Source organism: Paracoccus sp. S-4012, from assembly GCF_009674885.1.
Taxonomy (GTDB): Bacteria; Pseudomonadota; Alphaproteobacteria; order Rhodobacterales; family Rhodobacteraceae; genus Paracoccus.
This window is the reverse complement of sequence record NZ_WKKA01000007.1, coordinates 1-112,069: the sequence shown is the minus strand read 5'-3', so window position 1 is coordinate 112,069 and position 112,069 is coordinate 1. Positions and strand designations below refer to the sequence as shown.

Genomic DNA, 112,069 nt, shown 5'->3' with positions numbered 1-112,069 from the left:
CGATGGCGGGCATGGGCACTGAGGGCGCAGGGCAACTCGTGGCGCTGCTCTCGGACCTGCGGTCGGAGGCGCCGATCCTGCTGGTCGAGCACGACATGGACGCCGTCTTCCGCCTCGCCGACCGCATCAGCGTGCTGGTCTATGGCCGCATCATCGCCACCGGAACCGTGGACGAGATCCGCGGCAACCCGGAGGTCCGCCGCTCCTACTTGGGCGAGGAGGCATGAGCGCGCTGCTGGAAATCGAGCGGGTGGAGGCGGGCTACGGCCCCGTGCAGGCGCTGTTCGGGGTGGACCTGACCGTGGCCGAGGGCGAGGTCGTGGCGCTGATGGGCCGCAACGGCATGGGCAAGACGACGACGATCCGTGCCCTCTGCCGGCTGCTGCCTGCGACCGCTGGGACGATCCGCTTCGGCGGCACCGACCTCGCCGCGCTGCCGCCGCACCGCGCCGCGCGCCTTGGCCTCGGGCTGGTCCCCGAGGGCCGGCGCTGCTTCGCGCCGCTGACCGTGGCCGAGAATCTCGTCGTCGCCGCCAATCCCGGACCCTGGGACCAGCCGCGGGTCGAACGGCTGTTCCCCCGCCTCGCCGAACGCCGTGGCCAGTCCGCGCGCACCCTCTCGGGCGGCGAGCAGCAGATGCTGGCGATCGGCCGGGCGCTGATGACTAACCCGCGGCTGCTGATCCTCGACGAAGCGACCGAGGGGCTGGCCCCCGTCGTGCGGCAGGAGATCTGGGCCGCGATCCGGGCGTTGAAGGCCGAGGGGCTGTCGATCCTGCTGGTGGACAAGTCGCTGCGCGAGCTTTCGGCCGTCGCCGACCGCGCCGTGGTGCTGGAACGGGGCGCGAGCGTCTGGACCGGGCCAATGGCGGGCCTCACGCCCGAGATGGCGGATCGCTGGCTGGGGGTGTGAACGAGAAACGGCGCCCGCGAGGGGCGCCGTCCGTCATTTGCGCTTAACGCCTCAACCGATGGCCGCGGCGCGAACGTCCTCGTCCACCTTGTCGGCATACTGCTTGAAGTTCTCGCGGAACATTCCGACCAGCTTCTCCGCCTGCGCGTCATAACCCGCGCCGTCCGCCCAGGTGCCGCGCGGGTCCAGAAGCTTGCTGTCCACCCCCGGCACCTCCACCGGCACCTCGAAGCCGAAGTTCGGATCGGTGCGGAACTTGACTCCGTTCAGCGAGCCGTCGAGCGCCGCCGCCAACAGTGCGCGGGTCGCCGCAATCGGCATCCGCTTGCCGGTGCCGAACGGCCCGCCGGTCCAGCCGGTGTTGACCAGCCAGCAGGTTGCCCCGCTCTGCCCGATCTTCTCCTGCAGGAGCTTGCCGTAGACTTCCGGCCGGCGCGGCATGAAGGGCGCGCCGAAGCAAGTCGAGAAGGTCGGCTGCGGCTCCACCACGCCGTCCTCGGTCCCCGGTGTCTTGGAGGTGAAGCCCGAGAGGAAATGCACCATGGCCTGCTCGGGCGTCAGCCGCGCGATCGGCGGCATCACGCCATAGGCGTCCGAGGTCAGCATGATGACGTTCTTCGGCGCCCCGGCGCGGCCCGTCTCCGACGCGTTCGAGATCGCGTCCAGCGGATAGGCGCAGCGCATGTTCTCGGTGATCGAGTTGTCGGCGAAGTCCAACTCCAGCGTGTCGGGATCATAGACCATGTTCTCGATCACGGTGCCGAAGCGCGAAGTCGTGGCGTAGATCTCCGGCTCGGCCACGGCGCTGAGGTTGATGGTCTTGGCGTAGCAGCCGCCCTCGAAGTTGAAGACGCCGTCGTCGGTCCAGCCGTGCTCGTCATCGCCCACGAGCGTGCGCGAGGGATCGGCCGAGAGGGTCGTCTTGCCGGTGCCCGAGAGGCCGAAGAAGATCGCCGCATCCGACGTGTCGCCCGGCGCGTGGTTGGCCGAGCAATGCATTGGCATGATGCCCTTGGCCGGCAGGAGGTAGTTCAGCAGCGTGAAGACCGACTTCTTGTTCTCGCCCGCATATTCGGTGTTGGCGATCAGGATCAGCTTCTGCTCGAAGTTCAGCGCGATCACCGTCTCGGACCGGCAGCCGTGGCGCTTGGGGTCGGCCTTGAAGCTGGGGCAGTTGATGATGGTGAACTCGGGCGTGAACTCCGCCAGCTCCGACGCCTCGGGGCGGCGCAGCAGGTGGCGGATGAAGAGGCCGTGCCAGGCCAGCTCCGCCACCACGCGCACATCGAGGCGGTGGCGCGGATCGGCTCCGGCAAAGAGGTCCTGCACGAACACCTCCCGCCCCTCCAGGTGCTTGAGCATGTCCTGATGCAGCCGCTCGAACGCCTCGGGCTCCATTGGCGGGTTGTTCTCCCACCAGATCGTGTCCTCGACACCTGGGGTGCGGACCACGAACTTGTCCTTGGGCGAGCGGCCGGTCTTGGCGCCGGTGGTCACGAGGAGCGGGCCGCCGAGGCCCAGATGGGCCTCGGCCCGCGTCAGCGCCGCCTCCATCAGCTGCGCCTCGTTCTGGTTGTAATGCGCCTCGCCCACGCCACTGATCCCCTGGTCCTCGAGCCTGCAGTTCGGGTTGACGCGGGGCTGGGACATGGCAGCGGAACTCCTGAGGCGTGCAATGACGGGGCGGCTATAGCATGGCCGTCGCGGCTTGACAGGGGCGAGGGTGCCCTGACAAGCCAAAAACACCGGATCGGCGCAAGTATCTTGCGCGATCTTCCGCCGGTTGAGTAGGGGCGGCGTTTGCCCGCGGGATCGGCTAGGATGCCGCCCGTGATGCTGGATGGATGCGAATCGCTGATCGTTCACGGCTCTGCGGTGGCTTTCGCAGGCCGCGGGCTGCTGATCCTCGGCCCGTCCGGCGCGGGCAAGTCGTCGCTCGCGCTTGCGATGATGGCCCTTGGCGCCGGGCTTGTGGCCGATGACCGAACCGTGCTGCGGCGCGAGGGCGAGGGACTTCTGGCCGACGCGCCGCCCGCCCTGCGCGGCCGGATCGAGGCGCGGCATCTTGGCATTCTCGGCGCGGAGGCGGTGGGACCGGTCCGGCTGGTACTGGCCGTGGACCTCGCCGGGCCGCGGGCCGCCCGGCTGCCCGAGGCGGACGCGGTCGCATTCCTCGGCTGCCTGCTGCCCCGCATCGGCGCCGTTGCCGCGCCCGAGCTTGCCCCCGCGTTGCGGCAGTACCTGGCCGGAGGACGGACGGCATGAGCGTGGACGGGATCGAGGAGGCGCCGCCCGCGACCCGGCTGGTGCTGGTCACGGGACCGGCGGGGGCAGGGCGCTCGACGGCGATCCATGCGCTCGAGGATTTCGGCTACGAGGCGATCGACAACCTGCCGCTGTCGCTGGTCCCGCGGCTCGTGGACGGCCCGGCGCGGCCGGTGCCTCTCGCCCTCGGGCTGGATACGCGCAACCGCGATTTCACCACCCAGAACCTCTCCGACATGCTCGACCGGCTGGCGCGCACCGACGCCTGGGCGGTCGAGCTCCTCTATCTCGACTGCCCGCCCGAGGTGCTGCTGCGCCGCTATTCCGAGACTCGCCGCCGTCACCCGCTGGGCACGATCGACGGCCCGCTCTCGGGCATCGAGGCCGAACGGGCGCTGCTGGCGCCCATCCGCGCCCGTGCCGACGTGCTGATCGACACCGGCGAGATGAACCCGCACGACCTGAAGGCCGAACTCGCGCAATGGTTCGCGCCCCGGCCAGAGGCGCGGATGTCGGTGTCGATCCACAGCTTCAGCTACAAGCGCGGCCTGCCGCGCGGCCTCGACATGGTCTTCGACTGCCGCTTTCTCGCCAACCCGCACTGGCAGCCCGCGCTGCGTCCCGGCGACGGGCGCGATCTTGCGGTTCAGGATTACGTCGCGTCCGATCCCCGCTTCGGGGAATACTTCGACCGGGTGCGCGACCTTGTCCTTTTCGTCCTGCCGGCCCATCTGGAGGAGGGTAAGGCGCACGTGGCCATCGGCTTCGGATGCTCGGGCGGCAGACACCGTTCCGTCACACTGGCGGAAAAGATGGCGGCCGCGCTTGCAGATGCTGGATGGCCGGTGTCAATTAGGCATCGCGAGCTGGAGCATCGTGGCGCGGCACCGGCCGCAGCCGGCCCGGCCGGCGGATGAAGGCGTCGATGACGCGAAGGAGACCGGCGGCGTGGCCCCGGAGGCAGCCCTGGAAGGACGGCATTGATCGGCATCGTGATCGTGGCCCACGGGGGCCTCGCGCGGGAATACAAGGCAGCGATCGAGCATGTGGTAGGCCCCCAGAACGGGCTCCGCGCGGTCGCCATCGAAGACGACCATGACCGCTCCGCGAAGGAGGCCGAGATCGGCCGCGCGGCGGATGCAGTCGATGAGGGGCAGGGCGTGGTCGTCGTCACGGACCTCTATGGCGGCTCGCCCTCGAACCTCGCGCACCGCGCCTGCATCGGCTGCCGCCGAGTGTTCCTCTATGGCGCCAACCTGCCCATGCTGCTGAAGCTGGCCAAGTCGCGGCAGTTGCCGATCGACGAGGCCGTGGCCGGCGCCAAGGAGGCGGGCCGCAAATACATCAACAGCTCCGAGGCGTTGCCCGCCGCCCGCGTCGCGTGGTGAGCCCTGCTGCCAGCGGCGGCGCTGCCATGGCGGCGGGCGAGGTCACGCGCGTCCTCGAGATCGTGAACGAGAAGGGCCTGCATGCCCGCGCCTCGGCCCGGTTCGTCGAGACGGTGGAGCGTTTCGACGCCCGCGCCACGGTCGAGAAGGACGGCGAACGCGTGTCAGGCGATTCGATCATGGGCCTGCTGATGCTCGCCGCGCCCTGCGGCAGTCGTATTCATGTGACCACCCGCGGCCGCCAGGCGGCGGAACTCGCCGAGGCTCTCGCCGCGCTCGTGGCCGACCGCTTCGGCGAAGGCGCCTGAGCGCCTGAGTTGGCGGACCGCCGCGCCTATCACCACGGCAACCTGCGCGAGGCCCTGGTCGAGGCCACGGTCGCGCTGATCGAGGAAAAAGGCCCGCTTGCCTTCACGCTGGCGGAGGCCGCGCGGCAGGCGGGGGTCTCGGCCGCCGCGCCCTACCGCCACTTCAAGGGCCGCGACGAGCTGCTCGAGGAGGTCGCCCGGCAGGGCTTCGACGAGTTCGCCGACCGCCTCGCCGCCGCCTTCGCCGATGGCCGCCCAAACCCGCTCGCCGCCTTCATGCGCGTGGGCGAGGCGTATCTGGCCTTCGCGCGCGAGCGGCCGGGGCACTACATGGCGATGTTCGAGGGCGGCCTCTCCATCGCGGGCAACGTCGAACTCACGCGCACCTCGAACCGCGCCCGCCAGGTGCTGCTCGACGCGGCCGAGCAGTTGTCGGCGCGTCTGCCGCCCGAGGCCCGGCCGCCGGCGCGCATGATGGCCGACCACATCTTCGCCCTCGCGCATGGCGTGGTGGAGCTGTTCCTGCGCGGCCGCCCCGGCGGACGGAGCCCGATTCCCGCCTCCGAGATGCTGGAGAGCGGGGTGCTGATCTACCTGCGCGGCCTCGGCCTGATTGACGGCTGATTTTTTTTCCCTGCGGGGGATTGACGCAGGCCCGGCGCGCGCGCACCTATGTGAATGTGAATAACATTCACATCCGTTCAGACCACAGGAGCCCCGCATGCCCGCCCCCTACCATCACCCCTCCGATGCCGTCGCGCTGCGGCCCTCGCTCATGGAGCGGGTCATCGGCGCGCTGACCGGCATTCGCGACTGGCTCGACGAGCGCGGCAGGATCGCCTGGATCGTCGCCATGATCCTCGGCTTCGTCGTCGCCTGGCCGGTCGGCCTCTTCATCCTCGGCTACATGATCTGGAGCAACCGCATGTTCTGCAGCGCCCGCCGCCATCACGGCATGACGCGCCACCGCTCGGCATGGGCCGGCGCGCCCACCGGCAACACGGTCTTCGATGCCTATCGCGAGGAGACGCTCAAGCGCCTCGAGGAGGAGCATGCCGAGTTCCTGGCCTTCCTGCAGAAGCTGCGCGACGCCAAGGACAAGGCCGAGTTCGACCAGTTCATGGCGCAGCGCCGCAACGCCGCCGGCCAACCCGAGGCCTGAACGCCACCCAGGCACGAAGGGGCCGCGGCGACGCCGCGGCCCCCGTCATTTCCGCCCGCGCGCGAGGATGACAGCCCCGAGGCCGAGAACGCCGAGGCCGATCAGCAGGTGCCGGTTCGTCAGCCCGAGGCGGTTGCGGGCGCTGCGCTGGAAGCGGGGATCGAAGATCAGGCTCTCGGACAGCCACCGTGCGAGCAACGAATCCTCGCCCGGCAGGATCGGCCTGAGTCCGCGCCCCGCGGCCCGGTTCAGCGCGTCGATTGCCCCGATCACGCCCCCATGCCGCGCGATCGCCGCCTCCACCGCCTCGGGCGTGGTGTCCAGATGCTCGGCCAGCAACCCAGCGCGGATCGCCCGAATGCGCGCCCGGTCCTCCGGCGCATCGGCATTCACGGCGACGTCGGCTTCGGTGTCGAAGCCCATCGAGCGGCGGTCGAGGTTCGAGGAGCCGACGCGCAGGTGCCGGTCGTCGGCCAGGAGCAGCTTCGCATGGACATAGATCGCCTCGCCCGCGCGGTCCGCCGGCCAGAGGATGCGGAAGCGGTCATGGCGGTCGGCAGCCTGCAACTCCCGGATCAGGCGGCTGCGATGCGGGTGCATCGCCGCGTCCTCGAAGGCGTTCTGCGCGGCCTCGGGGTTGATGACGATGACCTCCGGCCCGTCCGGATCGGCCAGCCGCGCGGCGATGGCGCCGGCGATGCTGTCGGACGAGAAATACTGCGATTCGATGTAGAGGCAGTCGCGCGCCGCGGCGATGGCGTCGAGGTAGAGCCGCTCGACCTCGTCCACCGTGCGGCCGTGGCCGTTCGGCGGCTCGGTCCGGGCGATGGCGACCGGCAGGCCGCGGAAGTCGGCATGGACGCCCGGAGGCCAGTGACCCGCCTGCGCCGCCCCGACCGCCGGCAGGTCTTCGCCGCGCGCCCGCTTCCATCGCTGGCGTGCAAGCTCGCCCATGGCCTGCGCGGCGGGACCGGTCATGACCGCCGCCATGTCGTGCCAGGCCTGCGCAATCCCGCCGCCGCGCAACGCGCGCCCCGGATCGCCGGGCCTGTGCCGGCGCGTGTCCCAGCGGCCGTCGGTCACGTCGATGCCGCCGCAGAAGGCGATGGCGTCGTCCACCACGACGATCTTCTGGTGATGGCAGGCGCCGATCGGGTGGTGGCCGTCGAAGGCGAGATGGATCTGCTCGGGCTCCATGAGATTGAGGCGCAGCGCCGGGATGATCCCGCTCGGCGCGATGAGGGCGCCGCCGCTCCATTTCAGCAGGTGGATGTCGAGGCCGGGGCGCCGCTCGACCAGGGCCTCGAGGAACGGGCCGACCTGATTGGGCAATCCGTCGGGCGCGTTGCCGTCGGCGTCGCTCTCGCCCGGCAGCATCTCGATCTCGAAGTCGAAATCCCAGCCGATCATCACCACAAGGTCGCGCGCCTCGCCGAGCGCGGCGCGGAGCGCGCGAAAGTAGTCGGCGGCGTCGATGATCAGGGCGAAGCGGTCGGCCTCGGCGACACGCCAGCAGTTGCGGCCTTCCTCGAAGGGGATGAGGCTCATGGTTCGGCCACCGTGATGACGACGGGCACCGGATGGCTGATCTCGTAGCCACCGCGGCGCGGGTCGGGGATCTCGGGTTGCGTCTCGCCCTCGCTGCTGGTCGCGCGGACGAGGAGGCGGGCGGGGCCGGGCCGAAGCGGCGCCCAGTCGAGGGCCCAGAGGCGCCACAGGCCCGGCTCGGCGGCGGTCGTCCAATCGGCCTCGTGCCAGGTCGCGCCGCCGTCCGTGCTGACCTCGACCCGCGCGGGCGTGCCGGTGCCGCACCATGCCGCGCCCTCGATCCGGGCGGGCTCGCCCACCGGCAGGACCGCCCCGGGCGCGGGCCGGACGATCTGCGCCTTGATCCGCATCGGGCCGAGGGGCACCCGCTCGGGCGGCAGCCCCTCGCGCTCCTCCCAGCGGGCATAGTCGACGGTCTCGAAATAGCCCTGCCACGGCCGGTCCAGCACCTCGACCCGCTCCAGCCATTTGACCGAGGCCATGCCATAGCAGCCCGGCACAACGGCCCGCAGCGGCCCGCCATGCAGCGCAGGCAGGGTGCCGCCGTTCATCTCCCAGGCAAGCAGCGCATTCCTCGCTTCGGGCAAGGGCAGGCTGCGGGCGAAGGGGATCACCCCGCCGCTCGGGACCGGCTCCTCCATCTCGCCCCGGTCGGCGCCCTGCAGCAGGACATGCGAGGCCGCGACCCCGACCCCCGCGCGGTCCAGCAACACCCCGAGCGGCACCCCGGTCCAGTCCGCGGTCCCGACCGCGCCTTCCTCCCACTGCAAGCCCGCGGCATCCCAGGGCAGATGCGCGCGTCCATTGCCGGCGCATTCCAGCGTCAGCCGCCGTGTGACCGAGGGCAGCGCCCGCAGATCGTCAAGCGTCAGCGCCAGCCCCTGCGAGACACAGCCGCCCAGCCGCAGCGTGAAGCGGCGCGGGTCGATCGAAGGCACCGGGAAATGGCTGCGGACGAAGTGCAGCCCCGGCGGCGTCAGCAGCCCGCCCAGGGCCTCGACGGGCGATTCGAGGTTCGGCGGCTCGGCCTGCCGCGGGATCAGGGCGGCAGCGATGCGGGGCGGATGGGCGCGGCTCACGATGGGCGGGGTCCTTTCGGTCGCGGGGCGGCATGGGCTGAAGCATCCGCCGCCCGCGCCGGTTCCCGACCGGCGGCCCCGCGCCGCCCTCAGCCGCCGCCCGGATTGTGCCGCTGCACGGCCAGCAGCGCCTCCACCGCTTCGGCGGTGCGGCGCGTGTTCGAGTGAATGCCGATCTGCAGGTAGATGAAGCCGGTCAGCAGAACGAGCCAGATGAAGCCGCCAAGCAAGAGGCCGATAGCCGGCAGCAATCCGCCGCCGGGTTCCGACATCACGACGAAGGCACCGATCACGATGCCGATCCCGGCCAGGACCACGACGACATTGACCAGCCAATCCAGACTGTTAATGAAGAAGCTGCGCATGCGATTTCCTCTGCGACTCCTGGCCATAATGGCACAAGGGTCCTGAAGAAAACGTGAATCCTACCGAGTCGGAACCGGCGTTTCGCCGCGATAATCGTAGAAGCCGCGCCCCGCCTTGCGGCCGAGCCACCCGGCTTCGACGTATTTCGTCAGCAGCGGGCAGGGGCGGTATTTCGTATCCGCCAGCCCTTCATGCAGCACGTTCATGATCGCGAGGCAGGTGTCGAGGCCGATGAAATCCGCCAGTTCCAGCGGTCCCATGGGGTGATTCGCGCCGAGCTTCATCGATTCGTCGATCGACTTCACGTTCCCGACGCCCTCGTAGAGCGTGTAGACCGCCTCGTTGATCATCGGCATCAGGATGCGGTTGACGATGAAGGCTGGGAAATCCTCCGACGAGGCCGAGGTCTTGCCCAGCCGCTCCACCACCTCGCAGAGGGTCCGGTAGGTCTCCTCGTCGGTGGCGATGCCGCGGATCAGCTCGACCAGCTGCATCACCGGGACCGGGTTCATGAAGTGGAAGCCCATGAACTTTTCCGGCCGGTCGGTGCGGCTGGCGAGCCGCGTGATCGAGATCGAGGAGGTGTTCGACGACAGGATCGTTTCCGGCTTCAGATGCGGCAGCAGGTCCTCGAAGATGGCCTGCTTGACCGCCTCGCGCTCGGTCGCGGACTCGATGACCAGGTCGCAGGCGCCGAGGTCGGCGAGCTTCAGCGTGGTGCGGATGCGCCGCATCGCCGCGGTCTTTTCCTCGGGCGTGAGCTTGCCGCGGCTGACCTGACGCTCGATGTTGCGGTCGATCAGCGACACGGCCTTGTCGAGCGATTCCTGGCTGATGTCGTTCAGCAGGACGTCGAAGCCCGCCACGGCGAAGACATGGGCGATGCCGTTGCCCATCTGGCCTGCACCCACGACGCCAACCGACTGAACCGCCATTCCCGCCTCCTGCTGATCGCGGGGGACAGTATGCGGCGCGGTCAGCGTCTTCAACCGGCAAACCGTCGCGCGAATGCGTCGGCGTCGGCGCTGCTCAATGCGACATGAACACCGGGAGGTCCGCGTCCTCGAGGATGTCGCGGGTCGGGCCGCCGAGGAACTCCGCGCGCAGCTTGCTGTGCTGGTAGGCGCCCATGATGAGCAGGTCGGCGCGCAGATCATGGCAGGTCATGAGGATCGTGCCGCTGATGCCGCCCTCGACCTCGTGGCGGTGGAGCCGCTCGGCCTCGATGCCATGCGCCTGCAACAGCCGCACGATGCCCTCGTCTTCAGCCGGCGCGGGGGGAGCGTCGCCGACGCTCAGGACCGAGATGCGCCCGCACAGTTCCAGCACATGGATCGCATCGCCCACGGCCCGCGCGGCGGCGCGCTTGCCGTCCCAGGCGAGCACGGCGTGCAGCCGCTCCGGCATCGCCACCCGCTCGAGCGGCGCGAGGATCAGCGGCCGGCCGGATGACAGCGCAACCTCGTCGGGGCCTTCGCGGAAATATTCGGCGCCGATATCGCCGGCCCGCCGTCCCATGATGACGAGGTCGTAGCTCCGGGCGAGTTCCGCCAGGGCGATGCCCCGGCGCCAGTTCAGGTCGATGAAGTCCGAGCGTGCGGTCAGCCCCTCGGCCGTCATGCGCGTCTCGAAGACGGTGCGGATATCCCCGGTCGTCTCCTCGTCGCGCTCCTTGAGGACCTGCAGCAGCCCGCGGCTGAGACGGCGGGTGATCGCGCTCTGCCGGGCCATCTGGTCCTCGAGTTCGGTGGGACCGCGGACGACGACGCCGGAAAGCTGCGCGCCGGTGCGGCGGGCCAGATCCACCGCGATCTGCAACGCGCCCGACTGGCCTGCCTCGTTGGAATAGACGACCAGAATCCGCTTCACCGCCATCCGTCTGCCCTCGTCTGCCACTGTGGAAGCGGCGCAGGCTCCCTGCGCCGCTTCCAACAAATGTTACAGCTTCTCGGTCAGTTCCGGCAGCACCGTGAAGATGTCGCCCACGAGGCCGTAGTCGGCGACCTGGAAGATCGGCGCCTCCTCGTCCTTGTTGATGGCGACGATCACCTTGCTGTCCTTCATCCCCGCGAGGTGCTGGATCGCGCCCGAGATGCCCGCGGCGATGTAGAGCTCGGGCGCCACCACCTTGCCGGTCTGGCCTACCTGCCAGTCGTTCGGCGCGTAGCCCGAGTCGACCGCCGCGCGCGAGGCGCCCACGGCGGCGCCGAGCTTGTCGGCCAGCTTCTCGATCAGCGCGAAGTTCTCCTTGCTGCCGATCGCACGGCCGCCCGAGACGATGCGCTTGGCCGAGGTCAGCTCCGGCCGGTCGGAGGCCGCGACCTTGTCCTCGACCCAGGCCGAGAGGCCCGGATCATCGGCCAGCGTCGCATTCGAGATCGCAGCCGCGCCGCCTTCGCCCGCCGCGTCGAAGCTCGCCGTGCGGACGGTCAGCACCTTCTTGCCGTCCGAGGACTTCACCGTCTGGATGGCGTTGCCGGCATAGACCGGGCGCTCGAAGGTATCCGCGTCCACGATGGCGGAGACGTCCGAGATCACCATGACGTCGAGCAGCGCCGCGACCCGCGGCATCACGTTCTTGGCGTCGGTGGTCGCCGGCGCCGCGATGTGGCTGTAGTCGCCCGCGAGGCTCGCGATCAGCGCCGCGGTCGGCTCGGCCAGACGGTGACCGTAGCGTGGATCCTCGGCGACCAGCACCTTCGCCACGCCCGCGATCTTCGCGGCGTCCTCGGCCGCAGCCTTGGCGGAAGCGCCGGCGCAGAGCACCGTCACGTCCCCGAGCGGGGCCAGCGCCTTCACGGCCTTCCCGGTGGCGTCGCGGTTCAGCTCGCCATTCGTCACTTCACCCAGCAGCAGAACGGCCATCAGATCACCCCCGCTTCTTTCAGCTTCGACACCAGCTCGTCCACCGAGCCGACCTTGACCCCGGCCTTGCGGCCCTCGGGCTCGCGGGTCGAGACGACCGTAAGCCGCGGCGTCACGTCCACGCCGTAGTCGGCGGCGGTCTTTTCCTCGAGCGGCTTCTTCTTGGCCTTCATGATGTTCGGCAGGCTCGCATAGCGCGGCTCGTTCAGGCGCAGGTCGGCGGTGACGACCGCCGGCAGCTTGACCTCGATGGTCTGCAAGCCGCCATCGACCTCGCGCGTGACCTTGGCGCTGCCGCCTTCGATCACGATCTCCGAGGCGAAGGTCGCCTGGCCCCAGCCGAGCAGCGCCGCCAGCATCTGCCCCGTGGCGTTCATGTCGTTGTCGATCGCCTGCTTGCCGGCGAGGACCAGCTGCGCGCCTTCGGCCTCGGCCACCTTGGCGAGGATCTTCGCCACCGCCAGTGGCTCGATGTCCTGATGCACGTCGTCGGCCGCGACCACCAGGATCGCCCGGTCGGCGCCCATTGCGAGCGCGGTCCTGAGCGTCTCGGCCGCCTGCTTGACGCCGACGGAGACCGCGATGACCTCCTCGGCCGCGCCCTTCTCCTTCAGGCGGATCGCCTCCTCGACGGCGATCTCGTCGAAGGGGTTCATCGACATCTTGACGTTGGCCAGATCGACGCCCGAGCCGTCCGGACGCACCCGGACCTTCACGTTGTAGTCGATCACCCGCTTGACCGGCACCAGCACCTTCATCGGCACCTCTCCCTCAACTGATCTTTCGGTTGACCGTGGTCCTTACAGGCGGACGTGCGGGGATTCGAGAGCAAATGTGCCGCAGCGTCGGGAATCGCCGCCGCAGCCTCAGCGGCTGGCGCCCGGCACCCAGAGTGTATCGCCCTCGCCCTCCGCTGCCGCCGCGCGTGCGGCGACGAAAAGCCAGTCGGAGAGGCGGTTGAGATAGCGGACCGCCGCCGGGTTCACGTCGCCGTCGCTCGCCACGGCGAGTTCGGTCGCGCGCCGCTCGGCCCGCCGGGCGATGGTGCGGGCGAGGTGCAGATGCGCCGAGGCCGCCCCGCCGCCGGGCAGGATGAAGCTGCGAAGGGCCGAGAGGGGGGCGTTCATCGCGTCGATCTCGGCTTCGAGCCGCGCGATCTGGGTGTCGATGATCCGCAGCACGGGATAGGGCGCCTCGGCGTCCCGCTCCATCCCCGGCCGCGACAGGTCAGCGCCGAGGTCGAAGAGCTCGTTCTGGATCACGGCGATGCGCGCCGCCATCTCGCCCGCGGCATGCAGCCGCGCGATGCCGAGCGCCGCGTTCGCCTCGTCCACGGTGCCATAGGCCTCCACCCGCGGGTCGTGCTTGACGACCCGGCTGCCGTCCGACAACGCCGTGTCGCCCTTGTCGCCGGTGCGGGTGTAGATGCGGTTCAGGACGACCATCAGCCGCCCCGGAGCGAGACATAGGCGAGGATCACCATCACCGCCACGAACTGCGCGATGAGCCGCCACCGCATCAGCCGGTTGGAGTTGCGCCGGTTGAACTCGCCGCCTCGGGCGAAGCTGCCGATGCCGGTGGCGAGGATCGCCGTCACCACCAGCACCATGAAGCCGGCGAGGGCGAACAGGGCCTTGTCTTCCATGACGCGTGCCTTTCGCTGAAGGGCCGCAGCCTAGCTCCGCCGGGTCATCCAGTCCAGCCCGCGCGTCGGCAGCAGCCTGCGTCCGGCGGCGGCGAGGCGGGTCGGCACGGTGACGTGATAGCGCGGCGCCGGGCGGTCGGCCTCGATCGCGCGGGCGATCACCCGGCTGACGGCCGCGGGCGGCAGCTCGAAGCGGTCCTTCGTGGCGGGCTTGTAGAGGCGAGGGATCAGGCGGGCGCGGTATTGCCCGGCCCGCGGGCTCGCCTCCCAGTCGATCCAGCGGGCGAACTGCGCTTGCGCGTTCAGGCGGAAGCGCGAGGTGATCGGGCCGGGCTCGACCAGCACGACACGGATCTGCGTGTCCTCCATCTCCTGCCGCAGCACATCGGTCAGCCCCTCGAGCGCGAATTTCGACGCCACATAGGCCCCGCGCCATTTCGCCCCGACGAGGCCCAGCACCGAGGAAATGTTGACGATGGTCGTGGGGCCGTCATGGGCGCGGAACTGCGGGATCATCGCGCGGGTGAGGTCGTGGGTGCCGAAGAGGTTGGTCTCGAAGATCGCCCGGAGCGCGCCGGCGGGGATGTCCTCCACCGCGCCGGGGATGGCGATGGCGGCGTTGTTGACGAGCGCCGTGACCGGCCCGCCCTCGGCCGCGCGTGCGGGGGCGGCGGCGATGCTGGCCGGGTCGTTCAGGTCGAGGGCGAAGCTCTCGAAACCCTCGGCCCGCCGCGCCGCCACGTCCTCGGGCTTGCGGCAGGTCGCCAGCACGCGCCAGCCGCGCGCCCTGAGGTGGTGCGCGGCGTCGAGGCCGATGCCGGAGGAGCAGCCGGTGATGACGACGCCCTGCCGCGGCGGCATGTCAGCCGGGCTGGCGGGGCGAGAGGAACTGCGCCGACATGAAGCCGCGGCTCCCGTCTGCCGCCTCGATCTCGATCCAGCCGCCCGAAGTGGGGCCGACACTGGTGACCGCCGCGCCCCGGGTCAGCGAGCCGACGACGCCGCCACCCGGCGCCGCCCGCAGGTTCACCGCGTCGCCAATGACATAGAGGGCGGGGCCGGAGGCGAGGCGCTGCTCGGGTGCCGCGGCGCGCGCGCGCTCGGGCGAGGGGCGCAGCTTCGGTACGCCCTCGCCGGTGCCGGGCTGGGTTGCGGCGGCCATGGCGCGGCGGGTGAGCTCGGCATGGTCGAGGGGGGCCTCGGCCGGCGCGTCGGTGCGAATCGATGCCGCGATCACGCCCCAAGGATATTGCGGGGACGCCGCGGCGGCTACCACGGCGCCGCCGGTCTCGGCTTCCGCCGTATCCGGGTTGCCGTAGAGGAGCAGCGTCGAAACCAGACCCCCGAGGGTCAGGGCAACCAGCCTGAACATATCCAACCTGCCTCCGGCGCCGGTGATCCGGGCCGCTTTCTTGTCTGTCCGGTCATTCCGGGTTCAGAGGTCAAACGCCGCGGCGCCGGCCGCGTTCCGCGCCATCCCGCGGAAATCCGCTGCCGCAGCCTCAAACCCTCTTGCAGCCTTGCGAATCATCTTTCGCCGCTGGACCGCGGCCGGGCTTGCCGCTAGGCGGGCGGGCATGGCCGACGACGACCTCCCCCCCGATCCCGACACCGATGCAGGCCGGACCATTCCCGAGCCCCTCAGCCGGGCCATCGGCGAACGTTACCTGACCTATGCGCTCAGCACGATCATGCACCGGGCGCTTCCGGATGCGCGCGACGGGCTGAAGCCGGTCCACCGTCGCATCCTCTACGCCATGCGCGAGCTGCGGCTGTCGCCCTCGGGCGGCTTCCGCAAGTCCGCCAAGATCACCGGCGACGTGATGGGCAACTATCACCCGCATGGCGATTCCGCGATCTACGACGCCATGGCCCGCCTCGCGCAGCCCTTCGCCATGCGCTACCCGCTGGTGGACGGGCAGGGAAACTTCGGCAACATCGACGGCGACAACCCCGCCGCCAGCCGCTACACCGAGGCCCGCCTGACGCTCGCCGCCGAGGCGCTGATGGAGGGGCTGGCCGAGGACGCGGTCGATTTCCGCCCCAACTACGACGGCACCCTGCAGGAGCCGATCGTCCTGCCCGCCGCCTTCCCGAACCTGCTGTGCAACGGCGCCTCGGGCATCGCGGTCGGCATGGCCACGAACATCCCGCCCCACAACCTGCACGAGGTGATCGACGCCTGCCTGCATCTCATCAAGGCGCCCGACGCCCGCGACGAGACGCTGTTGCGGCTGATGCCCGGCCCCGACTTCCCCACCGGCGGCGTGCTGGTCGAGACGCCCGAGACGCTGGCCGAGGCCTATCGCACCGGCCGCGGCAGCCTGCGCCTGCGGGCGCGCTGGCTGCGCGAGGATCTTGGCCGCGGCAACTGGCAGCTGGTCGTGACCGAGATCCCCTACCAGGTGCAGAAGTCGAAGCTGATCGAGCGGCTGGCCGAGCTGATCCAGACCAAGAAGATCCCGATCCTCGCCGATGTCCGCGACGAGTCGGCCGACGACATCCGCATCGTGCTGGAGCCGCGCGCCCGCACCGTGGACCCCGAGCAGCTGATGGCGGTGCTGTTCCGCAACTCCGACCTCGAGACGCGCTTCGGGCTGAACATGAACGTGCTGATCGACGGGCGGCAGCCCAAGGTCTGCTCGCTCCGCGAGGTCTTGCGCGCCTTTCTCGACCACCGCCGCGAGGTGCTGGTGCGCCGCTCGAACCACCGCCTCGCGAAGATCGCGGCGCGGCTGGAGGTGCTGGACGGCTACATCGTCGCGTTCCTCAATCTCGACCGCGTGATCGAGATCATCCGCCACGAGGACGACCCCAAGGCGGTGATGATGGCCGAGTTCGGCCTTTCCGAGGTGCAGGTCGAGGCGATCCTCAACATGCGCCTGCGCGCGCTGCGGCGGCTGGAGGAGATCGAGCTCCGGGCCGAGCGCGACCGGCTGACCGAGGAGCGCGCGGGCCTCGAGGCGCTGGTGGGCGACGAGGGCCTGCAATGGGTCCGCATCGCCGAGGAGCTGAAGGAGACCCGCGGCCTCTTCGGCAAGTCCGCGGCCGGCGGGTTGCGGCGGACCGAGATCACGGCCTCCGCCGATGTGCAGCCGCTCGACATGGACGCCATGATCGAACGCGAGCCGGTGACGGTGATCCTGTCGCGCATGGGCTGGATCAGGGCCCTGAAGGGGCATCAGCCGCTCGATGCAGAGGTGAAGTTCCGCGACGGCGACGGGCCGCTGATGGCGCTGCATGCCGAGACCACCGACAAGCTGATGGTCTTCGGCCAGAACGGGCGCTTCTACACCCTCTCGGCCAATGCCCTGCCGGGTGGCCGCGGCATGGGCGAGCCGCTGCGGCTAATGATCGACCTGCCGAACGACAGCGCCGTGGTGGACCTGTTCCTGTGGCGCGAGGACGAGCAGCACCTCGTCGCCTCGACCGCGGGCGACGGCTTCATCGTGGGCGCGGCGGACATCCTCGCGCAGACGCGGGCGGGCAGGCAGGTGCTGAACGGCACCGCGCTGCTGCGCCGGAAGGTCGAGGGCGACCACCTCGCGACCGTGGGCGAGAACCGCAAGCTGCTGGTCTTCCCGCTGGCCGAACTGCCCGAGATGGCGCGCGGCAAGGGCGTGCGGCTGCAGCGGTTCAAGGACGGCGGGCTTGCGGATGCGGCCTTCGTGACGCTGTCGGTCGGCCTCAGCTGGAAGGACCCGGCGGGCCGCACCCGCACCGAATCCGACCTGACCGAATGGCTGGGCAGCCGGGCGCAGGCCGGGCGCATGGCGCCGCGCGGCTTCCCGCGGGATAACCGCTTCACCTGAGTTGCGGCCGCGGCGGCACCGACCTAGCATCCCGCGACACCGCCGGGTTTTCACACTGATGTCCGCCCCCACGACCGAGTCCGCAGGCGCCCGCCAGAGCGCGCTGGTGCCGTTCCGGCACGCCGAATATCGCAACCTCTGGGGCGCGACGGTGCTGTCGAATTTTGGCCACCTGATCCAGGGGGTCGGCGCCGCCTGGCTGATGACGCAGCTGACCACCTCGCCGACGCTGATCGCGCTGGTGCAGTCCTCGGCGACGCTGCCCTACATGCTGTTCGCGCTGCTGGCGGGGGCGCTGGCCGACACCTTCGATCGCCGCCGCCTGATGATCGCCGCGCAGGGCTTCATGTTCGTGACCTCGGCGGTCCTCGCCGTGATCGGCTTCACCGGCGGCCTCAACCCGTGGCTGCTGCTGACGCTGACCTTCCTGATCGGCGTCGGCGGCGCGGTCTACAACCCGCCCTGGCAGGCGAGCCAAGGCGACCTCGTGCCCCGCTCCGAGTTGCAGGCAGCGGTGACGCTGAACTCCCTCGGCTTCAACCTCATGCGCGGGGTCGGCCCGGCCGCGGGCGGGCTGATCGTCGCGGCCTGGGGCGCCGCGGCGGCCTTCGCCATCAACGCGCTGAGCTACCTGCCGCTGATCGTCGCGCTGATCCGCTGGAAGGGGCCCAAGGCCGAGCGCCGCGTGGTGGCGCGCGAGCCGTTCCCTTCGGCCGTCAACGCCGGGCTGCGCTACGTCGCGCTTTCGCCGAACCTCGTGCGGGTGCTGCTGCGCGGGGCGTTGTTCGGCTTCGCAGCCGTGGCGGTTCTGGCGCTGCTGCCGCTGGTGGCGCGGTCGCATCCGGGGGCGGGCTCGCTCCTCTACGGGATGCTGCTCGGCTGCTACGGCATCGGCGCGATCCTCGGCGCGGTGCTGAACCCGCGCATCCGCGAGCGCTTCGACAACGAGAACATCGTCCGCGTGGCCTTTGCAGGCTTTGCGGTCGCCGCGCTGATCCTGGCGCTCACCGACCATGTCTGGCTTCACGCGCTGGCGCTGCTGCCGGCGGGGGCGTCCTGGGTGCTGGCGCTGTCGCTGTTCAACGTGACGGTGCAGCTCTCCACGCCGCGCTGGGTGGTGGCCCGCGCGCTGGCCCTCTACCAGACCGCGACCTTCGGCGGCATGGCGGCGGGGTCGTGGATCTGGGGCGAGGTGGCGACCGCGCGCGGCTGGCACGAGGCGCTGGTCGTCGCGGCCGGGGTGCTGCTCCTCGGCGCCGTGATCGGCCACTGGTTCCGGGCGCCCGACTTCGGCACCCTGAACCTCGAGCCCGCCAACCGCTTCCGCGAGCCGGAACTCGCGCTCGACATCCGCGGCCGCTCGGGGCCGGTCTTCGTGATGGTGGACTACGAGATCGCCCACAAGGACGTGCCCGAGTTCCTGCGCCTGATGGCCAAGCGCCGCGCCGCCCGCCGCCGCGACGGGGCGCGCAACTGGGCGCTGCTGCGCGACCTCGAGCATCCTGGGCAGTGGTCCGAGAGCTATCACATCGCCACCTGGGACGAATACGTCCGCCACAACCTGCGCCGGACGCATTCGGACGACGAGGTGGCGGTGCGCCTGCGCGAGATGCACCGGGGCGAGGGCGATCCGCTGGTGCATCGCATGATCGAGCGCCAGAACGTCAACCCGGACGAGGACGTCTTGCCGCTGCTCGGCAAGCCGGACGTGCTGTGACGGTGGAGGCGGTCATCGCCGATGCCGTGACGGAGGCCGATATCGCCGCCGCGCGGCGCTTGATGCGGGACTATGTGGACGGGCTCGGGCTGGACCTGTCGTTTCAGGACGCCGAGGCCGAGCTCGCGGCGCTGCCGGGCGCCTATGCCCCGCCGCGCGGTGCGCTGCTCCTGGCGCGCGGGGCGGGGGAACGCGCGCTCGGCGTGATCGCGCTCCGGCCCCTGCCGGCGGAGGGTGAGTGCGAGTGCAAGCGCCTTTATGTCCGGCCCGAGGCGCGGGGGCTGTCGCTCGGCACCCGGCTCGGCGAGGCGATTCTCGCCCGCGCACGAGGCTTGGGTTACCGGCGGATGCTGCTTGACACGCTCGACACCATGACCCCGGCGCTGCGGGTCTATCGCGGCCTCGGCTTCCGCGAGATCCCCGCCTACTACCCGAACCCGCTGCCGGGCGTGGTCTATCTCGGCCGCGACCTCGGCTGACTTTACCGCCCGCGCCGCCGCGGATAGCGTCGCGCCATGCTGCGGTTCATCGCCCGACGGGGGCTCACGCTCGCGCTCAGCCTGCTCGTCGCCTCGGCGGCGATCTTCGCGATCGTGGACCTCGTGCCGGGCGATCCGGCGAGCTTCATGCTCGGCACCGGCGCGCAGCCCGACACGCTGGAGGCGCTGCGGCGGCAGCTTGGCCTCGACCTGCCCTGGCCGGTCCGCTACGCGCGCTGGCTCGGCGGCGTGCTGACGGGTGATCTGGGGACCAGCTTCACCTATCGCACCCCCGTGGCGGGGCTGATCGCGGAGCGGATGGCAGTCTCGCTGCCGCTCGCGCTGCTGGCGCTGGGGCTTGCCGTGGTGGTGGCCTTCCCGGTGGGGATGCTGGCGGCCGCGCGCCGGGGCAGGGCGGCGGATGCGGCGGTGATGGGGGCCACGCAGGTGGGCATCGCGGTGCCGAACTTCTGGTTCGCGATGCTGCTGGTGCTGCTCTTCGCGGTCAACCTGCGCTGGCTGCCGGCCGGCGGCTTCTCCGGCTGGTCCGATCCGGTCGCGGCGCTGCGCGCGCTGCTCCTGCCCTCCGTTGCGCTCGCCCTGCCGCAGGCCGCGATCCTCGCCCGCGTGCTGCGAAGCGCCCTGATCGAGACCTTGGGGCAGGACTACATCCGCACCGCCCGCGCCAAGGGGCTGACCGAGCGTCAGGCGCTGCGCCGCCATGCGCTCCGCAACGCCTTGATCCCGGCGCTGACGATCATCGGGCTGCAGTTCAGCTTCCTGCTGGCCGGCGCGATCATCATTGAGAACGTCTTCTACCTCCCCGGTCTCGGCCGGCTGATCTTCCAAGCGATCACGCAGCGCGACCTGATCGTGGTGCAGTCGGCGGTGCTGGTGCTGGTCGCGGCGGTGATCCTCGTGACCTTCCTCACCGACCTTGCCTATGCGGCGGTGGACCCGCGGCTGAGGGTGCGTGGGTGAGGTGGGGGCTCCTCCTCGGGGCGGTGCTGTCGGGTCTCGCGCTGGTCGCGGCGGGGGTGTCGTTCTTCTGGACGCCCTGGCCGGTGGACGTGTTGAGCATCGGCAACCGCCTGCAGCCGCCCTCGGCCGCCCACTGGTTCGGCACCGACCACCTCGGCCGCGACATCCTCAGCCTCGTGATGGTCGGCGCCCGGACCTCGATCGCGGTGGCGCTGGTTGCCGTCGGCATCGGCATGGGCGCGGGGGTCCCGCTGGGGCTGCTGGCGGCGGCCAACCGAGGCGGCTGGCTGGACGAGGTGGTCATGCGGATGAACGACCTGATCTTCGCCTTCCCGGCGCTGGTCATCGCCATCCTCATCACCGCGGTCTTCGGCCCCTCGGCCACCAACGCCATCATCGCCATCGGCATCTTCAACATCCCCGTCTTCGCCCGCGTGGCGCGCGGCGGCGCGCTGCCGCTCTGGACGCTCGATTTCATTCGTGCGGCGCAGGTGGCGGGGAAGGGCCGCGCGAGGATCAGCGCCGAGCATATCCTGCCCAACATCGCCAACCTGCTGATCGTGCAGGGGACGATCCAGTTCTCGCTCGGTATCCTCGCGGAAGCGGGGCTGAGCTATGTCGGCCTCGGCGCTCAGCCGCCGACGCCGTCATGGGGGCGGATGCTGGCCGAGGCGCAGACGATGGTGACGCTCGCCCCGCATGTCGCGGTGATCCCCGGCCTTGCCATCGTCGCGACAGTGCTGGGGCTGAACCTGCTGGGCGACGGGTTGCGCGACGCGCTCGACCCGCGGCTGAGGGGGCGGGCGTGAGCCTGCTGCGGCTGCGCGGCCTCTCGGTCGGGATCGGCGGGCGGGCGATCCTGCGCGACGTGGACCTCGACCTCGGGCGCGGCGAGGTGCTGGGGCTGGTGGGCGAGAGCGGCTCGGGCAAGTCGCTGACCGCGCTCGCGGTGATGGGGCTGCTGCCGCCGGGTTTCGCAACCCGCGGATCGGTGAAGCTGGAAGGCGAGGAGCTGCTGGGCCTGCCCGAACCGGCGCTCTGCCGGGTCCGCGGGAGGCGGATCGGGATGATCTTCCAGGAGCCGATGACCGCGCTCAATCCGCTGATGACCATCGGCGATCAGGTGGCCGAAGTGCTGCGCGTCCATCACGGCATGGCCCGCGCGCCCGCCCGCGCCCGCGCCCGCGAGCGGCTGGACCGCGTCGGCCTGACCGCCGACCGCTTCCCGCTCGACCGCTGGCCGCATGAGCTGTCGGGCGGGCAGCGGCAGCGGGTGGCGATCGCGATGGCGATTGCCGAGAAGCCCGACCTTCTGATCGCCGACGAGCCGACGACCGCCCTCGACGTGACCACGCAGGCGCAGATCCTCGACCTGCTCTCGGGCCTCGTGCGCGAGGAGGGGATGGGGCTGATGCTCATCACCCATGACCTCGCCGTTGTCGCGGGGCGCGCGGATCGCGTGGCGGTGATGAAGGACGGCGCGGTGGTCGAGACGGGCGCGACCGAGGCGGTGTTCCGCGCGCGCGCGCATCCCTACACGCGCGCGCTCTTCGCGGCCTCAACCCATGTGCCGCCCGCCGTTCCCGCGCCGCCGAAACAAGCGCCGCTGCTGAGCGTCCGCGAGGCGGTTCGCGAATACACCCTCCCGCGCTCCGGCCCCTTCGCATCGCCGGCCGTCCTGCGGGCCGTGGATGCCGTCAACTTCGACGTGGCCGAGGGCGAATCCCTCGGCCTCGTCGGCGAATCCGGCTGCGGCAAGTCCACGCTGACCCGCGCCATTCTCGGCCTCGACCCGTTGCAGGGCGGCGAGATCCGGCTCGGCGGCGCCACCGTCCGCCCCGGCATGCCCTCCACCATCCGCGCCGGCGTGCAGGTGGTCTTCCAGGACCCCTATGGCAGCTTCGACCCCCGCTGGCGGGTCGAGCGCCTGGTGGCCGAGCCCTTCCACCTGACCGCTCGCCCCCGCGACTGGCGTACGCGGGTGGCCGCTGCGCTCGAGGAGGTCGGCATCGAACCGGACGCCGGGCGCCGCTTCATCCACGAGTTCTCCGGCGGCCAGCGGCAGCGCATCGCCATCGCCCGCGCCCTCATCATCCGCCCGCGCCTGATCGTGCTGGACGAGGCGGTAAGCGCGCTCGATGTCCGCGTCCGCGCGCAGGTGCTGGACCTGCTGGCGCGGCTCCGGGCCGAGCATGGGCTGGCCTATCTCTTCATCAGCCACGACCTCGGCGTGGTCCGCGCGATCACCGACCGGGTGCTGGTGATGGAGCGCGGCCGGATCGTCGAGGCCGGGCCGACCGCGCGGGTGCTGGAGGCGCCGGAGCATCCCTATACCCGCCGTCTGCTGGCCGCGACGCCGATGATCCCGGAAGGCTGGGCAGGCCCCAAGGCCGCGCCGGTCGTGGTCTCGGGCTGACGCGCTCGCCCCGGCGGAAACTTAGTGTCTGCAAAGGAGTTATCGCCGCATCATGCGAGGAGTGCGGCGATCCTGCCGCCGGGGGCGGCCAAGATGAAAAAGTTCCTCCGCGACAGCGGCCTCTCCTGGGCGCTGCTCGCCCTCTTCCTCGTCAGCCTCGCGGGCATGATCTGGTCGGGCTGGCTCGACGCCGCCGAGGAGGCCCGCAGACATGCCGAGGCGGCGCCCTCGCTCGGCCAGTTCCTGACCGGCGGCGACTTCCTCTCGCCGCTCTTCGAGAACTGGGAAAGCGAGTTCCTGCAGATGGCGTTCTATGTCGTGCTGACGGCGATGCTGTTCCAGCGGGGCTCGGCCGAATCGAGCGACCCCGATGACCCGGACCGCCCGAACGACGAGGCGGGACCGGGCATCGGCGGCTGGCTCTACGCGCATTCGCTGGGCCTGACGCTGGCGGCGCTGTTCGTGGCCTCGTTCGTCCTGCATGGCTGGGGCAGTTGGCAGATGGCGATCGGGGACGCCGCGCGGCATGGCGAGGCCCCGCATGGATTCTGGGCGCATCTCGGCACTGCGGGGTTCTGGTTTGAATCGATGCAGAACTGGCAGTCGGAGTTCCTCGCGACCCTTGCCCTCGTCGTGCTGTCAATCTTCCTGCGCCACCGGGGCTCGCCGGAATCGAAGCCGGTTCAGGCGCCGCACGGGCAGACCGGCGCCGGTTGACCGCGCCCCGGCGCTCTGCCACCGGTGACTGGCAATCCCCTCGGGTGAACCATGACCGCCGCCGACCGCGACCTGACCGGGCCGCTGACCGATCCCGCGCTGCAGCGGCCCGCGGTGCCGCCGCCCGAGGCCGAGCCGCAGAAGCCGGCCCGGAACCGGCGCGGCATCCTGCTCATGTGCGTGGTGAGCCTCGTCTTCGCCATCCAGGATTCGCTCTCGCGCGAGTTGGGGAGCGAGTATTCGCCCTTCCTCGTGGTAATGCTGCGCTACTGGTTCATGGTGATCTTCGTCTCGGTGATCGTCAGCCGCGCGCCGGGCGGCTTCCGCGCCGCCGCGCGCTCGCGCAGGCCGTGGCTGCAGATCGCCCGCGCGCTGCTGCTGATCGCCGACATCGTGCTGGCGATCTTCGCCTTCGTGCGGCTCGGCCTCGTCAACGCCCATGCGATCATGGCGAGCTATCCGCTGATGATCGTGGCGCTCTCCGGTCCGATCCTCGGCGAGCGCATCGGCTGGCGCCGCTGGACCGCGGTCGGCGTGGGCTTCATGGGCATGATGATCGTGCTGCGCCCCGGCTCGGGCGCGATGTCGCCCGACATGCTGTTCGCGCTCGGCGCGGCGGCGACCTTCGCGCTCTACGGGGTGCTGACGCGGCTCGCCTCGCGCCACGACCCCTCGACTGTCAGCTTCTTCTGGACCAGCATCGGGGGCGCGGCCGCGATCACCCTGGTCGGGCTCATGCACTGGGAGGCGCTCGCCCCCGCGGACTGGCTGCTGCTGGCGGCGCTCTGCCTCTGTGCGGCGACCTCGCACTGGCTGCTGATCCTGGCCTACGAGATGGCCGAGGCCTCGGTCCTGCAGCCCTTCGCCTATACTCAGCTGATGTGGATCGTCATCATCGGGACCGTCTTCTACAGCGAGCGGCTGGCGCCCAACGTGGTCGTGGGCGTCACGATCATCGTCGGCGCGGGGCTGTTCTCGCTCTGGCGGGCGCGGATGCGGGCGGGTTAATCGAGGCGCGTCTCGCCGGGCGGCATCGGGCCGATGAAGGCCATCGGCGCGGTCGCCGGGTCGATGACGGCCGGGGCGGGCTCGATCCGGGGCGGCGCCTGCGCCGCGGCGGCGAGCGCGAGGGCAGCGGCGCGCGGGCTCGGGATCGGCCGGGCGGAGGCCATGAGCGTGGTGTCGAGGCGGGGCAGGGGCACGGTGGTCACGCCGTCGCCGGTGATGTCGGCCGTGGGCGTCCACTCAACCGGCTTGCCCGCGATGCGGGCGCGGTAGACCGGCAGCGCCTCGGCCACGCGCATGACGTAGTTGCGGGTCTCGTCGAAGGGGACCGATTCGACCCAGTCGACGGCGTCCGCCTCGCCCCGGCGCAGGTCGCCGAAGGCCGCCAGCCACTGCGCCGACCGGCCCGGCCCGGCGTTGTAGCCGGCGGCGACGAGCGCGATCGACGGCCCGTAGCGGGCGCGGAGCCCGGCGAGGTAGGTGGCGCCGTAGAGCGCGTTGTAGCCCGCGTCGGAGGACAGCCGGTCGAGGTCGTAGGGCAGGCCCACGTCGCGGGCAATGTCGCGGGCGGTCGCGGGCATGACCTGCATCAGCCCGCGCGCCCCCGCGGGCGAGCCGGCGCGCGGATTGAACTCCGACTCCTGCCGGGCGATCGCCATCGCCAGCTCGGCCGGGATGCCCAGCGGCATCGCCTCGATGCCGGTCAGCGGGAACTGGATCGCGGGGTGGATGACGCCCCGCTGGGCCGCGCGCTTCGACAGGCGCAGCGCGTGATGCGTATGCCCGAACTCGGCCATGAGGCGCGCGAGACGGGCGGTGTCCTGCGGATCGGCGGTCTCGGAGACATGCAGCAGGAACCGCGCCGCGAGGTCCGCCTCGCCCGCGACCAGCAGCCAGATCCCCGCCTGCACCCGCCGGTCGCTGCGGATCGCCGCCCCGCGCCAGTCGGGCACGGTGTCGAGGGCGAGGCCCGGCGTGGCGAGCGCCGGGTCCATCGGCACCCCGGCCGCCTCGGCCGCGAGCTGGCCGTAATAGGAGGACTGATGGGTCGCCGCCTGACGCATCAGCGCCTCGGCCCGCGCGGCCTCGCCCGCCGCCCCGGCGGTGCGCGCCTGCCAGTAGAGCGCGCGGCCCTGCGTGATGGCCGAGCCGGAGTCCTGCGCCAGCCGCTCGAAATGCTCGCGCGCCGCGGCCCAGTCGCCGGTCTGGAACGCCGCCCAGCCGGCGAGGAAGTCGAGGTCGACCGCATGGGGGTGGCTGGAGGGCAGGTGGTGCGGCCAGGCCAGCCGCAGCGCAAGCGCCGGGTCCCCCGCGCGCAGGGCGGCGCGGGCGTAGTCGGCCCGGAGCGAGGACCACAGCGCCGGGTCGATCAGCGTCTCCGCCGCCTCCGACTGCGCCAGCAGGATCTCGCGCGCGCGCTCGACGTCGCGCAGGCGGGCGAAGCGGCGGAAGCGGTCGAGGGCGAGGCCGGGATCGGCCAGCAGGTCAGGCGGAAGCGCCTCGATGCGGGCGTTGAGGTTCGGGCCGTCATTCTGCAGGTCGGCCCGCAGCCGCGCGATCAGCGCGTCGTCGCCGGTCAACTGCGGCAGCAGCTTGAGCGCCTCGGCCGTCTCGCCCCGGTCCAGGAGCGCCCGCGCCCGCGCCGCCGCGTGCTCGGCGAGCGCATGTCCGTAGGTCGCCGAAAGCGCCGTCTCCGCCGCCGCGTCCAGCGTCACCAACGCCCCGGCCCAGAGCGGCACGAGCCGCGCGACCGCCGCCTCGCGGCCCGCGGTCGTCTCGATGGCCGCGATCAGGCGCAGCAACCCGTTGCCGGTCCGCGGCGCGGCCTCGCCGAACCACGCGAGGACCGCCTCGGGCGGCATGGCCTCTGACATCGCCGCCTCGGCTCGCTCGCGCAGCAGGTCCATGCCCGGCCAGTCGGGGTTGCGAACGGCGAAATCGGCATAGTCCGCGAAGGCGGCGCCCCCGGCCCGCAGCCGGTGCCAGGCCACGATGTCGAGCGCGAGCGGCCCCGATGCGCGCGCCGCGGCCTCGGCGGCGGGCCAGTTGCGCGCGCCGGTCTCGGCGAGCGCCCGGCGCAGCGCCGCCGCGTCCTCGGCCCGCGCCGCGAGGGGGGCCGTCAGCGCCAGGGCAAGCGCGAAGGCCATGCGGGCCAGGCTGTCGCGGAGGCGAGTCATCGCCGCTAATCTGGCCTGCCCGCGCCCGCGGGACAATTCACAACCTTGGCAGTCGCCCCGCGCGGGTCTAGGGGAGGGCGATTCCGTCCGGCGCCAGGTCGCGCCGCCAGTCGTCAGGAGCCGCCCATGTTCAAGGGGTCCATGCCCGCCCTCGTCACGCCCTTCACCGAGGACGGCGACCTGGACCTCAAACATCTCGAGGCGCTGGTCGAGTGGCAGATCGCCTCCGGCTCGCATGGCATCGTCCCGGTCGGCACCACCGGCGAGAGCCCGACGCTGGACCATGACGAGCACCGCCGCGTGGTCGAGGCGGTCGTGCGGGTCGCCGCCGGCCGGGTGCCGGTGATCGCGGGGGCGGGCTCCAACTCGACGCGTGAGGCAATCGGGCTGACGCGGCACGCGCAGGAGACCGGGGCCGACGGCGCCCTGGTGGTCACACCTTACTACAACAAGCCGACCCAGGCCGGGCTGATCGCGCATTTCAGCGCGATCCACGACGCCACCGACATCCCGATCATCATCTACAACATCCCCGGCCGCTCGGTCGTGGACATGACGCCCGAGACGATGGGCGAGCTTGCCCGCCTGCCGCGCATCGTCGGCGTCAAGGACGCCACCGCGCGGCTGGACCGGGTCCCCCTCCAGCGGATCACCTGCGGGCCGGACTTCCTCCAGATCTCGGGCGAGGACGCGACCGCGCTCGGCTTCAACGCGCAAGGCGGCGTGGGCTGCATCAGCGTGACCGCGAACGTGGCGCCGGAGCTCTGCGCCGAGTTCCAGAACGCCACCCTCGCGGGCGACTGGACCCGCGCGCTGGAATTGCAGGACCGGCTGATGCCGCTGCACATCGCCATCTTCCTAGAGCCGGGGCTGGTCGGCGCGAAATACGGCCTCTCGCGGCTCGGGCGGGTGCGGGAGCGGGTGCGGCTGCCGCTGGTCGGGCTGACTGAGGGGACCAGGCGCCGGATCGACGCGGCGATGGAGCATGCGGGGCTGATCTGAGGCGAAGCCGAGGGTTTCCCCCCCCCCCGGACCCCCGGAGGATATTTCTCGACAGAAGAAGCCGGGCGGGCTTTGGCTGGACGGTTTGCGCGTTTGCCGCTACGCTCACCGCAACGGGGCGGAATGACCCCGAGGACGAGGCAGACATGGCATCCCCCGAGCGGTTCTCGAACCTGCCGGAATACGCGTTTCCGCGCCTGCGGAAGCTGCTCGCCGGTATTTCCCCCGGCGGCGATCCGGTGGTCATGACCATCGGCGAGCCGCGGCATGCGTTCCCGTCATGGGTGCCGGAGGTGCTGGCGGGATCGGTGCATGAACTGGCGAAATATCCGCCGAACGACGGCACGCCGGAGTTGCTGGGCGCGATCTCGGGCTGGCTCGGGCGGCGCTATAGGCTGGACCTCGGGCCGGACCGGATCACGGTGCTGAACGGGACGCGAGAGGGGCTGTTCAACGCGGCGCTGGCGCTTTGCCCCCTGGGCAATGCGGGCGGGCGGCCGGCGATGCTGATCCCGAACCCGTTCTATCAGGTCTATGCCGTGGCGGCCGCCGCGGCGGGTGCCGAAGCCGTGTTCGTCAACGCCACCGCCGAGACCGGCGACCTGCCCGATTTCGCGGCGCTGACGCGCGATGTGCTGGACCGGACCGCCATCGCCTGGCTCTGCTCGCCTGCGAACCCGCAGGGGGCGGTCGCCGACGAAACCTATCTTCAGCGGCTGATCGGGCTGGCCGAGGTGCATGACTTTCTGATCTTCGCCGACGAGTGCTACTCCGAGATCTGGCGCGACGCGCCACCGCCCGGCGCGCTGGCCGTGGCCGAGGCGATGGGGCTGGGGCACCGAGTCCTGATGTTCAACTCGCTCTCGAAGCGCTCGAACCTGCCCGGCGCACGGTCGGGCTTCGTCGCGGGCTCTGCCGAGGCGATCCGCGCCATTCGCGTCCTGCGTCACTACGCGGGCGCGCCGCTGCCGCTGCCGATGCAGCGCATCTCGGAGCGGGCCTGGGCTGAGGAGGCGCATGTCGAGGCGAACCGCGCCCTCTATCAGGAGAAATACGCGATCGCCGACCGGATACTCGGCAACGTGCCGGGATATCGCCCGCCAGAAGGCGGCTTCTTCCTGTGGTTGCCGGTGCCCGAGGGTGGCGGCGAGGCGGCGGCGCGGAGGCTCTGGGCCGAGGCCGGGGTGCAGGTGCTGCCGGGGGCCTATCTGGCCCGCGAGGTGGACGGAGTGAATCCGGGCGAGAACTTCATCCGCGTGGCGCTGGTCGCCCCGGCGGCCGAGACCGAGGCCGGGCTGACCCGCCTCAGGGACTGTCTTTACGGAAGGGAAGGGTAGGCGATGGCGAGCTGGCAGGCCAAGCACCGCGATCCGCTGTTCGACCAGACGACCCAGGCGGCGCTGGAACGACGCGGCAAGGAGCTGGCGGGCGCGGGCCTCGTCGCGCTGGCCGTGGTGCTGGCCCTGATGCTGGCCAGCTGGACGCCCGAGGACCCCGGCTTCCTGGCCGCCACCGACCAGCCGGCGCAGAACTGGCTGGGCGGGATCGGCGCCTATATCGCCTCGGGCATGGTGATGATCGCGGGCTACGGCGCCTGGGCGCTGGTGGTCGGCGCGGCCGTCTGGGGGCTGCGGCTGATCTTCCACCGCGGCGAAGAGCGGCTGATGCGGGCGATCTTCCTGCCGATCCTCGCCGCCCTCGTGTCGGTCTATGCCGCCTCCATGACCCCGCCGCCCGGCTGGTCGCAGAGCTTCGGGTTGGGCGGGCATTTCGGCGACATGATGGCGGGGGCGGTCCTCGGGATGCTGCCGGTGAAGGCGTCGATCGGCATCCGGCTGGTCGAGGCGCTGACGGCGGTGTCGGTGATCCTGTTCGCCGCCTTCGCGCTCGGCTTCGACCGGCGCGAGCTGATGGGCCTCGGCCGCTTCCTCGCGGCGGGCTTTGCCACGGCCTACGCGGTGGTGATGAAGGTGCTCGGCCGCAGCGCCTCCGCCTCGGCCGCCGCCGCGCGCATGGTGCAGGCCCGCGCAGCCGCCCGGCGCGAGCGGGCGATGGCGGGGGAGGTGGTCGAGGATGAGGCCGCCCCGCCGCGCGGCCTCCTCTCGCGCCTGCGCGGCGGTGCCCCGGCGGTCGCCTCGCCCGAACCGCTGCCCGAGCATGAGCTGGTCGAGCGCGAGGCCCACTGGACCGGCGAGACGCCGCCGTCGGAGGAGAGCGTCCGCCGTTCCGTCCTCGCCGCTGTCACCGCGCGGCTGGCGCGGCCGAAGCCCGCGCGGCCGCTCAGCTCCGGTCCGGTCGCAGAGGGCGACTGGTCCGAGGAAGAACTGGACGACACCGACGTCGTGGTCCCGAACGGCCCGACCCCGGCGCCCTTCGGCGAGGGGCGCTCGCGCGTCGTCGTGGCCCCCGCCCGCGCGCCCGCGGCCTCGACCCGCGCGCGGGCCGAGGCACAGCCGCAGCTTTCCTTTGCGGCCGAGGACAACGGCTACGAGCCGCCGCCGCTGTCGCTGCTGACCGCCGCCAAGCCGACCGACCGCCATCAGCTGAGCCACGAGGCGCTGATGGAGAATGCGCGGATGCTGGAAGCGGTCCTCGACGACTATGGCGTCAAGGGCCAGATCACCGAGGTCCGGCCCGGCCCGGTCGTCACCCTCTACGAACTCGAACCCGCGCCGGGCCTGAAGGCCAGCCGCGTGATCGGCCTCGCCGACGACATCGCGCGCAGCATGTCGGCGCTGTCGGCCCGCGTCTCGACCGTGCCGGGCCGCACCGTCATCGGCATCGAACTGCCGAACGCCCGGCGCGAGAAGGTGGTGCTGCGCGAGATCCTCAGCTCGCGCGCCTATGGCGACGGCACCTTCCCGCTGCCGCTCGCGCTCGGCAAGGACATCGGCGGCGAGCCGGTGGTGGCGAACCTCGCCAAGATGCCGCATCTGCTGATCGCCGGGACCACCGGCTCGGGCAAGTCGGTGGCGATCAACACCATGATCCTGTCGCTGCTCTACAAGCTGAGGCCGGACGAGTGCCGTCTCATCATGATCGACCCCAAGATGCTGGAACTCAGCGTCTATGACGGCATCCCGCATCTGCTCTCGCCCGTGGTGACGGACCCGAAGAAGGCGGTCGTCGCGCTGAAATGGGTCGTGGGCGAGATGGAGGAGCGCTACCGCAAGATGTCCAAGATGGGCGTGCGCAACATCGAGGGCTACAACGGCCGCGTCCGCGAGGCGCTCGACCGCAACGAGATGTTCCGCCGCACGGTCCAGACCGGCTTCGACGAGGACACCGGCGAGCCGGTGTTCCACACCGAGGAGTTCATGCCCGAGGCGGTGCCCTATATCGTCGTCATCGTGGACGAGATGGCCGACCTGATGATGGTCGCGGGCAAGGAGATCGAGGCCTGCATCCAGCGCCTGGCGCAGATGGCCCGCGCGTCGGGCATCCACATCATCATGGCGACGCAGCGCCCCTCGGTCGATGTCATCACCGGCACGATCAAGGCCAACTTCCCGACCCGGATCAGCTTCCAGGTCACGTCCAAGATCGACAGCCGCACGATCCTCGGCGAGCAGGGGGCCGAGCAGCTGCTGGGCCAGGGCGACATGCTCTACATGGCCGGCGGGAGCCGCATCACCCGCGTCCACGGCCCCTTCGTCTCCGACGAGGAGGTCGAGGAGATCGTCACCCACCTCAAGAGCTTCGGCCCGCCGAGCTACATGTCCGGCGTGGTCGAGGGCCCCGACGACGACCGCGAGGCCGATATCGACGCGGTGCTGGGCCTCGGCTCGGGCGAGAGCGACGATGCCCTCTACGACCAGGCGGTGGCGATCGTGGCCAAGGACCGCAAATGCTCGACGAGCTACATCCAGCGCAAGCTGGCGATCGGCTACAACAAGGCGGCGCGGCTGGTGGAGCAGATGGAGGAGCAGGGCGTGGTGAGCTCCGCGAACCACGTCGGCAAGCGCGAGGTGCTGGTGCCGGAGGTGTGAGCCTTCAGATGCGGCAGGGCGGCGTTCAGGCTCCAGGCAGCGGCGGGAAGGCCTCCGCCTCCTGTCGCATCACGCAGAAAAGCCCCCCGGAAACCGCGTGGTTTCCGGGGGGCTTTCGCATGGTGCCCAGGAGAGGACTCGAACCTCCACGCCTTGCGGCACACGGACCTGAACCGTGCGCGTCTACCAATTCCGCCACCTGGGCCGGTCGCGTGAGCGGGGGAGATATTGTGCCTGCGCGGGGGTGTCAACGGCGAAAACACACGCGCGAGCTGCGAGTGCTGCGCCGCTTGCCGGGCTTGGGGCCTCGCGGTATGCACCGGGCAGGCGCGGGCGGCGGCGGAGGCCGGGACAATGGCGAAACTGGTCACGATCTACGGCGGCTCGGGTTTTCTCGGGCGGCAGATCGCCCGCAAGATGGCGCAGCGCGGCTGGCGTGTGCGGGTCGCGGTGCGGCGGCCGAACGAGGCGCTCTTCGTGCGCACCTACGGCGCCGTCGGCCAGGTTGAGCCGGTGCCCTGCAACGTCCGCGACGATCTCTCGGTGCGCGCGGCGATGACCGGGGCGGATGCGGTGGTCAACTGCGTCGGACTGCTGGTGAACGAGGGGCGCAATACCTTCGCGGCGGTGCATGACGTGGCCGCGGCGCGGATCGCGCGGCTCTCGGCCGAGATGGGCGCGGCGCAACTGGTGCATGTCTCGGCCCTCGGCGCCGATGCCGAGGCGAAATCGCGCTATCTCGCCTCCAAGGGCCGCGGCGAGGCGGCGATCCTCGAGAGCCGCCCCGACGCCGTGATCCTGCGCCCCTCGGTCATGTTCGGCCCTGGCGACAGCTTCTACAACAAGTTCGCCGCGATGGCCCGGCCCGGCCCGCTGATGTTCATTTCGGGCGGCAAGGCCGTGCTGCAGCCGGTCTTTGTCGAGGACGTGGCCGAGGCCGCTGCCATGGCGGCCGAAGGCGCGGTGGCGCCGGGCATCTACGAACTCGGCGGGCCGGAGGTCACGACGTTGCGCGGGGTGGTCCGGGATATCCTCCGGGTCACGGGCCGCCGCCGCGGGGTCGTGAACCTGCCCGGCTGGCTCGGCAGCGCCGGTGCGGCCGTCTTCGATCTGGTCCAGGTCCTGACCGCCGGGCTGCTCACCAACCGCATCGTGACGCAGGACCAGCTGCGCTCGCTCAAGGTCCCGAACCGCGTGGCCGAGGGCGCCCGTGGCTTCGAAGCCTTCGGGATCGAGCCGGTGGCCGCGGATGTCATCATCCCCACCTATCTCTGGCGCTTCCGCCCCTCGGGGCAATATGCCGCCATCCAGCGGTCCGCCCAGAAGCTGCGCCCGCGCGGGTGAGCGAGCAGACCCTCATCGCCGCGATCCTCGGCATCGTCGAGGGGCTGACGGAGTTCATTCCGGTTTCCTCCACGGCGCATGTGCTGCTGGCGGGCCGGCTGCTGGGGTTCGAGTCGCCGGGCCGCGCCTTCGAGGTGCTGATCCAGCTCGGCGCGGTGCTGGCGATCCTCGGGGTCTATTCGACGCGGCTCTGGCAGCTCTTCGGCAGCGCGCCGCGCGATCCTTCGGCGCGGCGCTTCATCCTCGCGGTGCTGCTGGCCTTCCTGCCGGCGGTAGGGATTGGGGTGCTGGCGCATGACTTCATCAAGACGGTGCTGTTCGAATCGCCGCGGCTGATTGCCACCATGCTGATCCTCGGCGGCGTGGTGCTGCTGTTTGCGGATCGCCTCGCCACCAATGCGCGGGTCCATGACGTGCGCGAGGTCACGTTGCCGATGGCGCTCGCGATCGGCTTCATCCAGTGCCTTGCCATGATCCCCGGCGTCTCGCGCTCGGGGGCGACGATCGTGGGGGCGCTCGCGCTCGGGGCGGACAAGCGGACAGCGGCGGAGTTCTCGTTCTACCTCGCCATGCCGACGATGGCCGGGGCCTTCGCCTACGACCTGATGCAGAACCGCGCGATCCTCGATGGGGCGGCCTTCCTGAACGTGGCCGTGGGCTTCGTCCTTGCGTTCCTCTCGGCCGTCGTCGTGGTCCGCTGGCTGCTCGGCTACGTCTCGCGGCACGGCTATGCGGTGTTTGCCTGGTGGCGGATCGTCGTCGGACTGCTTGTTTTTGTTCTTCTTTCTGGAGATGGGTCCGGAGTGTGACCTAAGTTCCGGCATGTTCCAGAAACGATCCGGGATGCGCATAAGATAAATCGCAGCTTAGGTCAGCAAGGCTGCCTTTATTTTTTCTCCGCCCGGATTTATCCAATGCCCGACTGGAGCGGGGGTGCCGATGGCCGGACAGGCGATGCTGCGATTCGTGACCATCGGGCGCGAGATGCCCGAGAAGCGCACGCCCGATGAACGCGCCGAGGACTTCCACGAGATCTACCGCGAGTTCGCCGACCGCAAGGCGACCGAGCAGGCCAGCCGCTGCAGCCAGTGCGGCGTGCCCTATTGCCAGTCGCACTGCCCGCTGCACAACAACATCCCCGACTGGCTGCGCCTGACCGCCGAGGGCCGCACCGAAGAGGCCTACCGGGTCGCCCAGTCCACCAACACCTTCCCCGAGATCTGCGGCCGCATCTGCCCGCAGGACCGTCTCTGCGAGGGCAACTGCGTCATCGAGCAGTCGGGCCACGGCACCGTCACCATCGGCGCGATCGAGAAATACGTGACCGACACCGCCTGGGAGCGTGGCTGGGTCCGCCCCATCCGCCCGGCGACGGAGCGGGCCGAGAGCGTCGGCATCATCGGTGCGGGGCCGGGCGGCCTTGCGGCGGCCGACATGCTGCGCCGGCAGGGTTTTCAGGTCACGGTCTACGACCGCCACGACCGCGCCGGGGGCCTGCTGACCTACGGCATCCCCGGCTTCAAGCTGGAGAAGCACGTGGTCGAGCGCCGGGTCCGGCTGCTGGAGGAGGGCGGGGTCGAGTTCGTACTGAACACTGATGTCGGCCCCGACATCAGCTTCGACGCCATCCGCGGCCGCCACGACGCGGTGCTGATCGCCACCGGCGTCTACAAGACCCGCGACCTCGACCTCGACAATGCCGAGGCGCAGGGCGTGGTCCGGGCGCTCGACTACCTGACCGCCGCCAACCGGGCCGAGTTCGGCGACGAGGTGCCCGACTTCGCCGATGGCGAGCTCGACGCCCGCGGCAAGCGCGTGGTGGTGATCGGCGGCGGCGACACGGCGATGGACTGCGTCAGGACCGCGATCCGGCAGGGCGCGCTGTCGGTCAAATGCCTCTATCGCCGCGACCGCGCCAACATGCCCGGCAGCCAGCGCGAGGTCGCCAATGCCGAGGAAGAGGGGGTGGAGTTCGTCTGGCTCAGCACCCCCTCCGCTTTCGCGGGCCATGCGCCGGGCGACGCGCGGCAGGCCGACGAGGCCGAGGTGGACAACGCCGGCGGCGACGTGACCGGCGACGGCATCGGCGACATGCCGGTGATCTCGGCCGTGCGGGTGCAGCGGATGCGCCTCGGGCCGCCCGACGTGACCGGCCGCCAGGCGCCCGAGGCGATCGAGGGCGCCGATTACGACGAGCCGGCCGAACTGGTCATCAAGGCCCTCGGCTTCGAGCCCGAGGACATCCCGCGCCTCTGGGGCCAGCCGGGGCTGGAAGTCACCCGCTGGGGCACCATCCGCGCCGAGCACGCGACGCATCGCACCAGCCTGCCCGGGGTCTATGCCGTGGGCGACATCGTGCGGGGCGCGAGCCTCGTCGTCTGGGCGATCCGCGACGGGCGCGAGGCGGCGGCGCGGATCGCGGCCGACCTCGCCGCCGCAGTCGAACTGGCGGCGGAATGATGCGCCTCGCGGTTGTCCTCTGCGCCCTCGCTCTCCCGACCTCGGCGCAGGTCTTCACCCCGCCAGCCGGCTGCACGCTGGACATGACGGTGCAGGAACGCTCCTGCAACGTCGCCAACCACTACCACTGCGAGGCCGACGCGCCCGGCGACCGGCGGGTGCTCTATTTCGGAGAGGGCGGCATCCCCCGCTATCACTCGCGCATCGACGCCGAGACCCGCTGGATCTGGTCCGAGGACCCCGAGAGCGGGCTGGTGGACGAGCTGGTCGAGGATTCGCCCGACCATGCCTCGCTGACGACCCTGCTCGAGACCGGCAGCGATGATTTCGACTTCTGGACCCGCAGCAACCGCGGCGAGATGCTCCGCCACACCGGCCGCGACGAGCTGACCGGCGAGACCCGCGTCGTCGACGGCATCACACTCGACGTGACGCGCTTCCGGCTGACGACCTCCGACGAGAGCGGCGCGGTGCTGATCCGCCGCGAGGGCCAGCAGTTCGTCAGCCGCGACCACCGCCGCTTCTACGGCGGCAGTGAGACCTCGTCGGACTGGACCGGCGAGGCCGGGCGCAGCGACGACACGCCGGTCCTCTTCGCCTTCCCCGGCGAGGCGGGCTTCGGCTCGATCCAGCCGCAGTTTGGTTGCCAGATGCTGATGACCGGCACCCCGGCGGGCGGCGGCGCATGAGCGCGCTCGCGGGCCGCTGCGCCTGCGGGGCGGTGACGGTCCGGGCCGAGGGGCTGTCGGACCGGCTCAGCGCCTGCTGGTGCGAGCCCTGCCGCCGCTGGTCGGGACTGGTCGGCATGGGGATCGAGGTCGCTGAGGCCGGGTTCGCGGCCGAGGGTCCGGTGCAGGTGTGGGAGTCGAGCGCCATCGGCCGGAGAGCCTTCTGCGGGGTCTGCGGCTCCGCCCTCGGCTTCTGGCCGCTGACCGGCGCGGCGGTGGTCGAGCCATGCCCCGGCCTCTTCGAGAACGCGGGCGGGGCGGTGCTGCATCACGAGAACTTCGTCGAGAAGCGCCCGCCGGCGATCCGCTTCGACCCCGAGCCGGACCAGCTGAGCGCCGCGGACTACGCCGCCCGCGCGCCCGTGGTCGAGACCGCCGAACCCGTGCCCGACCCCCTCGCGGGCGGCTGCGCCTGCGGCGCGGTGCGGTTCCGGCTGGACGCGGCGGGCGAGGACTGCGGCGCCTGCCATTGCGCCACCTGCCGCGCCTGGACCGGCGGCATCTTCGTCGGCGTCACCACCCGCGGCGCGGCGCTGCATGTCGAACAGGGCGAGGAGCACCTGCTGCGCTGGCAGTCGAGCGACCGGGTCGAACGCGTTTCCTGCGGCCTCTGCGGCGGCAAGCTCTGGTATCGCGTGACCGCACCCGAAGGCGACCGCGTCGGCGGCGAGGCGGGCGACGTGGACATCTGCCTCGGCGCCCTCGACGACATGACCGGCCGCCCGCTGCGCCGCGAGATCTTCATCGAGGCGAAGCCCGCAGGCTACGCCTTCGCCGCCGAGACCGAGCGGCTCACCGGGGCGGAGGCGAAGGCGCGATGAGCCATCGGGTCACGGGCGGCTGCCTCTGCGGCGCGGTGCGGTTCCGCGCCGTGCTCGCCGATCGCAGCCTGCGGGTTTGCGCCTGCACCCAGTGCCTGCGTCAGAACAGCGGCCCGTGGTTCGACCTGCCGTCGGTGCAGGGGATCGAATGGCAGGGCGCCGTGGCCACCTATCGCAGCTCGCCCGGCCATTTGCGCGGCTTCTGCGCGACTTGCGGCAGCACCCTCTACTGGCACCGCGAAGGCCAGTCGCCGGCGCTGAGCCATGGCGCGCTGGATGACCGCGACGGCTTCGCGTTGACGGATTTCGAACATCAGGACACCCGCCCGGACGCCTACCGGGTCGTGGCGGCGACGGAGGGCGTGGCATGAGGGACTGGGCAGCTGCCGAGGAAGCGCGGCGGGCGGCAGTGGCGGCGACCGGCCTCTACCGCGAGGAGGACGAGCATTCCTCCTGCGGCGTCGGGCTGGTGGTCTCGATCGACGGCACGCCCTCGCGCCGGGTGGTGCAGAACGGGATCGAGGCGCTCAAGGCCGTGTGGCACCGCGGCGCTGTGGATGCGGACGGCAAGACCGGGGACGGGGCGGGTATCCATGTCCAGATCCCGGTGCCGTTCTTCCACGACCAGATCCGCCGCACCGGGCACGAGCCGGACGCCGCGAAGATGATCGCCGTGGGGCAGGTGTTCTTGCCGCGCACCGATTTCGGCGCGCAGGAACGCTGCCGCACCATCGTCGAGTCCGAAGTGCTGCGGATGGGCCACTACATCTACGGCTGGCGGCACGTCCCGGTGAACACCGCCGTGCTGGGCGAGAAGGCCAACGCCACCCGCCCCGAGATCGAGCAGATCCTGATCCGCTGCGAGAAGCCGCTGTCCGAAGAGGAGTTCGAGCGCGAGCTCTACGTCATCCGCCGCCGGATCGAGAAGGCGGCGGTCGCGGCGCAGATCGCGGGCATGTATCTCTGCACGCTCTCCTGCCGGTCGATCATCTACAAGGGCATGATGCTGGCGCAGGACGTGGCCGAGTTCTACCCCGACCTGCAGGACGAGTGCTTCGAAAGCACCTTCGCGATCTACCACCAGCGTTACTCGACCAACACCTTCCCGCAATGGTGGCTGGCGCAGCCCTTCCGCATGCTGGCGCATAACGGCGAGATCAACACGCTCCGCGGCAACCTGAACTGGCTGCGCAGCCACGAAATTCGCATGGCGTCCTCTGCCTTCGGCGACCTGGCCGAGGATGTGAAGCCGCTGGTTCCCGGCGGGTCGTCCGACAGCGCCGCGCTCGACGCGGTGTTCGAGGTCATGGTCCGCTCGGGGCGCAGCGCGCCGATGACCAAGACCATCATGATCCCCGAAAGCTGGTCCAAGGCCCGCACCGACATGCCGAAGGCATGGGCCGACATGTATGCCTATTGCAACGCCATCATGGAGCCGTGGGACGGCCCGGCGGCGCTTGCCATGACCGACGGCCGCTGGGTCTGCGGCGGGCTCGACCGCAACGGGCTGCGGCCGATGCGCTATGTCGTGACCGGCGACGGGCTGCTGATCGCGGGCTCGGAGGTCGGCATGGTGCCGGTGGACGAGACCACGGTGCTGGAGAAGGGCGCCCTCGGGCCGGGGCAGATGATCGCCGTGGACATGAAGGAGGGGCGCCTCTACCACGACCGCGAGCTGAAGGATCGCCTCGCCGCCAGCCAGCCCTTCGGCGAATGGGTCCAGAAGGTCGCCGCCCCCTCGCCGATGATGGCGACGCTGCCGGAGCCGGTGACGCTCACCGGCGAGACGCTGCGCCGCCGCCAGATCGCCGCGGGCTTCACGGTCGAGGAGGTCGAGTCGGTCCTCGCGCCGATGGTCGAGGACGGCAAGGAGGTGCTGGCCAGCATGGGCGACGACACGCCGCCCGCGGTGCTGTCGAAGGAATACCGCCCCCTCAGCCACTTCTTCCGCCAGAACTTCAGCCAGGTGACGAACCCGCCGATCGACAGCCTGCGCGAGACGCGGGTGATGAGCCTCAAGACCCGCTTCGGCAACCTCAAGAACGTGCTCGACGAAAGCTCGGCGCAGGCCGAGATCACCATGCTGGAGGGCCCGTTCCTCGCCACCGGCGAGTTCGCGGCGCTGATGGAGATGTTCGGCCACGCAGTCACGCGGATCGACTGCACCTTCACGGCCGGGCCGGACGCGCTCGCCCAGGCGCTCGCCCGCATCCGGGCCGAGGCCGAGGACGCGGTGCGCTCGGGCGCGGGGCAGATCGTGCTGACCGACGAGGCGGCGGACGCGGGCCGCATGGCCATGCCGATGGTGCTGGCGACGAGTGCGGTGCATTCCTGGCTGACGAGGAAGGGGCTGCGGACCTTCTGCTCGATCAACGTGCGCTCGGCCGAATGCGTGGACCCGCACGACCTCGCGGTGCTGGTCGGCTGCGGCGCAACCACGGTGAACCCGTGGCTGGCGCAGGACAGCATCGCCGACCGCATCGCCCGAGGGCTGCTGCCCGGCAACCTGATCGACGCCATGAACCGCTACCGCGAGGCGATGGATGCGGGGCTGCTGAAGATCATGGCGAAGATGGGGATCGCCGTGGTCTCGTCCTATCGTGGCGGGCTGAACTTCGAGGCCGTGGGCCTCAGCCGGGCGATGGTGGCCGAGTATTTCCCGGGGATGCAGTCGCGCATCTCGGGCATCGGCCTCATCGGCATCCAGCGCAAGCTCGAGCAGGTCCACGCCCGCGCCTGGCGCGGCGAGGCCGACATGCTGCCGATCGGCGGCTTCTACAAGCTGCGCAAGACGGGCGAGAAGCACGCCTGGGAAGCCAACACCATGCGGCTGCTGCAACTCGCCTGCGAGCAGGCGAGCTTCGACGTCTGGAAGGAGTATTCCGCGGCGATGCGGGCCAACCCGCCGATCCACCTGCGCGACCTGCTGGACATCAAGCCGCTCGGCCGCCCGGTGCCGATCGAGGAGGTCGAGAGTATCACCTCGATCCGCAAGCGGTTCGTCACGCCGGGGATGTCGCTTGGGGCCCTGAGCCCCGAGGCGCACATGACGCTCAACATCGCCATGAACCGGATCGGCGCGAAGTCCGACTCGGGCGAGGGCGGCGAGGACCCGGCGCATCACAAGGCGCTGCCGAACGGCGACAACCCGAGCGCCAAGATCAAGCAGGTGGCGTCGGGCCGCTTCGGGGTGACGGCCGAATACCTCAACGCCTGCGAGGAACTGGAGATCAAGGTCGCGCAAGGCGCCAAGCCCGGCGAGGGCGGGCAGCTTCCCGGCATGAAGGTCACGAAGCTGATCGCGCGGCTGCGGCATTCGACGCCCGGCGTGACCCTCATCAGCCCGCCGCCGCATCACGACATCTACTCGATCGAGGACCTCGCGCAGCTGATCTACGACCTGAAGCAGATCAACCCGCGGGCCAAGATCACCGTCAAGCTGGTCGCGGGCGGGGGCGTCGGGACCATCGCCGCGGGGGTGGCGAAGGCCAAGGCCGACGTGATCCTGATCTCGGGCCACAACGGCGGCACCGGGGCCTCGCCGGCCACGAGCATCAAGTTCGCCGGCCTGCCCTGGGAGATGGGGCTGACCGAGGCGCATCAGGTCCTCGCCATGAACAAGCTGCGCGACCGGGTGACGCTGAGGACCGACGGCGGCCTGCGCACCGGGCGCGACATCGTCATGGCGGCGATGATGGGGGCCGAGGAATACGGCATCGGCACCGCGGCGCTGATCGCCATGGGCTGCATCATGGTGCGGCAATGCCAGTCGAACACCTGCCCGGTCGGCGTGTGCACTCAGGACGAGCGGCTGCGGGCGATGTTCAACGGCAGCGCCGACAAGGTCGTGAACCTTATCACCTTCTACGCGCAGGAGGTGCGCGAGATCCTCGCCTCCATCGGCGCGCGCTCGATGGACGAGATCATCGGCCGGGCCGACCTGCTGGCGCAGGTCAACCGCGGCTCGGCGCATCTGGACGATCTGGACCTCAACCCGCTGCTCATCACCGTCGATGGCGCGGAGCGGATCGTCTATGACCGCAGCAAGCCCCGCAACGCGGTGATGGACACGCTGGATGCCGAGATCATCCGCGACGGCGCGCGCTTCTTCGAGGACGGCGAGAAGATGCAGCTGTCCTACGCCGTCAGGAACACGCAGCGCACCATCGGCACGCGGGTCAGCAGCCATATCGTGCAGCGCTTCGGCATGCGGAACGATCTGCAGCCCGACCACCTGACGGTGAAGCTGACCGGCTCGGCCGGGCAGTCGCTGGGCGCCTTCGCCGCCCCGGGGCTGAAGCTCGAGGTCTCGGGCGACGCCAACGACTATGTCGGCAAGGGGCTCTCGGGCGGGACCATCGTGGTGCGCCCGCCGATGGGTTCGCCGCTGGTCGCGGCCGAGAACGTCATCATCGGCAACACGGTGCTTTACGGTGCGACGGCGGGGCACCTGTTCGCGGCGGGGCGCGCGGGCGAGCGTTTCGCGGTGCGCAACTCGGGCGCGCGGGTGGTGATCGAGGGCTGCGGCAGCAACGGCTGCGAATACATGACCGGCGGGGTAGCGGTGATCCTCGGGCGGATCGGGCCGAACTTCGGCGCCGGGATGACCGGGGGGATGGCCTATCTGTGGGACCCGGACGGGCTCGCGCCGCTCTACATCAATGCCGAGACGCTGGTCACGTGTCCAGTAACGCAGGACCATTGGGAGCGCGAGCTTCGCGGCCTCGTCGAGCGCCACGCGGCCGAGACCGGCTCACGCCGGGCGCAGGATATGCTGGCCGAGTGGGAGGTCGCGAAGGGCCAGTTCCTGCAGGTCTGCCCGAAGGAGATGCTGCCGCATCTGAGCCATCCGATTGCGGCGGTGGAGGTGGAGCAGGCGATCCCGGCGGAGTGAGGGGCGCCGTTCCGCGTCCGCAAATGGGACCTTGTGCCCATTTGCGGGCACCGTCAGCCACAGGAGGACCGATCCGCCCCGCGGATCGGTCAGCGTCCGTCCTCCCCACGGCGGACGCTTCGCGTCCACCAGGGCGAACGCTGACCTCCCGTCGCAAACGCGCGCCACGGGCCGGTCAATCCGGCGCCTCCTCCCACGCCGCATCCCCCGCCGCCTGCCCCTCGTCCGTCGCCCCGTCCCGGTCCCGCAGGTCATTGTGGATCGTCACCGCCGCCTGCGCCGCCGTGCCCATCGCCATGCTGATCTGGTCCAGCCCCTCGATCGCGTCCCCGGCCGCATAGACCCCCTTCACGCTGGTCCGCATTCGCTCGTCGGTCCAGAAGCAGGCGCTCCCATCCAGCCGCGTGCCCAGCATCTCGCCCAACTGGTTCCGCGTCTCCGACCCGAGCGCGGCATAGAGCGTGTCCGCCGCCACGCTCTCGCCGTCGGCCAGCAGCACCCGCACGCCCTCGCCCTCGAAATCGAAGCCCGAGACCGGCGTGCGGACCACCTCGATCCCGGCACGTCCGATATTCGCGCGGTCGCCCGCGTCCAGTTCCGCCTGTTGCAGCGTCAGCATCACCAGATCGTCGCTGTAGCTGCGCAGGAACAGCGCCTCGGCGACGCCGTGGCTGTCGGCACCGAGGATGCCGATGCGCTTGCCGGTCTGCTCGAAGGCGTCGCAGATCGGGCAATAGCGCAGCTTTCCCGCCGCCACCGCCGCCGCATGGGTCTCCGCGTCGAGCGGCGGGCGCAGGTTCACGACGCCGGTGGCCAGCAGGACCGTGCGCGCCCGGATCGGTCCAAGGTCCGTCTCGGCCTCGAATGCGTCCTCCGTCCCGGACAGCCCCGCGACTTCGCCGTCGAGCAACGCCGCCCCGAACTCCACCGCCTGCGCGCGCATGGCGGCCAGCAGGTCGCAGCCGCGCACGCCGCCGGGATAGCCCGCATGGTTCATGGTCCGCGGGATCATCGCCAGCCGGCCCTCGCCCTTGTCCACCACCGCCACGCGGCGATGGAAGCGCGAGAGATAGATCGCCGCCGTCAGCCCGGCAGGCCCGCCGCCGACGATTAGGCAGTCGAGCATCTCATCGGGGAGGCCGGACATGATCAGTCCAGCACGGCGTCGAGCACGCGGACCAGCGACAGGATCTCGCGCGTCGAGCGATCGAGCCGAACGACGGTGCCGTCCACGACATAATAGTCCCATGCCCCGTCCGGCGCGGCGAGGCCGTAGCGCGCGTGGTCGTCCAGCCGGCGGTAGCGGTCCGGGTCCCAGGGCGTGCCGAGGATCTTCTGCACCTGTCCCGGCGGAATGCAGGCGGGTTCCTTTTTCGCAAGGCCGGGCGGGCAGTCGGCCTGCCGGTCAAGACGCCGGATGTCGGCCAGCACCCGCCAGTCGCGCGGATCGGCCCGGACGATGCGGTCGCCCGCGATGTAATAGCGGCTGCCGTCGCCGAGCGCGGGCAGGCCGAAGAGGGCGGGATCGGCCACCGGCGCATAGCGCGCCAGGGCGAGCGCGCCGTCGAGGGCCGAGAGGGGGACATCCGGCACCCGCGGCGGGACATCGCGGGCGGGCGTGATGACCACGCGGTCGCCGCGGGGATTCACGACCGCGGGCCTGCCGTCGCCCTGCGGGTTCACCACCGCCGGACGCGGCGCGGGGCGCGGGGCAACCACCGGCGCGCTGCCCGGCAGCACCACGCGGGGCCGCTCGCTCCACCCCTCGGGCGGCCGCACCACGGCGGGACGGTCATGGCCGTGCCGCTTCCCCTTCGCATGGCCCGGCGGCCCGGCGCCGATGCAGTTGCCCTTCTTCGCCTGTCCCGGCGGGCAATGCGGCTGCGCGTCGGCGGGCGGCGCGGTCAGCACGAGTCCGGTCGCAATGGCGGCGAGCGCGCCTGTCAGTTTCGCGTGGCGCATGGCGATCCCTCAGCTTCGTTCCCGCGCGGAACGCCCGGACGGGCCGGATGGATGCCTCATGCTTGCGTGATCCGCGCTTGAGGCCTCGGCGCGGGCTGATTAGGCATGGCGCATGCTCCTCTACACCCATCCCGCCGCCGACCGCCACGTCAATCCCCCCGGCCACCCCGAGCAGGTGCCCCGCCTGCCCGCCGTCCTGCGCGCCCTCGACGGCCTGCCGCTCGACCGCCGCGAGGCGCCGCTCGCGCCCGACCCCGAGGTGCTGCGCTGCCACCCCGCCGCCTATCTTGCCCGTCTGCGGCAGGCTCAGCCCGAGGACGGCTGGGCCATGCTCGACGCCGACACCCAGCTCTCGCCCGGCAGCCTCGAGGCGGCCCTGCGCGCGGTCGGCGCGGCCTGCGCGGCGGTGGATGCGGTGCTCGCAGGCGAGGATGCCCGCGCCTTCATCGCCATGCGCCCTCCCGGCCACCATGCCGAGACCGCGCGGGCGATGGGCTTCTGCCTCTTCGGCACCGTCGCGATCGCCGCGAAGCGCGCCCTCGACCACCACGGCCTCGAGCGGGTCGCGGTGCTCGATTTCGACGTCCACCACGGCAACGGCACGCAGGACCTGCTCTGGGACGAGGCGCAGGCGCTCTTCGTCTCCTCGCACCAGATGCCGCTCTATCCCGGCACCGGCGCGGCCTCCGAAAAGGGCGCGCATGGCCAGATCGTGAACCTGCCGCTGCCGCCCGGCTCGGACGGGGCGCGGGCGCGGATTGCCTGGGACGGTGCGCTCGCGCGGATGCGCGGCTGGCGGCCGCAGCTTGTGCTGGTCTCGGCGGGCTTCGACGCCCATGCCGACGACCCCCTCGCCAATCTGCTCTGGCAGGATGAGGATTTCGCCGCCCTCAGCCGCGCCATCTGCGACGCGGCGCAGGGTGCGCCGGTGGTCTCGTGCCTCGAGGGCGGCTATGATCTCGCCGCCCTGGGCCGCAGCGCGCGCGCCCATGTCGAGGCGATGCTGGAGGACGACCAAGGATGACCACCGACACCGACGACGCCGCCGAGATCGCGGCGATGTCCTTCGAGGAGGCGATGCGCGAACTCGAGGGCGTGGTGGCCAAGCTCGAGCATGGCGAGGCCACGCTGGAGGAGAGCATCGCCCTCTACGAGCGCGGCGCGAAGCTGCGCGAGCATTGCGAGGCGCGGCTGAAGGACGCCGAGGAGCGGGTGGAGCGCATCACCCTGCGCGGCGGCCAGCCCACCGGAACGGTGCCGGCCGAGGGGCTGTGATGCAGACCGCGCTCGAAGCGGCGCGCGAGGCGGTCGGGCAGGCGTTGCAGGCGGCGGTCGCCGGCCTGCCGCCGGGCGATCTGCGCGACGCGATGGGCTATGCCTGCGCCGGCGGCAAGCGGCTGCGCGCCTTCATGGTGCTGGAGAGCGCGCGGCTTCATGGGGTCTCCGCTGACGCCGCCATGCCGGTCGCGGCGGCGGTCGAGGCCGTGCACGCCTATTCGCTGGTCCATGACGACCTGCCGGCGATGGATGACGACGACCTGCGCCGGGGGATGCCCACGGTGCATGTGAAATGGTCCGAGGCGACCGCGATCCTCGCCGGCGACGCGCTGCAGAGCCTCGCCTTCGAGTTGCTGGCCGACCCGGCGATCGGCCCGCCCGAGGCGCGCGTCCGCCTCGTCGCCGGTTTCGCGCAGGCCATCGGCGCGCGCGGCATGTGCCTCGGGCAGGCGCTCGACATCGCCGCCGAGGCGGCCCCCGAGCCGCTGGACCTCGCCGCGGTCGAACGGCTTCAGGACGCCAAGACCGGCGCGCTCTTCGGCTTCGCCGCCACCGCGGGGGCGCTGATCGCCCGGGCCGACACGCGGCCGCTGGCGGATTACGCGCGGCATCTCGGCCTCGCCTTCCAGATCGCCGACGACCTCCTCGACGCCACCGGCGACGAGGCGGTGACGGGCAAGCGCACCGGCAAGGACGAGGCCGCGGGCAAGGCCACCTTCGTCTCGCTGCTCGGCGTCGGCGGCGCTCGCGACAAGGCCCGCGCGCTGACCAGGGCCGCCGAAGCCGCCCTCGCACCTTATGGCGAGCGGGCGGAAAACTTGCGGGCCCTCGCGCGTTTCGTTATCGAGCGCGACGCCTGACGGGAGGGGCAGCGATGACCGACGAGCCCAGCCAGACCGCGGGGGCGGACCGCCCGCGGACCCCGATCCTCGACCGCGTGACCCTGCCCGCCGACCTCAAGGCGCTCACCGACCGCGAACTGCGCCAGCTCGCCGACGAGCTTCGCGCCGAGACCATCAGCGCCGTCAGCGTGACCGGCGGCCATCTCGGGGCGGGTCTCGGCGTGGTGGAGCTGACCGTGGCGCTGCATGCGGTCTGGGACGCGCCGCGGGACCGGATCATCTGGGACGTGGGCCACCAGGCCTATCCGCACAAGATCCTGACCGGCCGCCGCGACCGCATCCGCACGCTCAGGACCGGAGGCGGTCTCTCCGGCTTCACCAAGCGCAGCGAGTCGCCCTACGACCCCTTCGGCGCGGGCCACTCCTCGACCTCCATCAGCGCCGCGCTCGGCTATGCCATGGCGCGCGAGCTGGGCGGGGCGGGCGGCGACGCCATCGCCGTGATCGGCGACGGCGCCATGTCGGCGGGCATGGCCTTCGAGGCGCTGAACCACGCCGGCCACCTCGGCAAGCGGCTGATCGTGGTGCTGAACGACAATGAGATGTCGATCGCCCCGCCGGTGGGGGCGCTCTCGTCCTACCTCACCCGCCTCTACGCCGGCGGCCCCTATCAGGAACTGAAGGGGCTGGCGAAGGGCGCGGTGGGCCTCCTGCCCGAGCCGTTCCAGGAGGGGGCGCGGCGGGCCAAGGAGATGCTGAAGGGCATGACCATCGGCGGCACCCTCTTCGAGGAGCTGGGGTTTTCCTATGTCGGGCCGGTGGACGGCCACGACCTCGACCAGCTGCTGCCGCTCTTCCGCACGGTGAAGGCGCGGGCCCAGGGACCGATCCTGATCCATGCCGTGACCAAGAAGGGCAAGGGCTACGCCCCCGCTGAGGCCGCCAGCGACCGCGGCCATGCGACCGCCAAGTTCGACGTCCTGACCGGCACCCAGGCCAAGGCGCGCTCGAACGCGCCGAGCTATACCTCGGTCTTCGCCCGCACGCTCGTGGCCGAGGCCGCGCGGGACGAGCGCATCGTGGCGGTGACGGCCGCAATGCCCGACGGCACCGGCCTCAACCTCTTTGCCGAGCGCTTCCCCCGCCGCTGCTTCGACGTGGGCATCGCCGAGCAGCATGCCGTGACCTTCTCGGCCGGCATGGCGGCGGGCGGGATGCGGCCGTTTTGCGCGATCTACTCGACCTTCCTGCAGCGCGGCTACGACCAGATCGTGCATGACGTGGCGATCCAGCGGCTGCCGGTGCGCTTCGCCATCGACCGCGCCGGGCTCGTCGGCGCGGATGGCGCCACCCATGCCGGCAGCTTCGACATCGGCTTCCTCGCCAGCCTGCCCGGCTTCACCGTCATGGCCGCCGCCGACGAGGCCGAACTCGCCCGCATGGTCGTCACCGCCGCCCGCCACGACGACGGCCCCATCGCCTTCCGCTTCCCCCGCGGCGAGGGCACCGGCGTCGAGATTCCCGCCGACCCGCAGCCGCTGCAGATCGGCCGTGGCCGCATCATGGCCGAGGGGGCCCGCGTGGCGATCCTGAGCTACGGCACTCGCCTCTCGGAGGTGATGAAGGCCCACGAAGCCCTCGCCGCCCGCGGCATCGCGCCGACCGTTGCCGACGCCCGCTTCGCCAAGCCGCTGGACCGCGACCTGATCCTCGACCTCGCCGCCCGCCACGAGGCGCTCATCACCATCGAGGAGGGCGCGGTCGGCGGCTTCGGCAGCCACGTCGCGCAACTCCTGGCCGACGAGGCCGTCTTCGACCGCGGGTTGCGCTTCCGCAGCATGGTCCTGCCGGACACCTTCATCGACCACGGCGACCCGGCCGCGATGTATGCCGGCGCCGCGATGAACGCGCCGCAGATTGAGGCGAAGGTGCTGGAGCTGCTGGGCGTGGCCGTGGCGCGGCGGGCATAGCGTCCGGGCGCCACCGCCGCCGACCGCCAGAAGGTCGCACCGGGTTTCCATCGGCCCGCCGATCCGCTAGGCCGCACAGTCCTTGCGCTCCTGCCCGGACCGACGCCCATGTCCATCCACACCCACCCCGAGGCCCATCCCGAGGACCCGCATTACATCACCCGCTCGGGCTGGCTGCGGGCGGCGGTGCTGGGCGCGAATGACGGGGTCGTGTCGACCTCGTCGCTGCTCGCCGGGGTGATCGCGGCCGGGGCGGCGCCGGGGCATGTGCTGCTGACGGGGCTTGCGGGCCTCGCGGCAGGGGCGCTGTCGATGGCGGCGGGGGAGTATGTCTCGGTCAGCAGCCAGGCGGATATCGAGCGCGCCGACATTCGACGCGAGAAGATCGCCCTGCGCGAGAACCCGCATATCGAGGAGGAGGAGCTGACGCGCATCTACGAGCGGCGCGGGCTCAGCCCCGGTCTGGCCGCCGAGGTGGCGCGCGAGCTGCACGACCACGACGCGCTCGCCGCGCATATGCGCGACGAACTGGGGCTGGACGAGATGCATGCGGCCAACCCGGTGCTCGCGGCGCTCGCCTCGGGCGTGACCTTCACGGTCGCGGGCGCGGTGCCGCTGATCGCGGCGATCGCCGCGCCGGAGGGCAGCGCGGCGGGCATCCTGCCGGTCGTAACGCTCATCGCCCTCGCGGGTCTCGGCGGGCTCGGGGCGCGGGCCGGGGGCGCGCCGGTCGGGCGCGCGGCGGCGCGGGCGGTGGTCTGGGGCGCGGCGGCGATGGCGGTCACGGCGTTGATCGGGCGGCTGGTGGGGACGGCGCTCTGACGCGGCATCACCTTCTCGCGCGCCCCGCTGACGGCGGCGGGACGCCCGGCTAGGGTGGCGCGACAACCCCGCGGAGTTTCCCGACCATGCGCCTCGCCCTTGCCCTTGCCTTCACGCTCGCCCTCGCCTCGCCCGCCGCGGCAACCCAGGAATACACCCTGCCGACGCTCTTCGACGTGACCGGAGTCGCCGCCGACGACGTGCTGAACATCCGCGCGAGTCCCTCGGCCTCGGCGCCGATCATCGGCCGCATTGCGCCGAATGCGAAGCGGGTGGAGGTCGTGGATCAGCGCAGCGGCTGGATGCAGGTGAACACCGGCGAACAGGCGGGGTGGGTCAACGGCCGCTACCTGATGTATCGCGTGGATGTCTGGGAGGCGGGGCAGCTGCCGCCGTCGCTGTCCTGCTTCGGGACCGAGCCGTTCTGGAGCCTCACGCGGTCGGGGGGCGGCATGGTCCTCAGCCGTCCCGACGCGGGGGACCGCGCGATGCAGCTTCAGCGGGTGCTCGACACCGGCGTGTTCCGCGACCCGCGCCGGGTGATCGTGGCCGACGGGCTGACGGCGGTGATGACGCCGAAATGGTGCAGCGACGGGATGAGCAGCCGGGTCTACGGGCTGGAGGCGACCGTGGTGCTCGGCTCCGGCACAGGGGCCTCGATGCTTTCGGGCTGCTGCTCCATCGCGTCCCGCTGAGACTCGGCGGCGAGGATCGCGGCGAGGCCGCTGCGGTAGTCCGGGTGGCGCAGAGTGAGGCCGAGGTCGCGCTTGATGCGGGCGTTCGAGACGCGCTTGCTCTCGGAATAGAAGCTGCGGGCCATGGGCGTCATCTCGGCCGTTGCGAAGTCCTCCGCCGGGGGGACGGGCAGGCCGATCAGCCCGGCGGCATGGGCGAGGATGTCCTCCGGCGGGGCCGGGTCGTCGTCGCAGAGGTTCCAGACCGCGCCCGGATGCGGGCGGTCGATCGCGGCGAGGACCGCCTGCGCGATGTCCTCGCCGTGGATGCGCGAGAAGACCTGGTCCGGCTTCACGATTCGCCGCGCGGTGCCGGCCCGCAGCTTCTCGAACGGGCCGCGGCCGGGGCCGTAGATGCCGGCGAGGCGGAAGATGTGCAGCGGCAGGTCATGCGCCCCGGCGAGGGCCTGCCAGGCTTGCTCGGCGGCGAGCCGCTCGCGGCCGCGGGCCGAGCCGGGGGCGGGGGCTGTATCCTCGTCGATCCACGCGCCGCCGGCGTCGCCATAGACGGAGGTGGCCGAGAGATAGCCGAGCCAGCCGGGCTTCGCGGCGGCGATGGCCGCGCCCCAACGGGTCAAAACGGGGTCGCCGTTGCGGCCCGGCGCGATGGCGATGAGGATTGCGTCGGCCGCGGCCACCGCCTTCGCCACCGCCGCGTCATCGCCGGGCCAGAGGATCGGCGTCGCGCCCTTCGCCGCCACGGCCTCCGTCTCGCCCCGCGTGGTCCCCGCGATCCGCCACCCCCGCGCGCGGAGCGCGGCGGTGACGAACCCGGCCGAATAGCCGTGGCCGAAGACCAGCATCAGGGGCGCGTCGGCCCCGCTCACGCCGCCTCGGTCGCGCGGATTTCGAGCGCCTCGGCCGCAAGGCGGATGGTCTCGATCCGCTTCCCGGGGCTCCAGATCTGGCCGGTGAGGATGATCTCGTCCGGGCGGTGCTTCTCGATAAGCGCGTCCATCTGCCGGCGCACCGTTTCGGGGCTGCCGACCGCGGCCACGCCGAGGGCGTGGTTCACCGAGGGCAGCACCTGCGCGGGCACATGTTCGTGGATGTCCTCGACCGGACGCGGCAGCAGGCCGGGCTTGCCGGTCCGCAGGCGCGCGAATGCGAGCTGGGCCGAGGTGCGCAGGAATTGCGCCTCCTCGTCGGTCGGCGCGCAGATGAGGTTCACCGCCAGCATGAAGCACGGCTTCTCGCCCCAGGGGCCGGGCTGGAAGCGGTTGCGGTAGAGGTCGCGCGCGGCCTCCAGCTCCGCCGGGGCGAAGTGGCTGGCGAAGGCGTAGGGCAGGCCGAAGGCGGCGGCCAGCGAGGCGCCGTAGAGCGAGCTGCCGAGGATCCAGACCGGCACGTTGGTGCCCTCGCCCGGATGGGCGTGGACCGCCATGTCGTCGCGGCGCGGGCCGAGATAGCCGATCAGTTCCAGCACGTCGTCGGGGAAGCGGTCGGCGCCCATGCCGCGGCGCAGCGCTTGCATCACCGCCCCGTCGCCGCCGGGCGCGCGGCCGAGTCCAAGGTCGATGCGGTCGGGGAACAGGGTGGCGAGGGTGCCGAACTCCTCCGCCACCCGGTAGGGGGCGTGGTTCGGCAGCATGATCCCGCCCGCGCCGACCCGGATCGTCTTCGTCGCTGCCGCCACCTGGCCGATCAGCAGCGCGGTCGCGGCCGAGGCGATGCCCGGCATGTTGTGATGCTCCGCCAGCCAGAAGCGGTGATAGCCAAGCTCCTCGGCCGTCTGGGCGAGGTCGATCATCGCGCGGAAGGAGTCGGCGGGGCCGGACCCCTCCGGCACCGGGGCGAGATCGAGGATCGAATATTGCATCGGAAATCCTCCTTTGGTCCCGACATAGGTCCGGGCCGCCTGTCTTGCCAGTGTCGGACGCCGCGGGCATGTTGGCGCCGCATCCCCCGGAGGCCGCATGGACAAGCCCGCCCGCCTGCTGCCCGTCGAGACCCCGGAGCCGGTCGAGCGGCAACAGTTCACCGATCCCGAGGCCGCGGTCGAACGGCTGATCTGGCTCTATGACCGGGCCGCGACCTTCCTGCTCGAGAAGTTCCTCGGCACGCTGAACGGCATCCCGCCCGACGCCCGCTTCCGCGCCTTCTACCCCGAGGTGCGGCTGACGACGACGAGCCATTCCAAGACCGACAGCCGTCTCGCCTTCGGGCATGTGGCGCTGCCGGGGCGCTATGCCGCCTCGGTCACGCGCCCGCGCCTCTTTCGCGACTACCTCGTGGCGCAGATCGGGCTGCTGATCCGCAACCACGACGTTCCGGTCACCGTCGGCGAGAGCGCCACGCCCATGCCGGTGCATTTCGCCGTGGCCACCCAGAGCGACCTGAACGTGCCGCAGGAGGGGGTGCTGAACTTCAGCCTGCGCGACGTCTTCGACGTGCCGGACCTCGCCTCGGTGAACGACGACATCGTCAACGACACGCTGGACGCGCATCCCGAGGGAGACCGCCCGCTCGCCACCTTCACCGCGCAGCGGGTGGACTATTCGCTGGCACGTCTGGCGCACTACACCGCGACCCAGCCCGAGCACTTCCAGAACTTCGTGCTGTTCACCAACTACCAGTTCTACGTGGACGAGTTCGAGGCGCTCGCCCGGCGGATGCTGGCCGATCCGGCTTCGGGCTACACCGGCTTCGTGGGGCCGGGAAACCAGCATTTCGGGACCGACGAGGAGATCATCGCCACCGGCGCGCGGCTGCCGCAGATGCCGGCCTATCACCTGATCCGGCCCAATCATCAGGGCATCACGCTGGTCAACATCGGCGTCGGCCCCTCGAACGCCAAGACCGCCACCGACCACATCGCCGTGCTGCGCCCGCATGTCTGGCTGATGGTCGGCCATTGTGCGGGCCTCAGGAACAGCCAGAGCCTGGGCGACTACGTCCTCGCCCATGCCTATCTGCGCCAGGACCACGTCCTCGACGACGACCTGCCGATCTGGGTGCCGCTGCCGACGCTGGCCGAGGTGCAGGTGGCGGTGCAGGAGGCGGTGGCCGAGGTCACGCAGCTCGACGGCTACGAGCTCAAGCGCATCATGCGGACCGGCACGGTCGTCACCATCGACAACCGCAACTGGGAGCTGCGCGACACGCCGATCCATCGCCTCAGCCTCAGCCGCGCGGTGGCGCTGGACATGGAGAGCGCGACGATCGCCGCCAACGGCTTCCGCTTCCGGGTGCCCTACGGCACGCTTCTCTGCGTCAGCGACAAGCCGCTCCATGGCGAGCTGAAGCTGCCGGGGATGGCCACGGATTTCTACCGCAGCCAGGTCGCCAACCACCTGCTGATCGGCGTCCGGGCGATGGAGAAGCTGCGCGAGCTGCCGCTGGAGGAACTGCATTCGAGGAAGCTGCGCTCGTTCAACGAGACCGCGTTCCTGTGACGCCGGGGGCAGGTTCGGGCGGAAATGCACCAGCCGCGGCGCGCCGCCGCGTCAGACGCCGCGAAAACGCTTGAAAGCGCACAAATTCCTTGTGATGCAGGGCGCATTCGCCAGAATGGCGCGCGTGAAAGTCCGACAGGGACCAGAGGAGAAAGAAACATGGCTCAAGCCGCTACCGCCACCCAGGGCTCCAAGCCGATGACCAAGACCCAGCTGGTCGCCGCCCTCGCCGAGGAGATGGGGACGGACAAGCGCCAGGCGGCTGCCGCGCTCGACGCCGTGTCCGCGGTGGTCACGCGCGAGGTGTCGCAGGGCGGCTCGGTGACGCTGCCCGGCATCGGCAAGATCGCCTGCCGCGCCCGCCCCGAGCGCATGGTCCGCAACCCGCAGACCCAGGAAATGATGTCGAAGCCGGCCGACAAGCAGGTCAAGATGACCATCGCCAAGTCGCTGAAGGACATCGTCAACAGCTGACGCAGCCTCGCGCAGGGTTTCCGGGCTGTCCGCAAGGGCAGCCCTTTTCGTTTCGGGCGGCCTGTCGCCCATGGCCTTTCCTCATCGCGGCGGCGGCCGGGAACGAGGTTGGGCTTGACCTCGGCGACCAGGCCCTGTCCGGGGGACAGGCCGCCCGGCGCGCGACGGGCCGGGCAGCGGGGCAGGGGGCCGGTCATGGCACGGATGGACATGCGGGCGATCGCGATGGGGGTCGCCTTCGCCTTCATCTGGGCTTCGGCCTTTTCGGCCACCCGCATCGTCGTGGTGGCGGTGCCGCCGCTGACGGCGCTCGTGCTGCGCTTCACGCTCTCGGGGGTGATTGGGGTCGGGCTGGCGCTCGCCATGGGTCAGCGGTGGCGGCTGAGCCGGAGCGAATGGCGGTCGCTGATCGTCTTCGGCCTGTGCCAGAACGCGCTCTATCTCGGGGCGAACTGGATCGGCATGCAGTGGGTCGAGGCTTCCGCCGCCGCGATCATCGCCTCGATGATGCCGCTGCTGGTGGCCGGTTCCGGCTGGCTCTTCCGGGCCGAGCGGCTGCGGCCGGTCGCCGCCGCCGGGCTGGTCATCGGCCTCGGCGGCGTGGCCCTCGTCATGGGCGCGCGGCTCGAGGACGGGCTGCATCTCGGCGGGGTGCTGATCCTGCTCTTCGGGGTGCTGGCGCTGACCGTCGCCACGCTGGCCGCGCGCGGGGCCGGGGGCGGGGACAACGTGGTGATGGTCGTGGGCCTGCAGATGCTGGTCGGCGCGGCGGCGCTGGTCCCGCCCGCGCTGCTGCTGGAGTGGGGTCAGCCGGCGGTGTGCAGCCCGCCGGTGGTGGCGGGCTTCGTCTTCTCGGTGCTGTTTCCGGGTCTGCTCGCGACCTGGATCTGGCTGCTGCTGGTCCGCCGGATCGGCGCGGTCAGGGCCGCGACCTTCCACTTCCTCAGCCCGGTCTTCGGCGTCGCCATCGCCGCCCTGCTGCTGGGCGAGCGGTTCGGGGTGGTGGACATCATCGGCGCGGCGATCGTGGCCGCGGGCATCCTGATGGTGCAGCTTTCCAGGATGCCCCCGGCGGCGCGCTGACGGCGCCGGGGTGGCGCCTCAGCGCAGGGCCGAGAGGAGCGCAGTCGTGGCGTAGCCGTCCGGCGTCATGCCGCGCGACCGCTGGAACGCCTTGATCGCCTCGATCGACTGGCTGCCCAGCATCCCGTCCGCCTTGCCCGCGTTGAAGCCGAGCGCGTTCAGCCGCGTCTGGATCTGGGTCTTCTGCGCGTTCGAGAGCTGCGCGTCGCCCCGCGGCCAGCTGCCCCGCACCCCGCCGCGACCGGCGATGGCGTCGCCCAGCATGCCCACGCCCATCACGTAGTTGTCCGAGGCGTTGTAGGTTCGCAGCGCCGTGAAGTTCGAGCTGACGAGGAACGCCGGTCCCCGCGCCCCGGCCGGCGCGAGGATCGCCCCCTGCCAGCCCGGCATCGCCGCGCCCGAGGCCGTGCGCACGCCCATCCCCGCCCAGGCCCCGCCGGCCCTGCGGTTGTCGCGGCCCACCTGGTTGAAGTCGAACCCCTGCGGCAGCACCACCTCGACCCCCCAGGGCAGCCCGCGGGTCCAGCCCGAGCGCGCGAGATAGGCCGCGGTCGAGGCGAGGCTGTCGGTCGGATCGTCCGACCAGATGTCGCGCTTGCCGTCGCCGGTAAAGTCCACGGCATGGCTGAGATAGCTCGTCGGCATGAACTGCGTATGCCCCATCGCGCCCGCCCAGGAGCCGACCATCCCCTCGGGCGTCACGTCGCCTGCCTGGATGATCCTCAGCGCCGCGACCAGCTGCTGCTGGAACATCTCGCCCCGGCGGCCGTCATAGGCGAGCGTGGCAACCGCCGGGATGATCCGCGTGGTGCCGCGGTTGGCGCCGAAATTCGACTCCATCCCCCAGACGGCGAGGACGACCTCGCGGTCGACGCCGTAGCGGTTCTCGATGGCGCCGAGCGTCGAGGCGAGCTGGCTCTGCTTCTGGCGGCCGGTGCTGACGCGGCTCGAGGAAACCGCGCCGTCGAGATATTCCCAGACGGGCTTCGAGAACTCGGCCTGTCGGCGGTCGAGGCGGATCACCTCGGGGTTGTAGCGGGCGCCGGCCAGGGAGCGGTCGTAGACGGCGGGCTGGATGCCGGCGGCGATGGCATGGAGGCGGAAGTCGTTGACGAACCGCTCGAACCCGGCCTGACTGGCGGGCCCGGTCCGCTGGATATTGGCCGCGACCGGCGCGGCGTTCGAGGCGCCGGGCGTCCTGAGGCCCGCGCCGCAGGAGGCAAGGACCGCGACGGCGAGGCCCGCCATGGCGATGCGCGGAAGCGTGCGGGGAAGGGTGAGGGTCATGCTGTCTCTCGCCTCGTTGGTTTTTTCTGGTTTTCGGCGAGTGTAGCGAAGCAGGGCTGGCATGGGGAGGGGGGAAGGACCCGTTGTCCGCCCGTTTCCCGAGGCCGCCAAGGCCCGCCCGTCGCCGAGGCGGAGCCGCCGTCCTCAGTCCTCGCCGAATACCGGCTCCATCTGCGCCACGATCACCGCGTTCTCCGCCGCCGCGCGCTCCATCAGCGCGCGCTCCTCCTCGGGGATCTCGTGGCCTTCTGCGAGCCGCTCCTCCAGCGTGCCGTAGCCGGTCACGTCCAGCGGCGCGAGACCCGCGTCCTTCAGGATCGCCACCGTCTCGCGCACCGCCTCGGCCTCGTCGCGGCCGGAGGCGTAGCAGACGAGCCCCGCGCCAGTGGCGCCTTCGGGCAGCCCGTCGCCGGGCTTGCGGCCGACCTCGACCAGCAGGGTGAAGACGGGATCGGGCATGGTCAGATCTCCGACAGGGTTTCGGGGACGGGCGGCAGCGACGGCGCGGTCCAGTCGCCCTTGCCGCAGTTGGCGCAGTCGCTGTCGGGCAGGGCCGAGGCGGCGGGCGCGACATGGCCGCAGGTCGTGCAGCAGGTGAGGCCATCGCGCTCGCGGCCCGTCTCGGCCGATCCCTCGGCGGGGATCACGTCGGCGGGGGGCACGATGGCGAGGCCGGGCCGCGGCTTGTCGAACCGGAAGACCGAGGCAGTGCCATTGATCTCGAGGAAGGCGTCCTCGACCTGGCCGAGGTTTGACACGCCCGCCCCGCGCAGGATCGCCTTGATCTCGTCCTCGCCGATGTCGCGCCGCAGCATCCCCTCGCGGACGAGCTCGCCATCGCGCACGACGCGCACCGGGCGGCCGTCGATCAGCGCCTCGGCCGTCTGCGAATGCACGATCGCCTTGTCGAGGGCCTTGTTGATCAGCACGACCACCGTGATGACCATCATCGCCACCAGGAGCGGCACGTCGTCGTAGAACATCGCGTCGCCGACCGCCGAGCCGAGCGCGATGACCAGCAGGAACTCGACCATCGAGAGCTGCGCGACCCCGCGCCCCCCGATCCAGCGGATCAGCAGCAGCGTGTAGCCGTAGATCACGACCACGCGGAAGGCGATCTCGGCGTAGAAGAGGGGCGGGTAGTCGCCCAGGAACATCCGTTGCAGGTCGAAGGGCACGAAGCCGGGTTCCATGAGCATCTCCGAGGGCGTTTCGAGGCGGTGTAGCGCGGGGCCTCGGCCGCCGGAAGGCGGGTCAGCCCAGCCACGCCCGCAAGGCCGCGGGCGGATCGGCGAAGAGCGCGCCGATCTCCTGCGGCGGATGGGCGCGGCCATCGGCCACGACGATGCCCAGCTCCGCGAAACGCCGGGCGTCGGCGGGGTCGTGCGTGACCATCAGCACCGTCGCCCCGCTGCGGTCGGCGATGGAACCGACGAGGTCCAGCATCTCGTCCTTCAGCGCCGGACCGAGGGCCGCGAAGGCTTCGTCGAGGAGCAGCAGCGGCCGCTCGCGCAGCAGCACGCGGGCAAGGGCGACGCGCCCCTGCTGGCCGCCCGAAAGCTGCGCGGGCCTGCGGGCGCCAAGGCCCTCCAGCCCCACGGCGGCGAGCGCGCCCTCGACCGAATGCCGCTGCGCGGGCGAGAGGCGCAGGTCGGGGCGCAGGCCGAGGCCAACGTTCTGCGCGGCGGTCAGGTGCGGAAAGAGGTTCTGGTCCTGGAACAGGATCGACACCGGCCGCGCGCCGGGGGGAAGCGGGCCGAGGTCGCGGCCGTCCCAGAGGATGCGGCCGCGGGTGGGCGTGAGGAACCCCGCGACCAGCGACAGCAGCGTGGTCTTGCCCGACCCGGACGGACCCATCACCGCGACCGGCGCGCCCGCGGGCACGTCGAAATCCGCGGAGAAGATGAAATCGTCCCAGACCGCCTCCAAGCCGTCGAACCGCAAGCTCACGCGCGGCCTCCGCGGTCAAAGAGCCAGAACAGCCCGAGGCTCAGCCCCATCAGCAGCACCGCCGCCCCTGCCGCGTCCGCGAGGCGGTAGCTGCCCATGAGCTGATACAGCATCAGCGGCAGCGTCGCCGTGCGCGTGTCGCCGAAGAGCGCGATCACGCCGAGATCGCCCATCGCCAGCGCCGCGGCGAGACCGGCGCCGAAGCCGAGCGGCCCGCGCAGCCGCGGCAGCGTCAGCAGCCGCAGCCGGGCCGCCCCCGCGAGGCCGAGCGAGGCGGCGAGGCGGCCGTAATCGGCCTCGAGCGTCCGGCTGGCGGGGATCAGGGCGCGGAGCGCGAAGGGCAGGGCCATGATGGCGTTGACCGCGATGGTGACGGGGATGGCAAGGCCGCTGACCGGCACCGCATGGCTCAGGATCAGGAAGAGCCCGGTCCCGAGGACCAGCGGCGAGGCGACCAGCGGCAGCATCCCCGCCGCCTCGATCCAGAGCCGCCGCCCCCGCGCGAGGGCGAGGGCAAGCGGCAGCGCGAGGGCGATCGTCAGCGCGGTCGAGGTCAGCGCCATGCCGACGGAGCGCGCCGTCGCGGCCCAGACCGTCTCCGGGAGGCTGCCGATCCGCGGCAGCCCGCTGCCAATCACCGCGCCGACAGGTCCGAGCAGGAATCCCGCCGCGAGCAGGATCACCGCCGCATCCGCCCACCCCCGCCAGCCGGGCGGCGCGGGACCGGGGGCCTCGCGGTCGAGGCCGGCGCCGAAGCCCGCCGGGGCGGCGGCGCGGCCCGCGAGCGCGAGGGCGGCGAGGCTGAGGGCGACCTGCACGAGGCCGAGGCTCGCCGCCCGGCCCGGATCGGCGTCGAAGCGGAAGGCCTGGTAGATCGCCAGCTCCACCGTGGTCGCGCGCGGCCCGCCGCCGAGGGCGAGGGCCACGGTGAAGGAGGTGAGGCAGATGAGGAACACCGCCAGCCACGCGCCGGGCGCGACCTCGCGCAGCAAGGGGCGCTCAAGGTGGCGGGCGATGTCGCGCGGGCCGAAACCCAGCGAGGCGGCGAGGCGGAAGCGCTCGGCCGGGACCGATTGCCACGCCTGCAAGATCAGCCGGGTGGCGAGCGGCAGGTTGAAGAACAGGTTGGCCAGGACCACCCCTTGCGCGCCGTAGATCGAGATCTCCGGCAGGCCGAGCGCGGCGAGCCCCGCATTGATCCAGCCGCTGCGCCCGAACATCGCCACGAGGCCGAAGATCGCCACGATGGTGGGCAGGATGAAGGGCGCACCCAGCAGCAGCACGAGCGCGCCCCGGGCGGGGAAGCGACGGCGGGCGAGGGCGCGGGCGACGGGAATGGCGAGGGCGACCGAGAGCGTGGCCGACACCGCCGCCTGCCACAGCGTGAACCAGACCGCGCGCAGGTCCCACTGCGTCAGCCCCGACAGCCCCCGCGCCTCCCATGCCACCGCGCCCAGCGTGCCGAGGATCAGCGCGGCGAGGCCCCCGGCCACCGCCGCGCCGGGCGAGGGCCTCAGCGCGTGAAGGCGCGCAGCCATTCGTCGAGCGCGGGCTGACGCAGGGCCTCGGCCTCTGCCTCGGAATAGAACAGGGTCGTGGCCGGCCGCGGCAGGTCGCGGAAGGCCTGCGGCAGGTCCTCGGGCGGCAGCTTGGCGGGATAGGACCAGTTCGCCTCGGCGATCATGCCCTGGAAGTCGGGCGAGAGGATGTAGTCCATGAAGGCCTGCGCCAGTTCCGGCTGGTCGCTGCCGGCCAGTTGCGCGGCGAGTTCCGTGTAGAGGTAATGCCCCTCGGGGAAGATCGCGGCGTGCTTGGTCGTGTCACCCTCGGCGATGACGTGATAGGCGGGCGAGGTCGTGTAGCTCAGCACCATGTCCACTTCGCCGTCGGTGAAGAGGCCGTAGGCCTCGGACCAGCCGCGGGTGACGGTCAGCACCTTGGGCGCGAGTTTCGCCCAGGCCGCCTCGGCCCCGTCGCCATAGATGTGCTTGACCCAGAGCAGCATGGCGAGGCCCGCGGAGGAACTGCGCGGGTCCTGCAACGCGATCTTCAGGGTATCGGGGGCGTCGAGCAGCGCCGCGAAGCTCTCGGGGGGCGTGGCGAGCCGGGTTTCGTCATAGACGAAGGCCAGTTCGGACCAGTTGAAAGGCAGGAAGATGTCGTCGGTCCACGCCACCGGCATGGTCAGGGCGGCGGTGTCCTGCCGGTGCGGCGCGAAGAGGCCGGTGGCGCGGGCGCGGGCGGTCTGGTCGGTGTTGAGGCCGATCACGACATCGGCGCGGGTGCTCTCGCCTTCGAGCAGGAGGCGCGGCAGCACGTCGCCGGTGACGAAGACGAGGTCGCAGTTGCAGGCGGCCTCGAAGCCCGCCTCGATCCGCGGCCCCGGCCCCCAGTCGGAGGCGAAGTAGTCGGGGGCGTAGGCGGTGAGTTCGGGGCGCTCCTGCGCGGCGGCTGGCAGGGCCATCGCGGCGACGGCCAGGGCAGCGGGTATCGCGTGACGCATCGCGTCCTCCTTTCGCTCGAATGTTACGGAGAAAGGGGCGCGACGCCTTCCCTCCGCCGGTGTGAGCCGGATCAGGTTCTGCGGGATCGCGCGGTCAGGACGCGCATCTCAGCCCTTCTCAAGGGCACCCCGAGGCGAGGGGGAGAGTGGGGCGGGGCGGCGGCGGATGCAAGGGGGATGACAGAGCGGGCCGGTCGCACGCTCGTCGCGACAGAGGGCAGCGTCCGCCCTGGTGGACGCGAAGCGTCCGCCGTAGGGAGGGCGGACGCTGACCGATCCGCGGGGCGGATCGGTCGTCATGTGGCTGAGGGCGCGCGCAAATGGGCACAGGGTCCCATTTGCGGACGCGGAACGAGGGCCCGGTTCCTATGAGGCGCTCGCAGCCGCCGTCGCCCCCGCCACCCGCAGCGTGAGGTTCACCCGGCCGCCGCCCGGCACCACGGCTGAACTCCCCGCCCGGATGCGGTCGATCCCGTGAAACGCGAGTCGCGCCGGCCCCTCCAGCACCAGCACGTCGCCCGAGCGCAGCCACAGGCTCTGCGTCGGCGCGCCGCGCTCCGCCCCGCCGATGCGGAACAGCGCCTCGTCGCCGAGGCTGACCGAGACGACAGGCTGCGTCAGATCGGCCTCGTCGCGGTCCTGGTGCAGCCCCATGCGGGCGCGGTCGCGGTAGAGGTTCACGAGGCAGCTGTCGGGCGGCGCGGCGCCGGGCACCGCAGCGGCCCAGAGGTCGAGCAGCATCGGCGGAATCGGCGGCCAGGCCCGGCCATCCTCCTGCGCGGGCGCATAGCGGTAGCCGCGCCGGTCGGAGGTCCAGCCGAGCGGCCCCGCGGCGCTCATCCCCACGCTCATCGGCTTGCCCCATCGCGTCACCGGATGGCGCGGCGGGGCCTCGGCCCAGATCGCCTCGACCGCGGCCATCAGCGCCGCCTGCGCGCCCGCGTCCAAGGCCGCGGCCCAGAGCCGCGCACCGGGGCGCACCTCCCTCCCCGGCCGCGCAGGCAATGCTTCAAAACCGCTCAAAACCCGTCTCTCCCGTCGCTTGCAGCGCCAAAACCGCGTCCCTATATCTCCCTCGAACCGCCGGGGCGGTCCGTCCCGGCCAAGCGAAGCCACCAAGGGATCGGGCCACGGAGGCCATAACGGGTCCGCGGCCCCCATATCGCCGAAGAAAGGTGTTGTGAATCATGTCCAAAGTCATCGGTATCGACCTCGGGACCACCAACAGCGTCGTCGCCATCATGGACGGCAGCCAGCCCAAGGTCATCGAGAACAGCGAGGGGCAGCGCACCACCCCCTCGATCGTCGCCTTCACCGACAGCGAGCGTCTCGTCGGCCAGCCCGCCAAGCGCCAGGCCGTCACCAACCCGGAAAACACGGTCTTCGCCGTCAAGCGCCTGATCGGCCGCCGCGTTACCGACGCCGAGGTCGAGAAGGACCGCAAGCTCGTCCCCTACAAGATCGTGGACGGCGGCAACGGCGACGCCTGGGTCGACGTGCATGGCGAGAAATATTCCCCCGCGCAGATCAGCGCGATGATCCTTCAGAAGATGAAGGAAACCGCCGAGAGCTACCTCGGCGACAAGGTCACGCAGGCGGTCATCACCGTCCCCGCCTATTTCAACGACGCCCAGCGTCAGGCGACCAAGGACGCGGGCAAGATCGCCGGGCTCGACGTGCTGCGGATCATCAACGAGCCGACGGCGGCGGCGCTGGCCTACGGCCTTGACAAGAAGGACAGCAAGACCATCGCGGTCTATGACCTCGGCGGCGGCACCTTCGACATCACCATCCTGGAAATCGACGACGGCCTCTTCGAGGTGAAGTCCACCAACGGGGACACGTTCCTCGGCGGCGAGGACTTCGACATGAAGATCGTCAACTACCTCGCCGACGAGTTCAAGAAAGAGCATGGCGTTGATCTGACCAAGGACAAGATGGCGCTTCAGCGGCTGAAGGAGGCCGCCGAGAAGGCCAAGATCGAGCTTTCCTCGACCACCCAGACCGAGATCAACCAGCCCTTCATCAGCATGGACAAGAACAGCGGCACGCCGCTGCACCTGGTCATGAAGATGAGCCGCGCCAAGCTCGAGAGCCTGGTGGGCGATCTGGTGAAGCGCACGATGAAGCCGGTTCAGGACGCGCTGAAGGATGCCGGTCTCGGCAAGGGCGACATCGACGAGGTGGTTCTGGTCGGCGGCATGACCCGCATGCCCAAGGTGATCGAGGAGGTGCAGTCCTTCTTCGGCAAGGAGCCGCACAAGGGCGTCAACCCCGACGAGGTCGTGGCGCTGGGCGCCGCCATCCAGGCGGGCGTGCTGCAGGGCGACGTCAAGGACGTGGTGCTGCTCGACGTGACGCCGCTGTCGCTGGGCATCGAGACGCTGGGCGGCGTGTTCACGCGGCTCATCGACCGCAACACCACGATCCCGACCAAGAAGTCGCAGGTGTTCTCGACCGCCGAGGACAACCAGAACGCGGTGACGATCCGGGTCTTCCAGGGCGAGCGCGAGATGGCGGCCGACAACAAGCTGCTTGGCCAATTCAACCTCGAGGACATCCCCCCCGCGCCCCGCGGCCTGCCGCAGATCGAGGTGACGTTCGACATCGACGCGAACGGCATCGTCTCGGTCAGCGCCAAGGACAAGGGCACCGGCAAGTCGCAGAACATCACCATCCAGGCCTCGGGCGGCCTCAGCGATGAGGACATCGACCGCATGGTGAAGGACGCCGAGGCGAATGCCGAGGCCGACAAGGGCCGCCGCGAGGTGGTCGAGGCGAAGAACCAGGCCGAGAGCCTGATCCACTCGACCCGCAAGTCGCTGGACGAGCATGGCGACAAGGTCGACGGCTCGACCGTCGAGGCGATCGAGCTGGCCGTCGGCGCGCTCGAGGAAGCGGTCAAGTCGGAGGACGCCGGCAAGATCCGCGGCGGCATCCAGAACGTGATGGACGCCTCGATGAAGCTCGGTGAGGCGATCTACAAGTCCGCCCAGTCGCAGCCCGGTGGCGCGGGCGAGGACGCGGACGGTCGCGACGAGGGCCCGCGCGGCGCCGACGAGGACATCGTCGATGCCGATTTCGAGGACCTCGGCGAGAACCGTCGGCGCAGCTGAGGCGCCGGGACGAGAACCGGGCCGGCCCGCCGCGACTGACGCCGCGGGCCGGCCCTTCCTTTAGGTGAATGTGGACGGGCACGCCTTCGATATGGCCAAACGTGACTTCTATCAGGTGCTGGGCGTCAACCGCGGCGCGACCGCCGACGAGATCAAGCGGGCCTTCCGCCAGAAGGCGAAGGCGCTGCATCCCGACCACAACAAGGACTGCAAGGACTCGGAAGCCGCCTTCAAGGAGGCGAACGAGGCCTACGAGGTGCTGCGCGACGACCAGAAGCGCGCCGCCTATGACCGCTTCGGCCATGCGGCCTTCGAGAACGGGGGCGGCATGAACGGCGGTTTCCGCGGCGGCCATCCGGGCGATTTCGGCTCGGCCTTCGCGGATGTATTCGAGGATCTCTTCGGCGAGTTCGCCCGCGCCCGCGGCGGCCCCGGAGCCGGCCGCAGCCGCGCCACGCGCGGGCAGGACCTGCGCTACAACCTCGGCCTCAGCCTCGAGGAGGCCTTCACCGGGCTGCAGAAGCAGATCACCGTCCCCGGCTCGGTCGCCTGCGAGGAATGCAACGGCACCGGGGCCGAGGGCGCGGTCGAGCCGCAGTCCTGCCCGACCTGCGCCGGCATGGGCAAGGTCCGCGCCCAGCAGGGCTTCTTCACGATCGAGCGCACCTGCCCGACCTGCAACGGCCAGGGCCAGATCGTGAAGAACCCCTGCAACGCCTGCCACGGCGCCGGCCGGGTCGAGAAGGAGCGCACGCTCTCCGTCACCGTTCCCGCCGGGGTCGAGAGCGGCACCCGCATCCGCCTCGCCGGCGAGGGCGAGGCCGGCACCCGCGGCGGTCCGCCGGGCGATCTCTACATCTTCATCGAGGTCCGCGAGCACGCGATCTTCGCCCGCCAGGGCAAGACGCTGGCCTGCCGCGTGCCGGTCGGCATGGTGACGGCGGCCCTCGGCGGCGAGATCGAGGTGCCGACCATCGACGGCGGCCGCTCGCGCGTGAAGGTGCCGCAGGGCAGTCAGACCGGCCGCCAGATGCGCCTGCGCGGCAAGGGCATGCCGCCGCTGCGCCATGGTCAGGGCTTGCAGGGCGAGCCGGGCGACATGCTGATCGAGCTGGAAGTCGAGACCCCGGTGAACCTCACCGTGCGGCAGAGGGAACTGCTGCGCGAGTTCGACCAGATCGCCGCCGACAACCACCCGCAAAGCCAGAGCTTCTTCGCCAAGGTGAAGGGGTTCTGGGAGGACATGACGAGCAGCGGCTGAGGGGCGGGAGGGGGCGGCCGGCTCAACCGCCGCGCCATACAGTTTAACCCTTCCTTCACCCCTCCCGGCGCAGACTGCACCCATGTCCGCGAATCGCGCCTTCGCCGAAGCCCCGCTGCCGCTCCTCCTCCCCGGAGGGGCGGAGGACGAGGCACCGTTGCCCCTCAAGCCGGGCCGCAGCCCGCCGCCCTCCTACATCGCCGACCACCGCGCCCGCCTGCGCGAGCGCTTCATGACCGGCGGCGCCGACGCGATGCCGGACTACGAACTGCTGGAACTGGTCCTCTTCCGTGCCATTCCGCGGCAGGACGTGAAGCCGCTCGCCCGTCGGCTCCTCGACGCGTTCGGCGATTTCAACGCCGTCCTCTCGGCCACGCCAACGCGGCTCGACGCCATTCCGGGCGTCGGCCCGGCCGTCATTCAGGAGCTGAAGATCGTCGAGGCGGCCGCCCGGCGGCTCGCCCGCGCGCGGGTTCTCAGGCGGCCGGTGCTGACCAGCTGGCAGGCGCTGCTCGACTACTGCCAGGCCGCCATGGCGCATGGCGAGATCGAGCAGTTTCGGGTCCTCTTTCTCGACCGCAAGAACGTGCTCGTCGCCGACGAGGCGCAGGGGCGGGGAACCGTGGACCATGTCCCGGTCTATCCGCGCGAGATTGTGCGCCGCGCGCTGGAGCTGAACGCCTCGGCCCTGATCCTCGTCCACAACCACCCCTCGGGGGACCCGACCCCCTCGGCGGCGGATGTCGAGATGACCGGGCGGGTGCGCGACGCGGCCGCGGTGATGGGAATCACGCTGCACGATCATCTGGTGATCGGCCGCGGGCGGGAGGTGAGTTTCAGGGCGGCAGGGCTGCTCTGAGCCGCCCGGCAGGCGCCTGCCGCGTCGTCTGGCGCGGCCGGGGCGCTTATTCGCCTGCCGAAGGCCGGCGCGGCCGCGGCGCGGGGCTGCGCCGCGCGCGGGAACCGACCGCGGCGCAATTCCCACATCTGCGGCAACTTGCGCGCGATCCTGCGTCTCCGGCCGCTGGACTGACGCGGAATTGACCGCTAGAACCGCGACGGCAAGGGCGCCCCCCCGTGGTGGCGCCGTCAGCATATCGGCCCGCGTCCGGGCCCGAATGGAGAACCGAGCCCGTGTCCCATGTCGACGACACCCATGGAGGCCCGCACGCCGAACCCGAAGGCACGCGGCGCGACTTCCTCTATTACGCCACCGCCGGCGCCGGCGCGGTCGCCGCCGGAGCCTCGGCCTGGGTGCTGATCGACCAGATGAATCCCTCGGCCGACGTGCAGGCGCTCAGCTCGATCATGGTCGACATCTCGGCGGTCGAGCCGGGCACCCAGCTGACGGTCAAGTGGCTCGGCAAGCCGGTCTTCATCCGCCGCCGCACCGAGGACGAGATCGCCGCGGCCCGCGCCGACGATGACGCGGCGCTCATCGACCCGCTGTCGCAGAACCCCAACAAGCCCGACACCAACGCCGACGACATCAACCGCACGCTGGACGAAGCCGGCGAGTGGCTGGTCATGATCGGCGTCTGCACCCATCTCGGCTGCGTCCCGATCGGCAACGGCGCCGGCGATTACGGCGGCTGGTTCTGCCCCTGCCATGGCAGCCACTACGACACCGCAGGCCGCATCCGCCGCGGTCCCGCGCCGCAGAACCTCATCATCCCCGTCGCGGCCTTCGCCGACGACACCACCATCCAGCTGGGCTGAGGAGGCCAGGATGTCGGGTATCCCGCACGACCACTACGAGCCCCGCACCCGCTTCGAGCGCTGGCTGCACCGGCGTCTGCCGATCGTCGAGCTCGTCGTCGACTTCGTCACCCTGCCGACCCCCAGGAACCTCAACTGGTGGTGGATCTGGGGGATCGTTCTGACCTTCTGTCTGGTGCTGCAGATCGCCACCGGCGTGGTCCTCGCGATGCACTACACGCCGCATGTCGACCTGGCCTTCGCGTCGGTCGAGCACATCATGCGCAACGTGAACGGCGGCCACATGCTGCGCTACCTGCATTCGAACGGGGCGTCGCTGTTCTTCCTCGCGGTCTACATCCACATCTTCCGCGGTCTCTACTACGGCGGCTACAAGGCCCCGCGCGAGGTGACCTGGATCATCGGGATGCTGATCTTCATCCTGATAATGGCGACCGCCTTCATGGGCTACGTGCTGCCCTGGGGCCAGATGTCGTTCTGGGGCGCGACCGTCATCACCGGCCTCTTTGGCGCCATTCCCGGCATCGGCCCGACGATCCAGACCTGGCTGCTGGGCGGCCCGGCGGTGGACAACGCCACGCTGAACCGCTTCTTCTCGCTGCACTACCTGCTGCCGCTGGTGCTCGCGGCCCTCGTGATCGTCCACTTCTGGGCCTTCCACTCGACCGGCAACAACAACCCGACCGGGGTCGAGGTGCGCCGCACCTCCAAGGCCGAGGCTAAGCGCGACACGGTGCCGTTCTGGCCGGGCTTCGTGATCAAGGACCTGTTCTACATGGTCATGATCCTGGTGGTCTTCTTCGCGGTGGTGGGCTTCATGCCGAACTTCCTCGGCCACCCGGACAACTACATCGAGGCCGATCCGCTGGTCACCCCCGCGCATATCGTGCCGGAGTGGTACTTCCTGCCCTTCTACGCGATCCTGCGCGCCTTCACCGCCGACGTCTGGGTGGTGATGGCCGTGAACTTCCTCAGCTTCGGCATCATCGACGCCAAGTTCTTCGGCGTGCTGGCGATGTTCGGCTCCATCATCGTGCTGGCGCTGGTCCCGTGGCTGGATACCAGCCGCGTGCGTTCGGGCCGCTACCGGCCGCAGTTCAAATGGTGGTTCTGGCTGCTGGTGATCGACTTCGTGGTGCTGACCTGGGCGGGCGCCATGCCGGCCGAGGGGATCTATCCCTACATCGCTCTGGCCGGATCGGCCTACTGGTTCGCCTATTTCCTCGTGATCATGCCGCTTCTGGGCATCTTCGAGCGGCCTGACCCAATGCCCTCGACGATCGAGGAAGACTTCAACGCCCGCTACGGCATCAGCGCGCACCCGGCCGAGTGAGGGAGAGCCGAGAATGACCCTGAAGACCACGACCCTCACCGCGGTTCTCGCGCTGGCCCTCGGCGCGCATGGCGCCGCGGCCCAGCAAACCCGGACCATCACCGTCCCGATCGGCGACGGCACGACGCAGGCGCAACAGGGCGACGGCTGGACCTTCGTGGCCACCCCCAAGGGCGGCGAGGCCGTCGCGGCCGAGGCGGTCGGCGCACCGCCGGCCACCGCGCCGGGGCAGCTGGTGCAGGCGCCCGCCGCTGGCGACGCGCTGTCCACCACCGGCACGACCGGACTCGCCCCCTCGCCAGCGCCGGGCGAGCCGCCGCTGGTCAGCCAGGAGGGCGGCGAGACCGCGCCGGGGGACGAGGCACCGGTCGCCACCGGCACAGCCGATCCGGCGAGCGACGCGCTCGTGAGCGAGCCGCAGCCGGGCACCGCGGACGCGCAGACGCCGCAGGGCGAAGCGCCGGTGGTCGGGGTCGAGGGCGAGGCGGATGCGACCGCGTCCGAAACCCAGCCCGCCGCCGACACCGCCGCGGCCGAGCCGGCAACGGATGCCGGGCTGGCCGAGCCGACGACCCCGCCGCCGGGCGGCGGACCGGCGGAGCCGGCTGCCATCGGGGGCCCCGATGAGCCTGCGACCGACACCGAGGCCGGCGCGGCGACCGCGCCTGCGGCCGAGGCCGGCGCGCAAGCCGGGGCCGAGCCTGCGGCGGAAGCTGCTACGACCGGCGAGCCGGTCGAGGGCTCCATCGCCGATGACGGCACCGCGGGCGAGGGCGAAGCCCCGGACGCCAGCGCGGCGCAGGAGGCGGGCAGCGATGAGGCCGAATCCGACGCCGAGGCGGCCGAGATGGGCGCCGACGGCACGGCGGTTGCCGAGCCCGGCCCCGAGGAGATCCAGGCCGCCGAGCCCGCGCCCGAGGAGCAGGAGGCGGCGCATCAGGAGATCACCGACGTCGCCTTCAGCTTCGAGGGTCCGTTCGGCCGCTTTGACCAGTTCCAGCTGCAGCGGGGCCTGCAGGTCTACACCGAGGTCTGCTCGGCCTGCCACGGGCTGCGCTATGTCCCGATCCGCACGCTCTCCGACCCCGGCGGCCCCGGCCTGCCCGAGGATCAGGTGCGCGCCTATGCCGCGATGTTGGAGATCGAGGACCCGGAAACGGGCGAGTTCCGGCCGCGGCTGCCGACCGACAACTTCCCCACCGTCGCGGGCGAGGGGATGGGGCCGGACCTCTCGGTCATGGCCAAGTCGCGGGCGGGCTTCCACGGGCCCTACGGCACCGGCCTCAACCAGCTCTTCAACGGCATGGGCGGGCCGGAATACATCTACTCGATCCTCACCCACTATACCGGCGAGGAGCAGGAGCAGGCGGGGTCGTTCTTCTACGAGAACACCACCTTCCCCGGCGGCCTGATCGCAATGGCGCCGCCGATCTTCGAGGAGGGCGTGACCTTTGCCGACGGCACCGCGGCCACGGTGGAGCAGCAGGCTGCGGACGTCGCCGCCTTCCTGATGTGGACCGCCGAGCCGAAAATGATGGCCCGCAAGCAGGCCGGCCTCGTGTCTGTGGTGTTCCTCGTCATCCTGACGGCGCTGCTCTACCTGACGAACAAGCGTATCTGGTGGTCGATCAAGCACCCGGTGAAGCGCGACTGAGACGAGAGCCTGAGGCGTGAACGGGAACGGCGGTCCTTCGGGGCCGCCGTTTTTCGTCGGGCCCGCGGCCTCGCTTCACCGGAGTCAGCTTGTCAGGTTTCGCGCCGCCCCGACACGATTTCTCTGCGAGAAATCGAGAACCGATCCTTCGCAGAAGGATCGACGACCGAGGCTTCGGGTCCGTGGCCTCTTCTCAGCCGATCGCGCCCCGGCGCCCGCCGGTCTGCGCCCGGTCGAGCAGCAGGTGATCGAGGATCACGCAGGCCGCCATCGCCTCGGCCACCGGCACCGCGCGGATGCCGACGCAGGGGTCGTGGCGGCCTTTCGTCACCAGATCGACCTCCTCGCCGGCCGCCGTGATGCTGCGGCGCGGGGTCAGGATCGACGAGGTGGGCTTGACCGCGAAGCGGACGACGATGTCCTGCCCGGTCGAGATGCCGCCGAGGATGCCGCCCGCATGGTTCGACCGGAACTCCGGCCCGTGCGGCCCCATGCGGATCTCGTCGGCGTTCTCGGACCCGCGCAGGGCGGCGGCGGCCATGCCCTCGCCGATCTCGACCCCCTTGACGGCGTTGATCGACATCATCGCGGCGGCGAGGTCGGTGTCGAGCTTGGCATAGACCGGCGCGCCGAGGCCGGGGGGGCAGCCGCGCACCGTTACCTCGACGACCGCGCCGACTGAGTCCTGCGCCTTGCGGATGCCCTCGAGCGCCTCGGCCCATTCCGCCGCTGCGACCGGATCGGGGCAGAAGAGCGGGTTGCGGTCGATCTCACCGGCGTCGAAGCGCGCCCGGTCGATGCCGAGCGTTCCCATCCGCACCATGTAGCCGGTGATGCCCAGTCCCGGCGCCAGTTCCGCCAGCACCGCGCGGGCAACACCGCCTGCGGCCACCCGCGCCGCCGTCTCGCGGGCCGAGGAACGGCCGCCGCCGCGATAGTCGCGGTGGCCGTATTTCAGGTGATAGGTGATGTCGGCATGGCCCGGCCGGAAGCTGCGGGCGATCTCGCCATAGTCCTTCGACCGCTGGTCGGTATTCTCGATCATCAGCTGGATCGGCGTGCCGGTGGTGCGGCCCTCGAACACGCCCGAGAGGATGCGGACCGCGTCCGCCTCCTGGCGCTGCGTCGTCAGGCGCGACTGGCCGGGACGGCGGCGGTCGAGCCAGGGCTGGATCGCGGCCTCGTCGAGCGGGACCCCCGGCGGGGTGCCGTCCACCGTCGCGCCGAGCGCCGGCCCGTGGCTCTCGCCCCAGGTGGTGACGCGGAACACATGCCCGAAGCCGTTGACGCTCATTCCCGCAGCCCTCCGTCGTGCGCGCCCTGGGCTTTACGCGGGCGCGCGGCCGAGGTCCACGGGGAGGGCGGCCTCAGCGCGCCGCCGACCAGCTGGCCGATTCGTTCTGGCGGGACACGAACTCGCCCATCAGCCCGACCATCACCAGAGCGAGGGTGACATAGACCGGATACATGACCGAGGAGTGGTGCGGCGTGTAGTTGAGGAACACGAAGCCGCGGGTCTGGTCGATGATGTGGAACAGCGGGTTCCAGTCGAACCAGACAAGGATCGAGGCGGGCAGGGCGTTGGCGAGGAACATCTTGCCCGAGGCGATCATCTGCACCCGCTGGATCATCAGCGTGAGGATCTTCACCACCTCCGGCATCCACGGCCGCAGCGCCAGCAGCACGAGGCCGATCGCGCAGCCGTTGGCCCAGGCGAGAATCAGCATCCCAAGGCTGGCGACCGGGTGCTCGAAATAGAGGGGCTTGAAGAGGCTGTAGCCGCCGAGGATCACGAAGCAGGCGAACAAGGTGCGATAAAGCGAGGCGAGGGCCCCGGCGCTGATCACCACCGCGGTGTTCATCGGCCCGTGCTTCATGATCCCGCTGGCCCCGCTGCCGGCGCCGGCGACGGCGCCGATGGCGGAGGTGTGGGCCTGGAACATGAAGATGCCCGACATCACGAAAAGCAGGAAGTCGCCCCGGACGGGCGAGCTGCGGATGCCGAGCACGACGAACATCAGCATGAAGGCCACGACCATGATCACCGCCCGCGCCGCTTCCAGCAGAAGGCCGACCAGCGGGTTCTTGTTGGTCTTGCGCAGGTTGAACACCGCCACGGTATAGATCAGCCCCAGGGTCGAGCCCGCGGCTTCAAACATGTTTCGGTTGCGCTTCTGGACGAACATGCGGGGCGATCCGTAGGCTGGTCGGGGAGGGCGCGGCGCCGCGCCTTGCCCGCAGGGATGGCAGGGACCATAAGGGCTCAAGGCCCGTCATACAACGCGCGCGGGCCGCCGATCCTCGTGAGCGCAAGGAAAAGTCGATGGATTTTGAACGTCTGACGACCGAAATGCGGCGCCTCGCGCTCGCCGCCGGGGCGCGGATCATGGAGATCTACGAAGGCCCCGACTTCGCCGTGCGCGCCAAGAGCGACACCTCGCCCGTCACCGAGGCCGACGAGGCCGCCGACGCGCTGATCGCCGAGGGGTTGCGCGCCGCCTTCCCCGAGACGCCGCTCATCACCGAGGAGCAGGCCGCGACCCATGCCGCAGTGGGCGATACCTTCCTGATCGTCGATCCGCTCGACGGCACCAAGGAGTTCGTGCAGCGGCGCGGCGACTTCACCGTCAACATCGCCTATGTGCGCGACTCGAAGCCGCTGCGGGGCGTCGTCTATGCGCCCGCTAAGGGCCGGCTCTTCTACACCACGCCGGGCGGGCGGGCGGTCGAGGAGATCGGGCCGTTCGGCCCCGAGCCGGGTGCCACGCGCTTCATCGGCGTGAACCCGACGCCGGACAACCGCGGGCTGATGGTGGTCGCCTCGAAGTCGCATCGGGATCAGGCGACGGACGACTATATCGCCGGCTACGGCGTGCGCGGGCTGACCTCGGCCGGGAGTTCGCTGAAGTTCTGCCTCGTGGCCACGGGCGAGGCCGACCTCTATCCGCGCCTCGGGCGGACGATGGAGTGGGACACGGCGGCGGGCGACGCGATCCTTCGGGGGGCGGGCGGAAAGGTGGTGCGCTTCGACGGCCATCAGCCGCTCAGCTATGGCAAGCCCGGCTACGAAAACCCGTTCTTCATCGCCTATGCGCCCGGCGTGCTGCTGAAGGACTGACGCGGATGGGCGTCCTGATCGTCATTCCCGCGCGCCATGCGTCGAGCCGCTATCCGGGCAAGCCGCTGGCCAGCTTGCGCGGCGCGACGGGCGAGGCGCGCAGCCTGATCCGGCGCAGCTGGGACGCGGCGGTGGCGGTCGGCGGCGCGGATCGCGTGGTCGTGGCGACTGACGACGGCCGCATCCGCGAGCATGCTGAGGGGTTCGGGGCCGAGGTGGTCATGACCTCGGAGGCGTGCCGCAACGGCACCGAACGCTGCGCCGAGGCGGTGGCGGCGCTTGGGGCTTCGCCCGAGATCGTCGTCAACCTTCAGGGGGATGCGCCGCTGACGCCGCCCTGGTTCGTCGAGGAACTGGTCGCCGGCCTGCGCGCCGATCCGGCGGCCGAGGTCGCAACGCCGGTCCTGAACTGCACCGGCGCCATGCGGGCCGAACTGCTGGCCGACCGCGCCGCCGGCCGGGTCGGCGGCACCACGGCGGTGTTCGGCGCGGACCACGGCGCGCTCTATTTCTCGAAGGAAGTGATCCCCTTCGTGCCAGGCGCGGTGGCCGCGGATGCGCCCAGCCCGGTGTTCCACCACGTCGGCGTCTATGCCTACCGCCCCGAGCCGCTCGCCGCCTATGCCACTTGGCCCGAGGGACGGCTTGAGCGTCTGGAGGGACTGGAGCAACTGCGCTTCCTCGAGCATGGCCGCCGCGTCCTCTGCGTCGAGGTCGAGGCGCGGGGGCGGCAGTTCTGGGAGTTGAACAACCCCGAGGACGTGCTGAAGATCGAGGCCATGATGGCGGCGATGGGGATCGCGTGAGCCACGCCGCGGAGGCCATCGCGCTGTCGGTGGTCGTCGTCTCGCGCCACCGCCCGGCGGAGCTGGCCCTCTGCCTTGGCGCGCTCGCGCTGCAGGATCACAGGCCGCTGGAGGTGGTGCTGGTCGCGGACCCCGAGGGGCTTAAAGTCCGGCCCGACCTGCCGCTGAAGCGTATCGGCTTTGACGCGCCGAACATCTCCGCCGCCCGCAACGCCGGGATCGCCGCGGCGGCGGGCGCGGTCGTGGCCTTCATCGACGACGACGCGGTGGCCGAGCCGACCTGGGCCGGCCGGCTCGCCGCGGCCTTTCGCGACCCGGAGGTGATCGCCGCGACCGGCTGGACCCTCGGCCCATGGGGCCGCAGATGGCAGGTCCGCGCCGAGGCGATCACGCCGCGCGGGCCGGTGCCGCTGCCGATCGAGGGCCAGGCGACGCGCCTCTACCGCCCCGCCGACGGGACCGTTCTCTCGACCCTCGGCACCAACTGCGTCTTCCGCCGCCACACGCTCATCGCCATCGGCGGCTTCGATCCGGCCTTCCCCTGGCATCTCGACGAGAGCGACCTGAACCTGCGCCTCGCCGCCGCCTTTCCGCACGCCGCGTCCGCCCTCGTTCCCCGCGCGCGCGTCACGCATGGCAGCGCGCCGAGCGCCCGGCGCGATGCGGCGAGGGTGCCGCGGGACCTCACCCGGATCGGCCGGTCGGAGGCGATCTTCGCGCGGCGGCATGGCGGCGAGGCGACGGGCGTCGTCGCGGTTCAGCGCCGGCGGCTGCTGAGGCACATGCTGGCCGGCCGGCTCGATCCGCAGCGCGTCGGCCCACTGCTGGCGAGCCTCGCGGCGGGGCTCGCCGAGGCCGCCGACCCGCCGCTGCCCGCGCCGCTTCCCGACGCCCCGCCGCCTGCCTTCCTGCCGCTGGCGACCCGGCCCCGCCCGCACCGGCTGATCGGCGGCTGGGCCTGGCACCGCCGCCGCCTGCGCGCCGCGGCGGCCGCAGCCGCGGCGGAGGGGGCGGCCGTCACGCTGCTGTTGCTGATTCCCGGAACCATGCCGCATCGACAACGATTCCACCCTGGCGGATGGTGGGAACAATCGGGCGGCGTCATGGGGCCGTCGAATCCCGATGATCCGCCGCTGATTGGGGGATCTCGCGCAGCACGGGAGCGGCGGGAATTTGCGCAACTTGAGGAATATCGAGCTTCCTCCCGCCAGCCGGAGGTTGCATCTTGAGCCGAAGCAGTCGAGGGATGCCGCGCCGCCGCGGGCGGCTCGTGGGCGTTAGTTTCGTGTCATTTCGAGGAGCCTGAGATGTCTCAGAAGGTTACGAAGGCCATCTTCCCCGTAGCCGGGCTCGGCACGCGGTTTTTGCCCGCGACCAAGAGCATCCCGAAGGAAATCATGACCCTCGTCGACCGGCCGTTGATCCAGTACGCGATCGACGAGGCGCGCGCGGCAGGGATCGAGGAGTTCATCTTCGTCACCTCGCGCGGCAAGGGCGCGCTCGAGGATTACTTCGACCATTCGCACGAGCTCGAGGCCAGCCTGAAGGCCCGCGGCAAGGCCGAACTGCTCAAGGTGCTGCAGGCAACCAACATGGATTCCGGCGCGATCGCCTATGTTCGCCAGCACAAGGCCCTCGGCCTCGGCCATGCGGTCTGGTGCGCGCGCCGCCTCATGGCGCCGGACGAGCCCTTCGCCGTGCTGCTGACCGACGACGTGATCCTGGGCGAGCCGCCCTGCCTGCAGCAGATGATCGAGGCTTATGCCGAGACCGGCGGCTCGATGGTGGCGACGATGGAGGTCGCGCCGGAGAAGACCTCCTCCTACGGCGTGCTCGACGTGGCCGAGGACATGGGCGCCATCGTCCGTGCGCGCGGCCTGGTCGAGAAGCCGCCGGCGGGCGCCGCGCCGTCGAACCTCGCGGTCATCGGCCGCTACATCCTCGCGCCGACGGTGATGCAGAACCTTCACCACACGCAGGAGGGCTCCGGCGGCGAGATCCAGCTGACCGATGCCATCGCCGACGAGCTGGCGGCCGGGCGCGACGTCTTCGGCCTGCGCTTCCGCGGGCAGCGCTATGACTGCGGCTCGAAGGCCGGGTTCCTGCAGGCGACGGTGGCCTTCGGCCTCGCGCGCGAGGACCTGCGTGACGAGTTTTCGGAATATCTCGACGACATCCGGGCCGCGACCTCGCGGGCGGCCGAGTAGGCACCATGCCGCAGAACGTCCTCGTCACCGGCGGCGCCGGCTATATCGGCTCGCATGCCTGCAAGGCGCTCGCCGCCGCGGGCTACGTGCCCGTGACCTACGATAATCTCTCGACCGGCTGGCGCGAGGCGGTGAAATACGGGCCGCTGGAGGAAGGCGACCTGATGGACCGCGCCCACCTCGACGCCGTCTTCGCGCGCCACCAGCCGGTTGCGGTCATGCATTTCGCGGCGCTGAGCCAGGTCGGCGAGGCAATGCGCGAGCCGGGCAAGTACTGGCGCGGCAATGTCGGCGCGTCGCTCTCGCTGATCGAGGCGGCCGTGGCGGCGGGCTGCCTCGACTTCGTCTTCAGCTCCACCTGCGCCACCTATGGCGACCATGACGGCGTGGTGCTGGACGAGCAGACCCCGCAGACGCCGCTGAACGCCTATGGCGCCAGCAAGCGCGCGATCGAGGACATGCTGAAGGATTTCGGCGCCTCGGACGGGCTGCGCTCGGTCGTCTTCCGCTATTTCAACGTCGCCGGGGCGGACCCGGAGGCGGAGGTGGGCGAGTTCCACGACCCGGAGACGCATCTGATCCCGCTGATCCTCGACGCGGTGGACGGCAAGCGGCCGGCGCTGACGATCCACGGCACCGATTATCCGACCCCGGACGGCACCTGCATCCGCGATTATGTGCATGTGATGGACCTCGTGGAGGCGCATGTGCTGGGCCTCGAATGGCTGCGCGGGCGCGAGTCGGCGCGCGGGGCGGAGGTGTTCTGCCTGGGGACCGGCTCGGGGTTTTCGGTGCGCGAGGTGATCGACCAGGCGAAGCTGGCGACCAACCGCCCCGTGCCCGTGACCGAGGGGCCGCGGCGCGAGGGCGATGCGGTGCAGCTCGTTTCCGGCAGCAAACGGGCGGGCGAGGTGCTGGGCTGGCAGGCGAAACGCTCGACCCTGCCGCAGATGATCGGCGATGCCTGGCGGTGGCACCAGACCGGCGGCTACGGCCGCGCCTGAGGCCGGCGTGATCCTCCTCGACGTGAGCCGGCTGATCTCGCGCCTCGGACAGGGGCCGCTCACCGGGATCGACCGGGTGGAGCGGGAGTGGCTCGAGGCGCTGCAGGGGCGCGACCACCGGCTGCTGGCGCGGGTGGTGCGACGGCAGTTGCTGCTGGGCCCGGAGGCGGGGGCGCTGCTGCTGCGGTGGCTGGACGCGCCCGAGGCGGTGCCGATGCCGCGCGGGCTGGTGGCGGCGCTTCGGCGGGTGCGGACGCCGAGGGCGCAGGCCGAGGAGGTGCTGGCCGGCATGGCGCTCGGCACCGGCGGCACGCGGGGCTTCGGGCTTGGCCGCGCGTTGCGGCGGCTGCCCGCGGGCAGCGCATGGCTGGCGGTCGGCCATGCCAACCTGCATCCCGGTCCGTGGCGGGCTATCGCCCCGCTGCGCAAGGCGGTGATGATCCACGACACGATCCCGCTGGATTTCCCGGAATACACCCGCGCCGGTCAGGACGCCGCCTTCGGGCGCCGGCTCGCGGCGGCGCTGACCCGGGCGGACCTGATCCTGACGGTTTCCGAGGCGACGCGCGCCGATGTGATCCGCTGCCGCGACCGCTTCGACATCGCCGCGCGGCCCGAGATCGTCGCCGCGCCCATCGGGACCACGCTGGCCGAACCCCGACCCGACGAGATACCGCCCGACCTGCCCCGCGACCGGCCGTTCTTCATCGCCCTCGGCACCATCGAGCCGCGCAAGAACCACGCGCTGCTGCTCGATGCCTGGGAACGGCTCGGTCCCGAACCGCCGCGCCTCCTGATCCTCGGCCGCCGGGGCTGGGAGAACGCGGCCGTGTTTGCCCGGCTCGACGCGCTGCCGCACCGCGGTCCGGTGATCGAGCGCGCGGGCCTCTCGGATGGCGCGGTCGCGGCGCTGATGGGCGAGGCGCGGGCGCTGCTGATGCCCTCGCATGCGGAAGGCTTCGGGATGCCGCTGGCCGAGGCGGCGGCGCGCGGGCTGCCGGTTCTCGCCACGCCGCTGCCCGCCGCGCGCGAGGTGCTCGGCTCACATGCAACCTGGCTCGACGCCGACGATCCCGGCGCCTGGGCGACCGAGATCGCCCGGCTGGCCGCCGCGCCGCCGCGCCGCGAGCCGGTTGCCATGCGGCCGTGGAGGGCGCATGTGGCGCAGATCATGCGGCTGCTCGGTCAGCCGGAAGAGGATGGAGGCCAGCCCGGTTGCCCCGCTGGTTGAGACGGATCAGGGCGGCGCTGCGCCTCAGGACGCGGCGGCAATACCTGCTCTGCCGCGCCATGCGGCGGCGGCGGCAGTTGCGGCCGGTGGCCGACCGCACGGGCGCGATTCGGCCCGGCGACATTCTCGTCTTCATGACGCTGCGCAACGAGCGCCTGCGCCTGCCGTGGTTTCTCGACTATCACCGCCGGCTCGGCGTGAACCACTTCCTCTGCGCCGAGAACGGCTCCGACGACGGCAGCCGCGAGTATCTTGCGGCGCAGCCGGACGTCTCGCTCTGGACCACCACCGCCTCCTACAAGGAGGCGCGGTTCGGGATGGACTGGATCAACGGCCTGCTGCGTCGCCACGGCAGCGGCCATTGGTGCCTCGTCGTCGATCCCGACGAGTTTCTGGTCTACCCGCATGACGACACGCGGCCCTTGCGTGCGCTGACCGACTGGCTCGATGCGTCCGCGATCCGCTCCTTCTCGGCCATGCTGATCGACGTCTATCCGAAAGGCGACATCGCCGCGCAACCCTATGCCGAGGGCATGGACCCGCTGGCGGTCGCGCGCTGGTTCGACCCCGCCAACTACACGATCCGCAAGGACGCCGTTTACGGCAACCTGTGGATTCAGGGCGGGCCGCGGGGCCGCGCCTTCTTCGCCGAAGAGCCGTGGAAGGCCCCGGCGCTGAACAAGATCCCGCTGGTGCGGTGGGCACGGCACTATGCCTATGTCAGCTCGACCCATACGCTGCTGCCGCGCTCGCTGAACCTCGTCTATGACGAGAACGGCGGCGAGAGGGCCTCGGGGTGCCTGCTGCACGCCAAGTTCCTGTCCACCTTCGCCGGCAAGGCGGCCGAGGAGCTGGACCGGCGCCAGCACTACGCCGACAGCCACGAATACCGCGCCTACCACGCCGCGCTGAGCGATGCCCCCGACCTCTGGACCCAGCAGTCGCGCGAGTTCCGCGACTGGCGCCAGCTCGAGGATCTGGGCCTGATCTCCAAGGGCAACTGGGCATGAGCGCGCCGGTGCGTCTCGGCGTGGTAATGCTCTGCCACACGCAGATGAACATCGCCGCCCGCATGGCCCGCCACTGGGCCGCAGCCGGGGCGGCGGTCGCCGTGCATATCGACGCCCAGGTGGGCGTCGACGCGGCCGGGGCGTTCCGCGCGCAGCTCGAGGACCTGCCGGACATCCACTACACTGCCAGGCGCAACTGCGAATGGGGCATGTTCAGCCTCGTGGAGGCGACGCAGGAGGCCGCCGCCACGCTGCTCGCGCGGCACCCGGACGTGACGCATGTGCTGCTCGTCTCCGGCGCCTGCCTGCCGCTGAGGCCGGTCGAGGACCTGATCGCCTGGCTCGCGCTCGATCCCGCCCGCGACTACATCGAGAGTGTGACCGCCGCCGATGTCGGCTGGACCGTGGGCGGCCTCAATCAGGAGCGCTTCACCCTGCGCTTCCCGTTCTCGTGGCGGCGGCACCGCAAGCTCTTCGACCGCTACGTGGCGCTGCAGCGGCGGCTGGGCGTCCGCCGGCGCATCCCGCAGGGCGTGGTGCCGCATCTCGGCTCGCAATGGTGGTGCCTGACGCGGCGGACGATCACGGCGATCCTCGACGATCCCCGCCGCGGGGAGTTCGACCGCTACTTCCGCCGCGTCTGGATCCCCGACGAGAGCTATTTCCAGACCCTCGCCCGCCGCCATTCGACCACCATCGAGAGCCGGTCGCTGACGCTCTCGAAGTTCGACACGCAGGGCAAGCCCTACATCTTCTACGACGACCACCGCGACATGCTGGAGGCGTCGGGCTGCTTCGTCGCCCGCAAGATCTGGCCGCGGGCGAATGCGCTGCTGGAGCATTTCCCGAGGCCCGCCACCCTTCCGCCCTCGGCCGCCGAGCCGCAGCCGGGGCATATCGACCGCCTCGTCACCCGCGCCGTCGCCCGCCGCGCCCTCGGGCGCCCCGGCCTCTACATGCAGAGCCGCTTCCCGAGGAAAGACAGCGAGAACGGCAAGACCGCGGCGCGCTATGCGGTGTTTCAGGGCTTCGACGACGTGTTCCCCGGTTTCCGGGACTGGCTCGCCGCCCGCGTCGAGGCCGATGTGCACGGCCATCTCTTCAGCCAGGACCGGGTCGAGTTCGCGGACGATGCGGAGGTCGGGCCGGGCTGCCTCTCCAGCAGTGCGGCGCAGCGCCGCCACGACCCGCAGGGTTTCCTGACCTCGCTCATCAGGATCACCGCGCCGCGGCTGCAGGTCCTCCTCCTGTCGCCGCGCGACGATCACCGGCCGCTCGACTGGTTCGTCGCGACCGACCCGAATGCCCTCATCTTCGTCGTGACGGGCGCCTGGGTGCTGCCGCTCATGGGCTCGGACATGCCCTTCGACGACATCCGCCGCGTCGGCGCGCAGCTTCAGGCGCGCGAGGAGGAGCAGCTTTCGATCCTGCGCTCGGTCTGGGTCAAGGCACGGGTCCATGTCTGGGAACTGGCGGATTTCCTCGCCCGTCCGGCGGCGATCCTGCACCAGTCGGTGCAGGAGCTGGCCGAGGTGCCGCTGCCCGGCGACGACCTGCCCGCCATGCGTCCGGTTGACGGCATCGGCGCCTTCCTGCAATCGCTGCGCAACGCCGGGCTGCAGCCGCGGCTGATGGGGGATTTTCCGGCCCCGCGCCCCGCCATCCGGGAGTGAGGGACCGATGCCCCAGCCGTTCCGCAGCTTCGTGATCTTCGCCGGAATGCGCACCGGCTCGAACCTGCTGGAAGCGACCCTGAACGGCGTGAAGCGCGTCACCTGCTTCGGCGAGCTCTTCAACCCCTACATGCTCGGCTGGCCCGGCAAGGAGGAGATCAAGGGCATCACCGCGGCGGAGCGCGATGCCGACCCGCAGCGCCTGCTGCGGGCGGTGTTCACCGCCCCGAACCTCAACGGCTTCCGCTATTTCCACGACCACGACCCGCGCGTCTTCGACGCGATCATGGACGACCCGGCCTGCGCCAAGATCGTGCTGACGCGGAACCCGGTGGACAGCTACGTCTCGACCCGGCTCGCCTGGGAGACGAACCAGTGGAAGCTGAACGAGACGGAAACCCCGATCCGCGCGGCGATCACCTTCGATCCGGCCGAGTTCCGCGAGACACTGGACCAGAACACCGACTTTCTGGAGCGGGTGCAGCACCGGCTGCAGGCCTCCGGGCAGGCGGGCTTCTGGCTCGGCTATGACGACCTGCGCGACCCGAAGGTGATGACGGGGCTGCTGCACTGGCTCGGGCGCACCGATCTTGCGCAGGTGCTGCCGGCCTCGGACCAGGTGCCGCAGAACCCGCGCGAGATGGCCGAGAAGGTCGCCAATTTCGACGAGATGCAAGGCGAACTGGCGCGGCTCGACCCGTTCCAGCTGCACCGCCTGCCGAACTTCGAGCCGAAGCGCGGGCCGTCGGTGCCGACCTTCGTCGCGGCGGACGCCGGCGCCGGGCTGATCTACCAGCCAATCATGGGCGGTCCCACGGCGCGCATCGAGGCATGGCTGCGCGGTTTCGGCCCGCTCACCCGAGACTTCACCCAGGCCTCGCTGCGCCAGTGGAAGCGCGCCCATCCCGGCCATCGCGGCTTCACCGTCCTCACCCATCCGCTCGACCGGGCCTGGGCTGCGCTCAGGATCGTGGTCGAGGGGCCGCGGCATGGCGAGCTGCGGCGGTTGTTGCGCGAGACGCATCGGGTGCGGATCCCCCAGACGGGCGGCCTCGACGACCTCGGCCCCGCCGGGCAGCAGCCGCTCCTCGCCGCCTTCCTCGACTTCCTGCGTCGCAACCTGAGCGGCCAGACCACCATCCCCACCCACCGCGCCTGGGCCAGCCAGTCCGAGGTCCTCTCGGGCTTCGCGCAATTCTCGCCGCCCGATCTCGTCCTGCGCGACGAGACCCTGCAGCGCGACATCATCTGGCTCTGCGAGGCTGTTGGACTGGAGGACGCGCCGGAGCTGCCGGCACGGCCGCCCCGCCCGGCCTTCCTGCGCGACCCGGATCTGCGGAAGGCCGCGAAGCAGGCCTACTTGCGCGACTATGTCATGCTCGGCTTCGAGGAATAGCCCTCAGCCCTGCGGCGTCATGGAATGGCGAAGAGCGCGCGGAAGAAGACCTGCTGACCGGGCGGCGCCTCGCTCGCCGTCGTCTTGATGAGGGCCGCTAGGACCACGAAGGCGGCGACGCTGGCGAGCTTCAGCAGGATGCCCCGCAGCGGGTTGGCGGTCACGCGAGCCGCGCCGCGGCCCATCGGGCCGCGTCGGCCACGGTCGGGTCCCGGTCGGCCGTGAGCGCGAGCGCCACGGGGCGCAGCGGCGCCAGCCCGGAGTTGCCGATCGCATAGAGCACGTTCCGCACGAAGCGGTCGCGGCCGATCCGCTTCACCGGCGTGCCCGCGAACCGCGCCCGGAAGGCCGCGTCGTCCAGCATCGCCAACTCATTCAGCGGGGCCGGGGGCGGGCCGTGGTAGCGCAGCTCCTTCGCGGCGGCGGCGAACTTGTTCCACGGGCAGATGGCGAGGCAGTCGTCGCAGCCGAAGATGCGGTTGCCCATCAGCACCCGAAGCTCGGGGTCCACCGGTCCGTGATGCTCGATCGTCAGGTAGCTGATGCAGCGCCGGGCGTCGAGCTGCCAGGGCGCCGGGAAGGCGCGGGTCGGGCAGATGTCGAGACAGGCGGTGCAGTTGCCGCAACGCTCGGGCTCGGGCGGGTCGGGAGGCAGCGGCGCGGTGGTGAAGATCGCGCCGAGGAAGAACCAGTTGCCGAGGTCGCGGGCAAGCAGGTTCGTGTGCTTGCCCTGCCAGCCGAGGCCCGCCGCCGCGGCCAGCGGCTTCTCCATCACCGGCGCGGTATCGACGAAGACCTTGATCGCCTCGCCTTTCGCCTGCGTCGCCAGGAACCACTGCCCGACCCGCTTCAGCCGCCCCTTGACGATGTCATGGTAATCGCGCCCGCTCGCATAGACGCTGACCGCGCCAAGCTCCGGCTGTTCCAGCACCGCGAAGGGGTCGCGTTCGGGCGTATAGGCCTCGGCCAGCATCACCACCGCCTTCGCCTCCGGCCAGAGCGCCGCCGGATCACCGCGCCAGTGCGCGCGCTCCTCCATCCAGCCCATCTGCCCGTGCCGCCCCGCCTCCAGAAACGCCGCCAGCCGCCCCGCCGCCTGCGGCACCGCGTCGGGCGTCGTCACGCGCACCTTGGAAAACCCCTCGGCCAGCGCCTGCTCGACCAGCCGCTCCTTCGCCTTGACCCAAATATCCCGGAGGGAGTCGCGCTCTGCGCGACGGGGGGCAGCGCCCCCCTGAACGCTAGAAGTCGAGGACGGCATAATGCGGCGCCGCGTGGACGCCGGGCACCTGGTCGGCCAGCACCGACCGGAAGCAGGGCCGTGACTTCACGGTGGCATACCAGTCGCGCAGCGGCCCGGCGCGGTCCCAATCCACGTCCGAGATGTAGTCGAGGCAGGAGAAATGCGCCGCTGCGGTGAAATCCGCGAGGGTCAGCATGTTTCCCGCCAGCCACTTCCGCGTGTCCAGAAGCGACCCGAGGTAATCCATGTGCAGCTTGATCGCCCGCAGGCCGTCCTTCACCGCGCGGCTGTCGGGGTGGCCCGCGCGTGTGACCTTCTTCCACACCCGCTCGGTCAGGATCGGGCGCGTGACCTCGGCGTTGAACTTGTCGTCGAACCAGGCGCAGAGGCGGCGCACCTCGTAGCGCTCGAGCGCCGAGGCTGGCATCAGCGGCGGCGAGGGGACCGTCTCGTCGAGATATTCGCAGATTGCCTGGCTCTCGGCCATCAGCCGCCCCTCGTGGCGCAGCACCGGCACCTTGGCGGCCGGGTTGCGGCGCGGCAGTTCCGAGCCCGGCTCCCAGTAGCGCTCCTCGACCAGTTCCACCTCGATCTTCTTCTCGCCGAGGACCAGGCGGACCTTGCGGCAGAAGGGCGAGAGCGGGGTGTGATAGAGGCGCGTGGCGGGGGTGTTCATCGGCAGTCTTCGCGGCACAGGGGAGATGGCTCCTGTTACGCCCGCGGTGTGCGGGGTTCAACCGCCGGTCGTGGCCTCGAAGCAGGCCGCGCGGCCGTCCCGCCCTATGGTCGCGGCGCCGTCCGCGATCGCGGCGGCGCGTCGGGCGACCTGCTGGCCCTTCGGGTCGCGCGTCTTGGGCGCGGGCAGCACCGCCGCCAGCCGCGCGGCCTGCATGGCGGTCAGCTTGTCGGGCGTGGTGCCCCAGTGGTGCTCCGCCGCCTGCGCCACGCCGAAGATGCCGGGGCCGAACTCGGCCAGGTTCACATAGACCTCGAGGATGCGCCGCTTGGTCCACAGCGCCTCGATCACCGGCGTCAGCCCCGCCTCCAGCCCCTTGCGGACCCAGCTCCGCCCCTGCCACAGGAACACGTTCTTCGCCGTCTGCTGGCTGATGGTCGAGGCGCCGCGGTCCGAGCCGCTCTCGATCACCTTGCGGATCTCGGCCATGTCGAAGCCCCAGTGACGGCAGAAGTTGGCGTCCTCGGCCGCGACCACGGCGCGCAGCATCTCCGGCGCGATCCGCGCGATCGGGGTCCAGCGGCGCCCGGGCGTCCCTTCCGCGAGGATCGTGAGCGTCGTCGGCGGGTTCAGGACCGCGAAGAGCGCGACCACGGCGAGGACCGCCAGCACGCCGCGCAAGGTCGAGCGGCGGAGCAACCGGCGCAGGCCCCCAATGCGGCGGGCGGAGGGGGCGTCAGCGGCCTCGGCAGGGGCGTGGGGCGGCATGGCGCCGCAGTCTCACGCCCCCGGAGGCGGCGTCAAGCGCTTCAGATCCGGGGCACCGCCGTCGCCTCCCCCGGCGCGCCGTCCGAGATCGCGGCCCGCAGGCGATCCTCGTCCTCCTGCGAGAGCGAGGTCCGCATGATCCGGCCCCGCGGCGCAGCCTCCTTGAGCCGGTCGAGCACCTTGTCTGCCGTCATCTTCCGCACCAGCAGGAACACCGCCGAGCCGCCGGGCTGCACCGCCTGCCCGACCTCGCGGATGAAGTCGTCCTGGATGCCCACATCGGTCAGCGCCCCCGCGAGCGCGCCGCCCGCCAGCCCGATCACCGCCCCGGCGAGGGGGTTGAGGAAGATCAGCCCGATCAGCATGCCCCACATGGTGCCGCCGGTCGCCCCGATCGCGGTCATGTTCGCCGCCTGATGCAGCTGCACCTTGCCGTCCTTGCGGGTCACGACCACCGCATCCTCCAACTGGAGCAGGTATTCCTTTTGCATCCGGACGAGTTCGGCGCGCAGCTCGAAGGCGGAGGCCTCGTCGTCGAAGGCAATGGCGATCAGGTCGGACATGGGACACCTCTCGGAAAGGGGCGCAGCGGGAGCAACCTGTTATGGCGCAACGGGTTCCACCGGCGCGGCGGACTGGCTAAGGGAACCGTGGAGGGACCGCCCATGCCACAGCCGACGGACCAACGCCGCGCCACCGCGACCGGTTTCATGGCCGTCGCGCTCTGGTCGCTGCTGGCGTTGCTGACGGTCCGCACGGCACCCGTCCCGCCGATGCAACTCGCCGCGATGAGCTTCGCCATCGGCGGAACGGTCTGCCTCGGCTGGGCCGGGTGGCGGGGCGAGCTGGGGACGCTGCGCCATGTGCCGCTGCGGGCGTATCTCTGGTCGGTGGCGGGCCTCTTTCTTTATCACGCGCTCTATTTCGCCGCCCTGCGCCTCGCGCCACCGGCGCAGGCGGGGCTGGTCGCCTATCTCTGGCCGCTGCTGATCGTGCTGCTCTCGGGCCTGCTGCCGGGGCAAAGGCTGACCGGCTGGCATGTGGCGGGCGCCGGGCTCGCCTTTGCGGGGACGGCGCTGCTGCTGGCCGGGCGGGGCGGCGGCGCCGCGCCGAACCCTGCTCTCGGGCTGGCGCTCGCGGCGGGCTGCGCGGTGATCTGGTCGGGCTACTCGCTGGGCCTGCGGCTGTTCGCGGCCGAGGTGCCCGCGGCCAGCACCGGGGTCGCCTGTCTCGGCACTGCGCTGCTGGCGGGCCTCGTGCATCTGGCGGTCGAGCCGACGCTCCGGCCCGAGGGCGCGGGCGGCTGGCTGGCGGTGCTGGCCCTCGGCGCCGGGCCGGTCGGCGCGGCCTTCTACATGTGGGAGATCGGGATGAAACGTGGCAACCTGCAACTGCTGGGCACCGCCTCCTACGCCGCCCCGGTCCTCTCGACACTGGCCCTGATCGCGGCGGGGGCGGCGGAGGCCTCGCCTGTGCTTGTCGTCGCGGCGGGGGCGGTCGCCGGGGGCGCGCTGCTCGCCTCGCGGCGGGCCCGCCGTCTCGCGTGAAAGGAACCCGATGCCCGACCTGCACCCGCTCCCCGCCCGCCTCGGCCTCCGGCTACCGATCCTCCAGGCGCCCATGGCCGGCACCGCCTCGCCCCCCCTCGCCGCCGCCGCGACCGAGGCCGGCGGCCTCGGCGCGCTCGGCCTCGCCGCCATGACGCCCGTCCGCGCGGCCGAGGAGATCGCCGCGACGCGGGCCCTGACCGGCGGGCCGATCAACGCCAACTTCTTCTGTCACCGGCAGGCCCCGTCCGACCCGCAGCGCGATGCGCGCTGGCTCGCCCGCCTCGCGCCCGAGTTCGCCCGCCTGGGCGTCACGCCGCCCGAGCAGCTGCAGGCGATCTTCCCGACCTTCCGCGGCAACGCCGCGCTGCTGGACGTGGTGCTGGACACCCGCCCGGAGGTCCTAAGCCTGCATTTCGGCCTGCCGGAGCCCGAAACCGTGACCCGCCTGAAGGCCGAGGGGATCGTCCTGATCGCCACCGCGACCAGCCTCGTCGAAGGCCGCGCCGTCGAGGCGGCGGGCTTCGACGCCGTCGTGGCGCAGGGCTGGGAGGCCGGTGGGCATCGCGGGCTGTTCGACGAGGACGGGCCGGACGCGCGGCTCGGCAGTCTCGCGCTGACGCGGCTGCTGGCGCGGTCGCTCTCGATCCCGGTGATCGCGGCGGGCGGGATCATGGACGGCGCGGGCATCGCCGCGGTGGAGCGGCTGGGCGCCGCGGCGGCGCAGATGGGCACCGCCTTCGTCGCCTGCCCGGAATCGCGGGCGGATGACGGCTACCGGGCCGCGCTTGCCGAGGCAGCCGACACGGTGATGACCCGCGCGATCTCCGGTCGCCCAGCGCGGGGACTCGCCAACCGCTTCACCGCGCTCGGCGACGGTCTGCCCCGGGCCGAGATTTCGGCCTATCCCTACGCCTATGACGCCGGAAAGGCCCTCATCGCCGCCGCGAAGGCGCGAGGCGAGGCCGGCTTCGGCGCGCATTGGGCGGGGCAGGGCGCGCCCCTCGCGCGGGCGCTGCCCGCCGCCGAGCTGATGGCGCGGCTGGCGGAGGAACGCGCCGCCGCCTGACCGTCACACGGCGCCTAGCAGCAGGGCGGCATGCGCGCGTAGAGGATGATGAAGGCCGCGCCCGCCCACCGCGGTGAGCAGGACGAGGCCGAAGATCAGCAGAAGGATTGTGGTCACGCCCGGCTTTCCGCCCGCTGGAACGGTGGGAGCGAGGCGGGTTCCATCCCCGGTTAGCGGCCAGAGAGGAGCGCAAGGGGTGATGGAAGCTGGTGAGCCCGACAGGATTCGAACCTGTGACCCACTGATTAAAAGTCAGTTGCTCTACCAACTGAGCTACGGGCCCGCCAGGTGGCCCTCGTAGCAGCACAAGCGGCGGGGTCAAGGCGAAAAAGCATGGCGCAGGCGCGGGTGCGGGCCTATATGGCCGCCATGCACGACCTTCCCGGCCCCGGCCTGCCGTTCATCAAGATGCACGGTCTTGGCAATGACTTCGTGGTCCTCGACCTGCGCCGCGGCGGCGCATTGCCCACGGCTGCGCTGACGCGGGCGATTGCCGACCGGCACCGCGGCGTGGGCTTCGACCAGTTGGCCGCGATCCTGCCCGGAGAGCAGGGGGAGGACGCGCGGCTCGTGTTCCTCAACGCCGATGGCAGCCGGGCGGGGGCCTGCGGCAACGCGACCCGCTGCATCGCGCGGATGCTGATGGACGAGGGCGGGCTTTCGGCGGTGCGGCTGAGGACCGATCACGCGCAGCTGGCGGCCGAGGATGCGGAAGGCGGGCTCACGCGCGTCAACATGGGGCCGCCGGTGCTCGACTGGCAGGCCATTCCGCTCGCGCGCGAGGTCGACACGCTGCGCCTGCCGATCGAGGGCGACCCGGTCGCCACCGGCATGGGCAACCCGCATGCGACGTTCTTCGTCGCTTCGCTCGACGCCGTCGACCTGCCCGCCTTCGGCGCGGCGATGGAGCATCATCCGCTCTACCCCGAGCGCACCAATGTCGAGGTGGTCGAGGTGCTCTCGCCCGACGAAATCCGCATCGGCATCTGGGAGCGGGGGGCGGGGATCACGCTGGCCTCCGGCTCCTGCTCCTGCGCCGCTGCCGTGGCGGCGGCCCGGCGCGGGCTGACGGGGCGCCGCGTGACGGTGCATGTGCCGGGCGGGCGCCTCGACGTGGACTGGCGCGAGGACGGCGTCTGGCTGGAGGGGCCGACGGCGCGGGTGTTCGAGGGCGTGCTCTCGCCCGAATGGCTGGCGGAGGCGGGGTGATGGACGCCAAGGCGCCGATCCTGGCCACGCATGGCTGCCGCCTCAACGCCTGGGAATCCGAGGCGATGCGCGAGATGGCCGGCGCTGCGGGCCTCACCGACGCGGTGATCGTGAACACCTGCGCGGTCACGGCCGAGGCGGTCCGCAAGGCCCGGCAGGAGATCCGGCGCCTCAAGCGCGAGCATCCCGAGCGGCCGATCCTCGTGACCGGCTGCGCCGCCCAGACCGAGCCGCAGACCTTCGCCGCCATGCCCGAGGTCGCCCGCGTCATCGGCAATGCCGAGAAAATGCGCCCCGAGACCTGGCGGGCGATGGCCGCCCCCGACCTGATCGGCCCGACCGAGCGGGTGCTCGTGGACGACATCATGTCCGTGCGCGAGACCGCCGGCCACCTGATCGACGGCTTCGGCCGGCATCGCGCCTATGTGCAGGTGCAGAACGGCTGCGACCACCGCTGCACCTTCTGCATCATACCCTATGGCCGCGGCAACTCGCGCTCGGTCCCTGCGGGCGTGGTGGTCGAGCAGATCAGCCGTCTCGTGGATCGTGGCTTCCGCGAGGTGGTGCTGACCGGCGTGGACCTCACGAGCTGGGGCGCGGATCTGCCGGGGACGCCGCGGCTGGGCGATCTCGTGCGGCGCGTGCTGCGGCTGACGGGGATCGAGCGGCTGCGGATCAGCAGCATCGATTCGATCGAGGCCGACCCGGCGCTGATGGAGGCGATCGCCACCGAGCCGCGGCTGATGCCGCATCTGCACCTGTCGCTGCAGCACGGCGACGACCTGATCCTGAAGCGGATGAAGCGCCGGCACCTGCGCGACGATGCGATCCGCTTCTGCGAGGAGGCGCGGGCGCTGCGCCCCGACATCGCCTTCGGCGCCGACATCATCGCGGGGTTTCCGACCGAGACGGAGGCGGCGTTCGAGAACAGCCTGAAGCTGGTCGAGGATTGCGGCCTGACGTTCCTGCACGTCTTTCCCTACAGCCCGCGCAAGGGCACCCCCGCCGCGCGGATGCCGCAGGTCGCGGGCACGGCGGTCCGCGAGCGCGCGGCGCGGCTGCGCGCGGCCGGAACGGAGGCGCTGACGCGGCATCTGGCCGGGCAGGTGGGGCAGGTGGCGCAGGTGCTGACGGAAGGGCCGCGGATGGCCCGGACGCCGCAATTCGCTGAGGTCGGTTTCGATCGCGACATGCCGGAGGGGGGGGTCGTGACGGTCCGCCTCACCGGCCATGACGGGGCGCGGCTGACGGCCTGACGATCCTTCTGCGAAAGATCAAAGGGCGGCGATCCTTCGCAGAAGGATCGTGGGCGGTTCAGTCGATCTCCAGATCGACCCAGACCAGCCGGTGCCGCGAGGCGGTCAGCGCCGCCTCCGCCAGCGGCCCTTCCGCCTGCCAGACCACGCCCGAATCGATCACCCGCAGCTGCTTCGAGGGCAGGGCATAATCCACCCTCAGGTTGCCCGGCCCGTCCGCCTCAGCCCAGTCGCCGGTGTCGAGCGCCGGGTCGCCGGTCTGCACCGCATTCGCCCCGTCCTGCACCGCGGCCGCCCCGCCCTCGGAGCGCGGCTCGGGGTCCTGCACCCGCGCCAGCAGCGCGTGGATCGCCTCGCGCCGCCCCTCGCCATCGTCGGGGTCGAGGTTGGCGTTGCCCATGACCACGAACGGCCCGCCCGGCTCGTAGCGGGTCCAGAAACCCACCTCGTCGTGGTTGCGGCGGCCGTTGCGGTCCTCGGGGCCGTCGAACACCGGGGTGGTGGCGCTGAAGGCCAGCAGATGCAGAACCGTTTCGCCGACCGGCAGGGCCACATCCCAATGCGCCGTGGTCGAGAGGCGTTGCACGGCCGCCACCTCGGCCGGCGTGTCCTCGGGCATCAGGTGCCCGGCTGGTCGCGCCACCGCGCCGCCGAATGGTCGATCAGCGCCCCGAGCGGGCGGTTCGACAGCAGCGCCATGCCGCCCTCGCCCGTGAAGAAGCCGAACCCCTGCGCGTCCTCGGGCGTGCCGCGCCTGCCGTCGCCGTCGAGGTCGAGGCCCGTCGCCAGCCCCCGGTTCGGCTGCGGCGCAAGGCGGTGCGGATAGTCGAGCCCCGCCGCCGCCAGCCGAGCCGCGAAGGCGTCGAGCGCGAGCCCCTCGAAGTCCCAGTCGAAATCCGTCAGCAGCAGCACATCCGGCCGCGCCGCCGCGATGACCTCCACGACCGCCGCGATCTGCGGATCGTCGCCCTTCTGCAGGTCCGCCAGCAGCAGCCCCGGCCCCTTGCGCGTCAGCGCGGGGGCGTAGGTCGCCAGCCGCAAGACCTCGGCCGCGGCGGGCGCGGCCGAGAGCAGGATGAGCGCGAAGGCGAGCCTCAGACCCAGGGCTGGGACTGCGCGATCTTCGCTTCGTAGGCCTCGATCGCGGCACCCTTCTGCAGCGTCTGGCCCACGTCATCGAGGCCGTTCAGCAGGTTGTGCTTGCGGTGCGGGTCGATGTCGAAACGGAACTCCTGCCCGTCCGAGGCCGTCACGGTCTGCGCCTCGAGGTCGATCGAGAGCCGCGCGTTGGCCCCGTTCTTCGCATCCTCCATCAGCACCTTCACCGCATCCTCGGGCAGCACGATGGGCAGGATGCCGTTCTGGAAGCAGTTGTTGTAGAAGATGTCCGCAAAGCTGGTGGAGATCACTGAGCGGATGCCGAAGTCGAGCAGCGCCCAAGGCGCATGCTCGCGCGACGAGCCGCAGCCGAAGTTGTCGCCTGCGACGATGATCTGCGCCTCGCGCCAGGCCGGCTGATTCAGCACGAAGTCCGGGTTCTCGCTGCCGTCGGCGAGGTAGCGCATCTCGTCGAACAGGTTCTTGCCCAGCCCCGAGCGATGGATCGTCTTCAGGAACTGCTTGGGGATGATCATGTCGGTGTCGATATTGACCAGCGGCATGGGTGCCGCGATGCCGGTCAGGGTGGTGAACTTTTCCATGCTCTCGCTCCTCAGACCGGCTCGGCGGGTGCCATGACTTCGCGCACATCCACCAGATGCCCCGCCACGCCCGCGGCGGCGGCCATGATCGGGCTCATCAGGTGGGTGCGGCCGCCGCGGCCCATGCGGCCCTCGAAGTTGCGGTTCGAGGTCGCGGCGCAGCGCTCGCCCGGCGCCAGCTGGTCGGGGTTCATGCCGAGGCACATCGAGCAGCCCGCGAGGCGCCATTCGAAGCCCGCATCGGTGAAGACCCGGTCCAGCCCCTCCTCCTCGGCCTGCGCGCGCACGAGGCCCGAGCCGGGGACGACCATGCCGCGCACGCCCGGCGCGAGATGCTTGCCGCGCAGGATCCCGGCCGCGGCGCGCAGATCCTCGATCCGGCCGTTGGTGCAGGAGCCGATGAAGACCGCGTCGATCGGGATGTCGGCGAGCCTCGTGCCCGGCTCAAGGCCCATGTAGTCCAGCGAGCGGCGCGCGGCCTCGACCTTGCCGCCCGAGAAATCCTCGGGGCGGGGGACGGTGCCGGTGATCGGCAGCACGTCCTCGGGCGAGGTGCCCCAGGTCACGACCGGGGCGATGTCCTCGCCACGGATGGTCACGACCTTGTCGAAATGCGCGCCCTCGTCGGTGTAGAGGGTCTTCCACCAGTTCAGCGCCGCCTCCCAGGCCGCGCCCTTCGGCGCGTGCGGGCGGCCGTTGACATAGGCGAAGGTCTTCTCGTCCGGCGCGATCAGGCCGGCGCGGGCGCCGCCCTCGATCGCCATGTTGCAGACCGTCATGCGGCCTTCCATCGACAGGTCGCGGATCGCCTCGCCGCAGTATTCGATCACATGACCGGTGCCGCCGGCGGTACCGGTGGCGCCGATGACGGCCAGCGTGATGTCCTTGGCGGTGACACCGGGGCGCAGCTTGCCGGTGATCTCGACCTTCATGTTCTTCGATTTCTTCTGGATCAGCGTCTGCGTGGCCAGGACATGCTCGACCTCGGACGTCCCGATGCCGTGGGCGAGCGCGCCGAAGGCGCCATGCGTGGCCGTGTGGCTGTCGCCGCAGACCACGGTCATTCCGGGCAGGGTCCAGCCTTGCTCGGGGCCGACGATATGGACGATGCCCTGCCGGATGTCGTTCATCGGGTAATAGTTCAGATCGAAGTCGCGGGCGTTCTTGTCGAGTTCGGCGACCTGCACGCGGCCTTCGGGGTTCTCGATCCCCTTCACGCGGTCGGCCGTGGTCGGAACGTTGTGGTCGGGGACGGCGATGGTCTGGTCGGGACGGCGCACCTTGCGACCGGACATGCGCAGGCCCTCGAAGGCCTGCGGGCTGGTCACTTCATGGACCAGATGGCGGTCGATGTAGAGCAGCGCGGTTCCGTCCGGCTGCCGGTCCACGACATGCGCGTCGAAGATCTTGTCATAGAGGGTGCGGGGTCGCTGGGGGGAGGTGGAGCCGGTCATGGCGATGCCTCTGGCGGGTGATCGAAGGGGAAGGGCGGAAGGCGGTCGGGCGCGTCCGGAGACGCGCGGACGCGTCAAAGCCCGGCGAGAATCGTCAGCCGCTCGCCGTGAAAGCGCGCCGGCAGGCGGGCGCGATCGTGGATGTCGAAGAAGCGCATCATGACCTTGCTATGTAGTGTAGGGGGGCGGGCTTCGGCAAGGGTGTCGGTGCGGGCAGCGGGTATGCAGCCGATGCCTGCGGGCAAGGGATAGGGACACGGGACCCGATCCCGCTTGGAGCGGCGCCAAGGCGGACGGGCCGGAGGTGGCGGTTACGTCAACCTTAGGCCAGAACAGCCCAGGCCTTCCGCATGAGGCCGGGGAGACCGGCCGGGTCGAAGTCCCGGAGGACGTGCCATTCGCCGCGCTGGGGGTTGCCCCCGCTCCGGGCGACATGCACGGCCATGTCCAGCTCGAAATGCGTGAACACATGCCGCACCCGGCCCGCCTCGCGCCAGTCGGCCGCAAGCGGCGGCGGCTGGTCGCTCCCGTCCCAGCCGGAGGAGGGAAAGGCGAGGGTGCCGCCGAGAAGCCCCTTCGGTGGCCGCCGTTCCAGCAACACCCGCCGGCGGTCGAACGCCACCCAAGCGATCCCCTCGCGCTTCGGCTTCGGCGCCCTGGGCATGCGGGCGGGCAGTTCCGCCGCGATCCCCGCCGCTCTTGCCCGGCACGGGCCCGACAGTGGGCAGACCCCGCAGGCGGGCGACCGCGGCGTGCAGATCGTCGCCCCGAGGTCCATCATCGCCTGGGCGAAGTCCCCCGGCCGCGCCTCGGGCGTGAGCCCCTCGGCCAGCCGCGCCAGCTCGCGTCTCGCCCCCGGCAGCGGCGTCTCGACGGCGTAGAGCCGCGCCACCACGCGCTCGACGTTGCCGTCCACCACGGTCTCCGCCCGGCCGAAGGCGATCGCCGCGATGGCGGCGGAGGTATAGGCGCCGATGCCGGGCAACCGCGCCAGCTCGTCGCGGGTCGTCGGGAAGCCCCCCCGCTCCGCTACGGCACGGGCGCAGGCGACAAGGTTGCGGGCGCGGGCGTAGTAGCCGAGGCCCGCCCATTCACCCATGACCTCGGCCTTGGGCGCGGCGGCAAGCGCCTCCACCGTGGGCCAGCGCGCCGTGAACCGCTCGAAGTAGCCCCGCACGGCGGCGACCGTGGTCTGTTGCAGCATCACCTCGGACAGCCACACCCGATAGGGGTCCATTGGCGGCGCACCGGGCGGCGCGCGCCAGGGCAGCGCCCGCGCGTGGCGGTCGTACCAGGCAAGCAGCAGGGGGGCGATCTCGGGCTCCATCCGCCGCCTCTCGCGGGGCGCGGCGCGCAAGTCAACGGGCTTGCCTTTGCCCCCGCCCGGCGTGGAGATGGACCGAAGGGAACGGAGGATCACATGACCGGGATGTTCGACCTGGGGCTCGAGCGCGGCCCCGCCAACCACCAGCCAATGACGCCGATCCGGTTCCTGGAGCGCGCGGCGCTCGTCTGGCCGGATCACACGGCCATCATCCATGGCCGCATCCGCCGCTCCTACGCCGAGTTCTGGACCCGCGCGCGTCGGCTCGCCTCAGCCCTCGCGTCGGCTGGTATCGGCAAGGGCGACACCGTCAGCGTGATGCTGGCCAACACCCCAGAGATGATCGAGTGCCATTTCGGCGTGCCGATGTGCGGCGCGGTGCTGCACACCATCAACACCCGGCTCGACGCGGCGGCGGTGGCCTTCCAGCTCGACCACGGCGACGCGAAGCTGGTCATCGTGGACCGCGAGTTCTCTGCGGTCATGGCCGAGGCCCTGGCGCTGGCCGAGGTCGCGCCGCAGGTCATCGACGTGGACGACAGCGAATACCCGGCCGATGCGGCCACTCCGCAGGGCCGCGCCATTGGGCGCACCGACTACGAGGCCTTCCTCGCCTCGGGCGACCCGGCCTTCGACTGGCTGCCGCCGCAGGACGAATGGGACGCGATCGCGCTGAACTACACGTCGGGCACCACCGGCAATCCGAAGGGCGCGGTCTATCACCATCGCGGCGCGACGCTGATGGCCTATTCCAACACCGTCCACGCGGCCCTCGGGCGGCATCCGGTCTATCTCTGGACGCTGCCGATGTTCCACTGCAACGGCTGGTGCTTCCCCTGGACGCTGGCGCTGACCGGCGGCACGCATGTCTGCCTGCGCTGGGTCCGCGCGGGGGCGATCTACGAGGCGCTCGCCGACCACAAGGTCACGCATCTCTGCGGCGCGCCGATCGTGATGCAGGGCCTCATCAACGCCTCGGGCGAGGAGCGGCGCGAGTTGCCGCATGCGGTCAACTTCAACACCGCCGGCGCGCCCCCGCCGGCCTCGGTGATCGATGGGATCGAGGCGATGGGCTTCGTCGTGAACCACATCTACGGGTTGACCGAGACCTATGGCCCCTCGGTCGTGAACGAGTGGAAGGGCGATTGGGACGGCAAGGACCGGACCGAGCGCGCCGAGCTGAAGTCGCGGCAGGGGGTGCGCTACCTGCCGCTCGACGAGCTTGCGGTGCTCGACCCCGAGACGATGCAGCCTGTCCCCGCCGATGGCGAGACGCTGGGCGAGGTCATGTTCCGCGGCAACATCGTGATGAAGGGCTACCTCAAGAACCCGCGCGCCACGGAGGAGGCCTTCGCGGGCGGCTGGTTCCATTCGGGCGATCTCGGGGTGATGCACCCGGACGGTTACGTCCAGCTCAAGGACCGCTCGAAGGACATCATCATCTCGGGCGGCGAGAACATCAGCTCGATCGAGGTCGAGAACGTGATCTTCGCCCATCCGGCGGTGATGCTGGCCGCGGTGATCGCGCATCCGCACCCGAAATGGGGCGAGACGCCTGTGGCCTATGTCGAGCTGAAGCCGGGGGCCGAGGCCGGCAAGCAGGACATCATCGGCTGGGCGCGGCAGCATCTCGCGCATTACAAGTGCCCGACCGACGTGGTCTTTTGCGAGATCCCGCGCACCTCGACCGGCAAGCTGCAGAAGTTCCGGCTGCGCGAGATGGCGAAGGGCGGCTGAACACGGGGGCGTCACGGGGTTTTCAGCCGCCGCCCGCGCGGGGCCTCTGGCATCCGCGCTGCGCTGCGGCCAGAGTGGCGGGCGATGAGCGACGCCCCTGACCCCGAAGCCGCCAAGGCGGCACCGATCGCGCCGCGCGCGTCCCGGCGCATGCGCGGGTTCGAGACCGCGGCCGGGCTGGTCGCCTGCCGCGTGGGCGAGCTTGGCGAGAAGCGCGGCTTCGCCGTCTCGCGGCTGCTGACGCACTGGGCCGAGGTCGTCGGGGCCGAGACCGCCGCCCGCTGCCGCCCGGTGAAGATCAGCCACTCGCGCGGGGGCTTCGGTGGCACGCTGGTCCTGCTGACCACCGGCGCCAACGCGCCCCGGCTCGAGATGGAGCTGCCCGCGATCCGCGAACGGGTGAACGCCTGCTACGGCTTCAACGCCGTCGCGCGCATCCACCTGACCCAGACCGCGCCGCACGGCTTCGCCCCCGAGCCGCCGCGGCCCGCGCCCGCGCGCCCGGTTTCGCCGGCGGTGCGGGCCGAGGCCGAATCCGCCGCGGCGAAGATCGACGATCCCGGCCTTGCCGAAGCGGTCGCGCGCTTCGCCCGCGCCTACCTGTCTCGAAAAGACGCCCAGAACAGAGGTTCCCCATGACGCTTCCGATCACGCTTTCTGGCCTGCCGCGCCTCGCCGCGGGCCTGCTGACCTCCGCCGCCCTCGCCCTCGTGGCGCTGCCCGCGGTGGCGCAGACTGCAACCGAGGCCCCCGCCGCCGAGGCCGCCGCACCCGAACTGGCCCCCGACCTCGCCCTCGGGGCCGAGGACGCGCCGGTCACGATGATCGAATACGCCTCCTTCACCTGCAGCCATTGCGGCGCCTTTGCGACCGACGTGTTCCCGACCCTGAAGTCCGAATACATCGACACCGGCAAGGTCCGCTTCATCCAGCGGGACGTGTATTTCGACGCGCTCGGCCTCTGGGCCGGCATCCTCGCGCGCTGCGAGCCGGCGAAGTTCTACCCGGTCTCCGAGCAACTCCTGACCGGCCAGAGTCAGTGGCTCGCAGGCGTCAGCTCCTCCGACCAGGCGGCCGAGAACCTGCGCCGCGTGGGCCTCGCCGCGGGCATGACCAACGAGCAGATGGACGCCTGCTGGGGCGACACCGAACAGGTTGAGCGGCTGGTCGCGACCTATCAGGCGAACGCCACCGCGGACGGCATCGAGGGCACGCCGACCTTCATCATCGGCGGCGAGAAGGTCCAGAACCAGGCCTGGGACGGGCTGAAGGCGAAGATCGACGAGAAGCTGGCCGAGGCGGAGTCCGCGAACTGATGCCCGCGCCGCTCGAGGGCCTGCGGGTCGTCGAACTGGCCCGCATCCTGGCCGGTCCCTGGGCCGGCCAGGTCCTCGCCGATCTCGGGGCGGAGGTCGTCAAGGTCGAGGCGCCGGAGGGGGACGACACCCGCAGCTGGGGGCCGCCCTTCATCACCCGCGAGGGCGACGGGCCGGAGGGCCGCTCGGCCGCCTATTTCCACGCCGCCAACCGCGGCAAGCGCTCGGTCATCGCCGACTTCCGCACGCCCGAGGGGCAGGCGCGGGTGCGCGAGCTGGTGGCGGGCGCAGACATCCTGATCGAGAACTTCAAGCTTGGCGGGCTGGCGAAATACGGCCTCGACTGGGAGAGCCTGCGCGCAGTGAACCCGCGGCTGATCTACTGCTCGATCACCGGCTTCGGGCAGGACGGCCCTTACGCCGCGCGGGCGGGCTACGACTACATCATCCAGGGCATGTCCGGGCTGATGAGCGTGACCGGCGAGCCCTCGGGCCAGCCGCAGAAGGTGGGCGTGGCGGTGGTGGACATCTTCACCGCGCTCTACGCCACGACCGGGATCCTCGCCGCGGTCGAGCAGCGCCACCGCACCGGCCGCGGGCAGCAGGTGGACATGGCGCTGATGGATGTGGGCGTGGCGGTGATGGCGAACCAGGCGATGAACTATCTCGCCTCGGGGACGGCGCCCGTGCGGTTGGGGAACGCGCATCCGAACATCGTGCCCTATGCCGTCTTCGACTGTGCGGATGGCTGGATCATCATCGCCTCGGGCAATGACGGGCAATACCGGCGGCTCTGCGAGGTCTTGGGGATGCCGGGGCTGGCGGAGGCGCCCGACTATCGCAGCAACGCGGACCGTATCGCCAACCGCGAGGCGCTGACGGCGGCGCTGACCGCGGCAACCAAGGGGTGGAAGCGGGACGACCTGCTGGCCGCCTTGGAGCGCGCGGGGGTGCCGGCGGGTCCGATCAACGACATGGCGGATGTGTTCGCCGACCCGCAGGTGATCGCGCGGGGGCTGAGGATCGAGCCCGAGGGGGTGCCGGGGGTGCGCACGCCGATCCGGTTCTCGGAGGCGGAGCTGTCGCTGGACAGGGCGAGCCCGAAGCTGGGCGGGGGGTAGCGGCCTCTCCGCGGGTCGCTTCCGCGCGAGGGATTGGGTAACAGGGTCCCAATCCCGCTTGGTCCGGTGACATAGGCGCAACAGAGGGTCCGCGCACGCACGAAGGTGGGCGCGGACGCGCCCGCCTGTGGGGCGGGCGGGCGCGGACCCGTCCGCTTTGGCGGACGGGCGGCCGTAGCTGGATCGTTGGGCAACGAGCGGTAGCGTGCGTGGTTTCCAAGCACCATCCCATTGCCCTAAAGAAAGCTCTGCGGATCGATATCCACCGCGAGCCGCAAGTTCGCGGGCAGCTTTACCCCCTCCAGCCACGCCCGGATCGCCTCCTGCAGCGGCGCCTGCCGCGGCGCGCGGATCAGCATCCGCACTCGGTGCCGGCCCCGGATGCGGGCGATCGGGGCGGGCGCCGGTCCCCACAGCTCGGCCCCCGCAGCACCCAAAGGCTGCGCCCGCTGGGCGAGGTCGCGTGCAAATCCCGTCACCACGCCGAGGTCCGGGTGGCTCAGGATCACACCCGCCAGCCGCCCGAAGGGGGGCATCCCGGCCTGACGCCGCGCGGCGGCCTCGGCGTCCCAGAAGGCCTCCTCCTCGCCCGAGAGGATCGCGCGGATCACCGGATGCTCGGGCTGGTGCGTCTGCAGCAGCGCCAGCCCCTTGCCGCCGGCGCGCCCCGCCCGTCCCGCCACCTGCCGCATCAGCTGGAAGCTGCGCTCGGCCGCGCGCAGGTCGGCGCCTTGCAGCCCGAGGTCGGCGTCGATCACGCCGACCAGCGTCAGCGCCGGGAAATTGTGCCCCTTGGCCACCATCTGCGTGCCGATGATGATGTCGGCGCCGCCCGCCGCGATATCCGCAATCGCGGCCTTCAGGGCCCGCGCGCTCTGGAACAGGTCCGACGACAGCACCGCCACGCGCGCCTGCGGCCAGCGGGCGGAGACCTCCTCGGCCAGCCGCTCGACCCCCGGACCGACTGGGGCCATCTTCCCCTCGACGCCGCAGGCCGGGCAGGTCGTCGGGATCGGGCGCGAGGCCCCGCACTGGTGGCAGACGAGACGGTTCAGCACCCGATGCTCGACCATCCGCGCGTCGCAATCCTCGCAGCCGACCTGCTGGCCGCAGGCGCGGCAGAGCGTCACCGGCGCATAGCCGCGGCGGTTGAGGAACAGGAGCGACTGTTCGCCCCGGCCCAGCCGCTCCGCCACCTCGCGCGTGAGGGTCGGCGAGATCCAGCGGCCCGGCTCCATCGCCTCGGCCCGCAGGTCGATCGCGGCCATCTCGGGCAGGTCGGCGCCGTGGCGGTCGGTCAGGTCGAGGCGGTGATACTTTCCCGTCTGCGCGTTCACCCAGGTTTCGAGCGCGGGCGTGGCCGAGGCGAGGACCACCTGCGCGCCCTCGATGCTCGCCCGCAGAACCGCCATGTCGCGGGCGGAATACCAGACCCCGTCCTCCTGCTTGTAGGCGCCGTCATGCTCCTCGTCGACGACGATCAGGCCGAGGTCGCGGAAGGGCAGGAACAGGGCCGAGCGCGCGCCGACGACCAGATCGACGCCGTGCCGGCCGGCCATGTGCCAGAGGCGGCGGCGTTCGGTCGCGGTGATGCCGCTGTGCCATTCGCCGGGCCGCGCGCCGAAGCGCGCCTCGACGCGGGCGAGGAACTCGGCCGAAAGCGCGATCTCGGGGAGCATGACGAGGGCCTGCCGCCCGCGCGCGAGGCATTCGGCAACGGCCTCGAGATAGACCTCGGTCTTGCCCGAGCCGGTGACGCCGCGCAGGAGCGTGGTCGAGTAGCCCTCGGGCTGCCGGGCGCGCAGGGCCTCGGCGGCCGCGGCTTGGTCGGGCGACAGTGGTTTTCCGGGGCGCGACGGATCGAGGCGCGGAAAGGCCGCGTCGCGCGGGGCTTCGGTCTCGGTCAGGGTGCCGGCGGTCGTGAGGCCCGCGACCACGGAGGGCGAGACGCCGGCGAGACGGGCGAGTTCGCCGGGCTCCAGCCCCGCGTCGCCGTGTTCGTCCAGCACGTCGAGGACGCGGCGACGGGCCTCGGTCATGCGCTGCGGCTCGGGGCCGGTCAGGTGCAGGATGCGGCGCGGCGCGGGCGGGTCGGCGAGGCCGGGCGCGCGGGTCGCCATGCGCAGCAGCACCGGCAGCGAGGTGAGGGTGTATTCGGCGGCGCGGCTGAGGAACTCCAGCACCGCCGGCGTCAGCGGCTCGGCCTCGATCAGCCGCGCGACGGGGCGCAGCTTGGCGGCGTCGAAGCCGCCCTCGCCGGCACCCCAGACGCAGCCCATGACCCGCCGGGGGCCGAGCGGGACCACGACCAGCTGGCCCAGGCGCACGCCGCCCTCGGGCGCGAGGTAGTCGAGGAGGCCGACCGGTTCGGTCGTCAGCACGCCGATGCGCGCGCCAAGGGCGAAATGCGTCATGGCGTGAGGGGTGCCGCCTCCGCGCGGCGCCGTCAACGCCACGCGCCGGCAAATCTTCGTACGAGGATTTGCATCGGATCCTTCGTACGAAGGATCCGGCCCACGCCTCAGATCACGCCGAGCGCCCGCATCGCCTCGGCCACTTTCACGAAGCCCGCGATGTTCGCGCCGAGGACATAGTCGCCAGGCACGCCGTATTCCGCGGCGGTCTCGGCGCAGCTGTCGTGGATGTTGGTCATGATCTCGTCCAGCCGCTCGACCGTCTGGTCGAAGCTCCAGCTGTCGCGCGAGGCATTCTGCTGCATCTCGAGGGCCGAGGTCGCGACGCCCCCAGCATTCGCCGCCTTGCCGGGCGCGAAGAGGACGTTCGGGGCCTGCTGGAACGCGGCCACGGCCTCGGGCGTGCAGGGCATGTTCGCGCCCTCGGCCACGACCCGGACGCCGTTCGCGATCAGCCGCGCGGCGTGATCGCCGTTCAGCTCGTTCTGGGTGGCGCAGGGCAGCGCGATGTCGCAGGGCACGTCCCAGATCGAGCCCGACCCCGCCGCGACATATGTCGCCCCGCTGCCCTTGGCCTCCTGATACTCGCAGATACGCCCGCGGCGCTTTTCCTTGATCTCGCGCAGCAGGCCCAGGTCGATGCCGCGCTCGTCCACCACATGGCCCGAGGAGTCCGAACAGGCGACGACCCTGGCGCCGTATTCCTGCAGCTTCCGGATGGCGAAGGTGGCGACATTGCCGGAGCCGGAGACGACCGCGGTCTTGCCCTCGATCCCGTCCTTGGCGGCGTCGAGCATCGAGCGCACAAAGAACACCGTGCCGAAGCCGGTCGCCTCGGGGCGCGCGCGTGAGCCGCCGTAGCTGAGGCCCTTGCCGGTCAGAACGCCCGCCTCGTAGCGGTTCGAGAGGCGCTTGTATTGCCCGAACATGAAACCGATCTCGCGCCCGCCGACGCCGATGTCACCGGCCGGCACGTCGGTGTATTCGCCGATATGGCGGTGCAGCTCGAGCATGAAGGACTGGCAGAAGCGCATGATCTCGCGGTCGGACTTGCCCTTGGGGTCGAAGTCCGAGCCGCCCTTGCCGCCGCCGATCGGCATGTTGGTCAGCGCGTTCTTGAAGGTCTGCTCGAAGCCGAGGAACTTGATGATTCCGACGTTGACCGACGGGTGGAAGCGCAGCCCGCCCTTGTAGGGGCCGAGCGCGCTGTTGAACTGCACCCGGAAGCCGCGGTTGATCTGGACGCGGTCCTGATCGTCGATCCACGGCACGCGGAAGATGATCTGCCGCTCGGGCTCGCAGATGCGCTCGATCAGCCCCTCCTCGAGGTATTCGGGATGCTTGGCGACGACGCGGCCGAGGCTTTCCATGACCTCGACCACCGCCTGGTGGAACTCCGGCTCGCCCGCGTTCCGCCGGACGACGGTCTCCAGAATCGGTTCCAGCTTCTCGTCGATGCGCGCCATGGGGCTCGGCCTCCAGTCAAGACTTCATGCCGCGTGCCACTAACCGACCCGCGAGCGGACGCAAGCCCCTGCACATTTTCGAGGGGAATGTCACGGGGGCTTGGCGCGGGAGGGGTCAGTCGCGGTCGGGGGCGCCGGGCGGGAAGTTCGATCGGTATGGCCGCGCGTCGAACACGCGCGACCGAGGGACGGCGAGGAGCCGGGCGGGGCCAAGCGCCGAGGCCGGGGCAGCCGGCGGGGGCGGCCCCAGAGGCTAGCGACAGGTCCCCCTGCCGTCAGCGCGCCGCGTAGCGGGTCGTCGCGCCGGCCCGCATGGCGTCAACGCTCCACGGTCCGGGGCCCGCGAAGACGAGGTAGAGGAAGACGAAGCAGTAGAGGATCGCCGCGTCGCCGCCGTTCAGCACCGGATAGAAGTTCTGCGGCGCATGGGCGATGAAATAGGCGAAGGCCATCAGGCCGGAGAGGACGAAGGCCACCGGCCGCGTGAAGAGCCCGATCACCAGCAGGAAGCCGCCGAAGAGTTCCAGCACGCCCGCGAACCACGGCAGCGAGGCGAAGCCGGGGGTCATGTCGCTGGCCGGGAAGCCCAGCAGCTTCTGGGTGCCATGCGCCATGAAGATCAGCGCCGAGACGATCCGCAGGATGCTGAGCATCCGCGGCGCCCATCGGGTTTCAAGCTCGTAGGTGTCCATGATCGCTGCCTTTCCCATGATCCGGGCGCCACCGCGCCACTTGCGTGAAGGTTATGCCTCAAGTCTCTTGAGGAAAAGTGAAAATCCGCGGCGGCGCCAGCAGGTGTAACGCTGGTGGCACGGGCGGCACATCGCGGCGGCGCCGGCCTTCCCGCACCGGCCCATCTGCGCTACACCGCCACCCGACCCCGAACCCCGGAGACCCCCGATGCGCTTCTTCGTCGATACCGCCGACATCGCCGCGATCCGCGAGCTGCACGAGCTCGGGATGGTCGACGGCGTCACCACCAATCCCTCGCTGATCCTCAAGTCCGGCCGCGACATCGCCGAGGTCACGCGCGAGATCTGCGAGCTGGTCGACGGGCCGGTCAGCGCCGAGGTCGTGGCCGAGGCCGCCGAGGACATGATCCGCGAGGGCCGGCACCTCGCCGACATCGCCCCCAACATCGCCGTCAAGGTGCCGCTGACCTGGGACGGGCTGAAGGCCTGCAAGGCGCTGACCGACGAGGGTCACATGGTCAACGTCACGCTCTGCTTCAGCGCGGCACAGGCGCTGCTGGCGGCGAAGGCGGGGGCGACCTTTATCTCGCCCTTCATCGGGCGGCTCGACGACGTGAACCTCGACGGGCTGCAGCTGATCGCCGACATCCGCCAGATCTACGACAATTACGGCTACGAGACGAACGTGCTCGCCGCCTCGATCCGGTCGGTGAACCACGTCAGCGAATGCGCCAAGATCGGCGCCGACGTCATCACCGCCCCGCCCGCGGTGATCCATGCGATGGCCAGCCATCCGCTGACCGACAAGGGGCTGGCGCAGTTCACCGCCGACTGGGCCAGGACCGGCCAGAAGATCGGGGGTTGAGGGGTGGCCGGGCCGATCGACGAGGGGACGCGCGCCAAGCTGCTCGCCAGCCCCGACCTGATCCTCGGCGACCGCGACCTGATGCGGGCGCTGATCGGCGCGCGCGAGTCCGAGGTCGGCGAGAACGTGATCGACATCCGCGGCCGCGCCATGCAGGCGCTCGAGGAGCGGCTGTCGCGGCTCGAGACCGCGCATGAGAGCGTGATCGCCGCAGCCTATGACAACCAGTCGGGGATGCAGACCGTCCACCGCGCGGTTGTCTCGCTGCTGGAACCGGACGATTTCACCGGCTTCCTCGACAATCTCGGCACTACGGTCGCGCCGATCCTGCGGGTCGATACCCTCAGGCTGGCGATGGAGAGCGCGCAGGCGCCCGAGGCGCCGGGCGAGGGGCCGCTGGCGATGGTCGAGCCGGGGACGGTGCGGCGGATGATCTCGGCCGGGCGGCGGGCGCCGCGGGGCGACGACATCGTGCTGCGCCGGGCTTCGGCCGAGACGGCGGTGATCCACGGCACCGCGGGCGGCGCGATCCGCTCCGAGGCGCTGCTGCCGCTCGACCTCGGCGGCGGGCGCTATCCGGCGCTGCTGCTGATGGGCTCTGGCGATCCGGGGCGGTTCTCGCCGACGCAGGGGACGGACCTGCTGCGCTTCTTCGGGCAGGTGTTCCGGCTGGTGCTGATCGGATGGCTGCGGGAGTGACCGAAGGCCCGCCGCTCGCGCTTGCGCCCTCGATGGCGGATGCGCTGATGCGGTGGCTGGACGTGCAGGCGGGGGCGCGGGACCGCTCGCCGCGGACGGTGGCGGCCTATCGCGCGGATGTGGCGGCGTTCCTGATGTTTCTAGGAGGCCACCAGGGCGGTCCGGCGCTGCCTGGGCACCTCGGCGCGCTGACGCAATCCGACATGCGGGCCTTTGCGGCGGCCGAGCGCGGGCGCGGCCTCGGCGCGCGGTCGCTGGCGCGCAGGCTCTCGGCAGTGCGGGGCTTCCTCGGCTGGCTGGCCGAGCGCGAGGGCTTCGAAGCCTCGCGCGCTCTGTCGGTCCGCAGCCCGAAATACGCGCGCAGCCTGCCGCGGCCGCTGGCCGAGGCGCAGGCGCGCGAGGTCCTCGACCGCGCCGCGCTCGGCCACGAGATCCCCTGGGTCGCAGCCCGCGATGCGGCGGTGCTGACGCTGCTCTACGGCTCCGGCCTGCGGATCGGCGAGGCGCTCGGGCTGGACGGGCGCGACTGGCCGATGGGCGAGGCGCTGCGCATCCGCGGCAAGGGCGGGCGCGAGCGGATGGTCCCGGTGCTGCCGGTCGCGCGCAAGGCGATCGCGGAGTATCTGCGCCTCTGCCCGTGGGAGATGACGCCCGATTCGCCCCTGTTTCGCGGCGTGCAGGGCCGGCGGCTGTCGCAGCAGGCGGTGGCGAAGGTGATGGCGGCGGCGCGCGCCTCGTTGGGCCTGCCGGCCACCGCCACGCCCCACGCCCTGCGCCACAGCTTCGCCACGCATCTGCTGGCCGCCGGGGGCGACCTGCGGACGATCCAGGAGCTGCTGGGCCATGCCAGCCTCTCGACCACGCAAGTCTATACAGGCGTGGACGACGCGCGGCTGCTTTCGGTCCATCGCGCCGCCCATCCGCGGGGCTGAGCCCGCGCGCCGTTGCGCCCCCGGCCTCGGAATGCCAGAAACGCGGCATGCTCAGCGCCCGCCTCAAGGCCCTCGCCGTCCATCTCTTCACCGCCACGGGCGCGGTCCTCGCGCTGCTGGCGATCCTGGCGGCGGTCGAGGAACGCTGGGCGCCGATGTTCTTCTGGCTTATCGTCGCGATGGTCGTCGACGGGATCGACGGCCCGCTCGCCCGCCGTTTTGAGGTCAAGAAATACTGGCCCATCCATGACGGTGTCGTGATGGACCTGATGATCGACTACATGACCTGGATCTTCATTCCGGCCTTCGCCCTGTTCCAGTCCGGGCTGCTGCCGGGCTGGACCGGCTGGCTCTGCGCCATCGCCATCGTCTACGGCTCGATGATGTACATGGCCGACACCCGGATGAAGACCCGCGACAACAGCTTTTCGGGCTTCCCGGCGGCCTGGAACATGGTCGTGCTGGTCCTCTTCGCGGTGGACATGAACTTCTGGATCAGCCTCGTCATCGTGATCCTGCTGACCGTCGCCATGTTCACCAACCTGAAGTTCATCCATCCCGTGCGGACCGGGCGGTGGCGCGCGGTCTCGCTGCCGATGGCGCTCGCCTGGGTGATCTTCGCCCTCTGGGCGATCCTCGTGGACTTCCACCCGCAGAGCTGGGCGCTCTGGGGGCTGATCGTCACCTCCCTCTATCTCGGGGGCGCGGGGATCGCGCAGCAGTTGATTCCGGCGCGCGCAAGGCGGGCTTGATCGCCGGCCGCGGGGCGGCAATGATCCGCCGACGCCACGGCAGGGAGGACAGCATGGCCCGGAGACTTCTACTCGCATTCGCGGTCACGCTCGGGGCAGCAGTCCCCGCCTTCGCGGCGCCACCCGACACGATCACGCTCGGCATGGTGCTGGAGCCGCCGAACCTCGACCCGACCAGCGGTGCGGCCGCCGCGGTGGACGAGATCGTCTACGCCAACCTGTTCGAAGGCCTGACCCGCGTCGCGTCCGACGGCAGCATCGTGCCGGGCCTGGCCGAGAGCTGGGAGGCGCTCGAAGGCGGCGGCGTCTATGAGTTCAAGCTGCGCCAGGGGGTCAAGTTCCACGACGGCGCCGATTTCAACGCCAGCGACGTGGTCTTCACCCTCGACCGCGCCCGCGGCGAGGAATCGACCAACGCGCAGAAGGTGCTGTTCGAGGGGATCGAGTCGGTCGAGGCCGTCGCGCCCGACGTGGTGCGCGTGACGCTGAGCGGGCCGGATGGCGCCTTCCCGTGGAAGATGGCCTGGGGCGACGCGGTGATCGTGGACGAGGCCTCGGCCGCGAACCTCGCCACCAACCCGGTCGGCACCGGTCCCTTCCGCTTTGGCGAGTGGCGGCAGGGCGACCGCGTGACGCTGGAACGCTTCGACGGCTACTGGGGCGAGGCCCCGGCGCTGACCTCGGCCACCTTCCGCTTCATCTCGGACCCGACCGCCGCCTTCGCCGCGGTCATGTCGGGCGACGTGGACGCCTTTCCGAACTTCCCCGCGCCCGAGACGCTGGCCCAGTTCGAGGCCGATCCGCGCTTCAAGGTCACGGTCGGCACCACCGAGGGCGAGACGATCCTCGCCATGAACAACGCCAATCCGCCGCTCGACGACATCCGCGTGCGCGAGGCGATCGTGCGGGCGATCAATCGCCAGGAGATCATCGACGGGGCCATGTTCGGCTATGGCACGCCCATCGGCAGCCATTTCGCGCCGCACCATCCCGACTATGTCGACCTCACCGAGCAGTCGGCGCAGGACCAGGACCGGGCCCGCGCCTTGCTGGAGGAGGCGGGCGTCACCGACCTCAGCCTGCGCCTCGCCCTGCCGCCGCCCTCCTATGCCCGCCGCGGCGGCGAGATCGTGGCCAGCCAGCTCGCGGCCGTGGGGATCAAGACCGAGATCACCAACATGGAATGGGCACAGTGGCTCGAGACCGTGTTCAAGGGCGGCGATTTCGACCTGACCATCATCAGCCATACCGAGCCGATGGACATCGATATCTATGCCCGCGACGACTACTACTTCCACTATGACAAGCCCGAATTCGTGGCCCTGATGGACCGCCTGCAGGCGACCGTGGACGAGGCCGAGCGCAGCGCGCTGCTGCAGCAGGCGCAAGAGATGATCGCGGCGGACTACGTCAACGCGTTCCTGTTCCAGCTCGCCAAGGCCGGGGTCGCGGATGCGCGCCTCGAAGGGCTGTGGGAGAACGCGCCGACGCAGGCCAACGACCTGACCGGCGTCCGCTGGAAGATGTGAGGGCAGGGCGCCGCGCCCACCGGCGCGGCGTCAGTTCCTGAGCACGATGCAGGTGGCGCCCGCCGCGCGCAGCCTCACGCACATGCGGTTGGCCTCGGCGCGGCTGTCGAAGCCGATTTGCGCGGTGTAGACCGCCCGCCGCTGCCCCGGCATCCGCTTGCGGACATGGGCGACGCGCATGTCGCCGATGACCGGCCGCAGCGCCCGGTTGAGGCGCTCGGCCTGAGCCGAGGCGCCCGACTGGCGCGGATGCGAGGCGAGGATCACGCCCCAGGGGGAGGCGCTCTCGGGGGCGCGGAACTCCTTCAGCGTGCGGTTCCCGGCGAGCTCGATGCAGGCGTCGAGGAACGGCGTCTCGCCCTTCAGGCGCAGGTCGAGCGTCGCGATCTCGGGCGGGTCGTCGCGCCATTTCCAGGCGTTGTGGCCGGTGATCGCCTCGACATAGTCGTGCGTCTCCCAGGGCAGCACGGTGCCGCCGCCGAGGAAGGTCGCGGCCCGGCGCTCGCCGCCGTTATAGGCCACCGCGGCGAGGCCGATATTGCCGAACACCTCGGTCAGCTTGCGCAGATAGCGGGCCGAATGGGTGATCGCCTTGGCCGGGTTGAACGGATCGTCGAGGCCGACGATCCGTGCCGTGCCGGGCATGAACTGCGCGATGCCCTGCGCCCCGGCGGGACTGACGGCCGAGGGCTCGAACAGGCTCTCCTTCCAGAGCAGCCGGGCGAGGAAATGGGGGTCGAGCGCGTTCTCGGAAGCCTGCGCCTCGATCGCGCCGCAGACATCGGCGACATAGGTGGCGGCGGCGATGCAGAGACTGCCATCGGCGGTGCAGCGGCGGTCGGGGGAATCGGCAGCGGGCGGCTGGGGGGCAGGGGAGGCGCTCCCGGTCTCGAGCGCGGAGGCCGGACCCGCGGCCATCACCACGGCGAGCAGGGCGGCCCGGGCGGCTTGTCTCACGGCGGATCTCCGAAAGCCTCGTCAGCGGAGGCTAACAGAGGCGAAGGGCCGAGGAAACCGCGCGAACGGGCGCTCAGGCGTCCTTCTTCTTCGCCTTCTTGCCGGCCTTGTCCTTCCGGGCGGGTTTGTCGGTCTTCTTCTTGTCCTTGCCCGAGCCCTTGTCTTTCCCGGCCTTGTCCTTCGCCGCCTTGTCCTTCTTCCCCGCGGCCTCGGCCTTCGCCCCCTTCAGCGCGGCCTTCTTCGCCTTCTTGTCGCCCTTGGCCTTCTTGTCCCCGGCCGCGGCGGGCGCTGCGGTGACGGTCTCGGCCGCCGTTGCCGCCGCCTGCTCATCCGGGGCAGGGCGGGGCACCGGCGCTGCCGCCGGAACCGGTCTGCGCACCGCCACCGAGGTCGCCGCCGCCCGGCGGGTCGTGGGCTTGGCTTTGGCCGCCGTCTCGGCCTTCCGGCTGCCCGGACGCGCCGCCCCCTTGGCCCGCGACATGCGCGGCGTTGCCGGAATCCGCGCCGCTGCCGCGGGTTTCCGCGGGGCCGGCTTGGCTCCGCCCGGCGCCTCGCGCCCCGCGGCCCGGCGCCTGCGCCGCTCGGCCTGTGCCCGGCGCAGGGCGGCCTGCAGGAACCGACGCTGCGGCGCGTCCTCCGCCGTTCCGCCCACCGCGCCCGCGAGATCGCGCAGCACCGCCTCAAGATCGCCGTCGGACAGCTCCCCCACCGCCGGCCGGCGCGTCCGCGTGCTGAGGGCGAGCGCGCCTTCGTCGAGAACCTCGGCTTCGTCCTTGGCATAGTTGGGCATCGGCGGCCTCGTGCGAATGGCGTCAGGCAAAGGTCTGATTGGCCGCGGGGTTGCTGTCAACGAAAAGGCCCTGCCACGGCGGTGGCAGGGCCTCGGGGCATCACGCGCGCATCGGCTCAGCGGCGGCGCGGCGGCACCGCGCTCTCGACCGGCGAGGCGGCGGCGACGACGGTGGGCGACGGCCCCGGCACTTCGGCCAGCGTCATCGCGGGTTCGCCCGCCGGCACGAGGTAGCCCGAAGGCGTCTCGGTCAGCGGCCCCTCGAGGCGGCGGCTCTCGGCCTCGGTGCGGACCTTGACCGTCGCACCGCGCGGGACCTCGGCATAGAGGTCCATGATGTCCTGGTTGAAGAGCCGGATGCAGCCCGCGGAGGTCGCGCGGCCGATCGAGGACGGGTCCATCGTGCCGTGGATGCGATACATCGTGTCCCGGCCACCCTGATAGAGATAGAGCGCGCGCGAGCCGAGCGGGTTGTCCACGCCGCCCGCGACGCCGCCCGCAAAGGGCCCGTAAAGCTCGGGGTTCTGGCGCACCATGTTGGCGGTCGGGGTCCAGCTGGGCCACTCGGCCTTGCGCTGGATCGAGCCGGTGCCGGCGAAGTTGCGTCCCGCCTGGCCCACGGCGATGCCGTAGCGCGTCGCCTCGCCGTTGCCGTGAACGTGGTAGAGGAAGCGCGCATAGGGATCGACGACCAGCGTGTTCGCCCCCTCCGGGCCGTTATAGGGGACGCGCTGACGCTGGTTGCGCTCGTTCAGGTAGGCGGGGTTGACGGCCGGGATGTCCACCGGCTCGCCCCGAGGGCCGGTGTCGACGCGGGCCTGGTAGATCGAGGGTACGAAACTCGGGGCGGCGACCGACGGGGCGTCGGCGGTGGTGGTCGGGGCGCAGGCGGCAAGGCCTGCGGCCACCGCGAGCGCCAGGGGGGCGGCAATACGCATCACTCGTTGTCCTTCACGTCGGGGGGCCGGCAGAGGCGGGCGGCCCCATGGGCAGCTTGGAACCGCAGCCGCCGGGGCAGACCGGCAAGGCGATTCGTCCATCGCCCATTGGCCGGCCTGCGCCGCGGAGGGTCAACGCGGATGCCGGGCCGCGGGCCCAGCTCCGCGGCGACCGTGGCATAATTGCTGCGCCCGCCGGCGAGGTGGGAAGTTGCCAAAATGTCGCAGGCAGGGGCCGCGCGGCGACGTTGATGCGGGGGTTGGAACTGTCAGTCGCATTTAGCTGTTTTCGTGGCATAATGACGCGGATCGCTGCGTCATTGCACATCGGAAAGGAACGTTCGAATGGGTGCTTTCAGTGGACTGGGCCTCATCGTCTCGCTGATCGTCGGCGGGATTGCGGGGTGGCTGGCTGGCGAAATCGTGAAGGGCCGCGGCCAGGGTGTGCTGATGAATATCGTCGTCGGCATCATCGGCGCGCTGGTCGCAAGCTGGATCTTTCCGGCGATCGGCATCGGCCCGGCCGGCGGCTCGGTCCTGTGGGCCTTCATCTACTCGCTGATCGGCGCGGTGATCCTCCTGCTGATCGTGGGCCTGTTCACCCGGCGAGCCTGATCCCTTCGAGGCCTCCGCCGCGGCGGAGGCCTCATGCCGGCCGATGGCATACGGCCTCGATATTGTTGCCCTCGGGGTCGAGGACGAAGGCGCCGTAGTAGCCCGGATGATACTGCGGCCGCCGCCCCGGCCCGCCATTGTCCTGCCCCCCCGCGCCGAGCGCCGCGGCATGGAAGGCGTCAACCGTCGCCCGGTCCGGGGCCGCGAAGGCGACGTGGCAGCCGGTCGAAGGGGCCTTGCCGGTGCCGATCCAGAAGAACGGCATCTGCGGCGTGCCGAAGCCCAGATGGGCGCCATGCCCGCCGGTCATGTCCTCCGTCACCTCGATCTGCACCGCCCAGCCGAACGGTTTCAGCGCCGCATCATAGAAGCGGCGCGAGGCGGCGAGGTCGGCCACGGCCAGTCCGATGTGGTCGATCATGGGGCGCTCCCTGCGGTCCCTGCCTGACGATAGCAGCATCCGGGGCTCCGGTCATGGCCCTCGGCGGCAGCTTGAGTGCCACGCTGGGAAGCGTGGCGACAGCAGCAGAACCGAGATGATGCCGCGGCAGGCGCGCGCGATGGGTGAGCCCGGCTTGAATGGCCTCGGGTCAGAAAGATAAAGGCCGCCCCTCTCGGGACGGCCCTCGTTCGCGATATAATTGGCCCGGAGGCCGTGGATCACTCGATGATCTTCGCCACGACCCCGGCGCCGACCGTGCGGCCGCCCTCGCGGATGGCGAAGCGGAGCTTTTCTTCCATCGCGATGGGCGCGATCAGCTCGACCTCGAACTTCAGGTTGTCGCCCGGCATCACCATCTCGGTGCCCTCGGGCAGCTTCACCGTCCCGGTCACGTCCGTGGTGCGGAAGTAGAACTGGGGACGGTAGTTGGCGAAGAACGGCGTGTGGCGGCCGCCCTCTTCCTTGGTCAAGATGTAGGCCTCGGCCTCGAACTTGGTGTGCGGCTTGACCGAGCCGGGCTTCGCCAGCACCTGCCCGCGCTCGACGCCGTCGCGGTCGATGCCGCGCAGCAGCGCGCCGATGTTGTCGCCGGCCTCGCCGCGGTCGAGCAGCTTGCGGAACATCTCGACGCCGGTGCAGATCGTCTTCT

At 71.1% G+C, this 112,069-nt stretch carries 108 protein-coding genes, 2 tRNA genes, 1 pseudogene and 1 riboswitch (1 of these 112 cut by a window edge); of the genes and pseudogenes, 64 read left to right on the top strand and 47 right to left on the bottom strand.

Annotated features, from left to right (window positions below; all coding sequences use genetic code 11):
• Positions 1–227, top strand: partial view of an ABC transporter ATP-binding protein gene (locus GI374_RS11160; protein ID WP_154337150.1) — the final stretch only. 526 nt of this gene lie to the left of the window's left edge; 227 of the gene's 753 nt are visible here — the last part of the coding sequence; its start codon lies beyond the left edge, outside the window; the stop codon is at positions 225–227.
• On the top strand, positions 224–913 hold the full coding sequence (locus GI374_RS11155) for an ABC transporter ATP-binding protein (RefSeq protein WP_154337149.1): 690 nt from the start codon (positions 224–226) through the stop codon (positions 911–913). The genes GI374_RS11160 and GI374_RS11155 overlap by 4 nt, the downstream gene beginning before the upstream one ends.
• Before the next feature lie 51 nt (positions 914–964).
• Here GI374_RS11155 and GI374_RS11150 read toward each other — a convergent pair whose 3' ends face one another.
• Entirely contained in the window at positions 965–2,563 is a 1,599-nt protein-coding gene (locus tag GI374_RS11150; protein WP_154337148.1) for a phosphoenolpyruvate carboxykinase, read from the bottom strand.
• Between the two features lie 171 nt (positions 2,564–2,734).
• Between GI374_RS11150 and GI374_RS11145 the strand changes: the two genes are divergently transcribed.
• The 6 genes from GI374_RS11145 (at position 2,735) to GI374_RS11120 (ending at position 6,036) form a co-directional block, all read left to right on the top strand.
• A complete protein-coding gene (locus GI374_RS11145) occupies positions 2,735–3,178 on the top strand; it encodes an HPr kinase/phosphorylase (RefSeq protein ID WP_229583112.1) in 444 nt (147 codons plus the stop codon).
• A gap of 11 nt (positions 3,179–3,189) precedes the next feature.
• A complete protein-coding gene (gene rapZ, locus GI374_RS11140) occupies positions 3,190–4,095 on the top strand; it encodes an RNase adapter RapZ (RefSeq protein WP_370515304.1) in 906 nt (301 codons plus the stop codon).
• 63 nt (positions 4,096–4,158) lie between these two features.
• Positions 4,159–4,566: a PTS sugar transporter subunit IIA gene (locus GI374_RS11135; protein WP_154337146.1), complete on the top strand. Its 408-nt coding sequence runs from the start codon at positions 4,159–4,161 to the stop codon at positions 4,564–4,566.
• A gap of 26 nt (positions 4,567–4,592) precedes the next feature.
• The gene (locus GI374_RS11130; RefSeq protein WP_154337244.1) at positions 4,593–4,874 is read left to right on the top strand and encodes an HPr family phosphocarrier protein; all 282 of its coding nucleotides are present in this window, start codon (positions 4,593–4,595) and stop codon (positions 4,872–4,874) included.
• A gap of 9 nt (positions 4,875–4,883) precedes the next feature.
• Positions 4,884–5,498 (top strand): TetR/AcrR family transcriptional regulator, encoded by a 615-nt coding sequence (locus tag GI374_RS11125; RefSeq protein ID WP_154337145.1) that lies wholly within the window; start codon positions 4,884–4,886, stop codon positions 5,496–5,498.
• Between the two features lie 97 nt (positions 5,499–5,595).
• On the top strand, positions 5,596–6,036 hold the full coding sequence (locus GI374_RS11120; RefSeq protein WP_154337144.1) for a DUF2852 domain-containing protein: 441 nt from the start codon (positions 5,596–5,598) through the stop codon (positions 6,034–6,036).
• A gap of 45 nt (positions 6,037–6,081) precedes the next feature.
• Here GI374_RS11120 and GI374_RS11115 read toward each other — a convergent pair whose 3' ends face one another.
• From GI374_RS11115 to GI374_RS11065, 11 genes are all read right to left on the bottom strand, one after another.
• Positions 6,082–7,584, bottom strand: coding sequence for a phospholipase D-like domain-containing protein (locus GI374_RS11115; protein ID WP_154337143.1), 1,503 nt, complete (start codon positions 7,582–7,584; stop codon positions 6,082–6,084).
• Complete coding sequence (locus GI374_RS11110) at positions 7,581–8,663, bottom strand: sulfite oxidase (RefSeq protein ID WP_370515290.1); 1,083 nt, start codon at positions 8,661–8,663, stop codon at positions 7,581–7,583. The genes GI374_RS11115 and GI374_RS11110 overlap by 4 nt, the downstream gene beginning before the upstream one ends.
• An 89-nt stretch (positions 8,664–8,752) precedes the next feature.
• Positions 8,753–9,028 (bottom strand): hypothetical protein, encoded by a 276-nt coding sequence (locus GI374_RS11105; protein ID WP_154337142.1) that lies wholly within the window; start codon positions 9,026–9,028, stop codon positions 8,753–8,755.
• Between the two features lie 60 nt (positions 9,029–9,088).
• Entirely contained in the window at positions 9,089–9,964 is an 876-nt protein-coding gene (locus tag GI374_RS11100; protein ID WP_154337141.1) for a 3-hydroxybutyryl-CoA dehydrogenase, read from the bottom strand.
• A gap of 94 nt (positions 9,965–10,058) precedes the next feature.
• A complete protein-coding gene (locus GI374_RS11095; protein ID WP_154337140.1) occupies positions 10,059–10,904 on the bottom strand; it encodes a universal stress protein in 846 nt (281 codons plus the stop codon).
• Positions 10,905–10,967: 63 nt separating this feature from the next.
• Entirely contained in the window at positions 10,968–11,894 is a 927-nt protein-coding gene (locus tag GI374_RS11090) for an electron transfer flavoprotein subunit alpha/FixB family protein (RefSeq protein ID WP_154337139.1), read from the bottom strand.
• Complete coding sequence (locus GI374_RS11085; RefSeq protein WP_154337138.1) at positions 11,894–12,652, bottom strand: electron transfer flavoprotein subunit beta/FixA family protein; 759 nt, start codon at positions 12,650–12,652, stop codon at positions 11,894–11,896. Before GI374_RS11085 ends, GI374_RS11090 begins: the two co-directional genes overlap by 1 nt.
• A 108-nt stretch (positions 12,653–12,760) precedes the next feature.
• Positions 12,761–13,339: a cob(I)yrinic acid a,c-diamide adenosyltransferase gene (locus GI374_RS11080; protein ID WP_154337137.1), complete on the bottom strand. Its 579-nt coding sequence runs from the start codon at positions 13,337–13,339 to the stop codon at positions 12,761–12,763.
• Positions 13,339–13,539 carry a twin transmembrane helix small protein gene (locus GI374_RS11075; protein WP_154337136.1) on the bottom strand — a complete coding sequence of 67 codons (201 nt, stop codon included), beginning with the start codon at positions 13,537–13,539 and terminating at the stop codon, positions 13,339–13,341. Before GI374_RS11075 ends, GI374_RS11080 begins: the two co-directional genes overlap by 1 nt.
• A gap of 30 nt (positions 13,540–13,569) precedes the next feature.
• The gene (locus GI374_RS11070; RefSeq protein WP_154337135.1) at positions 13,570–14,400 is read right to left on the bottom strand and encodes an SDR family NAD(P)-dependent oxidoreductase; all 831 of its coding nucleotides are present in this window, start codon (positions 14,398–14,400) and stop codon (positions 13,570–13,572) included.
• A gap of 1 nt (position 14,401) precedes the next feature.
• On the bottom strand, positions 14,402–14,911 hold the full coding sequence (locus GI374_RS11065; protein ID WP_154337134.1) for an SH3 domain-containing protein: 510 nt from the start codon (positions 14,909–14,911) through the stop codon (positions 14,402–14,404).
• 205 nt (positions 14,912–15,116) lie between these two features.
• Between GI374_RS11065 and parC the strand changes: the two genes are divergently transcribed.
• The 8 genes from parC to GI374_RS11025 all read left to right on the top strand — a co-directional run bounded on the left by parC (position 15,117) and on the right by GI374_RS11025 (position 24,669).
• Positions 15,117–17,351: a DNA topoisomerase IV subunit A gene (gene parC / locus GI374_RS11060; protein ID WP_154337133.1), complete on the top strand. Its 2,235-nt coding sequence runs from the start codon at positions 15,117–15,119 to the stop codon at positions 17,349–17,351.
• Positions 17,352–17,409: 58 nt separating this feature from the next.
• Positions 17,410–19,068, top strand: a complete 1,659-nt coding sequence (locus GI374_RS11055) for an MFS transporter (RefSeq protein WP_154337132.1) — start codon at positions 17,410–17,412, stop codon at positions 19,066–19,068.
• 2 nt (positions 19,069–19,070) lie between these two features.
• On the top strand, positions 19,071–19,547 hold the full coding sequence (locus tag GI374_RS11050; protein ID WP_370515289.1) for a GNAT family N-acetyltransferase: 477 nt from the start codon (positions 19,071–19,073) through the stop codon (positions 19,545–19,547).
• Positions 19,548–19,583: 36 nt separating this feature from the next.
• The gene (locus tag GI374_RS11045) at positions 19,584–20,528 is read left to right on the top strand and encodes an ABC transporter permease (protein ID WP_154337131.1); all 945 of its coding nucleotides are present in this window, start codon (positions 19,584–19,586) and stop codon (positions 20,526–20,528) included.
• Entirely contained in the window at positions 20,525–21,337 is an 813-nt protein-coding gene (locus GI374_RS11040; RefSeq protein WP_370515288.1) for an ABC transporter permease, read from the top strand. Before GI374_RS11045 ends, GI374_RS11040 begins: the two co-directional genes overlap by 4 nt.
• The gene (locus GI374_RS11035) at positions 21,334–22,944 is read left to right on the top strand and encodes an ABC transporter ATP-binding protein (protein WP_370515287.1); all 1,611 of its coding nucleotides are present in this window, start codon (positions 21,334–21,336) and stop codon (positions 22,942–22,944) included. The genes GI374_RS11040 and GI374_RS11035 overlap by 4 nt, the downstream gene beginning before the upstream one ends.
• A 93-nt stretch (positions 22,945–23,037) precedes the next feature.
• Entirely contained in the window at positions 23,038–23,661 is a 624-nt protein-coding gene (locus GI374_RS11030; RefSeq protein ID WP_154337130.1) for a DUF6766 family protein, read from the top strand.
• 51 nt (positions 23,662–23,712) lie between these two features.
• Positions 23,713–24,669 carry a DMT family transporter gene (locus GI374_RS11025; RefSeq protein ID WP_154337129.1) on the top strand — a complete coding sequence of 319 codons (957 nt, stop codon included), beginning with the start codon at positions 23,713–23,715 and terminating at the stop codon, positions 24,667–24,669.
• Here GI374_RS11025 and GI374_RS11020 read toward each other — a convergent pair.
• A complete protein-coding gene (locus tag GI374_RS11020) occupies positions 24,666–26,843 on the bottom strand; it encodes a lytic transglycosylase domain-containing protein (protein WP_154337128.1) in 2,178 nt (725 codons plus the stop codon). The genes GI374_RS11025 and GI374_RS11020 overlap by 4 nt on opposite strands.
• A gap of 126 nt (positions 26,844–26,969) precedes the next feature.
• Here GI374_RS11020 and dapA point away from each other — a divergent pair, with 126 nt between their 5' ends.
• From dapA to GI374_RS11005, 3 genes are all read left to right on the top strand, one after another.
• Entirely contained in the window at positions 26,970–27,845 is an 876-nt protein-coding gene (gene dapA, locus GI374_RS11015; protein WP_154337127.1) for a 4-hydroxy-tetrahydrodipicolinate synthase, read from the top strand.
• Positions 27,846–27,991: 146 nt separating this feature from the next.
• Complete coding sequence (locus GI374_RS11010) at positions 27,992–29,182, top strand: aminotransferase class I/II-fold pyridoxal phosphate-dependent enzyme (protein ID WP_154337126.1); 1,191 nt, start codon at positions 27,992–27,994, stop codon at positions 29,180–29,182.
• Between the two features lie 3 nt (positions 29,183–29,185).
• On the top strand, positions 29,186–31,834 hold the full coding sequence (locus GI374_RS11005; RefSeq protein ID WP_154337125.1) for a DNA translocase FtsK: 2,649 nt from the start codon (positions 29,186–29,188) through the stop codon (positions 31,832–31,834).
• 120 nt (positions 31,835–31,954) lie between these two features.
• On the opposite strand, the gene GI374_RS11000 is transcribed toward GI374_RS11005, so the two are convergent.
• Positions 31,955–32,039 (bottom strand) — tRNA-Leu (locus tag GI374_RS11000).
• 149 nt (positions 32,040–32,188) lie between these two features.
• Here GI374_RS11000 and GI374_RS10995 point away from each other — a divergent pair.
• The 7 genes from GI374_RS10995 to gltB all read left to right on the top strand — a co-directional run bounded on the left by GI374_RS10995 (position 32,189) and on the right by gltB (position 42,081).
• Entirely contained in the window at positions 32,189–33,178 is a 990-nt protein-coding gene (locus tag GI374_RS10995) for a complex I NDUFA9 subunit family protein (RefSeq protein ID WP_154337124.1), read from the top strand.
• A complete protein-coding gene (locus GI374_RS10990; RefSeq protein WP_370515286.1) occupies positions 33,175–33,987 on the top strand; it encodes an undecaprenyl-diphosphate phosphatase in 813 nt (270 codons plus the stop codon). Before GI374_RS10995 ends, GI374_RS10990 begins: the two co-directional genes overlap by 4 nt.
• Positions 33,988–34,117: 130 nt before the next feature.
• Positions 34,118–35,638: an NAD(P)-dependent oxidoreductase gene (locus GI374_RS10985; protein WP_154337122.1), complete on the top strand. Its 1,521-nt coding sequence runs from the start codon at positions 34,118–34,120 to the stop codon at positions 35,636–35,638.
• Positions 35,638–36,327 (top strand): hypothetical protein, encoded by a 690-nt coding sequence (locus tag GI374_RS10980; protein WP_154337121.1) that lies wholly within the window; start codon positions 35,638–35,640, stop codon positions 36,325–36,327. The genes GI374_RS10985 and GI374_RS10980 overlap by 1 nt, the downstream gene beginning before the upstream one ends.
• Positions 36,324–37,187, top strand: coding sequence for a GFA family protein (locus GI374_RS10975; RefSeq protein ID WP_154337120.1), 864 nt, complete (start codon positions 36,324–36,326; stop codon positions 37,185–37,187). The genes GI374_RS10980 and GI374_RS10975 overlap by 4 nt, the downstream gene beginning before the upstream one ends.
• A complete protein-coding gene (locus GI374_RS10970; RefSeq protein ID WP_154337119.1) occupies positions 37,184–37,558 on the top strand; it encodes a GFA family protein in 375 nt (124 codons plus the stop codon). Before GI374_RS10975 ends, GI374_RS10970 begins: the two co-directional genes overlap by 4 nt.
• Entirely contained in the window at positions 37,555–42,081 is a 4,527-nt protein-coding gene (gene gltB, locus GI374_RS10965; RefSeq protein WP_154337118.1) for a glutamate synthase large subunit, read from the top strand. Before GI374_RS10970 ends, gltB begins: the two co-directional genes overlap by 4 nt.
• Before the next feature lie 175 nt (positions 42,082–42,256).
• Here gltB and GI374_RS10960 read toward each other — a convergent pair whose 3' ends face one another.
• A complete protein-coding gene (locus GI374_RS10960; protein ID WP_229583109.1) occupies positions 42,257–43,228 on the bottom strand; it encodes an NAD(P)/FAD-dependent oxidoreductase in 972 nt (323 codons plus the stop codon).
• A 2-nt stretch (positions 43,229–43,230) separates the two neighbouring features.
• Entirely contained in the window at positions 43,231–44,043 is an 813-nt protein-coding gene (locus tag GI374_RS10955) for a hypothetical protein (protein WP_154337117.1), read from the bottom strand.
• Between the two features lie 112 nt (positions 44,044–44,155).
• Here GI374_RS10955 and GI374_RS10950 point away from each other — a divergent pair, with 112 nt between their 5' ends.
• The 6 genes from GI374_RS10950 (at position 44,156) to GI374_RS10925 (ending at position 49,650) form a co-directional block, all read left to right on the top strand.
• Complete coding sequence (locus GI374_RS10950) at positions 44,156–45,067, top strand: histone deacetylase family protein (protein WP_154337116.1); 912 nt, start codon at positions 44,156–44,158, stop codon at positions 45,065–45,067.
• Positions 45,064–45,318: an exodeoxyribonuclease VII small subunit gene (locus GI374_RS10945; protein ID WP_154337115.1), complete on the top strand. Its 255-nt coding sequence runs from the start codon at positions 45,064–45,066 to the stop codon at positions 45,316–45,318. Before GI374_RS10950 ends, GI374_RS10945 begins: the two co-directional genes overlap by 4 nt.
• Entirely contained in the window at positions 45,318–46,181 is an 864-nt protein-coding gene (locus tag GI374_RS10940; protein WP_154337114.1) for a polyprenyl synthetase family protein, read from the top strand. Before GI374_RS10945 ends, GI374_RS10940 begins: the two co-directional genes overlap by 1 nt.
• Positions 46,182–46,195: 14 nt before the next feature.
• Positions 46,196–48,133: a 1-deoxy-D-xylulose-5-phosphate synthase gene (gene dxs / locus GI374_RS10935; protein WP_154337113.1), complete on the top strand. Its 1,938-nt coding sequence runs from the start codon at positions 46,196–46,198 to the stop codon at positions 48,131–48,133.
• Positions 48,134–48,241: 108 nt separating this feature from the next.
• Entirely contained in the window at positions 48,242–48,955 is a 714-nt protein-coding gene (locus tag GI374_RS10930; RefSeq protein ID WP_154337112.1) for a VIT family protein, read from the top strand.
• An 86-nt stretch (positions 48,956–49,041) separates the two neighbouring features.
• A complete protein-coding gene (locus tag GI374_RS10925) occupies positions 49,042–49,650 on the top strand; it encodes a COG3650 family protein (protein WP_154337111.1) in 609 nt (202 codons plus the stop codon).
• On the opposite strand, the gene GI374_RS10920 is transcribed toward GI374_RS10925, so the two are convergent.
• Positions 49,566–50,492, bottom strand: a complete 927-nt coding sequence (locus tag GI374_RS10920; protein WP_229583135.1) for an SDR family oxidoreductase — start codon at positions 50,490–50,492, stop codon at positions 49,566–49,568. The two genes, GI374_RS10925 and GI374_RS10920, sit on opposite strands and share 85 nt — an antisense overlap.
• Positions 50,493–50,512: 20 nt before the next feature.
• The gene (locus GI374_RS10915) at positions 50,513–51,508 is read right to left on the bottom strand and encodes an LLM class flavin-dependent oxidoreductase (protein ID WP_154337110.1); all 996 of its coding nucleotides are present in this window, start codon (positions 51,506–51,508) and stop codon (positions 50,513–50,515) included.
• A gap of 97 nt (positions 51,509–51,605) precedes the next feature.
• On the opposite strand from GI374_RS10915, the gene GI374_RS10910 reads away from it, so the two are divergent.
• The 3 genes from GI374_RS10910 to GI374_RS10900 all read left to right on the top strand — a co-directional run bounded on the left by GI374_RS10910 (position 51,606) and on the right by GI374_RS10900 (position 54,641).
• Positions 51,606–53,084 carry an AMP nucleosidase gene (locus GI374_RS10910; protein ID WP_154337109.1) on the top strand — a complete coding sequence of 493 codons (1,479 nt, stop codon included), beginning with the start codon at positions 51,606–51,608 and terminating at the stop codon, positions 53,082–53,084.
• 159 nt (positions 53,085–53,243) lie between these two features.
• Positions 53,244–53,558, top strand: a complete 315-nt coding sequence (locus GI374_RS10905) for an HU family DNA-binding protein (protein ID WP_154337108.1) — start codon at positions 53,244–53,246, stop codon at positions 53,556–53,558.
• 204 nt (positions 53,559–53,762) lie between these two features.
• Positions 53,763–54,641 (top strand): DMT family transporter, encoded by an 879-nt coding sequence (locus tag GI374_RS10900; RefSeq protein WP_154337238.1) that lies wholly within the window; start codon positions 53,763–53,765, stop codon positions 54,639–54,641.
• Positions 54,642–54,659: 18 nt separating this feature from the next.
• Here the strand turns inward: GI374_RS10900 and GI374_RS10895 are convergent, their stop codons facing one another.
• From GI374_RS10895 to GI374_RS10865, 7 genes are all read right to left on the bottom strand, one after another.
• Positions 54,660–55,928 (bottom strand): lytic murein transglycosylase, encoded by a 1,269-nt coding sequence (locus tag GI374_RS10895; protein WP_154337107.1) that lies wholly within the window; start codon positions 55,926–55,928, stop codon positions 54,660–54,662.
• A gap of 144 nt (positions 55,929–56,072) precedes the next feature.
• The gene (locus tag GI374_RS10890) at positions 56,073–56,387 is read right to left on the bottom strand and encodes a hypothetical protein (protein ID WP_154337106.1); all 315 of its coding nucleotides are present in this window, start codon (positions 56,385–56,387) and stop codon (positions 56,073–56,075) included.
• Between the two features lie 2 nt (positions 56,388–56,389).
• Positions 56,390–57,121 carry a DUF421 domain-containing protein gene (locus GI374_RS10885; RefSeq protein WP_229583107.1) on the bottom strand — a complete coding sequence of 244 codons (732 nt, stop codon included), beginning with the start codon at positions 57,119–57,121 and terminating at the stop codon, positions 56,390–56,392.
• Between the two features lie 61 nt (positions 57,122–57,182).
• Complete coding sequence (locus GI374_RS10880) at positions 57,183–57,872, bottom strand: ATP-binding cassette domain-containing protein (protein WP_370515303.1); 690 nt, start codon at positions 57,870–57,872, stop codon at positions 57,183–57,185.
• A 2-nt stretch (positions 57,873–57,874) separates the two neighbouring features.
• A complete protein-coding gene (locus GI374_RS10875) occupies positions 57,875–59,416 on the bottom strand; it encodes an ABC transporter permease subunit (RefSeq protein ID WP_154337105.1) in 1,542 nt (513 codons plus the stop codon).
• Entirely contained in the window at positions 59,392–60,381 is a 990-nt protein-coding gene (locus GI374_RS10870; RefSeq protein ID WP_154337104.1) for a thiamine ABC transporter substrate binding subunit, read from the bottom strand. Before GI374_RS10870 ends, GI374_RS10875 begins: the two co-directional genes overlap by 25 nt.
• A 31-nt stretch (positions 60,382–60,412) precedes the next feature.
• A riboswitch (TPP riboswitch) is annotated at positions 60,413–60,523 on the bottom strand.
• Between the two features lie 224 nt (positions 60,524–60,747).
• The gene (locus GI374_RS10865; protein ID WP_370515285.1) at positions 60,748–61,362 is read right to left on the bottom strand and encodes an alpha-ketoglutarate-dependent dioxygenase AlkB; all 615 of its coding nucleotides are present in this window, start codon (positions 61,360–61,362) and stop codon (positions 60,748–60,750) included.
• A 206-nt stretch (positions 61,363–61,568) separates the two neighbouring features.
• On the opposite strand from GI374_RS10865, the gene dnaK reads away from it, so the two are divergent.
• From dnaK to GI374_RS19220, 6 genes are all read left to right on the top strand, one after another.
• Positions 61,569–63,497 (top strand): molecular chaperone DnaK, encoded by a 1,929-nt coding sequence (dnaK, locus tag GI374_RS10860; protein ID WP_154337102.1) that lies wholly within the window; start codon positions 61,569–61,571, stop codon positions 63,495–63,497.
• Between the two features lie 91 nt (positions 63,498–63,588).
• A complete protein-coding gene (gene dnaJ / locus GI374_RS10855) occupies positions 63,589–64,758 on the top strand; it encodes a molecular chaperone DnaJ (protein WP_154337101.1) in 1,170 nt (389 codons plus the stop codon).
• 82 nt (positions 64,759–64,840) lie between these two features.
• Complete coding sequence (gene radC, locus GI374_RS10850; RefSeq protein ID WP_154337100.1) at positions 64,841–65,617, top strand: DNA repair protein RadC; 777 nt, start codon at positions 64,841–64,843, stop codon at positions 65,615–65,617.
• Between the two features lie 275 nt (positions 65,618–65,892).
• Positions 65,893–66,477 carry a ubiquinol-cytochrome c reductase iron-sulfur subunit gene (gene petA / locus GI374_RS10845; RefSeq protein WP_370515284.1) on the top strand — a complete coding sequence of 195 codons (585 nt, stop codon included), beginning with the start codon at positions 65,893–65,895 and terminating at the stop codon, positions 66,475–66,477.
• A gap of 10 nt (positions 66,478–66,487) precedes the next feature.
• Positions 66,488–67,810: a cytochrome b gene (gene petB, locus GI374_RS10840; protein ID WP_154337099.1), complete on the top strand. Its 1,323-nt coding sequence runs from the start codon at positions 66,488–66,490 to the stop codon at positions 67,808–67,810.
• An 847-nt stretch (positions 67,811–68,657) separates the two neighbouring features.
• A complete protein-coding gene (locus GI374_RS19220) occupies positions 68,658–69,464 on the top strand; it encodes a cytochrome c1 (protein ID WP_370515302.1) in 807 nt (268 codons plus the stop codon).
• Positions 69,465–69,657: 193 nt separating this feature from the next.
• On the opposite strand, the gene aroC is transcribed toward GI374_RS19220, so the two are convergent.
• Positions 69,658–70,758 carry a chorismate synthase gene (gene aroC / locus GI374_RS10830; RefSeq protein WP_154337097.1) on the bottom strand — a complete coding sequence of 367 codons (1,101 nt, stop codon included), beginning with the start codon at positions 70,756–70,758 and terminating at the stop codon, positions 69,658–69,660.
• Positions 70,759–70,831: 73 nt separating this feature from the next.
• Positions 70,832–71,623: an ABC transporter permease gene (locus GI374_RS10825; RefSeq protein ID WP_229583105.1), complete on the bottom strand. Its 792-nt coding sequence runs from the start codon at positions 71,621–71,623 to the stop codon at positions 70,832–70,834.
• Between the two features lie 164 nt (positions 71,624–71,787).
• Between GI374_RS10825 and cysQ the strand changes: the two genes are divergently transcribed.
• From cysQ to GI374_RS10780, 9 genes are all read left to right on the top strand, one after another.
• Entirely contained in the window at positions 71,788–72,582 is a 795-nt protein-coding gene (gene cysQ, locus GI374_RS10820) for a 3'(2'),5'-bisphosphate nucleotidase CysQ (protein WP_154337095.1), read from the top strand.
• 5 nt (positions 72,583–72,587) lie between these two features.
• The gene (locus GI374_RS10815) at positions 72,588–73,388 is read left to right on the top strand and encodes a 3-deoxy-manno-octulosonate cytidylyltransferase (protein WP_154337094.1); all 801 of its coding nucleotides are present in this window, start codon (positions 72,588–72,590) and stop codon (positions 73,386–73,388) included.
• A complete protein-coding gene (locus GI374_RS10810) occupies positions 73,385–74,617 on the top strand; it encodes a glycosyltransferase (RefSeq protein WP_154337093.1) in 1,233 nt (410 codons plus the stop codon). The genes GI374_RS10815 and GI374_RS10810 overlap by 4 nt, the downstream gene beginning before the upstream one ends.
• 78 nt (positions 74,618–74,695) lie before the next feature.
• Positions 74,696–75,595, top strand: coding sequence for a UTP--glucose-1-phosphate uridylyltransferase (locus tag GI374_RS10805; RefSeq protein ID WP_154337092.1), 900 nt, complete (start codon positions 74,696–74,698; stop codon positions 75,593–75,595).
• 5 nt (positions 75,596–75,600) lie between these two features.
• On the top strand, positions 75,601–76,599 hold the full coding sequence (gene galE, locus GI374_RS10800; RefSeq protein ID WP_154337091.1) for a UDP-glucose 4-epimerase GalE: 999 nt from the start codon (positions 75,601–75,603) through the stop codon (positions 76,597–76,599).
• Positions 76,600–76,606: 7 nt separating this feature from the next.
• Positions 76,607–77,830 (top strand): glycosyltransferase family 4 protein, encoded by a 1,224-nt coding sequence (locus GI374_RS10795; protein WP_370515283.1) that lies wholly within the window; start codon positions 76,607–76,609, stop codon positions 77,828–77,830.
• A gap of 59 nt (positions 77,831–77,889) precedes the next feature.
• The gene (locus GI374_RS10790) at positions 77,890–78,840 is read left to right on the top strand and encodes a glycosyltransferase family 2 protein (protein WP_154337236.1); all 951 of its coding nucleotides are present in this window, start codon (positions 77,890–77,892) and stop codon (positions 78,838–78,840) included.
• Complete coding sequence (locus tag GI374_RS10785) at positions 78,837–80,513, top strand: beta-1,6-N-acetylglucosaminyltransferase (protein ID WP_154337089.1); 1,677 nt, start codon at positions 78,837–78,839, stop codon at positions 80,511–80,513. The genes GI374_RS10790 and GI374_RS10785 overlap by 4 nt, the downstream gene beginning before the upstream one ends.
• A 7-nt stretch (positions 80,514–80,520) precedes the next feature.
• Complete coding sequence (locus GI374_RS10780; RefSeq protein ID WP_154337088.1) at positions 80,521–81,909, top strand: hypothetical protein; 1,389 nt, start codon at positions 80,521–80,523, stop codon at positions 81,907–81,909.
• 17 nt (positions 81,910–81,926) lie between these two features.
• Here the strand turns inward: GI374_RS10780 and GI374_RS10775 are convergent, their stop codons facing one another.
• The 5 genes from GI374_RS10775 to GI374_RS10755 are packed head-to-tail and all read right to left on the bottom strand — an operon-like array spanning position 81,927 to position 85,159.
• Positions 81,927–82,073 (bottom strand): hypothetical protein, encoded by a 147-nt coding sequence (locus GI374_RS10775; protein ID WP_154337087.1) that lies wholly within the window; start codon positions 82,071–82,073, stop codon positions 81,927–81,929.
• Positions 82,070–83,098: a tRNA epoxyqueuosine(34) reductase QueG gene (gene queG / locus GI374_RS10770; protein ID WP_370515301.1), complete on the bottom strand. Its 1,029-nt coding sequence runs from the start codon at positions 83,096–83,098 to the stop codon at positions 82,070–82,072. The genes GI374_RS10775 and queG overlap by 4 nt, the downstream gene beginning before the upstream one ends.
• Positions 83,099–83,150: 52 nt before the next feature.
• A complete protein-coding gene (locus tag GI374_RS10765) occupies positions 83,151–83,828 on the bottom strand; it encodes a glutathione S-transferase family protein (protein WP_154337085.1) in 678 nt (225 codons plus the stop codon).
• A 57-nt stretch (positions 83,829–83,885) separates the two neighbouring features.
• On the bottom strand, positions 83,886–84,596 hold the full coding sequence (gene mtgA / locus GI374_RS10760; protein WP_154337084.1) for a monofunctional biosynthetic peptidoglycan transglycosylase: 711 nt from the start codon (positions 84,594–84,596) through the stop codon (positions 83,886–83,888).
• A 41-nt stretch (positions 84,597–84,637) separates the two neighbouring features.
• Positions 84,638–85,159, bottom strand: coding sequence for a DUF1269 domain-containing protein (locus tag GI374_RS10755; protein ID WP_154337083.1), 522 nt, complete (start codon positions 85,157–85,159; stop codon positions 84,638–84,640).
• A 102-nt stretch (positions 85,160–85,261) separates the two neighbouring features.
• On the opposite strand from GI374_RS10755, the gene GI374_RS10750 reads away from it, so the two are divergent.
• Positions 85,262–86,143, top strand: a complete 882-nt coding sequence (locus GI374_RS10750) for a DMT family transporter (protein WP_154337082.1) — start codon at positions 85,262–85,264, stop codon at positions 86,141–86,143.
• A 10-nt stretch (positions 86,144–86,153) separates the two neighbouring features.
• Positions 86,154–87,212 carry a nitronate monooxygenase family protein gene (locus GI374_RS10745; protein WP_154337081.1) on the top strand — a complete coding sequence of 353 codons (1,059 nt, stop codon included), beginning with the start codon at positions 86,154–86,156 and terminating at the stop codon, positions 87,210–87,212.
• 207 nt (positions 87,213–87,419) lie between these two features.
• Here GI374_RS10745 and GI374_RS10740 read toward each other — a convergent pair.
• Positions 87,420–87,495, bottom strand: a tRNA-Lys gene (locus GI374_RS10740).
• Between the two features lie 77 nt (positions 87,496–87,572).
• Between GI374_RS10740 and dapF the strand changes: the two genes are divergently transcribed.
• Both dapF and mtaB read left to right on the top strand, forming a co-directional pair.
• Positions 87,573–88,421 (top strand): diaminopimelate epimerase, encoded by an 849-nt coding sequence (gene dapF, locus GI374_RS10735; RefSeq protein WP_154337235.1) that lies wholly within the window; start codon positions 87,573–87,575, stop codon positions 88,419–88,421.
• A complete protein-coding gene (mtaB, locus tag GI374_RS10730) occupies positions 88,421–89,677 on the top strand; it encodes a tRNA (N(6)-L-threonylcarbamoyladenosine(37)-C(2))-methylthiotransferase MtaB (protein ID WP_154337080.1) in 1,257 nt (418 codons plus the stop codon). The genes dapF and mtaB overlap by 1 nt, the downstream gene beginning before the upstream one ends.
• Positions 89,678–89,735: 58 nt before the next feature.
• On the opposite strand, the gene GI374_RS19825 is transcribed toward mtaB, so the two are convergent.
• The 6 genes from GI374_RS19825 to GI374_RS10705 all read right to left on the bottom strand — a co-directional run bounded on the left by GI374_RS19825 (position 89,736) and on the right by GI374_RS10705 (position 94,158).
• The gene (locus tag GI374_RS19825; RefSeq protein ID WP_370515282.1) at positions 89,736–90,320 is read right to left on the bottom strand and encodes an endonuclease/exonuclease/phosphatase family protein; all 585 of its coding nucleotides are present in this window, start codon (positions 90,318–90,320) and stop codon (positions 89,736–89,738) included.
• The gene (locus GI374_RS19820) at positions 90,296–90,718 is read right to left on the bottom strand and encodes an endonuclease/exonuclease/phosphatase family protein (RefSeq protein WP_370515281.1); all 423 of its coding nucleotides are present in this window, start codon (positions 90,716–90,718) and stop codon (positions 90,296–90,298) included. The genes GI374_RS19825 and GI374_RS19820 overlap by 25 nt, the downstream gene beginning before the upstream one ends.
• 53 nt (positions 90,719–90,771) lie before the next feature.
• Positions 90,772–91,377 (bottom strand): 3-isopropylmalate dehydratase small subunit, encoded by a 606-nt coding sequence (gene leuD, locus GI374_RS10720; protein WP_154337079.1) that lies wholly within the window; start codon positions 91,375–91,377, stop codon positions 90,772–90,774.
• An 11-nt stretch (positions 91,378–91,388) separates the two neighbouring features.
• Positions 91,389–92,831 carry a 3-isopropylmalate dehydratase large subunit gene (gene leuC, locus GI374_RS10715; protein WP_154337078.1) on the bottom strand — a complete coding sequence of 481 codons (1,443 nt, stop codon included), beginning with the start codon at positions 92,829–92,831 and terminating at the stop codon, positions 91,389–91,391.
• A gap of 74 nt (positions 92,832–92,905) precedes the next feature.
• Complete coding sequence (locus tag GI374_RS10710; RefSeq protein ID WP_154337077.1) at positions 92,906–93,076, bottom strand: hypothetical protein; 171 nt, start codon at positions 93,074–93,076, stop codon at positions 92,906–92,908.
• 77 nt (positions 93,077–93,153) lie between these two features.
• Positions 93,154–94,158, bottom strand: coding sequence for an A/G-specific adenine glycosylase (locus tag GI374_RS10705; protein ID WP_154337076.1), 1,005 nt, complete (start codon positions 94,156–94,158; stop codon positions 93,154–93,156).
• 93 nt (positions 94,159–94,251) lie between these two features.
• Between GI374_RS10705 and GI374_RS10700 the strand changes: the two genes are divergently transcribed.
• The 4 genes from GI374_RS10700 to GI374_RS10685 all read left to right on the top strand — a co-directional run bounded on the left by GI374_RS10700 (position 94,252) and on the right by GI374_RS10685 (position 98,329).
• Entirely contained in the window at positions 94,252–95,892 is a 1,641-nt protein-coding gene (locus GI374_RS10700) for an acyl-CoA synthetase (RefSeq protein ID WP_154337075.1), read from the top strand.
• Positions 95,893–95,976: 84 nt separating this feature from the next.
• A complete protein-coding gene (locus GI374_RS10695; protein ID WP_195759901.1) occupies positions 95,977–96,531 on the top strand; it encodes a DUF721 domain-containing protein in 555 nt (184 codons plus the stop codon).
• Positions 96,528–97,208, top strand: coding sequence for a DsbA family protein (locus GI374_RS10690; RefSeq protein ID WP_154337074.1), 681 nt, complete (start codon positions 96,528–96,530; stop codon positions 97,206–97,208). The genes GI374_RS10695 and GI374_RS10690 overlap by 4 nt, the downstream gene beginning before the upstream one ends.
• Positions 97,208–98,329 (top strand): CaiB/BaiF CoA-transferase family protein, encoded by a 1,122-nt coding sequence (locus tag GI374_RS10685; RefSeq protein ID WP_154337073.1) that lies wholly within the window; start codon positions 97,208–97,210, stop codon positions 98,327–98,329. Before GI374_RS10690 ends, GI374_RS10685 begins: the two co-directional genes overlap by 1 nt.
• Before the next feature lie 236 nt (positions 98,330–98,565).
• Here the strand turns inward: GI374_RS10685 and GI374_RS10680 are convergent, their stop codons facing one another.
• From GI374_RS10680 to GI374_RS10670, 3 genes are all read right to left on the bottom strand, one after another.
• On the bottom strand, positions 98,566–100,743 hold the full coding sequence (locus GI374_RS10680; RefSeq protein WP_154337072.1) for a primosomal protein N': 2,178 nt from the start codon (positions 100,741–100,743) through the stop codon (positions 98,566–98,568).
• Positions 100,744–100,850: 107 nt separating this feature from the next.
• On the bottom strand, positions 100,851–102,209 hold the full coding sequence (gdhA, locus tag GI374_RS10675; protein ID WP_154337071.1) for an NADP-specific glutamate dehydrogenase: 1,359 nt from the start codon (positions 102,207–102,209) through the stop codon (positions 100,851–100,853).
• Between the two features lie 275 nt (positions 102,210–102,484).
• A complete protein-coding gene (locus tag GI374_RS10670) occupies positions 102,485–102,901 on the bottom strand; it encodes a DoxX family protein (protein ID WP_154337070.1) in 417 nt (138 codons plus the stop codon).
• A gap of 208 nt (positions 102,902–103,109) precedes the next feature.
• On the opposite strand from GI374_RS10670, the gene fsa reads away from it, so the two are divergent.
• Genes fsa through GI374_RS10645 form a run of 5 tightly spaced genes read left to right on the top strand, consistent with a single transcriptional unit; the run spans position 103,110 to position 107,678 of the window.
• The gene (gene fsa / locus GI374_RS10665; protein WP_154337069.1) at positions 103,110–103,766 is read left to right on the top strand and encodes a fructose-6-phosphate aldolase; all 657 of its coding nucleotides are present in this window, start codon (positions 103,110–103,112) and stop codon (positions 103,764–103,766) included.
• Positions 103,767–103,769: 3 nt separating this feature from the next.
• Entirely contained in the window at positions 103,770–104,465 is a 696-nt protein-coding gene (locus GI374_RS10660) for a DUF484 family protein (RefSeq protein ID WP_370515280.1), read from the top strand.
• Between the two features lie 32 nt (positions 104,466–104,497).
• Positions 104,498–105,397, top strand: coding sequence for a tyrosine recombinase XerC (locus GI374_RS10655; protein WP_370515300.1), 900 nt, complete (start codon positions 104,498–104,500; stop codon positions 105,395–105,397).
• A gap of 47 nt (positions 105,398–105,444) precedes the next feature.
• A complete protein-coding gene (locus tag GI374_RS10650) occupies positions 105,445–106,149 on the top strand; it encodes a phosphatidylcholine/phosphatidylserine synthase (RefSeq protein ID WP_154337067.1) in 705 nt (234 codons plus the stop codon).
• Between the two features lie 53 nt (positions 106,150–106,202).
• Positions 106,203–107,678, top strand: coding sequence for an ABC transporter substrate-binding protein (locus tag GI374_RS10645; protein ID WP_154337066.1), 1,476 nt, complete (start codon positions 106,203–106,205; stop codon positions 107,676–107,678).
• A 30-nt stretch (positions 107,679–107,708) separates the two neighbouring features.
• On the opposite strand, the gene GI374_RS10640 is transcribed toward GI374_RS10645, so the two are convergent.
• The 3 genes from GI374_RS10640 to GI374_RS10630 form a co-directional block, all read right to left on the bottom strand.
• Entirely contained in the window at positions 107,709–108,635 is a 927-nt protein-coding gene (locus GI374_RS10640) for a transglycosylase SLT domain-containing protein (RefSeq protein ID WP_370515279.1), read from the bottom strand.
• 73 nt (positions 108,636–108,708) lie between these two features.
• Positions 108,709–109,425, bottom strand: coding sequence for a hypothetical protein (locus GI374_RS10635; protein WP_154337065.1), 717 nt, complete (start codon positions 109,423–109,425; stop codon positions 108,709–108,711).
• A 116-nt stretch (positions 109,426–109,541) separates the two neighbouring features.
• Positions 109,542–110,363, bottom strand: coding sequence for a L,D-transpeptidase (locus GI374_RS10630; RefSeq protein WP_154337064.1), 822 nt, complete (start codon positions 110,361–110,363; stop codon positions 109,542–109,544).
• A gap of 345 nt (positions 110,364–110,708) precedes the next feature.
• On the opposite strand from GI374_RS10630, the gene GI374_RS10625 reads away from it, so the two are divergent.
• Entirely contained in the window at positions 110,709–110,978 is a 270-nt protein-coding gene (locus tag GI374_RS10625) for a GlsB/YeaQ/YmgE family stress response membrane protein (RefSeq protein WP_229583100.1), read from the top strand.
• Positions 110,979–111,009: 31 nt separating this feature from the next.
• On the opposite strand, the gene GI374_RS10620 is transcribed toward GI374_RS10625, so the two are convergent.
• Positions 111,010–111,399, bottom strand: a complete 390-nt coding sequence (locus tag GI374_RS10620) for a VOC family protein (RefSeq protein WP_154337063.1) — start codon at positions 111,397–111,399, stop codon at positions 111,010–111,012.
• 239 nt (positions 111,400–111,638) lie between these two features.
• A pseudogene (gene tuf, locus GI374_RS10615) lies at positions 111,639–112,069 on the bottom strand (elongation factor Tu); the annotation flags it as partial.

Excerpts from the sequence above, each read along its gene's own strand:
- GI374_RS11155 (WP_154337149.1), top strand. The coding sequence starts at position 224 with ATGAGCGCGCTGCTGGAAATCGAGCGGGTGGAGGCGGGCTACGGCCCC.
- GI374_RS11150 (WP_154337148.1), bottom strand. The coding sequence starts at position 2,563 with ATGTCCCAGCCCCGCGTCAACCCGAACTGCAGGCTCGAGGACCAGGGG.
- GI374_RS11145 (WP_229583112.1), top strand. The coding sequence starts at position 2,735 with ATGCCGCCCGTGATGCTGGATGGATGCGAATCGCTGATCGTTCACGGC.
- GI374_RS11130 (WP_154337244.1), top strand. The coding sequence starts at position 4,593 with ATGGCGGCGGGCGAGGTCACGCGCGTCCTCGAGATCGTGAACGAGAAG.
- GI374_RS11120 (WP_154337144.1), top strand. The coding sequence starts at position 5,596 with ATGCCCGCCCCCTACCATCACCCCTCCGATGCCGTCGCGCTGCGGCCC.
- GI374_RS11115 (WP_154337143.1), bottom strand. The coding sequence starts at position 7,584 with ATGAGCCTCATCCCCTTCGAGGAAGGCCGCAACTGCTGGCGTGTCGCC.
- GI374_RS11105 (WP_154337142.1), bottom strand. The coding sequence starts at position 9,028 with ATGCGCAGCTTCTTCATTAACAGTCTGGATTGGCTGGTCAATGTCGTC.
- GI374_RS11100 (WP_154337141.1), bottom strand. The coding sequence starts at position 9,964 with ATGGCGGTTCAGTCGGTTGGCGTCGTGGGTGCAGGCCAGATGGGCAAC.
- GI374_RS11095 (WP_154337140.1), bottom strand. The coding sequence starts at position 10,904 with ATGGCGGTGAAGCGGATTCTGGTCGTCTATTCCAACGAGGCAGGCCAG.
- GI374_RS11090 (WP_154337139.1), bottom strand. The coding sequence starts at position 11,894 with ATGGCCGTTCTGCTGCTGGGTGAAGTGACGAATGGCGAGCTGAACCGC.
- GI374_RS11085 (WP_154337138.1), bottom strand. The coding sequence starts at position 12,652 with ATGAAGGTGCTGGTGCCGGTCAAGCGGGTGATCGACTACAACGTGAAG.
- GI374_RS11080 (WP_154337137.1), bottom strand. The coding sequence starts at position 13,339 with ATGGTCGTCCTGAACCGCATCTACACCCGCACCGGCGACAAGGGCGAC.
- GI374_RS11075 (WP_154337136.1), bottom strand. The coding sequence starts at position 13,539 with ATGGAAGACAAGGCCCTGTTCGCCCTCGCCGGCTTCATGGTGCTGGTG.
- GI374_RS11070 (WP_154337135.1), bottom strand. The coding sequence starts at position 14,400 with ATGCCGCCGCGGCAGGGCGTCGTCATCACCGGCTGCTCCTCCGGCATC.
- GI374_RS11065 (WP_154337134.1), bottom strand. The coding sequence starts at position 14,911 with ATGTTCAGGCTGGTTGCCCTGACCCTCGGGGGTCTGGTTTCGACGCTG.
- parC (WP_154337133.1), top strand. The coding sequence starts at position 15,117 with ATGGCCGACGACGACCTCCCCCCCGATCCCGACACCGATGCAGGCCGG.
- GI374_RS11055 (WP_154337132.1), top strand. The coding sequence starts at position 17,410 with ATGTCCGCCCCCACGACCGAGTCCGCAGGCGCCCGCCAGAGCGCGCTG.
- GI374_RS11045 (WP_154337131.1), top strand. The coding sequence starts at position 19,584 with ATGCTGCGGTTCATCGCCCGACGGGGGCTCACGCTCGCGCTCAGCCTG.
- GI374_RS11030 (WP_154337130.1), top strand. The coding sequence starts at position 23,038 with ATGAAAAAGTTCCTCCGCGACAGCGGCCTCTCCTGGGCGCTGCTCGCC.
- GI374_RS11025 (WP_154337129.1), top strand. The coding sequence starts at position 23,713 with ATGACCGCCGCCGACCGCGACCTGACCGGGCCGCTGACCGATCCCGCG.
- GI374_RS11020 (WP_154337128.1), bottom strand. The coding sequence starts at position 26,843 with ATGACTCGCCTCCGCGACAGCCTGGCCCGCATGGCCTTCGCGCTTGCC.
- dapA (WP_154337127.1), top strand. The coding sequence starts at position 26,970 with ATGTTCAAGGGGTCCATGCCCGCCCTCGTCACGCCCTTCACCGAGGAC.
- GI374_RS11010 (WP_154337126.1), top strand. The coding sequence starts at position 27,992 with ATGGCATCCCCCGAGCGGTTCTCGAACCTGCCGGAATACGCGTTTCCG.
- GI374_RS11005 (WP_154337125.1), top strand. The coding sequence starts at position 29,186 with ATGGCGAGCTGGCAGGCCAAGCACCGCGATCCGCTGTTCGACCAGACG.
- GI374_RS10995 (WP_154337124.1), top strand. The coding sequence starts at position 32,189 with ATGGCGAAACTGGTCACGATCTACGGCGGCTCGGGTTTTCTCGGGCGG.
- GI374_RS10985 (WP_154337122.1), top strand. The coding sequence starts at position 34,118 with ATGGCCGGACAGGCGATGCTGCGATTCGTGACCATCGGGCGCGAGATG.
- GI374_RS10980 (WP_154337121.1), top strand. The coding sequence starts at position 35,638 with ATGCGCCTCGCGGTTGTCCTCTGCGCCCTCGCTCTCCCGACCTCGGCG.
- GI374_RS10975 (WP_154337120.1), top strand. The coding sequence starts at position 36,324 with ATGAGCGCGCTCGCGGGCCGCTGCGCCTGCGGGGCGGTGACGGTCCGG.
- GI374_RS10970 (WP_154337119.1), top strand. The coding sequence starts at position 37,184 with ATGAGCCATCGGGTCACGGGCGGCTGCCTCTGCGGCGCGGTGCGGTTC.
- gltB (WP_154337118.1), top strand. The coding sequence starts at position 37,555 with ATGAGGGACTGGGCAGCTGCCGAGGAAGCGCGGCGGGCGGCAGTGGCG.
- GI374_RS10960 (WP_229583109.1), bottom strand. The coding sequence starts at position 43,228 with ATGTCCGGCCTCCCCGATGAGATGCTCGACTGCCTAATCGTCGGCGGC.
- GI374_RS10955 (WP_154337117.1), bottom strand. The coding sequence starts at position 44,043 with ATGCGCCACGCGAAACTGACAGGCGCGCTCGCCGCCATTGCGACCGGA.
- GI374_RS10950 (WP_154337116.1), top strand. The coding sequence starts at position 44,156 with ATGCTCCTCTACACCCATCCCGCCGCCGACCGCCACGTCAATCCCCCC.
- GI374_RS10945 (WP_154337115.1), top strand. The coding sequence starts at position 45,064 with ATGACCACCGACACCGACGACGCCGCCGAGATCGCGGCGATGTCCTTC.
- GI374_RS10940 (WP_154337114.1), top strand. The coding sequence starts at position 45,318 with ATGCAGACCGCGCTCGAAGCGGCGCGCGAGGCGGTCGGGCAGGCGTTG.
- dxs (WP_154337113.1), top strand. The coding sequence starts at position 46,196 with ATGACCGACGAGCCCAGCCAGACCGCGGGGGCGGACCGCCCGCGGACC.
- GI374_RS10930 (WP_154337112.1), top strand. The coding sequence starts at position 48,242 with ATGTCCATCCACACCCACCCCGAGGCCCATCCCGAGGACCCGCATTAC.
- GI374_RS10925 (WP_154337111.1), top strand. The coding sequence starts at position 49,042 with ATGCGCCTCGCCCTTGCCCTTGCCTTCACGCTCGCCCTCGCCTCGCCC.
- GI374_RS10920 (WP_229583135.1), bottom strand. The coding sequence starts at position 50,492 with ATGCTGGTCTTCGGCCACGGCTATTCGGCCGGGTTCGTCACCGCCGCG.
- GI374_RS10915 (WP_154337110.1), bottom strand. The coding sequence starts at position 51,508 with ATGCAATATTCGATCCTCGATCTCGCCCCGGTGCCGGAGGGGTCCGGC.
- GI374_RS10910 (WP_154337109.1), top strand. The coding sequence starts at position 51,606 with ATGGACAAGCCCGCCCGCCTGCTGCCCGTCGAGACCCCGGAGCCGGTC.
- GI374_RS10905 (WP_154337108.1), top strand. The coding sequence starts at position 53,244 with ATGGCTCAAGCCGCTACCGCCACCCAGGGCTCCAAGCCGATGACCAAG.
- GI374_RS10900 (WP_154337238.1), top strand. The coding sequence starts at position 53,763 with ATGGACATGCGGGCGATCGCGATGGGGGTCGCCTTCGCCTTCATCTGG.
- GI374_RS10895 (WP_154337107.1), bottom strand. The coding sequence starts at position 55,928 with ATGACCCTCACCCTTCCCCGCACGCTTCCGCGCATCGCCATGGCGGGC.
- GI374_RS10890 (WP_154337106.1), bottom strand. The coding sequence starts at position 56,387 with ATGCCCGATCCCGTCTTCACCCTGCTGGTCGAGGTCGGCCGCAAGCCC.
- GI374_RS10885 (WP_229583107.1), bottom strand. The coding sequence starts at position 57,121 with ATGGAACCCGGCTTCGTGCCCTTCGACCTGCAACGGATGTTCCTGGGC.
- GI374_RS10875 (WP_154337105.1), bottom strand. The coding sequence starts at position 59,416 with ATGGCTGCGCGCCTTCACGCGCTGAGGCCCTCGCCCGGCGCGGCGGTG.
- GI374_RS10870 (WP_154337104.1), bottom strand. The coding sequence starts at position 60,381 with ATGCGTCACGCGATACCCGCTGCCCTGGCCGTCGCCGCGATGGCCCTG.
- dnaK (WP_154337102.1), top strand. The coding sequence starts at position 61,569 with ATGTCCAAAGTCATCGGTATCGACCTCGGGACCACCAACAGCGTCGTC.
- dnaJ (WP_154337101.1), top strand. The coding sequence starts at position 63,589 with ATGGCCAAACGTGACTTCTATCAGGTGCTGGGCGTCAACCGCGGCGCG.
- radC (WP_154337100.1), top strand. The coding sequence starts at position 64,841 with ATGTCCGCGAATCGCGCCTTCGCCGAAGCCCCGCTGCCGCTCCTCCTC.
- petB (WP_154337099.1), top strand. The coding sequence starts at position 66,488 with ATGTCGGGTATCCCGCACGACCACTACGAGCCCCGCACCCGCTTCGAG.
- GI374_RS19220 (WP_370515302.1), top strand. The coding sequence starts at position 68,658 with ATGGGCGCCGACGGCACGGCGGTTGCCGAGCCCGGCCCCGAGGAGATC.
- aroC (WP_154337097.1), bottom strand. The coding sequence starts at position 70,758 with ATGAGCGTCAACGGCTTCGGGCATGTGTTCCGCGTCACCACCTGGGGC.
- GI374_RS10825 (WP_229583105.1), bottom strand. The coding sequence starts at position 71,623 with ATGTTTGAAGCCGCGGGCTCGACCCTGGGGCTGATCTATACCGTGGCG.
- cysQ (WP_154337095.1), top strand. The coding sequence starts at position 71,788 with ATGGATTTTGAACGTCTGACGACCGAAATGCGGCGCCTCGCGCTCGCC.
- GI374_RS10815 (WP_154337094.1), top strand. The coding sequence starts at position 72,588 with ATGGGCGTCCTGATCGTCATTCCCGCGCGCCATGCGTCGAGCCGCTAT.
- GI374_RS10805 (WP_154337092.1), top strand. The coding sequence starts at position 74,696 with ATGTCTCAGAAGGTTACGAAGGCCATCTTCCCCGTAGCCGGGCTCGGC.
- galE (WP_154337091.1), top strand. The coding sequence starts at position 75,601 with ATGCCGCAGAACGTCCTCGTCACCGGCGGCGCCGGCTATATCGGCTCG.
- GI374_RS10790 (WP_154337236.1), top strand. The coding sequence starts at position 77,890 with ATGCGGCGGCGGCGGCAGTTGCGGCCGGTGGCCGACCGCACGGGCGCG.
- GI374_RS10785 (WP_154337089.1), top strand. The coding sequence starts at position 78,837 with ATGAGCGCGCCGGTGCGTCTCGGCGTGGTAATGCTCTGCCACACGCAG.
- GI374_RS10780 (WP_154337088.1), top strand. The coding sequence starts at position 80,521 with ATGCCCCAGCCGTTCCGCAGCTTCGTGATCTTCGCCGGAATGCGCACC.
- GI374_RS10765 (WP_154337085.1), bottom strand. The coding sequence starts at position 83,828 with ATGAACACCCCCGCCACGCGCCTCTATCACACCCCGCTCTCGCCCTTC.
- mtgA (WP_154337084.1), bottom strand. The coding sequence starts at position 84,596 with ATGCCGCCCCACGCCCCTGCCGAGGCCGCTGACGCCCCCTCCGCCCGC.
- GI374_RS10755 (WP_154337083.1), bottom strand. The coding sequence starts at position 85,159 with ATGTCCGACCTGATCGCCATTGCCTTCGACGACGAGGCCTCCGCCTTC.
- GI374_RS10750 (WP_154337082.1), top strand. The coding sequence starts at position 85,262 with ATGCCACAGCCGACGGACCAACGCCGCGCCACCGCGACCGGTTTCATG.
- GI374_RS10745 (WP_154337081.1), top strand. The coding sequence starts at position 86,154 with ATGCCCGACCTGCACCCGCTCCCCGCCCGCCTCGGCCTCCGGCTACCG.
- dapF (WP_154337235.1), top strand. The coding sequence starts at position 87,573 with ATGGCCGCCATGCACGACCTTCCCGGCCCCGGCCTGCCGTTCATCAAG.
- mtaB (WP_154337080.1), top strand. The coding sequence starts at position 88,421 with ATGGACGCCAAGGCGCCGATCCTGGCCACGCATGGCTGCCGCCTCAAC.
- leuD (WP_154337079.1), bottom strand. The coding sequence starts at position 91,377 with ATGGAAAAGTTCACCACCCTGACCGGCATCGCGGCACCCATGCCGCTG.
- leuC (WP_154337078.1), bottom strand. The coding sequence starts at position 92,831 with ATGACCGGCTCCACCTCCCCCCAGCGACCCCGCACCCTCTATGACAAG.
- GI374_RS10705 (WP_154337076.1), bottom strand. The coding sequence starts at position 94,158 with ATGGAGCCCGAGATCGCCCCCCTGCTGCTTGCCTGGTACGACCGCCAC.
- GI374_RS10700 (WP_154337075.1), top strand. The coding sequence starts at position 94,252 with ATGACCGGGATGTTCGACCTGGGGCTCGAGCGCGGCCCCGCCAACCAC.
- GI374_RS10695 (WP_195759901.1), top strand. The coding sequence starts at position 95,977 with ATGAGCGACGCCCCTGACCCCGAAGCCGCCAAGGCGGCACCGATCGCG.
- GI374_RS10690 (WP_154337074.1), top strand. The coding sequence starts at position 96,528 with ATGACGCTTCCGATCACGCTTTCTGGCCTGCCGCGCCTCGCCGCGGGC.
- GI374_RS10685 (WP_154337073.1), top strand. The coding sequence starts at position 97,208 with ATGCCCGCGCCGCTCGAGGGCCTGCGGGTCGTCGAACTGGCCCGCATC.
- GI374_RS10680 (WP_154337072.1), bottom strand. The coding sequence starts at position 100,743 with ATGACGCATTTCGCCCTTGGCGCGCGCATCGGCGTGCTGACGACCGAA.
- gdhA (WP_154337071.1), bottom strand. The coding sequence starts at position 102,209 with ATGGCGCGCATCGACGAGAAGCTGGAACCGATTCTGGAGACCGTCGTC.
- GI374_RS10670 (WP_154337070.1), bottom strand. The coding sequence starts at position 102,901 with ATGGACACCTACGAGCTTGAAACCCGATGGGCGCCGCGGATGCTCAGC.
- fsa (WP_154337069.1), top strand. The coding sequence starts at position 103,110 with ATGCGCTTCTTCGTCGATACCGCCGACATCGCCGCGATCCGCGAGCTG.
- GI374_RS10655 (WP_370515300.1), top strand. The coding sequence starts at position 104,498 with ATGGCGGATGCGCTGATGCGGTGGCTGGACGTGCAGGCGGGGGCGCGG.
- GI374_RS10650 (WP_154337067.1), top strand. The coding sequence starts at position 105,445 with ATGCTCAGCGCCCGCCTCAAGGCCCTCGCCGTCCATCTCTTCACCGCC.
- GI374_RS10645 (WP_154337066.1), top strand. The coding sequence starts at position 106,203 with ATGGCCCGGAGACTTCTACTCGCATTCGCGGTCACGCTCGGGGCAGCA.
- GI374_RS10635 (WP_154337065.1), bottom strand. The coding sequence starts at position 109,425 with ATGCCCAACTATGCCAAGGACGAAGCCGAGGTTCTCGACGAAGGCGCG.
- GI374_RS10630 (WP_154337064.1), bottom strand. The coding sequence starts at position 110,363 with ATGCGTATTGCCGCCCCCCTGGCGCTCGCGGTGGCCGCAGGCCTTGCC.
- GI374_RS10625 (WP_229583100.1), top strand. The coding sequence starts at position 110,709 with ATGGGTGCTTTCAGTGGACTGGGCCTCATCGTCTCGCTGATCGTCGGC.
- GI374_RS10620 (WP_154337063.1), bottom strand. The coding sequence starts at position 111,399 with ATGATCGACCACATCGGACTGGCCGTGGCCGACCTCGCCGCCTCGCGC.